Annotated in this window: 93 protein-coding genes and 6 pseudogenes (2 of these 99 cut by a window edge); 50 read left to right on the top strand and 49 right to left on the bottom strand. The window is 60.6% G+C overall.

Annotation, left to right across the window (positions count from 1 at the left end):
- The 9 genes and pseudogenes from ACZ9H3_RS08425 to ACZ9H3_RS08385 form a co-directional block, all read right to left on the bottom strand.
- Positions 1-801, bottom strand: partial view of an AMP-binding protein gene (locus ACZ9H3_RS08425; RefSeq protein ID WP_476220333.1) — the 5' portion only. 681 nt of this gene lie to the left of the window's left edge; the window shows 801 of its 1,482 coding nt (coding positions 1-801); its start codon is at positions 799-801; its stop codon lies beyond the left edge, outside the window.
- The gene (locus ACZ9H3_RS08420; RefSeq protein WP_442963026.1) at positions 791-1,477 is read right to left on the bottom strand and encodes a thermostable hemolysin; all 687 of its coding nucleotides are present in this window, start codon (positions 1,475-1,477) and stop codon (positions 791-793) included. Before ACZ9H3_RS08420 ends, ACZ9H3_RS08425 begins: the two co-directional genes overlap by 11 nt.
- Before the next feature lie 85 nt (positions 1,478-1,562).
- A pseudogene (locus ACZ9H3_RS08415) lies at positions 1,563-3,186 on the bottom strand (BatD family protein).
- A complete protein-coding gene (locus ACZ9H3_RS08410) occupies positions 3,186-4,913 on the bottom strand; it encodes a vWA domain-containing protein (protein WP_476220330.1) in 1,728 nt (575 codons plus the stop codon). Before ACZ9H3_RS08410 ends, ACZ9H3_RS08415 begins: the two are co-directional and overlap by 1 nt.
- Positions 4,910-5,986, bottom strand: a complete 1,077-nt coding sequence (locus tag ACZ9H3_RS08405; RefSeq protein WP_065758596.1) for a vWA domain-containing protein — start codon at positions 5,984-5,986, stop codon at positions 4,910-4,912. The genes ACZ9H3_RS08410 and ACZ9H3_RS08405 overlap by 4 nt, the downstream gene beginning before the upstream one ends.
- A complete protein-coding gene (locus ACZ9H3_RS08400; protein WP_476220327.1) occupies positions 5,979-6,473 on the bottom strand; it encodes a DUF4381 domain-containing protein in 495 nt (164 codons plus the stop codon). The genes ACZ9H3_RS08405 and ACZ9H3_RS08400 overlap by 8 nt, the downstream gene beginning before the upstream one ends.
- Positions 6,470-7,414: a DUF58 domain-containing protein gene (locus ACZ9H3_RS08395; protein ID WP_065758598.1), complete on the bottom strand. Its 945-nt coding sequence runs from the start codon at positions 7,412-7,414 to the stop codon at positions 6,470-6,472. Before ACZ9H3_RS08395 ends, ACZ9H3_RS08400 begins: the two co-directional genes overlap by 4 nt.
- A 4-nt stretch (positions 7,415-7,418) precedes the next feature.
- Positions 7,419-8,381, bottom strand: a complete 963-nt coding sequence (locus ACZ9H3_RS08390) for an AAA family ATPase (RefSeq protein WP_476220325.1) — start codon at positions 8,379-8,381, stop codon at positions 7,419-7,421.
- Positions 8,382-8,480: 99 nt separating this feature from the next.
- On the bottom strand, positions 8,481-8,834 hold the full coding sequence (locus ACZ9H3_RS08385) for a hypothetical protein (RefSeq protein WP_099775427.1): 354 nt from the start codon (positions 8,832-8,834) through the stop codon (positions 8,481-8,483).
- Positions 8,835-9,162: 328 nt separating this feature from the next.
- Here ACZ9H3_RS08385 and ACZ9H3_RS08380 point away from each other — a divergent pair, with 328 nt between their 5' ends.
- Positions 9,163-14,019 carry an NAD-glutamate dehydrogenase gene (locus tag ACZ9H3_RS08380; RefSeq protein ID WP_330522955.1) on the top strand — a complete coding sequence of 1,619 codons (4,857 nt, stop codon included), beginning with the start codon at positions 9,163-9,165 and terminating at the stop codon, positions 14,017-14,019.
- 1,169 nt (positions 14,020-15,188) lie between these two features.
- On the opposite strand, the gene ppsR is transcribed toward ACZ9H3_RS08380, so the two are convergent.
- A complete protein-coding gene (gene ppsR / locus ACZ9H3_RS08375) occupies positions 15,189-16,007 on the bottom strand; it encodes a posphoenolpyruvate synthetase regulatory kinase/phosphorylase PpsR (RefSeq protein WP_065758614.1) in 819 nt (272 codons plus the stop codon).
- 177 nt (positions 16,008-16,184) lie between these two features.
- Between ppsR and ppsA the strand changes: the two genes are divergently transcribed.
- The 9 genes from ppsA (at position 16,185) to ACZ9H3_RS08330 (ending at position 24,618) form a co-directional block, all read left to right on the top strand.
- On the top strand, positions 16,185-18,563 hold the full coding sequence (gene ppsA / locus ACZ9H3_RS08370) for a phosphoenolpyruvate synthase (RefSeq protein WP_065758602.1): 2,379 nt from the start codon (positions 16,185-16,187) through the stop codon (positions 18,561-18,563).
- A 111-nt stretch (positions 18,564-18,674) separates the two neighbouring features.
- A complete protein-coding gene (locus ACZ9H3_RS08365) occupies positions 18,675-19,673 on the top strand; it encodes an alpha/beta fold hydrolase (protein WP_476220322.1) in 999 nt (332 codons plus the stop codon).
- A 49-nt stretch (positions 19,674-19,722) separates the two neighbouring features.
- Positions 19,723-20,025 (top strand): Rieske (2Fe-2S) protein, encoded by a 303-nt coding sequence (locus ACZ9H3_RS08360; RefSeq protein ID WP_476220320.1) that lies wholly within the window; start codon positions 19,723-19,725, stop codon positions 20,023-20,025.
- 92 nt (positions 20,026-20,117) lie between these two features.
- Positions 20,118-20,606, top strand: coding sequence for a ribonuclease E activity regulator RraA (gene rraA, locus ACZ9H3_RS08355; protein ID WP_476220318.1), 489 nt, complete (start codon positions 20,118-20,120; stop codon positions 20,604-20,606).
- 27 nt (positions 20,607-20,633) lie between these two features.
- Positions 20,634-21,629 carry a zinc transporter ZntB gene (locus ACZ9H3_RS08350; RefSeq protein ID WP_065758606.1) on the top strand — a complete coding sequence of 332 codons (996 nt, stop codon included), beginning with the start codon at positions 20,634-20,636 and terminating at the stop codon, positions 21,627-21,629.
- A gap of 84 nt (positions 21,630-21,713) precedes the next feature.
- Positions 21,714-21,968 carry a CrfX protein gene (locus tag ACZ9H3_RS08345; protein ID WP_176717402.1) on the top strand — a complete coding sequence of 85 codons (255 nt, stop codon included), beginning with the start codon at positions 21,714-21,716 and terminating at the stop codon, positions 21,966-21,968.
- A gap of 2 nt (positions 21,969-21,970) precedes the next feature.
- Positions 21,971-22,795 (top strand): mechanosensitive ion channel family protein, encoded by an 825-nt coding sequence (locus ACZ9H3_RS08340; protein ID WP_065758608.1) that lies wholly within the window; start codon positions 21,971-21,973, stop codon positions 22,793-22,795.
- An 88-nt stretch (positions 22,796-22,883) separates the two neighbouring features.
- Positions 22,884-23,474, top strand: coding sequence for an RNA polymerase sigma factor SigX (gene sigX, locus ACZ9H3_RS08335; RefSeq protein WP_176717403.1), 591 nt, complete (start codon positions 22,884-22,886; stop codon positions 23,472-23,474).
- A gap of 109 nt (positions 23,475-23,583) precedes the next feature.
- Positions 23,584-24,618, top strand: coding sequence for an OmpA family protein (locus ACZ9H3_RS08330; protein WP_102051809.1), 1,035 nt, complete (start codon positions 23,584-23,586; stop codon positions 24,616-24,618).
- A 65-nt stretch (positions 24,619-24,683) separates the two neighbouring features.
- Here ACZ9H3_RS08330 and ACZ9H3_RS08325 read toward each other — a convergent pair whose 3' ends face one another.
- The 4 genes and pseudogenes from ACZ9H3_RS08325 to ACZ9H3_RS08310 form a co-directional block, all read right to left on the bottom strand.
- Entirely contained in the window at positions 24,684-26,354 is a 1,671-nt protein-coding gene (locus tag ACZ9H3_RS08325) for a bifunctional protein-serine/threonine kinase/phosphatase (protein ID WP_476220314.1), read from the bottom strand.
- A gap of 7 nt (positions 26,355-26,361) precedes the next feature.
- The gene (locus tag ACZ9H3_RS08320) at positions 26,362-27,573 is read right to left on the bottom strand and encodes a nitrate/nitrite transporter (protein WP_476220313.1); all 1,212 of its coding nucleotides are present in this window, start codon (positions 27,571-27,573) and stop codon (positions 26,362-26,364) included.
- Positions 27,574-27,749: 176 nt separating this feature from the next.
- Positions 27,750-28,325 (bottom strand): ANTAR domain-containing response regulator, encoded by a 576-nt coding sequence (locus tag ACZ9H3_RS08315; RefSeq protein WP_099775420.1) that lies wholly within the window; start codon positions 28,323-28,325, stop codon positions 27,750-27,752.
- A 14-nt stretch (positions 28,326-28,339) separates the two neighbouring features.
- Positions 28,340-29,555 (bottom strand): annotated as a pseudogene (locus tag ACZ9H3_RS08310) (CmpA/NrtA family ABC transporter substrate-binding protein).
- A 159-nt stretch (positions 29,556-29,714) separates the two neighbouring features.
- Between ACZ9H3_RS08310 and ACZ9H3_RS08305 the strand changes: the two are divergent.
- Entirely contained in the window at positions 29,715-30,740 is a 1,026-nt protein-coding gene (locus ACZ9H3_RS08305) for a quinone-dependent dihydroorotate dehydrogenase (RefSeq protein ID WP_330522944.1), read from the top strand.
- A gap of 94 nt (positions 30,741-30,834) precedes the next feature.
- On the opposite strand, the gene rmf is transcribed toward ACZ9H3_RS08305, so the two are convergent.
- Complete coding sequence (gene rmf, locus ACZ9H3_RS08300; RefSeq protein ID WP_010223328.1) at positions 30,835-31,050, bottom strand: ribosome modulation factor; 216 nt, start codon at positions 31,048-31,050, stop codon at positions 30,835-30,837.
- A gap of 542 nt (positions 31,051-31,592) precedes the next feature.
- Here rmf and rlmKL point away from each other — a divergent pair.
- Positions 31,593-33,788 (top strand): bifunctional 23S rRNA (guanine(2069)-N(7))-methyltransferase RlmK/23S rRNA (guanine(2445)-N(2))-methyltransferase RlmL, encoded by a 2,196-nt coding sequence (gene rlmKL, locus ACZ9H3_RS08295; RefSeq protein WP_330522942.1) that lies wholly within the window; start codon positions 31,593-31,595, stop codon positions 33,786-33,788.
- A gap of 135 nt (positions 33,789-33,923) precedes the next feature.
- Here the strand turns inward: rlmKL and dacB are convergent, their stop codons facing one another.
- Positions 33,924-35,387, bottom strand: a complete 1,464-nt coding sequence (gene dacB, locus ACZ9H3_RS08290; RefSeq protein WP_065761160.1) for a D-alanyl-D-alanine carboxypeptidase/D-alanyl-D-alanine endopeptidase — start codon at positions 35,385-35,387, stop codon at positions 33,924-33,926.
- A 249-nt stretch (positions 35,388-35,636) separates the two neighbouring features.
- On the opposite strand from dacB, the gene ACZ9H3_RS08285 reads away from it, so the two are divergent.
- The gene (locus ACZ9H3_RS08285) at positions 35,637-35,981 is read left to right on the top strand and encodes a YggL 50S ribosome-binding family protein (protein WP_099775416.1); all 345 of its coding nucleotides are present in this window, start codon (positions 35,637-35,639) and stop codon (positions 35,979-35,981) included.
- Positions 35,982-36,047: 66 nt separating this feature from the next.
- Here the strand turns inward: ACZ9H3_RS08285 and ACZ9H3_RS08280 are convergent, their stop codons facing one another.
- The 7 genes and pseudogenes from ACZ9H3_RS08280 to ACZ9H3_RS08250 form a co-directional block, all read right to left on the bottom strand.
- Positions 36,048-39,710 (bottom strand): transporter substrate-binding domain-containing protein, encoded by a 3,663-nt coding sequence (locus ACZ9H3_RS08280; protein ID WP_476220306.1) that lies wholly within the window; start codon positions 39,708-39,710, stop codon positions 36,048-36,050.
- Positions 39,707-40,333 carry a response regulator transcription factor gene (locus ACZ9H3_RS08275; RefSeq protein ID WP_065761162.1) on the bottom strand — a complete coding sequence of 209 codons (627 nt, stop codon included), beginning with the start codon at positions 40,331-40,333 and terminating at the stop codon, positions 39,707-39,709. The genes ACZ9H3_RS08280 and ACZ9H3_RS08275 overlap by 4 nt, the downstream gene beginning before the upstream one ends.
- Before the next feature lie 310 nt (positions 40,334-40,643).
- Positions 40,644-41,976 (bottom strand): annotated as a pseudogene (locus ACZ9H3_RS08270) (deoxyguanosinetriphosphate triphosphohydrolase).
- 72 nt (positions 41,977-42,048) lie between these two features.
- Positions 42,049-43,212 carry an EAL domain-containing protein gene (locus ACZ9H3_RS08265; RefSeq protein ID WP_065761163.1) on the bottom strand — a complete coding sequence of 388 codons (1,164 nt, stop codon included), beginning with the start codon at positions 43,210-43,212 and terminating at the stop codon, positions 42,049-42,051.
- Between the two features lie 88 nt (positions 43,213-43,300).
- Complete coding sequence (locus ACZ9H3_RS08260; protein WP_099775415.1) at positions 43,301-43,633, bottom strand: hypothetical protein; 333 nt, start codon at positions 43,631-43,633, stop codon at positions 43,301-43,303.
- On the bottom strand, positions 43,630-44,004 hold the full coding sequence (locus ACZ9H3_RS08255; RefSeq protein WP_065761165.1) for a phage holin family protein: 375 nt from the start codon (positions 44,002-44,004) through the stop codon (positions 43,630-43,632). The genes ACZ9H3_RS08260 and ACZ9H3_RS08255 overlap by 4 nt, the downstream gene beginning before the upstream one ends.
- Before the next feature lie 11 nt (positions 44,005-44,015).
- Positions 44,016-44,330 (bottom strand): ElaB/YgaM/YqjD family protein, encoded by a 315-nt coding sequence (locus tag ACZ9H3_RS08250; protein ID WP_065761166.1) that lies wholly within the window; start codon positions 44,328-44,330, stop codon positions 44,016-44,018.
- Positions 44,331-44,614: 284 nt separating this feature from the next.
- Here ACZ9H3_RS08250 and ACZ9H3_RS08245 point away from each other — a divergent pair, with 284 nt between their 5' ends.
- Positions 44,615-45,823, top strand: coding sequence for an ammonium transporter (locus tag ACZ9H3_RS08245; protein ID WP_330522939.1), 1,209 nt, complete (start codon positions 44,615-44,617; stop codon positions 45,821-45,823).
- A gap of 6 nt (positions 45,824-45,829) precedes the next feature.
- Here ACZ9H3_RS08245 and ACZ9H3_RS08240 read toward each other — a convergent pair whose 3' ends face one another.
- Complete coding sequence (locus ACZ9H3_RS08240) at positions 45,830-47,788, bottom strand: cation:proton antiporter (RefSeq protein ID WP_476220301.1); 1,959 nt, start codon at positions 47,786-47,788, stop codon at positions 45,830-45,832.
- Positions 47,789-47,964: 176 nt separating this feature from the next.
- On the opposite strand from ACZ9H3_RS08240, the gene ACZ9H3_RS08235 reads away from it, so the two are divergent.
- From ACZ9H3_RS08235 to ACZ9H3_RS08220, 4 genes are all read left to right on the top strand, one after another.
- Positions 47,965-48,201 carry a glutaredoxin family protein gene (locus ACZ9H3_RS08235; RefSeq protein WP_065761169.1) on the top strand — a complete coding sequence of 79 codons (237 nt, stop codon included), beginning with the start codon at positions 47,965-47,967 and terminating at the stop codon, positions 48,199-48,201.
- Positions 48,202-48,321: 120 nt separating this feature from the next.
- A complete protein-coding gene (locus tag ACZ9H3_RS08230; RefSeq protein ID WP_476220298.1) occupies positions 48,322-48,753 on the top strand; it encodes a D-Ala-D-Ala carboxypeptidase family metallohydrolase in 432 nt (143 codons plus the stop codon).
- Positions 48,754-48,844: 91 nt separating this feature from the next.
- Complete coding sequence (locus ACZ9H3_RS08225) at positions 48,845-49,156, top strand: transcriptional regulator (protein WP_065761171.1); 312 nt, start codon at positions 48,845-48,847, stop codon at positions 49,154-49,156.
- A gap of 50 nt (positions 49,157-49,206) precedes the next feature.
- Complete coding sequence (locus tag ACZ9H3_RS08220) at positions 49,207-50,094, top strand: pseudouridine synthase (protein ID WP_065761174.1); 888 nt, start codon at positions 49,207-49,209, stop codon at positions 50,092-50,094.
- Between the two features lie 44 nt (positions 50,095-50,138).
- Here the strand turns inward: ACZ9H3_RS08220 and ACZ9H3_RS08215 are convergent.
- The 3 genes and pseudogenes from ACZ9H3_RS08215 to acnA form a co-directional block, all read right to left on the bottom strand.
- A pseudogene (locus tag ACZ9H3_RS08215) lies at positions 50,139-51,705 on the bottom strand (methyl-accepting chemotaxis protein).
- 204 nt (positions 51,706-51,909) lie between these two features.
- Positions 51,910-52,704 (bottom strand): lysostaphin resistance A-like protein, encoded by a 795-nt coding sequence (locus ACZ9H3_RS08210; protein WP_476220296.1) that lies wholly within the window; start codon positions 52,702-52,704, stop codon positions 51,910-51,912.
- 100 nt (positions 52,705-52,804) lie between these two features.
- Entirely contained in the window at positions 52,805-55,489 is a 2,685-nt protein-coding gene (gene acnA, locus ACZ9H3_RS08205) for an aconitate hydratase AcnA (protein WP_476220294.1), read from the bottom strand.
- Between the two features lie 255 nt (positions 55,490-55,744).
- On the opposite strand from acnA, the gene rlmM reads away from it, so the two are divergent.
- Together rlmM and tusA are read left to right on the top strand one after the other, a co-directional pair.
- The gene (gene rlmM / locus ACZ9H3_RS08200; RefSeq protein ID WP_476220293.1) at positions 55,745-56,809 is read left to right on the top strand and encodes a 23S rRNA (cytidine(2498)-2'-O)-methyltransferase RlmM; all 1,065 of its coding nucleotides are present in this window, start codon (positions 55,745-55,747) and stop codon (positions 56,807-56,809) included.
- A 70-nt stretch (positions 56,810-56,879) separates the two neighbouring features.
- Positions 56,880-57,134: a sulfurtransferase TusA gene (gene tusA, locus ACZ9H3_RS08195; protein ID WP_065758433.1), complete on the top strand. Its 255-nt coding sequence runs from the start codon at positions 56,880-56,882 to the stop codon at positions 57,132-57,134.
- Here the strand turns inward: tusA and ACZ9H3_RS08190 are convergent.
- Positions 57,131-58,519, bottom strand: coding sequence for an MATE family efflux transporter (locus ACZ9H3_RS08190; RefSeq protein ID WP_065758434.1), 1,389 nt, complete (start codon positions 58,517-58,519; stop codon positions 57,131-57,133). The genes tusA and ACZ9H3_RS08190 overlap by 4 nt on opposite strands.
- A 141-nt stretch (positions 58,520-58,660) precedes the next feature.
- On the opposite strand from ACZ9H3_RS08190, the gene pdxB reads away from it, so the two are divergent.
- Positions 58,661-59,803 carry a 4-phosphoerythronate dehydrogenase PdxB gene (pdxB, locus tag ACZ9H3_RS08185; RefSeq protein WP_476220290.1) on the top strand — a complete coding sequence of 381 codons (1,143 nt, stop codon included), beginning with the start codon at positions 58,661-58,663 and terminating at the stop codon, positions 59,801-59,803.
- A gap of 54 nt (positions 59,804-59,857) precedes the next feature.
- Here pdxB and ACZ9H3_RS08180 read toward each other — a convergent pair whose 3' ends face one another.
- A complete protein-coding gene (locus tag ACZ9H3_RS08180; protein WP_176717399.1) occupies positions 59,858-60,028 on the bottom strand; it encodes a PA1571 family protein in 171 nt (56 codons plus the stop codon).
- A 234-nt stretch (positions 60,029-60,262) separates the two neighbouring features.
- Between ACZ9H3_RS08180 and ACZ9H3_RS08175 the strand changes: the two genes are divergently transcribed.
- From ACZ9H3_RS08175 to mqo, 4 genes and pseudogenes are all read left to right on the top strand, one after another.
- The gene (locus ACZ9H3_RS08175) at positions 60,263-62,056 is read left to right on the top strand and encodes an ABC transporter transmembrane domain-containing protein (protein WP_476220287.1); all 1,794 of its coding nucleotides are present in this window, start codon (positions 60,263-60,265) and stop codon (positions 62,054-62,056) included.
- A gap of 226 nt (positions 62,057-62,282) precedes the next feature.
- Positions 62,283-63,023, top strand: a pseudogene (locus ACZ9H3_RS08170) (HAMP domain-containing protein); the annotation flags it as partial.
- A gap of 117 nt (positions 63,024-63,140) precedes the next feature.
- On the top strand, positions 63,141-63,908 hold the full coding sequence (locus tag ACZ9H3_RS08165) for a methyl-accepting chemotaxis protein (RefSeq protein WP_371917179.1): 768 nt from the start codon (positions 63,141-63,143) through the stop codon (positions 63,906-63,908).
- Positions 63,909-64,305: 397 nt separating this feature from the next.
- Positions 64,306-65,895 carry a malate dehydrogenase (quinone) gene (mqo, locus tag ACZ9H3_RS08160; RefSeq protein ID WP_476220285.1) on the top strand — a complete coding sequence of 530 codons (1,590 nt, stop codon included), beginning with the start codon at positions 64,306-64,308 and terminating at the stop codon, positions 65,893-65,895.
- 121 nt (positions 65,896-66,016) lie between these two features.
- Here mqo and ACZ9H3_RS08155 read toward each other — a convergent pair whose 3' ends face one another.
- Together ACZ9H3_RS08155 and ACZ9H3_RS08150 are read right to left on the bottom strand one after the other, a co-directional pair.
- Positions 66,017-66,391, bottom strand: coding sequence for a bacteriocin (locus tag ACZ9H3_RS08155; protein ID WP_065758439.1), 375 nt, complete (start codon positions 66,389-66,391; stop codon positions 66,017-66,019).
- Positions 66,392-66,494: 103 nt separating this feature from the next.
- Entirely contained in the window at positions 66,495-66,716 is a 222-nt protein-coding gene (locus ACZ9H3_RS08150) for a YgdI/YgdR family lipoprotein (protein WP_476220283.1), read from the bottom strand.
- Between the two features lie 186 nt (positions 66,717-66,902).
- Between ACZ9H3_RS08150 and moaB the strand changes: the two genes are divergently transcribed.
- Both moaB and ACZ9H3_RS08140 read left to right on the top strand, forming a co-directional pair.
- Positions 66,903-67,442 (top strand): molybdenum cofactor biosynthesis protein B, encoded by a 540-nt coding sequence (gene moaB, locus ACZ9H3_RS08145; protein WP_099775403.1) that lies wholly within the window; start codon positions 66,903-66,905, stop codon positions 67,440-67,442.
- Positions 67,443-67,464: 22 nt separating this feature from the next.
- Positions 67,465-68,652, top strand: a complete 1,188-nt coding sequence (locus tag ACZ9H3_RS08140) for a molybdopterin molybdotransferase MoeA (protein WP_476220281.1) — start codon at positions 67,465-67,467, stop codon at positions 68,650-68,652.
- Here ACZ9H3_RS08140 and ACZ9H3_RS08135 read toward each other — a convergent pair.
- The 5 genes from ACZ9H3_RS08135 to ACZ9H3_RS08115 form a co-directional block, all read right to left on the bottom strand.
- Positions 68,641-69,888 (bottom strand): glycosyltransferase family 4 protein, encoded by a 1,248-nt coding sequence (locus ACZ9H3_RS08135; protein WP_476220279.1) that lies wholly within the window; start codon positions 69,886-69,888, stop codon positions 68,641-68,643. The two genes, ACZ9H3_RS08140 and ACZ9H3_RS08135, sit on opposite strands and share 12 nt — an antisense overlap.
- Positions 69,889-69,951: 63 nt before the next feature.
- Positions 69,952-71,406: a mannose-1-phosphate guanylyltransferase/mannose-6-phosphate isomerase gene (locus ACZ9H3_RS08130; RefSeq protein WP_476220277.1), complete on the bottom strand. Its 1,455-nt coding sequence runs from the start codon at positions 71,404-71,406 to the stop codon at positions 69,952-69,954.
- 437 nt (positions 71,407-71,843) lie between these two features.
- Positions 71,844-72,503 carry a response regulator gene (locus ACZ9H3_RS08125; protein WP_099775399.1) on the bottom strand — a complete coding sequence of 220 codons (660 nt, stop codon included), beginning with the start codon at positions 72,501-72,503 and terminating at the stop codon, positions 71,844-71,846.
- Positions 72,500-73,390, bottom strand: a complete 891-nt coding sequence (locus ACZ9H3_RS08120) for a sensor histidine kinase (protein WP_065758445.1) — start codon at positions 73,388-73,390, stop codon at positions 72,500-72,502. The genes ACZ9H3_RS08125 and ACZ9H3_RS08120 overlap by 4 nt, the downstream gene beginning before the upstream one ends.
- 502 nt (positions 73,391-73,892) lie before the next feature.
- On the bottom strand, positions 73,893-74,315 hold the full coding sequence (locus ACZ9H3_RS08115; RefSeq protein WP_065758446.1) for a hypothetical protein: 423 nt from the start codon (positions 74,313-74,315) through the stop codon (positions 73,893-73,895).
- Between the two features lie 379 nt (positions 74,316-74,694).
- On the opposite strand from ACZ9H3_RS08115, the gene ACZ9H3_RS08110 reads away from it, so the two are divergent.
- Complete coding sequence (locus tag ACZ9H3_RS08110; protein ID WP_065758447.1) at positions 74,695-75,630, top strand: chemotaxis protein CheV; 936 nt, start codon at positions 74,695-74,697, stop codon at positions 75,628-75,630.
- A 76-nt stretch (positions 75,631-75,706) separates the two neighbouring features.
- Positions 75,707-76,510 (top strand): MOSC domain-containing protein, encoded by an 804-nt coding sequence (locus tag ACZ9H3_RS08105; protein ID WP_476220273.1) that lies wholly within the window; start codon positions 75,707-75,709, stop codon positions 76,508-76,510.
- Positions 76,511-76,586: 76 nt separating this feature from the next.
- Here ACZ9H3_RS08105 and ACZ9H3_RS08100 read toward each other — a convergent pair whose 3' ends face one another.
- Positions 76,587-78,515, bottom strand: coding sequence for a transglycosylase SLT domain-containing protein (locus tag ACZ9H3_RS08100; protein WP_065758449.1), 1,929 nt, complete (start codon positions 78,513-78,515; stop codon positions 76,587-76,589).
- A 210-nt stretch (positions 78,516-78,725) separates the two neighbouring features.
- Between ACZ9H3_RS08100 and ACZ9H3_RS08095 the strand changes: the two genes are divergently transcribed.
- Positions 78,726-80,645, top strand: a complete 1,920-nt coding sequence (locus ACZ9H3_RS08095) for an ATP-binding cassette domain-containing protein (RefSeq protein ID WP_065758450.1) — start codon at positions 78,726-78,728, stop codon at positions 80,643-80,645.
- Between the two features lie 42 nt (positions 80,646-80,687).
- Here the strand turns inward: ACZ9H3_RS08095 and ACZ9H3_RS08090 are convergent, their stop codons facing one another.
- On the bottom strand, positions 80,688-81,131 hold the full coding sequence (locus ACZ9H3_RS08090; protein ID WP_065758451.1) for a universal stress protein: 444 nt from the start codon (positions 81,129-81,131) through the stop codon (positions 80,688-80,690).
- 110 nt (positions 81,132-81,241) lie between these two features.
- On the opposite strand from ACZ9H3_RS08090, the gene ACZ9H3_RS08085 reads away from it, so the two are divergent.
- From ACZ9H3_RS08085 to ACZ9H3_RS08055, 7 genes are all read left to right on the top strand, one after another.
- On the top strand, positions 81,242-81,679 hold the full coding sequence (locus ACZ9H3_RS08085; RefSeq protein WP_476220270.1) for a hypothetical protein: 438 nt from the start codon (positions 81,242-81,244) through the stop codon (positions 81,677-81,679).
- A gap of 500 nt (positions 81,680-82,179) precedes the next feature.
- Entirely contained in the window at positions 82,180-84,327 is a 2,148-nt protein-coding gene (gene fadB, locus ACZ9H3_RS08080; protein ID WP_102051795.1) for a fatty acid oxidation complex subunit alpha FadB, read from the top strand.
- A 31-nt stretch (positions 84,328-84,358) separates the two neighbouring features.
- Positions 84,359-85,534 carry an acetyl-CoA C-acyltransferase FadA gene (gene fadA, locus ACZ9H3_RS08075; RefSeq protein ID WP_099775396.1) on the top strand — a complete coding sequence of 392 codons (1,176 nt, stop codon included), beginning with the start codon at positions 84,359-84,361 and terminating at the stop codon, positions 85,532-85,534.
- Between the two features lie 79 nt (positions 85,535-85,613).
- A complete protein-coding gene (locus tag ACZ9H3_RS08070) occupies positions 85,614-85,865 on the top strand; it encodes a DUF1653 domain-containing protein (protein ID WP_065758455.1) in 252 nt (83 codons plus the stop codon).
- A 100-nt stretch (positions 85,866-85,965) separates the two neighbouring features.
- Complete coding sequence (gene topA / locus ACZ9H3_RS08065) at positions 85,966-88,578, top strand: type I DNA topoisomerase (protein WP_065758456.1); 2,613 nt, start codon at positions 85,966-85,968, stop codon at positions 88,576-88,578.
- A gap of 141 nt (positions 88,579-88,719) precedes the next feature.
- Entirely contained in the window at positions 88,720-89,241 is a 522-nt protein-coding gene (locus tag ACZ9H3_RS08060) for a DUF6586 family protein (RefSeq protein ID WP_065758457.1), read from the top strand.
- Between the two features lie 50 nt (positions 89,242-89,291).
- The gene (locus ACZ9H3_RS08055) at positions 89,292-89,525 is read left to right on the top strand and encodes a hypothetical protein (RefSeq protein WP_065758458.1); all 234 of its coding nucleotides are present in this window, start codon (positions 89,292-89,294) and stop codon (positions 89,523-89,525) included.
- A gap of 64 nt (positions 89,526-89,589) precedes the next feature.
- Here ACZ9H3_RS08055 and sulA read toward each other — a convergent pair whose 3' ends face one another.
- Positions 89,590-90,063: an SOS-induced cell division inhibitor SulA gene (gene sulA / locus ACZ9H3_RS08050; protein ID WP_065758459.1), complete on the bottom strand. Its 474-nt coding sequence runs from the start codon at positions 90,061-90,063 to the stop codon at positions 89,590-89,592.
- Positions 90,064-90,075: 12 nt separating this feature from the next.
- Positions 90,076-90,684, bottom strand: coding sequence for a transcriptional repressor LexA (gene lexA / locus ACZ9H3_RS08045; protein WP_065758460.1), 609 nt, complete (start codon positions 90,682-90,684; stop codon positions 90,076-90,078).
- Positions 90,685-90,937: 253 nt separating this feature from the next.
- On the opposite strand from lexA, the gene ACZ9H3_RS08040 reads away from it, so the two are divergent.
- The 4 genes from ACZ9H3_RS08040 to ACZ9H3_RS08025 are packed head-to-tail and all read left to right on the top strand — an operon-like array spanning position 90,938 to position 93,980.
- Entirely contained in the window at positions 90,938-91,651 is a 714-nt protein-coding gene (locus tag ACZ9H3_RS08040; RefSeq protein ID WP_099775395.1) for a TetR/AcrR family transcriptional regulator, read from the top strand.
- 36 nt (positions 91,652-91,687) lie between these two features.
- Positions 91,688-92,212, top strand: a complete 525-nt coding sequence (locus tag ACZ9H3_RS08035) for a L,D-transpeptidase (RefSeq protein ID WP_099775394.1) — start codon at positions 91,688-91,690, stop codon at positions 92,210-92,212.
- Between the two features lie 22 nt (positions 92,213-92,234).
- Positions 92,235-93,233 carry a beta-N-acetylhexosaminidase gene (gene nagZ, locus ACZ9H3_RS08030; protein WP_189395348.1) on the top strand — a complete coding sequence of 333 codons (999 nt, stop codon included), beginning with the start codon at positions 92,235-92,237 and terminating at the stop codon, positions 93,231-93,233.
- Between the two features lie 9 nt (positions 93,234-93,242).
- A complete protein-coding gene (locus tag ACZ9H3_RS08025; protein ID WP_476220267.1) occupies positions 93,243-93,980 on the top strand; it encodes an S-methyl-5'-thioinosine phosphorylase in 738 nt (245 codons plus the stop codon).
- Positions 93,981-94,037: 57 nt separating this feature from the next.
- On the opposite strand, the gene ACZ9H3_RS08020 is transcribed toward ACZ9H3_RS08025, so the two are convergent.
- Genes ACZ9H3_RS08020 through mfd form a run of 3 tightly spaced genes read right to left on the bottom strand, consistent with a single transcriptional unit; the run spans position 94,038 to position 100,332 of the window.
- Entirely contained in the window at positions 94,038-96,344 is a 2,307-nt protein-coding gene (locus ACZ9H3_RS08020) for a DEAD/DEAH box helicase (protein WP_476220266.1), read from the bottom strand.
- A 1-nt stretch (position 96,345) separates the two neighbouring features.
- Complete coding sequence (locus ACZ9H3_RS08015) at positions 96,346-96,873, bottom strand: CsiV family protein (protein WP_476220265.1); 528 nt, start codon at positions 96,871-96,873, stop codon at positions 96,346-96,348.
- Between the two features lie 9 nt (positions 96,874-96,882).
- The gene (mfd, locus tag ACZ9H3_RS08010) at positions 96,883-100,332 is read right to left on the bottom strand and encodes a transcription-repair coupling factor (protein WP_476220264.1); all 3,450 of its coding nucleotides are present in this window, start codon (positions 100,330-100,332) and stop codon (positions 96,883-96,885) included.
- Positions 100,333-100,512: 180 nt separating this feature from the next.
- Here mfd and ACZ9H3_RS08005 point away from each other — a divergent pair, with 180 nt between their 5' ends.
- The 3 genes and pseudogenes from ACZ9H3_RS08005 to sthA all read left to right on the top strand — a co-directional run bounded on the left by ACZ9H3_RS08005 (position 100,513) and on the right by sthA (position 104,634).
- Entirely contained in the window at positions 100,513-101,976 is a 1,464-nt protein-coding gene (locus tag ACZ9H3_RS08005; RefSeq protein WP_065758468.1) for a glyceraldehyde-3-phosphate dehydrogenase, read from the top strand.
- Positions 101,977-102,047: 71 nt separating this feature from the next.
- Entirely contained in the window at positions 102,048-103,058 is a 1,011-nt protein-coding gene (locus ACZ9H3_RS08000; protein ID WP_476220263.1) for an FAD:protein FMN transferase, read from the top strand.
- Between the two features lie 180 nt (positions 103,059-103,238).
- Positions 103,239-104,634 (top strand): annotated as a pseudogene (gene sthA / locus ACZ9H3_RS07995) (Si-specific NAD(P)(+) transhydrogenase).
- A gap of 42 nt (positions 104,635-104,676) precedes the next feature.
- Here sthA and ACZ9H3_RS07990 read toward each other — a convergent pair.
- Both ACZ9H3_RS07990 and ACZ9H3_RS07985 read right to left on the bottom strand, forming a co-directional pair.
- Complete coding sequence (locus ACZ9H3_RS07990) at positions 104,677-105,399, bottom strand: glycerophosphodiester phosphodiesterase (RefSeq protein WP_065758471.1); 723 nt, start codon at positions 105,397-105,399, stop codon at positions 104,677-104,679.
- Positions 105,400-105,428: 29 nt separating this feature from the next.
- Positions 105,429-106,016, bottom strand: coding sequence for a PilZ domain-containing protein (locus ACZ9H3_RS07985; RefSeq protein WP_476220261.1), 588 nt, complete (start codon positions 106,014-106,016; stop codon positions 105,429-105,431).
- Positions 106,017-106,110: 94 nt separating this feature from the next.
- On the opposite strand from ACZ9H3_RS07985, the gene ACZ9H3_RS07980 reads away from it, so the two are divergent.
- The 3 genes from ACZ9H3_RS07980 (at position 106,111) to ACZ9H3_RS07970 (ending at position 109,369) form a co-directional block, all read left to right on the top strand.
- The gene (locus ACZ9H3_RS07980) at positions 106,111-107,361 is read left to right on the top strand and encodes a lipoprotein-releasing ABC transporter permease subunit (protein WP_065758473.1); all 1,251 of its coding nucleotides are present in this window, start codon (positions 106,111-106,113) and stop codon (positions 107,359-107,361) included.
- A gap of 7 nt (positions 107,362-107,368) precedes the next feature.
- Positions 107,369-108,052 (top strand): lipoprotein-releasing ABC transporter ATP-binding protein LolD, encoded by a 684-nt coding sequence (lolD, locus tag ACZ9H3_RS07975; RefSeq protein WP_176717400.1) that lies wholly within the window; start codon positions 107,369-107,371, stop codon positions 108,050-108,052.
- 72 nt (positions 108,053-108,124) lie between these two features.
- Complete coding sequence (locus tag ACZ9H3_RS07970; protein WP_476220260.1) at positions 108,125-109,369, top strand: lipoprotein-releasing ABC transporter permease subunit; 1,245 nt, start codon at positions 108,125-108,127, stop codon at positions 109,367-109,369.
- A 664-nt stretch (positions 109,370-110,033) separates the two neighbouring features.
- On the opposite strand, the gene ACZ9H3_RS07965 is transcribed toward ACZ9H3_RS07970, so the two are convergent.
- Positions 110,034-111,386 carry a heavy metal sensor histidine kinase gene (locus tag ACZ9H3_RS07965; protein WP_476222730.1) on the bottom strand — a complete coding sequence of 451 codons (1,353 nt, stop codon included), beginning with the start codon at positions 111,384-111,386 and terminating at the stop codon, positions 110,034-110,036.
- Positions 111,383-112,063, bottom strand: a complete 681-nt coding sequence (locus ACZ9H3_RS07960; RefSeq protein WP_065758476.1) for a heavy metal response regulator transcription factor — start codon at positions 112,061-112,063, stop codon at positions 111,383-111,385. The genes ACZ9H3_RS07965 and ACZ9H3_RS07960 overlap by 4 nt, the downstream gene beginning before the upstream one ends.
- A 154-nt stretch (positions 112,064-112,217) precedes the next feature.
- Between ACZ9H3_RS07960 and ACZ9H3_RS07955 the strand changes: the two genes are divergently transcribed.
- On the top strand, positions 112,218-112,742 hold the full coding sequence (locus ACZ9H3_RS07955) for a cupredoxin domain-containing protein (RefSeq protein WP_476220259.1): 525 nt from the start codon (positions 112,218-112,220) through the stop codon (positions 112,740-112,742).
- Between the two features lie 68 nt (positions 112,743-112,810).
- Entirely contained in the window at positions 112,811-113,641 is an 831-nt protein-coding gene (gene queF / locus ACZ9H3_RS07950) for an NADPH-dependent 7-cyano-7-deazaguanine reductase QueF (RefSeq protein WP_454242023.1), read from the top strand.
- A gap of 41 nt (positions 113,642-113,682) precedes the next feature.
- On the opposite strand, the gene ACZ9H3_RS07945 is transcribed toward queF, so the two are convergent.
- The gene (locus ACZ9H3_RS07945; RefSeq protein ID WP_065758479.1) at positions 113,683-113,946 is read right to left on the bottom strand and encodes a DUF4404 family protein; all 264 of its coding nucleotides are present in this window, start codon (positions 113,944-113,946) and stop codon (positions 113,683-113,685) included.
- 123 nt (positions 113,947-114,069) lie between these two features.
- Entirely contained in the window at positions 114,070-114,654 is a 585-nt protein-coding gene (locus ACZ9H3_RS07940; RefSeq protein ID WP_476220258.1) for a phosphonoacetaldehyde phosphonohydrolase-related protein, read from the bottom strand.
- Positions 114,655-114,851: 197 nt separating this feature from the next.
- On the opposite strand from ACZ9H3_RS07940, the gene ACZ9H3_RS07935 reads away from it, so the two are divergent.
- Positions 114,852-114,953, top strand: the 5' end (the start) of a protein-coding gene (locus ACZ9H3_RS07935; RefSeq protein ID WP_099775388.1) for an MlaA family lipoprotein. The gene runs 603 nt beyond the window's last position; only the first 102 of its 705 coding nucleotides appear in the window; the start codon lies at positions 114,852-114,854; its stop codon lies off the right edge, out of view.

Below are 114,953 nucleotides of genomic sequence, written 5' to 3'. Positions count from 1 at the left end.
GGCAAAGCGCAGGCAGGAAGGATCGAATGCCTGCGCTTGCGTGGCGCCGACCAGCAGTTGCAGCAATTGCGGGACCAGAATCAGGCTGTGTGGGCGGCGTTCTGCCAGGCAGCGCAGGAAGGTGGGGGTATCGACGCCGCTGGCGCCACGAATACCCAGGCGGGCCTGGCTAGGCAGGCTTAGCACCGCACCTGCAAAGAGGGCGGCATAGCAACCGAGGTTTTCCAGCAGGATCGCCAAGGGCAGCAGTGCCAGGTGATGATCAGGCTTTACAGGCTCACTGGCCGCCGCCAGCTCTCGGGCCACCCGCAGGAAACTGTCGGCACTGAGGCACACGCCTTTGGGGGCGCCGGTTGTGCCCGATGTGAAGGTGATCTTCGCGGTTCCCTCTGGCAGTACCACCGCTGAGACCGCGGCCTTGCTCCACAGGGTGCCCTGGAAGCGGTAGCCTGCCGCTTCGAGTTCGCTTGCCATGCCGGACTCAGCGACGACCAGCGGTGCCTGGCATTGCTCCAGGCAGTGCAGGCGTTGCGCAGGGCTGAAAAAGGGCGGCAGGGTAAGGCATGGGCGCTCTTCAAAGAGCACGGCCAGGTCCCACAGCATCGCCTCGGGGCTGTTGTCCAGCGCGAGCACTACACAGCCTTCAGGCTGCTCGCTGAGTAACCGGCGGCGATAATTGACCTCTGACCACAGCGCTTCATAGTCCAGGCGCAGTTCGTCACCCCATAGGGCCAGAGCAAAAGGGCGCTCCTGTGCATGGCGTTGCAGTTGATTTTCAAACAGGCTCAGTTCAGGCGACATTGCAGGTCTCCCGGTCGACGGGTGGCAGGCCAAGTCGTTTGAACAGCCCGGCCTTGGCCAAGTGTTGGAAACCACTGCAGATGTTGCCGATGTGGACACTCGGGCGGCTGTCGTAATACTGGCCCCACGTGTGGCGCTCATCGCCCAGGCGCTGAGGATCTGCTGCGCACAGGGTGGTAGGTTTCAAACCGAGGCGATGGAAACTGTTGACCAGGCCGGTACTGCCGGTAAACGAGACCCACTGAAAGCCTGCAGCACCTAGCAGCCAGGTCATGGTGATGATGCTCAGGCGGGCGCTGCCGGTATCGCTGGCGGCGAGATTGCCGACTTCGACAATGCAGTCGCGCTGCGTCGGTTGCTCGTTCTCTGACGGGATGTAGTGCTCGATTGGCGCATCCAGATACTGTTCCAGAAACAACCGTGAGGTGCTGGCGCGGCGAAGGCCTGCGACGGCACACAAGGCATTGTTCTGGTCTTTCAGGCCAAACAGCTCAGGCATGAAGTGACGTATGTCGGCGCCATGTACCAAGCTAAAACGCTGGCGGATGAAGTCCTCGAACAGTGGGCGCTCATCGCTGTTGGGCAACGCGTGCGCCAGGCTCAACATCGCGCTGTTCTCAGGTGCCAGCCGAAGCGGTAAAGCGAAGGGCCAAATGGTGTCGGTGGGCTCAGGCATCGTGCTTGCTCCTGTATATCGTTGGGAGCAAGTGTCGACGAGTTTTCTTAAGGAAGCCTGAAGGTGCGCAGGCTAGAGCGGCTGATTACTTAGGATAGAGGGGTGGCAGGCTACTACTTTCGCCGGGTGTCGGTTGAGTCTGTTCAGCGGTTGGGATAGTGCCAATGGCCCGCCACAGCTCTTCGCCTTGCCAGTATTGTCCGGTTTCGCTGTAAAGCGCGCCGTTCAGACCATCCAGGGCATCGGACAATGGAACGAAGCGAGCCGCCATTTCGGCAAGGGTTTCGGGTTGCTGGCGCGCCCAGGCGTCGAGGGCCTGCCGGGTGGCCTGCGGGTCGTTGGCCTGGCAGGCGCGTTTGAGGTCGTCGAGCAGGGTGCGCGGGCTCGGGCCGCTTTGAGCCGCACGCAGCACGGCCGGTTGTGAGCGGGCCCCGCCACCAGAGGGCAAAGCCACTCAAGGTGGTCAGGGCCAGTATCAGTGTGCTGAGTTGCCAGGGCCAGAGCGGGCCGTTTTCAAGGGGGATCGACGTGCTCGGCGTTTCAGCGCTGAGTGCCGGGTTGTCCTGAATCTGCAAGGTTCGCGCGGGCAGACTGCTGCGCTCCAGATGGTCTTCTCGGGTGTTCCACCAAATGACCTCCTGGTTGGGCAGCTCCAGTGTGCCCGCATGCGTTGGCACCAGCGCCTCGCGCTCTTCGCGACTACCGAGCAGGCCGCGGTCGTTGATCTCGTTACGCAGTTGCGGTTGGTCAGGGTAGTGGCGCAGGCCTATGACCTCAGTGTTCGCCAGCGGTGGTATCTGTGTGCTGGACAGGCCTTCGGCCTTGATGGTCACTGTACGGGTCAGGGAGTCGCCAATCTGGGTTGAGGCTTGCGTCGGGTCCGGGCTCCAGTGTTCTTCCAGGGTCAGGTTGCGCGCCGGTAGCCAAGGCGTGTTGGCCGGGTAAGTGGCTGGTATGGGTTTGGCCAACAAGGTAATCGGTGCAGAGCTCACGTGGGTCTGTTTGCCACTGCGCGGGGCGCTGTCTTGATCTGTCGCCGGTTCTACGGTGGTGGCACTGAAGGTCAGGGACGGAATGGTCACGTTGCCGCTTTGCTGTGGGTAGATCGCATAGCGCATTTCGATCACGCCATGGCGTACACCGTTGATTTCCTTCTCGTAGGTCCGTGATTCGCCCAGCGGTTCTACCTTCGCGCCCTCCAGCTGGAGCCGGCTCAGGCTACTGTCATCGTACAGGGCTACCGAGTGGTAGATCCTCAGGGTTAAAACGGCTTGGGCCTGAACATAAATGCTGTCCTGGTCGAGGCTGGCTTCGATGAACACCGGAGCCAGGTTTTCGACCACGTTATCCTGTGCTTGCAGCACCTGAAGCTCAATCGGCTGGCTGCTGACCTCGCCCAGCTGCAGCGCGGGTATTTGCAGGCTGCCACTTTGACGCGGAAGCAGGGTGATGATCCAGCGTGTACTGGCTTGGGTTTCGCCATTGAGGGTGGTCAGGTTGTTCACCTGGCGAGTGTCGCGAACCTCAAAATTGGCCTGCAGGGGCTCCAGGTCTGGCTTGCCAAACTGGGTGATGTCCTGGGTTTGAAGGGTCAGCTCGAGCGTTTCACCGGCGTTCAGGCGTGTGCGGTCGACGCTGGCAAGCAACGCGGCGGCCTGTACCTGCAGGCTGAGGGCAAGGCTGAAAACGAGGGCGCAGGCGCGTCTCATCAATGAGTTTCCTGGTGTTGTTGCTGTTCATACCAAAATTTTCGGCGCAGCAGTTCGGCAGGGTTGTCCGGGATCTGTCGCAACCACTGCTCAAGGGCCTGGCGCTGTTCGGCGTCAAGGCTGCTGTCGCTTGGCCGTTGCGGCGGATGAGTGGTTTCATCATCCTGGTCGCCGCTGTTCCCTTGCTGCGTTTGTTCTGCCCCTGACGACGGGTTCTGGCCTTGCTGTTCTTGTACGCTTTGAGTGTCTTGCTCGCTTTCAGCCGCGGCGGTACTGCGGCTGTCCGTGTTGCTGTCAGTCGTTGTGCCGGGCGCGTTCTGTTCGGTTTCCGTTTCAGTGGTCGCCGCCTGTTCCTGCTCGGCAGCTTTTTGCTGGCGCAGCAGTTGCTCGACCAGTGCTTTGTTCGTAATGGCCGGCTGAAGTTCCGGTTGGCGCTCCAGCGCCTGTTCATAAGCATCCACGGCAGCCTCCAACTCTCCGCTGCGTGCGAGGGCGTTACCGCGATTGTAGTGAGCAGCCGCCGTGTTGCTTTCAGCGAACAGGCGCACCGCGCCGGCATAGTCACCGGCCTCGTACAGTGCCAGGGCTTTCCATTGCGGGTTCTGGAAGTGTTGTGCTGCCTCGGCGGGGCGTTGTTGTTCAAGCAGGCGCTGGCCTTGTTGGTCTGGGCGTAGCCACAGGTCATCAAGTTCAAAGGCATGGCTGGGTTGTGGCAGCACCCACAGCAACGGCAGGCAGAACAGCCAGCCGCGACGGCCCGCACAGGCCGCCAGCAACAAGAGCGGCAGCAGCAGCCAGTAGCCCTGATCGGCCCAACTGTCCAACTGCACCGTCTGGCCATCGTCATGCAATGCCCGGGGCGGGGCGAACAGGCCGAGGCCGCGCAGGTCCAGGTCGTCGATTCGGGCATGGCGGTACTTGCCGCCGGTTTCCATGACAAACTCCCTCAGGCTTGCGCTGTCCAGGCGGGGCATGAGAATCGTGCCCTCGGCATCCTTGAGGAATTCGCCATTACTCTGTTTTACCGGTGCGCCTTCTGCGCTGCCAATACCCAGCATCAGCAGCTTTGGTCCCTTGCGGCCCAGCGCCTGGACGATGCCTTGCCGTTCCTCGGTGCTCAACGAGGAGCCAATCAGCAGCAAACGGCCTTGGCCAAGGCCTGCTTGTGACAGCAGGGCCTGGCCTTTGCGTACGGCCAGGTCAGCGCGCTGCCCGGTTTGCGGCATGATCGAGGGGTCCAGGGCTTCAAGCAGGTTGCGGCTGGTGTCCAGGTCGTCGGACAGCGGCACCAGTGTATGTGCGCTGCCGGCATAAACGATGATCGCGGTCTGGCTGTCGCGGCGATGCTCGAGCAGGTCGAGCAGTTTTCGCCGTGCCTGCTCCAGGCGATTGGGTGGGCTGTCAGTCGCAAGCATTTGCGGTGTCAGCTCCAGCAATACCACCAGAGGATCGGCTGGGCGCTGTCGGGTTTCCTCCAGGCGCTGCCAGCTTGGTCCCAGCAAGGCGATGACCGTCACGAGCCACGCCACCCCCAATGCCACCCACGGCAACTTGCTGTCGCGACCGCTGCCACCACCCAGCAGTACGGCGTGGAATGCCGGAGGCAAGATCATCTGCCAGCGCCCGGCACGCTTTTGGCGATGCCAGAGCTTCCACAGTAACCAGCCCAGCAGCGGTAATGCCAGCAGCCAGGCAGGGCGTAGCCATTGTGGCCAGAGCTCGATCATCGACGCCTCCGCAGGCGCAGACGCTTGAGGCGTTCGCGCCATTCAGGGTGCGGTTGCAGGAAGCGTCGGTTGCTGAGCAGGCGTTGCAGTGGATTGTCGTGCCAGCGCTCACGCACCACCAGCAACACGCTCAGCAGCAGCGCCAGTGCCAGTGGCCAGCTGTACAACGCCTCGGCGGTGCGGGCCTGCGTCGGTTGTTGGGCGACGGGTTCCAGGCGGTCGAGTGTTTCGCCGATAGCCGTCAATTCCTTGCCGTCGCGCGCGCGGAAATAGGCGCCATGGGTCAACTCGGCAATCTCCTTGAGCGAGGCTTCATCCAGGTCCAGGCTTGGGTTGATGCCAAGCAGGCCAGCAGTACCGCTCTGTTCGGGGTCTGCGCCAATGCCGATGGTGTAGATTTTCACGCTCTCCTGAGCCGCCAGGCGTGCTGCGGTCAGCGGATGGATCTGCCCGCCATTGTTGGCGCCGTCGGTGACCAGAATCAGCACCCGGCTTTGTGCCGGGCGCAGCCGCAAGCGCTTGACGGCAAGGCCGATGGCATCACCGATGGCGGTGTTCTTGCCGGCGATGCCAATCTGCGCTTCATTGAGGAAGGTATGCACGGTGCGCCGGTCGAACGTCAGGGGGGCCTGAAGGTAGGCCTGGCTGCCGAACAGGATCAGGCCGATGCGGTCACCCTGACGGGCCTGGAGAAAATCGCCCAATAGCTGCTTTACCAGGGTCAGGCGGCTGACGTCGTCGTCCTGCCAGCGCATGTCGGGAAAGTCCATCGAGCCGGAAACATCCACGGCGACCATAAGATCACGGCCGCTGGCAGCCACGGGCACAGGCTCACCGAGCCATTGGGGCCGCGCGGCGGCCAGTAACAGCAACAGCCAGACGACGATAAACGGCGTCTGTTGCCGCCACGTGGGCAGGTTCAGCCGGGCGCGGCGTCCGGCCAGGCCTTCCAGTTCATCGAGGAAGGCAACCTTGAGCACCGGTTCGCCGCTGTCGGCGGCGGGCAGCAGCCAGCGCGCCAGCCAGGGTAGGGGAAAAAGGGCGAAGACCCACGGCCATGCCAACTCAAACATGTTTGCGGATCCAGATCTCAACCGCCTGGGTCAGCCCGGCGATTGCTTTGTCATCGAGCTTGCACTCGGGTTTGTAGGCACCTTCGACCAGCACCATCCAACGCGTCAGGCCCGCAGCCGGGCAGCGATTGTCGAGAAACGCCAGCCATTGCCGACCATTGAGGGTGTGGCTATGGCTGCCAGGGTAATGATTGCGGCAGAGCCGCTTTAGCAGCGCGTTGATCTGTTGCAACCAGGCACCGGCAGGCGCACCGTCGTAGGGTTTGGTCAGACGCGCCAATTCGGCCAGGGCCTCAATGCGTATGGGGTCAAGCGGCAGCTCGGCACGCACGATGGGTTTTTTCCCCGGCCGCCAGTGACGCAGGTGCCAGGCGCCCCAGCCGAGCAGCGGCAGGAGCAGGAGCAAGGCCCACCAGCCAGGTGCGGGTGGCCACAGACCAATCGGCTCCGGCGCGATCAAGGGCTGCAATTGTTCCAGGCCGTTCATCGTTTTTGCCCTGGACGTTGCGGATTGAGGTACTCGCGCAGTTGTTCGATCATTTCACTCTGGGTGCTCAAGGGCATGAGTACCACCCTCAGCTTCTGTGCCAGCAGCTCCCAGCGCTCGATGCGCGCCTCGCCCTGGCTGCGGTAGCTCTGACGCAGGTTGGCGTCGAGGGTGTCCAGCTCCAGTTGCGCCCCCCGTTGGGCGAAACGCAACAAACCGGCTGCCGGCAGGGCATGATCCAGTGGATCGGAAAGCGGCAACAGCAGCAGGTCGCAATGGCGTGAGAGCAGGCTCAGTTGTTGTTCGACACTGGTGCTCAGCGCCCGCTCGTCACAGATGACGATGGCCAGGCTGCCGGGGCGCAGAACTTCCCGCGCGCGGCGCAAGGCCATGCCGAGGGTATCGCCTTGCGGTTGCGCTTCGGTGTGCAACGCCTGGTTGGCACGGGCCAGTCGGTTGAGCAACTGCAGCAGGCTTTGCTTGCTGCGCCGCGGCTTGATCTCGTAATAGGCGTTGTCGCCGAACACCAGGCCACCGATACGATCATTGTGGCCCAGCGCCGCCCAGCCAATCAGCGCCGCAGCCTGGGCGGCAAGTACCGACTTGAACATCAGGCCGGAGCCGAAGAACAGCCGCTGGCTTTGTTCCACCAGGATGTAGATGGGGCGCTCGCGCTCTTCGTGGAACAGCTTGGTGTGCGGCTCCTGGGTGCGCGCCGTCACTCGCCAATCGATATTGCGCACGTCGTCTCCGGCTTGATAGACCCGCACCTGATCGAAGTCCACGCCACGTCCGCGCAGCTTCGAATGGTGCAAGCCGATCAGCGGGCTGCGTTGGCCGGGGGCGGCAAACAGCTGCACCTCGCGCACGCGATGCCGCATTTCGATCAGTTCTGAAAGACCGATGCGAATGCCTGGGGCCGCCAGCAGTTGAGAGGGCATGGGATCAGGCCACGGCAACGACGTCGAGGATGCGCTGGATCACCCGGTCCTGGTCAATACCGGCGGCTTCGGCTTCAAAGGAGAGAATGATGCGGTGACGCAGTACGTCGAACAGTACCGCCTGAATGTCTTCGGGGCTGACAAAGTCTCGGCCCGCCAACCAGGCGTGAGCCCTTGCGCAACGGTCCAGGGCTATGGAGCCACGAGGGCTGGCGCCATAGGCGATCCAGTCGGCCATCTCGGTGTCGAATTTGGCTGGAGTGCGGGTGGCCATGACCAGTTGTACCAGGTATTCCTCCACCGCATCGGCCATGTACAGGCCGAGGATTTCCTTGCGTGCGGCAAAAATGGCCTGCTGACTGACGCGACGTTCCGGCTTGGTTTCGCCGTTGAGGGCTTCGCCACGAGCCTGTTGAAGAATGCGTCGCTCGACGGCGGCATCCGGGAAACCGATTTTCACGTGCATCAGGAAGCGGTCGAGCTGTGCTTCAGGCAGCAGCGGGTAAGTGCCTTCCTGTTCGATCGGGTTCTGGGTGGCCATCACCAGGAACAGGGGCGAGAGCTCATAGGTGCTGCGCCCGACGCTGACCTGACGCTCGGCCATGGCTTCAAGCAAGGCCGACTGTACCTTGGCCGGTGCCCGGTTGATTTCATCGGCCAACACCAGGTTGTGAAAGATGGGGCCTTGCTGGAAGACAAAACTGCCGGTTTCCGGACGGTAGATCTCGGTGCCGGTAATGTCGGCCGGAAGCAGGTCCGGGGTGAACTGGATCCGGTGGAACTCGGCTTCGATGCCCTCGGCGAGTTCCTTGATCGCCTTGGTCTTGGCCAGGCCCGGCGCTCCTTCCACCAGCATATGGCCATCGGCAAGGAGCACGATCAGCAAGCGCTCGACCAGTTTTTCCTGGCCAAGAATCTGGGTTGAAAGAAAGGTGCGCAGCGCGATCAGCGCTTCACGATGTTCCATCGTCGAGGGTTCCTGGATAAAGAGCCGAGGTGCAGTCTGAAAAAGCCGTCGGCAGGGGTTGATACTTTAATCTATCCAGGGGCTTGGCGACTAACCTCCTTACAGTTCGCTGACGTAGGTGCCGGTGCCCTTGAGGATGTTCTGCAGGGTTTCTTCGACTTCAGCCAGGTCGCTGTCCGGCGTGCTGTGAGTGATTTCCAGGTGATCGTCACCGCCCAGTGCATCCGCGTCGCCAGGCGCAACCTCGATCAACAGGCGTTTCGGGCCGAGGGTGATCTTCAGGCCGTCGAGGGTCGAAGGCTCGTCGTCGAGGGTGATTTCCACCTCGTCTTCGTCCGGGTAACGGGTCATCAGGAACATTTCGCCCTTGTCACTGATGCAACACAGCGTCGCCATGTTGTCTTCTTCGTCGTCGCACGGGGTGGCCATCAATTGGGCGGTGGTCAGTTGCATGGAAGGCTCGATCAATAAGGTGAGGCATGATTCTGCCAGTGTTCAGCTGGCGGATAAACGTCAGCCTGCACGTCAATGACCGAATATGTCGCAGGGGCGCAAGCAGGTGCCTCCCAGGCCTCGTTAAGCTGCGTTGTCGATGGTCACCCGTAAAGACACAGCCTAGCTCTGGAGCGGCAGTCGTTTTTGCAGATGCTCATCCGTTGAATTGGTGAATGTGACCAATGGTTTTACCGTCTTCCTGCTCAGGGTTGGCTATCGTTGACCCGTATCAGGCGCACGCGCACGACGCTTCTCTCAATAATAAAGCCCAAGCGGAGTACCACAGATGGCGTTCTTCACCGCAGCCAGCAAAGCCGACTTCCAGCATCAACTGCAAGCGGCCCTGGCGCAGCACATCAGCGAACAGGCACTGCCACAAGTGGCGCTGTTCGCCGAGCAATTCTTCGGCATCATCTCTCTGGACGAACTGACCCAGCGTCGCCTTTCCGACCTGGCGGGCTGCACCCTTTCAGCCTGGCGCATGCTGGAGCGTTTCGATCACGCCCAGCCGCAGGTTCGTGTCTACAACCCCGACTACGAACGTCATGGCTGGCAGTCGACGCATACCGCCGTCGAAGTGCTGCATCATGATCTGCCGTTTCTGGTCGACTCGGTACGCACCGAGCTGAACCGGCGCGGCTACAGCATCCACACGCTGCAGACCACGGTATTGAGTGTCCGCCGCGGCGCCAAGGGCGAACTGCTGGACATTCTGCCCAAGGGCACCCAGGCAGAGGGCGTTCTGCAAGAATCGCTGATGTACCTGGAGATTGATCGCTGCGCCAACGCTGCCGAGCTGAACCTGCTGACCCGCGAGTTGGAGCAGGTGCTGGCTGAAGTGCGGGTTGCCGTCGCCGATTTCGAGCCGATGAAAGCCAAGGTGCGAGAAATGCTCGCGCTGGTCGAGCAGACCGCCTATGCCCCGGCCGAGGCTGAAAAGGCCGAGGTCAAGGGGTTCCTAGAGTGGCTGGTGGGCAACCACTTCACCTTCCTTGGCTACGAGGAGTTCGTGGTCGGTAATGATGCCCAAGGCGCTCATCTGCAGTACGACGAACAGTCCTTCCTGGGCCTGGCCCGCTTGCTGCGCACCGGCCTGACCGTCGATGAATTGCGCATTGAAGACTACGCGGTCAACTACCTCAGGGAACCGTTGCTGCTGTCCTTTGCCAAGGCGGCTCATCCGAGTCGGGTACACCGTCCGGCCTACCCGGATTACGTGTCGATTCGCCAGTTGGATGCTGACGGCAAGGTGATCAAGGAATGCCGTTTCATGGGCCTCTACACCTCGACGGTGTACGGGGAGAGCGTGCGGGCGATTCCTTATATTCGCGGCAAGGTTGCCGAAATCGAGCGTCGTTCGCTCTTCGACCCCAAGGCGCACCTGGGCAAGGAACTGGCGCAGGTGCTGGAAGTCCTGCCCCGCGACGACCTGTTCCAGACGCCAGTCGACGAGTTGTTCACTACCGTCATGTCGATTGTGCAGATCCAGGAACGCAACAAGATCCGCGTCTTCCTGCGCAAGGACCCTTACGGCCGCTTCTGCTACTGCCTGGCCTATGTGCCGCGTGACATCTACTCCACCGAAGTGCGGCAGAAAATCCAGCAGGTCCTGATGGATCGCCTGAAAGCCACCGATTGCGAGTTCTGGACCTTCTTCTCCGAGTCCGTGCTGGCGCGTGTGCAGCTGATTTTGCGGGTTGACCCGAAGAACCGCATCGAAATCGATCCGCAGCAGCTGGAAAACGAAGTCATTCAGGCCTGCCGTTCGTGGCAGGACGACTACGTCAGCCTGACCGTAGAAAGCTTTGGTGAAGCTCAGGGCACCAATGTTCTGGCGGACTTCCCTAAAGGCTTCCCGGCCGGTTACCGCGAGCGCTTTGCCGCCCATTCGGCGGTGGTCGACATGCAGCACCTGCTGGCGCTGTCCGAGCACAAGCCGCTGGTAATGAGTTTCTATCAGCCGCTGACCCAGACCGGTAAGCATCAACTGTTTTGCAAGCTGTACCACGCCGATACGCCGTTGGCGCTGTCTGACGTGCTGCCGATCCTGGAAAACCTTGGCCTGCGCGTACTGGGCGAGTTCCCGTATCGCCTGCGTCATGCCAATGGTCGCGAATTCTGGATTCATGACTTCGCCTTCACCTACAGCGAAGGCCTGAACCTGGACATCCAGCAACTCAACGACACCTTGCAGGATGCCTTTGTCCACATCGTCAATGGCGATGCGGAGAACGACGCGTTCAACCGTCTGGTACTGACTGCAGGCCTGCCATGGCGCGATGTTGCGCTGCTGCGTGCCTATGCCCGCTACCTCAAGCAGATTCGCCTGGGCTTCGATCTGGGCTACATCGCCAGTACCTTGAACAACCACACGGATATCGCCCGCGAGCTGGTGCGACTGTTCAAGACCCGCTTCTACCTGGCGCGCAAACTCAACGTTGAAGACCTGGACGACAAGCAGCAACGGTTGGAGCAGGCGATCCTCAGTGCCCTGGACGACGTTCAGGTGCTCAACGAAGACCGCATCCTGCGACGCTACCTGGACCTGATCAAGGCCACCCTGCGGACCAACTTCTACCAGCCCGATGCCAATGGCCATAACAAGTCCTACTTCAGCTTCAAGTTCAATCCGAAGCTGATCCCGGAACTGCCAAAACCAGTGCCGAAGTTCGAGATATTCGTCTATTCGCCACGGGTCGAGGGTGTGCACCTGCGTTTCGGCAACGTAGCGCGCGGTGGCCTGCGCTGGTCCGACCGTGAGGAAGACTACCGGACTGAAGTGCTGGGCCTGGTGAAGGCGCAACAGGTGAAGAACTCGGTGATTGTCCCGGTCGGTGCCAAGGGTGGTTTCCTCCCGCGTCGCCTGCCGCTGGGCGGCAGCCGTGATGATATTCAGGCTGAAGGTATCGCCTGCTATCGCATCTTCATCTCTGGCCTGTTGGACATTACCGACAACCTCAAGGACGGCGCCCTGGTGCCGCCTGCCAATGTGGTGCGCCACGACGACGATGACCCGTACCTGGTGGTCGCGGCCGACAAGGGCACCGCGACCTTCTCCGACATCGCCAACGGCATTGCCATCGACTACGGCTTCTGGCTCGGCGATGCCTTCGCCTCGGGCGGCTCGGCCGGTTACGACCACAAGAAGATGGGCATCACGGCCCGCGGCGCCTGGGTTGGTGTGCAGCGGCATTTCCGCGAGCGCGGTATCAACGTACAGGAAGACCCGATCAGTGTGATCGGCATTGGCGACATGGCCGGTGACGTCTTCGGTAACGGCTTGCTGATGTCCGACAAGCTGCAACTGGTCGCGGCATTCAACCACCTGCACATTTTCATCGATCCGAACCCGGAGCCCGCCAGCAGCTTCGCCGAACGCAAGCGGTTGTTCGACTTGCCGCGTTCAGCCTGGAGCGACTACGACACCAGCATCATGTCCGAAGGCGGCGGGATCTTCCCGCGCAGCGCCAAAAGCATCGCGATTACCCCGCAGATGAAAGCGCGCTTTGCTATCGAAGCCGACAAGCTGACCCCGACCGAACTGCTCAATGCGTTGCTCAAGGCGCCGGTTGACTTGCTGTGGAACGGCGGTATCGGCACTTACGTCAAATCGAGCGAAGAGAGCCACGCCGATGTGGGCGACAAGGCGAACGATGCCCTGCGCGTCGACGGTAACGAGTTGCGCTGCAAAGTGGTGGGCGAGGGCGGCAACCTCGGCATGACCCAACTTGGCCGTGTCGAGTTCGGCCTGAACGGCGGTGCAACCAACACCGACTTCATCGATAACGCCGGTGGCGTGGACTGCTCTGACCACGAGGTCAATATCAAGATCCTGCTCAACGAAGTGGTGCAGGCTGGCGACATGACCGAGAAGCAGCGCAACCAGCTGCTGGGCAGCATGACCGAGGAAGTCTCCGCGCTGGTGCTGGGCAACAACTACAAGCAGACCCAGGCGTTGTCGCTGGCCGCACGCCGTGCCAAGGAGCGCATTGCCGAGTACAAGCGCCTGATGGCTGACCTGGAAAGCCGTGGCAAGCTGGACCGCGCCATCGAGTTCCTGCCGAGCGAAGAGCAACTGGCTGAGCGTCTGGCGGCAAACCAGGGCCTGACCCGCGCTGAATTGTCGGTACTGATCTCCTACAGCAAGATCGACCTCAAGGAGGCGCTGCTCAAGTCGCTGGTGCCGGACGACGACTACCTGACCCGTGACATGGAGACGGCGTTCCCGCCGTCGTTGGTCAACAAGTTCGCCGAGGCCATGCGTCGCCATCGCCTGAAACGCGAGATCGTCAGTACCCAGATCGCCAACGACCTGGTCAACAACATGGGCATCACCTTCGTCCAGCGGCTCAAGGAGTCCACGGGCATGAGCCCGGCGAACGTTGCCGGCGCCTATGTCATCGTGCGCGACATCTTCCACCTGCCGCACTGGTTCCGCCAGATCGAGGCACTGGACTATCAGGTTTCGGCCGAGGTGCAGTTGACCCTGATGGACGAGCTGATGCGTCTTGGGCGTCGCGCTACTCGCTGGTTCCTGCGTAGCCGTCGTAACGAACAGGATGCCGGGCGCGACGCGGCGCACTTCGGGCCGAAAATCGCTGCGCTGGGCCTGAAACTGGACGAGCTGCTGGAAGGCCCGACCCGTGAACGCTGGCAGGCCCGCTACCAGGGCTTCGTCGAAGCCGGTGTGCCGGAGTTGCTGGCGCGAATGGTTGCCGGTACGACGCACCTGTACACACTGTTGCCGATCATCGAAGCGTCCGACGTAACCGGGCAAGACCCGGCCGAAGTGGCCAAGGCCTTCTTCGCCGTGGGCAGCGCCCTGGACCTGACCTGGTACCTGCAGGAAATCAGCAACCTGCCAGTGGAAAACAACTGGCAGGCCCTGGCACGCGAAGCGTTCCGTGACGACATCGACCTGCAGCAGCGAGCAATTACCATCTCGGTATTGCAGATGGTCGATGCCCCGCAGGACATGGACGCCCGGGTGGCATTGTGGATGGGGCAGCATGCGGTGATGGTGCAGCGCTGGCGCGTCATGCTTGAGGAGTTGCGTGCGGCGACGGGGACGGACTACGCGATGTATGCCGTGGCTAACCGTGAACTGGTGGACCTGGCGTTGAGCGGTCAGTCGACGCTCTGATGCCGGGGTAACAGAACCAGGCTGCTGACAAACCCCCGCTTTTTAGCGGGGGTTTGTTTTTAGGCTAACGATGCAGGCATCCCAGAGGCCGCGCTAGCTGTGGGAGCAGGTCTTGCCCGCGATACAGACGCCGCGCACTCACAGGCACCGAGCCGACGCCATCGCAGGCAAGCCTGCTCCCACAGGGTAGGAGCCGGGCTTGCCCGCGATACAGGCGCCGCGCACTCACAGGCACCGCGCCGAGGCCATCGCAGGCAAGCCTGCTCCAACAGGGTAGGAGCCGGGCTTGCCCGCGATACAGGCGCCGCGATCTCACGGGCACCGCACCGAGGCCATCGCAGGCAAGCCTGCTCCAACAGAGTCCGCGCTAGCTGTGGGAGCGGGTCTTGCCCGCGATACAGACGCCGCGCACTCACAGGCACCGCGCCGAGGCCATCGCAGGCAAGCCTGCTCCAACAGAGTCCGCGCTAGCTGTGGGAGCGGGTCTTGCCCGCGATGCAGGCGCCGCGATCTCACGGGCACCGCGCCGAGGCCATCGCAGGCAAGCCTGCTCCAACAGAGTCCGCGCTAGCTGTGGGAGCGGGTCTTGCCCGCGATACAGACGCCGCGCACTCACAGGCACCGCGTTGAGGCCATCGCAGGCAAGCCTGCTCCAACAGAGTCCGCGCTAGCTGTGGGAGCGGGTCTTGCCCGCGATACAGACGCCGCGCACTCACGGGCACCGCGTTGAGGCCATCGCAGGCAAGCCTGCTCCCACAGAGTCCGCGCTAGCTGTGGGAGCGGGTCTTGCCCGCGATACAGACGCCGCGCACTCACAGGCACCGCGCCGAGGCCATCGCAGGCAAGCCTGCTCCAACAGAGTCCGCGCTAGCTGTGGGAGCGGGTCTTGCCCGCGATACAGGCGCCGCGCACTCACGGGCACCGCGTTGAGGCCATCGCAGGCACGCCTGCTCCAACAGAGTCCGCGCTAGCTGTGGGAGCGGGTCTTGCCCGCGATGCAGGCGCCGCGATCTCACGGGCACCGCGCCGAGGCCATCGCAGGCAAGCCTGCTCCAACAGAGGCCGCGCTAGCTGTGGGAGCGGGTCTTGCCCGCGATACAGACGCCGCGATCTCACGGGCACCGCACCGAGGCCATGCATCCGACCTTACTCCCACGCGTTCCTGGGTGTTATTTGAAGCGCCGCTCTACGCCTTTTTCCACCAGGATCTTCGCGGAGATCTCTTCCACCGAGAAGTGAGTGGAGTTGATGTGCGGAATGTTCTCGCGGCGGAACAGGTTTTCCACTTCACGCACTTCGAATTCGCACTGGGCAAAGCTGGCATAGCGACTGTTGGGCTTGCGCTCGTGGCGGATCGCGGTGAGGCGGTCCGGGTCGATGGTCAGGCCGAACAACTTGTGCTGGTGTTTTTTCAGTGCCGTGGGCAACTGCAAACGTTCCATGTCGTCTTCGGTCAGCGGGTAGTTGGCTGCGCGGATGCCGAATTGCATGGCCATGTACAGGCAGGTCGGGGTCTTGCCGCAACGGGATACACCCACCAGAATCAAGTCGGCCTTGTCGTAGTAGTGCGTGCGCGCGCCGTCGTCGTTGTCCAGCGCGAAGTTCACCGCCTCGATACGCTCCATGTAGTTGGAGTTGCCACCGATCGAATGGGATTTGCCCACTGAGTAGGAAGAGTGCGCGGTCAGCTCTTGTTCCAGAGGGGAGAGGAAGGTTGAAAAGATATCGATCATGAAGCCATTGGAGGTCGCCAGCACCTCGCGAATGTCCTGATTGACGATGGTATCGAAGATGATCGGACGCGCCCCGTCGCGTTCTGCGGCAGCATTGATTTGCTGTACCATGGTGTGCGCTTTTTCCACGCTATCAATATACGGTCGCGTGAATTTATTGAAGGGAATGTTCTCGAACTGCGCTAGTAGGCTTTGTCCCAGGGTCTCGGCGGTGATGCCGGTGCCATCGGAAATAAAGAAAGCAGATCGTTTCATTTGCGCCATGGGCCTTAAGCTGGTGACGAATCTTGGATATGATAGGTTCGGTTTGCCGAACAACCCTTGTCGGCATTCTCACTTATTTTCCAGGTCCAGGCCACAAGCGCCCGGCACGTTCCTAGCGAAATCGCCGGCGTCCTGAGCTTTTCCAATACAGTTAGTGGAGAGATCACCTTGGTAGAGTACGTAGTTTCCCTCGATAAGCTCGGCGTCCATGATGTGGAGCATGTGGGGGGCAAGAACGCATCCCTCGGCGAGATGATCAGTAACCTTGCCGGCGCCGGTGTATCGGTTCCTGGCGGCTTTGCCACTACGGCTCAGGCATACCGTGATTTTCTTGAGCAGAGTGGCCTGAACGAGCGTATCCACGCCGCACTCGACGCGCTGGACGTGGACGACGTCAACGCCCTGGTAAAAACCGGTGCGCAGATTCGTCAGTGGGTGATGGACGCAGAGTTCCCGGCGCGTCTGGATGCCGAAATCCGCACCGCCTTTGCTGAAATGTCCCAGGGCAACCCGAACATGGCCGTCGCCGTGCGTTCCTCGGCCACTGCCGAAGACTTGCCAGACGCCTCGTTCGCGGGTCAGCAGGAGACTTTCCTGAATATTCGTGGCGTGGACAACGTGATCCGCGCCGCCAAGGAGGTATTTGCCTCCCTGTTCAACGACCGTGCCATTGCTTACCGTGTGCACCAGGGCTTCGACCACAAGCTGGTCGCTCTGTCGGCTGGCGTGCAGCGCATGGTCCGCTCCGAAACCGGTACCGCCGGTGTGATGTTCACCCTCGACACCGAGTCGGGCTTCCGTGACGTGGTTTTCATCACTGGCGCCTACGGCCTGGGCGAGACCGTGGTGCAAGGCGCGGTGAACCCGGACGAGTTTTACGTCCACAAGAACACCCTGCAGGCAGGCCGTCCGGCCATCCTGCGCCGCAACCTGGGCAGCAAGGCAATCAAGATGATCTACGGCGACGAGGCCAAGGCCGGTCGTTCGGTCAAGGTCGTCGATGTTGATCGTGCCGACCGCGCCCGTTTCTGCCTCAGCGATGCCGAAGTCACCGAGCTGGCCAAGCAGGCCATGATCATCGAGCAGCACTACCAGCGCCCGATGGACATCGAGTGGGCCAAGGACGGTGATGACGGCAAGCTGTACATCGTTCAGGCCCGTCCTGAAACGGTGAAGAGCCGTTCCAGTGCCAATGTCATGGAACGCTACCTGCTCAAGGAAACCGGCAAAGTGCTGGTGGAAGGCCGTGCCATCGGTCAGCGCATCGGCGCTGGCAAGGTGCGCGTGATCCACGATATCGCCGAAATGGACAAGGTCCAGCCAGGCGACGTGCTGGTATCGGACATGACCGACCCGGACTGGGAACCGATCATGAAGCGCGCCAGCGCGATCGTTACCAATCGGGGTGGCCGTACTTGCCACGCCGCGATCATTGCGCGTGAGCTGGGTATTCCTGCCGTCGTAGGTTGTGGTAACGCCACCCAGGTGCTTAAAGACGGCCAGGGCGTGACGGTTTCCTGCGCCGAGGGCGACACCGGTTTCATCTTCGAAGGTGAGCTGGGCTTCGATGTGCGTCAGAACTCGGTCGACGCCATGCCTGACCTGCCGTTCAAGATCATGATGAACGTCGGTAACCCGGATCGTGCATTCGACTTCGCCCAGTTGCCCAACGCCGGTGTCGGCCTGGCGCGCCTGGAGTTCATCATCAACCGCATGATCGGCGTGCACCCGAAAGCACTGCTGAACTACGCCGGTTTGCCGCAAGAGCTGAAAGACAGCGTCGACAAGCGTATCGCCGGCTACGATGACCCAGTGGGCTTCTACGTCGAGAAACTGGTCGAAGGCATCAGCACCCTGGCAGCAGCGTTCTGGCCGAAGAAGGTGATCGTGCGCCTGTCGGACTTCAAGTCCAACGAATACGCCAACCTGATCGGCGGCAAGCTCTACGAGCCGGAAGAAGAAAACCCGATGCTGGGCTTCCGTGGCGCCTCGCGTTACATCAGCGAGTCGTTCCGCGACTGCTTCGAGCTCGAGTGCCGTGCGCTCAAGCGTGTGCGCAACGAAATGGGCCTGACCAACGTCGAGATCATGGTACCGTTCGTCCGCACCCTTGGCGAAGCCAGCCAGGTGGTCGACCTGTTGGCCGAGAACGGCCTGGGCCGTGGCGTGAACGGTCTGCGCGTGATCATGATGTGCGAACTGCCATCCAACGCCATCCTGGCCGATGAGTTCCTGGAGTACTTCGATGGTTTCTCCATCGGCTCCAACGACCTGACCCAGCTGACCCTGGGCCTGGACCGTGACTCCGGGATCATCGCCCACCTGTTCGATGAGCGTAACCCTGCGGTCAAGAAGCTGTTGGCCAACGCCATCCAGGCGTGCAACAAGGCCGGCAAGTACATCGGTATCTGTGGCCAAGGCCCATCCGACCATCCGGACCTGGCCAAGTGGCTGATGGAACAGGGGATCGAGAGCGTCTCGCTGAACCCTGACTCCGTGCTTGAGACTTGGTTCTTCCTGGCCGAGGGGCAAGGCGCAGCAAACTGATGCGCTGAAATGAAGCGCTCGATCGCCGGAGTTTGGCGTTCGAGCGCTTCCACCGAATTTTTCAGGGCGTGTTCCAGTGATGGTGCTCGCCCTTTTTTGTGCAAGAGATCTATGCAAAGCAGCAGTAGCCTTTTCCCCGTGGCCTTGCTCAGTGCCGAGCGCCGGGGAGACCTGAGCGAAGATGTCTACCGCCTCAAGGCTGGCAACAGCCCTGATCGCACGGTAGAACTGGCGGTGACACGACTGGGCCTGGCTGATCAGGAGCAGGTTCGTGGTGTGCCGGTGATTCTTCTGCACGGCAGTTTTTCCAACCGGCGTTTTTGGTACTCGCCGCGGGGTATCGGCCTAGGTGCCCATCTGGCTCGGGCCGGTTTCGATGTCTGGATGCCAGAAATGCGTGGGCATGGCCTGTCGCCGCGTAACCGCGAGTACCGGCAAAACCGCGTGGCCGACTATGCACGCTATGACCTGCCGGCGATTGCCGCGTTTGTGCGTGAGCAGGCGGGCCAGGTGCCGCATTGGCTGGGGCACTCCTTGGGAGGGACGACCCTGGCGGCGGCACTGGGGGGCAGTTGGCTGGGCGCTGAAGAGGTGGCCAGCGCGGCATTCTTTGGCACGCAGGTCAGTCGCATTTACTGGCCGCTGAAGATTCCACCGGTGGAATGGACCTCTCGGCTATTGCTAAAGCGCTTTGTGCATTTGTCCGGTGCCAGGCTGGGGCGTGGCCCAGAGGACGAACCGATCGGCCTGGCGCTGGAAAGCATGCGCTGGCATGGGCTGTTCGGCCGCTTCGGTGACAAGAAGCAGGACTGGTGGGCCGGCCTTGCCGATGTTCAGGTGCCCATACTGGCGGTGGCAGGGGCAGGTGATCACCAGGACCCCGTCTGGGCCTGTCGCAAGCTGTTCGAGCAAATGGGCAGTGAGCACAAGCAGTTCGTACGGCTGGGCGTGGAGGAGGGTTTTGACAACTTCGGGCATGTCGACATGCTGGTGAGCAAACCCGCTCAAGTGCAAGTCTGGCCAATGGTCGAGCGTTGGTTGCGCGATCCGCTGCTGCCGCTGCTGGGCAGTCGCGAACAGAGCATTTCTCCAGAGCCTGGTTACGGCTAATATGTGACGATTGTCGTCGTTTCGGTCACTTTGTGTTTGAGTTAGGGCTATGTTTGTTGCACTAGAGCGTCTGATCAATCTGCAGGAGGGCTACCGCAAGACCTTTCAGGTGAGTGGTCAGCAGCTGTTGCTGCTGGTGGTCGACAATCAGCCGTTGTTGATTGAGAACCGCTGCCCGCATCAGGGCGCGCCCTTGCACAGTGCGACCCTGGAAGGGAATGTGTTGCGCTGCCAGCGGCACGGCCTCGAATTTCGTTTGCCGTGTGGGCAGCCGGTACAGCAGGCTGCCTGCACCAGTTTGAAGGTGTTCAGCCTCGCCTATGAGGGTGACCGAATTGGCATCGACGTGTAGCCTTGGCCTAAAGCCGGATCGCCATGTCTCGTCAACCGCAAGAAACTGTGAGTTCCGACATCCATTGTCTTGGCAAGTGACAGGAGTTTCCCATGCATTACCTTACGCCCGATTTGTGCGACGCCTACCCTGAGCTGGTGCAGGTGCTGGAGCCGATGTTCAGTAACTTCGGTGGTCGTGATTCCTTTGGTGGCGAGATCGTCACCATCAAGTGTTTCGAGGACAACTCCCTGGTCAAGGCGCAGGCCGACCTTGATGGCAAGGGCAAAGTACTGGTGGTTGATGGTGGCGGCTCCCTGCGTTGTGCCCTGCTGGGGGACATGATCGCGGAAAAGGCGGCGAAAAACGGCTGGGAAGGCCTGGTGATTTATGGCTGTATCCGCGATGTCGACGCCATTGCCCAGACCAATATCGGCGTTCAGGCCTTGGCCAGCCACCCGAAGAAGACCGACAAGCGCGGCATTGGCGACCTCAATGTGGTCGTGACGTTTGCTGGTGTGACCTTCCGTCCAGGTGAATACATCTACGCCGACAACAACGGTGTGATCGTTTCGCCAAGCCCGTTGAAAATGCCTGAGTAAGTTCTGAAGCCGGTCTGTGGGGTGGGGATGTTCGAGGAAGAAAACGCGCAATGGGGGCTGGTCCATGCCCTGGTGCTGGATGGAAAAGGCGGTGCGCGTTCGATTGCCCGGACTGAGCTGGATGATCTTCAACTGCAGTCCGAGCAAAGCCTCTGGTTGCACTGGGATCGCAGTCACCCGCAGACCCAGACCTGGCTGCGTCGCGACAGCGGCCTGAACGAGTTCGCCTGTGACCTGTTGCTTGAGGAAAACACGCGGCCTCGTTTGCTGCCGCTGCCCGATGCACAGATGCTGTTGTTTCTTCGCGGCGTCAATCTCAACCCGGGTGCCGAGCCGGAAGATATGGTTTCGGTACGCATTTTTGCCGAGGCGCAGCGGGTTATTTCCCTGCGTCTACGGCCGCTGCGCGCGTCCGATGAAGTGTTGCAGCAGTTGGCAGAGGGCCGCGGCCCGAAATCGGCCTCGGAACTGCTGTTGGCGCTAGCCCAGTTGCTGACCGAAAAGGTTCAGGCGCTGGTCAGTGATCTCTCCGAAGAGGTGGACGGCGAGGAAGAGAAGCTGGAAACCGACGAGCGGTATGCGCCTGAGCATGGCAGCATGCTGCAGATGCGTCGTCGTGCTGCCGGGCTACGCCGTTTCCTGGCGCCGCAGCGGGAAATCTACGCGCAACTGGCCCGTAACAAGGTACCGTGGTTCGCCGAAGAAGACGCCGATTACTGGAACGAACTGAACAACAGCCTGATTCGTTACCTCGAAGAGCTGGAGCTGACCCGTGAGCGTGTCGCGCTGGTGCTGGAGAACGAAGACCGGCGTTTGAGCCAGCGGATGAACAGAACCATGTACCGCTTCGGTATCATTACCTGTATTTTCCTGCCCATGAGCTTTCTGACAGGCCTGTTGGGGATCAACGTTGGCGGTATTCCGGGTTCCGAAAGCCCCTACGGCTTTCTGTTCGCCAGTGTCCTGCTGATCGCGTTGGCCCTGGGGCAGTGGTGGTTGTTTCGTCGCTTGCGTTGGGTCTGAGGCGTCACATGATGATGCAGGTGCCCGGTGTGGCCCATGTGACCGATGCCACGGCGGCCTCGTCTTTGACAGATACTGCGCGAGGTGCCTATGCACGATCCGTTTGAAGAATCTCTGCGAGACCTGTTAAAGGCTTCGCCTTCCGGCCGCGAGCGTGACGATGACGCTTGCCTGGGCCGTGTCCTGAAAACCGCCAACCGCCAGGTCGGTGCCGGTGATCTTTTCAGCTTGCTGGGTCGCTGGATCCAGGCGCTGATGATTGCCCTCAATAATGGCTCGGCGCATGTTGCGCCGGTACGCCGCAGTGCTTCTGCCCGTAAAGCTGATAAGGCCGATTGAATATGGAACTAGATCTCTGGACCCAGAGCCTGGTCACCGCCATGACGGCGTTGTGGACCAAAGTGGCGAACTTCATTCCCAATTTGTTCGGTGCCCTGGTGGTGGTGCTGCTTGGCTTCGTCGTCGCCAAGCTGCTCGACACCCTGTTGTCGAAACTGCTGGCCAAGGTCGGCCTGGATCGCCTGATGGCGGGTACCGGGCTGACCAAGATGCTGGGTCGGGTGGGTATCCAGGTGCCGATTTCTACCCTGGTCGGGAAGGTCGTCTACTGGTTCGTATTGCTGATTTTTCTGGTTTCTGCAGCTGAATCTCTGGGGCTGGAGCGGGTTTCAGCTACGCTGGACATGCTTGCCCTGTACTTGCCTAAAGTGTTTGGTGCGGCCTTGGTGCTGCTGGCTGGTGTGCTGCTGGCCCAGGTTGCCAATGGCCTGGTGCGCGGTGCGGCAGAAGGCATAGGCCTGGAGTACGCCGCCGGCGTTGGGCGGATCGTTCAGGGGCTGGTGATCATCATCAGTATCTCCGTGGCGATCAGCCAGTTGGAAGTCAAGACTGACCTGCTCAACCACGTGATTGTGATTGGTTTGATAACCGTTGGTCTGGCCGTTGCCTTGGCCATGGGCCTCGGCAGCCGCGAGATTGCCGGGCAGATTCTGGCCGGAATTTACGTGCGTGAACTCTATCAGGTTGGCCAGCAGGTGCGGGTTGGCGAGGTCGAGGGGCAGATCGAGGAGATTGGTACGGTCAAGACGACCCTGCTGACAGATGATGGTGAATTGGTGTCCTTGTCCAATCGGATTCTGCTGGAACAGCGAGTCAGTAGCCGCTGATCGGGCAATTTCTGCTAATGTATGCCGCCGCAAAATGGCCTCGGGCTATTTTGTGGGGCATTTGACCTGACTCTCGGCCAGATCTGTTTTGAATAAAGTTCACTCGCTGTCCATGCGTTACGACCCCCGCGAGCTCACTGATGAGGAGTTGGTGGCGCGTTCGCATGAGGAGCTGTTTCATGTTACCCGCGCCTATGAAGAGCTCATGCGGCGCTACCAGCGTACCCTGTTCAACGTCTGTGCGCGTTATTTGGGGAACGATCGGGACGCCGACGATGTCTGTCAGGAGGTCATGCTCAAGGTGCTGTATGGTCTGAAGAACTTCGAGGGTAAATCCAAGTTCAAGACCTGGCTCTACAGCATCACCTACAACGAGTGCATTACCCAGTACCGCAAAGAGCGACGCAAGCGTCGCTTGATGGATGCCCTGAGTCTTGACCCGGTCGAGGAGGCCTCGGACGACAAGGCCCCGAAACCGGAAGAGAAGGGCGGACTGGACAGATGGCTGGTGCATGTGAACCCGATTGATCGTGAAATTCTGGTGCTACGTTTTGTCGCAGAGCTGGAATTTCAGGAAATCGCCGACATCATGCACATGGGTCTGAGCGCCACGAAAATGCGGTACAAGCGGGCGCTCGACAAGCTACGTGAGAAATTTGCGGGCATCTCCGAAACTTAGTAGCGCGCAAATATCTCTAACGTACCGGCAAGTTCTGCTAAACTTGCCCGCGAGTTGTCCCCCGGATTTGGTGGGACTGCTTAACAATCACCAGATGGGGATTTAACGGATGAAATTGAAAAACACCTTGGGCATTGCCATTGGTTCTCTTGTAGCCGCAACTTCGTTCGGCGCTCTGGCACAAGGCCAAGGCGCAGTCGAGGTGGAAGGTTTCGCCAAGAAAGAGATGTTCGACAGCGCTCGTGACTTCAAAAACAACGGCAACCTGTTCGGCGGCTCGATTGGTTACTTCCTGACCGACGACGTTGAACTGCGTCTGGGTTATGACGAAGTCCACAACGCTCGTGCTGAAGACGGTCGTAACATCAAGGGCTCCAACACTGCCCTGGATGCTCTGTACCACTTCAACAACCCAGGTGACCTGCTGCGTCCTTACGTTTCCGCTGGTTTCTCGGACCAGAGCATCGGCCAGAACGGTCGTAGCGGTCGTAACGGTTCCACCTTCGCCAACCTGGGCGGCGGTGCCAAGCTGTACTTCACTGAAAACTTCTACGCCCGTGCTGGCGTTGAAGCTCAGTACAACATCGACCAGGGCGACACCGAGTGGGCGCCAAGCGTCGGTATCGGTCTGAACTTCGGCGGTAGCTCGAAGAAAGCTGAACCAGCTCCAGCACCTGTTGCTGAAGTCTGCTCCGACAGCGACAACGACGGCGTTTGCGACAACGTCGACAAGTGCCCTGACACCCCAGCCAACGTTACCGTTGACGCTGACGGCTGCCCAGCTGTTGCTGAAGTCGTTCGTGTAGAGCTGGACGTCAAGTTCGACTTCGACAAGTCGGTTGTGAAGCCAAACAGCTACGGCGACATCAAGAACCTGGCTGACTTCATGAAGCAGTACCCACAGACTACCACCACTGTTGAAGGTCACACTGATTCCGTCGGTCCTGACGCTTACAACCAGAAGCTGTCCGAGCGTCGCGCTGGCGCCGTCAAGCAGGTTCTGACCCAGCAGTACGGTGTTGAGTCGAGCCGCGTTCAGTCCGTTGGTTACGGTGAAACCCGTCCGGTTGCCGATAACGCTACCGACGCTGGTCGTGCTGTAAACCGTCGCGTAGAAGCGCAGGTTGAAGCTCAAGCCAAGTAATTGGTCTGACGCTTGAAAAGCCCGGCTTAGGCCGGGCTTTTTTTGCCTGCGATTTAGTGAGCATTTCAAGATTTCAGCAGGTGCAGGAGCAGAATCAGGTTGAGCAGCAGGGACAGCAGCGCCAGGCCGCGCCAGACTTTCAAGGGTTCACGCTCAAGCAGTGGCCGAGGCCGCAGTGTTGACGACTGTTGGTCGCCCTGCTCAAGCTGCAATAGCCATTGTTCGGCCGTTTCATAACGTTGTTGTGGGTCGGCAGCAATGGCCTGGCTCAGGTTGCGTTCCAGCCAGTCGGGCACATCGGGTCGCAAGCGCGCTGCGCTGGTGGGTGTGCCAAAGCGCGGGTGCTGGAAGGCTTCGATCTCGCCATAGGGGTACTGACCGGTCAGCAGGTAGAAGAGCGTTACGCCGGCTGCATAGAGATCTTGTTGTGCGCTGGGTGGGCAGCCCTGGAAGGCTTCTGGAGCGATGAACGAAGGTGTCCCGGGCAAGTCCTCCATAGGTGCCTCGGACAGCCCTTGGCAGTAGGCCAGACCAAAGTCCAGCAGGCGCAGTTGGTCGTCCCCGGCAAGGTGCAGGTTTTCCGGTTTGATATCGCGGTGCAGGATGTTGCGTCGGTGCAGTTGGCCGACCGCCCGCAGCAGTTGGCGGGCGACGTTCTGCCATTTCTCCAATGGCAAGGGGCCTTCGTGCTGGAACAGCTCGGCCAGGGTCTGGCCGTTGTACTCGCGCATCAGGTAGTACAGGTGTTGGCGTTGCCCAGCAGTGTGCACCTCGGGGAAATAGCGTCCGGCAACCCGGCGCAGGAACCATTCCTCCATCAGCAGGCCCTGTTGTGCACCTGGGTCGTCCTGACGTGTGGCTGGCAGGGTTTTCAGCAACCAGTGCTGGTGCTGGTTGTCATGTACGCGATAGAGCAGTGACTGGCGGCTGTGGGCGAGCAGGCTGTCGACGGTCCAGCCATCGATAACCTGCCCTGGGCGCAGGCTGGGAGGCAACGGCCAGTCTTGCAATTGTGCAAGGCTGTCGCCCAGGTTGGCCGCCCCCGGTTCCTCAATACGCACCAGCAAGGCGCTGGCATTGTCCTGGCTGCCTGCGTGATGGGCGGCACTGACCAGTGTCTGGGCCACCTGGTCCAGGTCTGGCTGCTCGCGCAAATGAGCGGCGATCTGCTGCTCATTCAGGCTGGCCCAGACACCGTCGCTCAATAGCACATAACATTCGCCGGCCTGCAGTTCACCTTCGAGAAAGTCCACCAACAGATGCTCATCCAGGCCGAGGGCGCGTTTGAGTACGTGCTGCATGCCGGGCTGATCCCAGACATGGTCCTGGCTCAGGCGCTGCAATTGACCGGCATGCCAGCGGTAGGCGCGACAGTCGCCGACATGCGCGAGGGTAAAGCGTCGGCCACGTAGCACCAGGGCGGTCAGTGTGGTCAGTAGCGGTTGGCCACCGCCATTGGCCCGCAGCCAGCGGTTTTGGGCGAGTAGCAGGCGCTCCAGCGCCTGAGCGACACCCCAGGTCGCCGGGGTGCTGTAGTAGTCCATGGCCAGGGCCTGCAGGGTGGCCCGTGCGGCCAGGCCGCCGTCGGCACAGTGGCTGACGCCGTCGGCCAGGGCGAACAGGTAGCCCTTGCAGGCTGCCAGCTCGGGGGCGGGGGTCACCAGGCGCAGTGCATCCTGGTTTTCCTCGCGCGGGCCGATGGCGCTGGCCTGGGCAACACTCAATTGCAGGCCCATGGCTACCTCAGACGCGGGCGGCGGTGACCGCCGCCGAGCCCCAGGTGGTGCGCCAGCGGCGTTTAACACCGTGCAGGCCAAACCAGGCCAGTACGCCCAGGCTGGCGAACAACCACAGCCCCAGTTGATAGTCGCCGCTGTGTTGCTTGATTGTCCCCAGGCCGGCTGCCAGAAGGAAACCGCCGATGCCTCCGGCCATGCCGATCAGCCCAGTCATTACCCCGATTTCCTGGCGAAAGCGCTGCGGAACCAACTGGAACACAGCGCCGTTCCCCGCACCCAGGCCCAGCATGGCGCTGACGAACAACGCCAGTGCGGCCACGGCGCTGGGCAGGTTGAAGCCGACCGCGGCGATGCAGATGGCTGCCAGGCTGTACATGGCCAGCAGTGTGCGGATGCCGCCGAAGCGGTCAGCCAATGCGCCGCCAAGCGGGCGCATCAGGCTGCCACCGAAGACGCAAGCCGCGGTGTAGTAACCGGCGGTGACGGGGTCCAGATGGTACTGGTCGTTGAAGTAGCCGGGCAGGGCACTGGCCAGGCCGATAAAGCCGCCGAAGGTGACGCTGTAGAAGAACATGAACCACCAACTGTCACGATCACCGAGGGCTTTGAGGTAATCCGCTACGGCTTTGGGTTTCGCGCGCTGCGGGGCGTTGCGCGCCAGCAGGGTGAACAGTGCCAGGGTCAGGATCAGCGGTATCAGGGCGAAACCAAAGACGTTGCTCCAGCCAAAGCCGGCGGCCAGCACCGGAGCCAAGAGGGCGGCAAACACGGTGCCGGAGTTTCCTGCACCGGCAATGCCCATGGCCTTGCCCTGATGTTGGGCCGGGTACCACTGTGAAGCCAGCGGCAGGGAGACAGCAAAGGAGGCGCCGGCCACACCGAGGAAAACCCCAAGCAGCAGCGCCTGTTCATAGCTGTGAATCCCCATGCGCCAGGCGCAGAACAGTGCGGTGATGACAATCACCTGGCCGATCAGTCCGGCGGTTTTCGGCGACAATCGGTCAACCAGCACGCCCATGATGAAGCGCAGGATGGCACCCGACAGAATCGGTGTCGCCACCATCAGGCCGCGTTGTTGGGTGGTCAACTGCAAGTCGCTGGCGATTTGCACGGCCAGCGGGCCCAGCAGGTACCAGACCATGAAGCTAAGGTCGAAATACAGGAAGGCGGCAAACAGGGTTGGGATATGGCCGGATTTCCAGAAGCTCGTATTCATCGAACACCTCGGTCAGCATTGCAACGGAAGTCGTACCCCGGAGGGCGAAACGAAAAAAACGCCGCTGCCCGACCAGCCTGAGCTGGAGGGCGAGCGACGTCTTTGTCGGAAATGTGTGGCAACCGCCGTTGGCTACCTGTGACTACGAATTAGCAAGAGCCGGGCCAGAATGGCGATCAGCCAAGCAAGTCGTTCATGGCAATGACCTGCTCGGCAACCTGAATCAGTTTCTGTTGCTTGCTCATGGCCTGGCGCCGCATCAAGGTGTAGGCCTCTTCTTCGTTGCAATGCTTCATCTTCATCAATAAGCCCTTGGCCAGTTCGATGCGCTTGCGTTCTGCCAGTTGCTGGTCGCGCGCCTGCAGCTGCGCACGTAGGGCCTGGTCGCTCTCAAAGCGGGCCATGGCCACCTCGAGAATCGGTTGCAGGCGGCTGGCCTGAATACCTTCGACGATATACGCGCTGACGCCGGCGTGGATGGCCTGGCGCATGATTTTGGGGTCGTGTTCGTCGGTAAACAGCACGATCGGTCGGGCAAGATCACGGTTGACCAATACCACCTGTTCCATCACGTCGCGGCCGGGTGACTCGGTATCGATCAGAATGACGTCCGGGCGCACCGTTTCGACGCGCAACGGCAGGTCGATGGTCAGCCCGGATTCTTCAATAACCTCGAACCCGCTTTCGATCAGCGCAGCTTTGAGTCGGCCGACTTTTTTCTCGGTGTCGTCGATCAGCAGGATACGCAGCATAGGGGCCTTTCCTCTCAGTGCTGGGCGCGCGCCACGGGCGCGTCGGCCAGGGCATGCAGGCGAAAGCTGCGGGCATATCCATACGGGTCGGTGCCGTCCCAGTGCGTTCCATCGATCAGTTGGCTGCTGCGCATGGCCGATTCCGGGCAAGGTACGCCCAATGCGCCGGCGGCTTCGCGGTACAGCGTCAACTGATGAATGCGTTGGGCGACCGCCAGGTAGTCCGGGTCGTCACGTAACAAGCCCCAGCGGCGGAACTGGGTCATGAACCACATGCCGTCTGACAGGTAGGGCAGGTTGACGCGGCCGTTATCGTGCAGGCGCAAGGCATGCGGGTCGTGCCAGTGGTTGCCGAGGCCATCGTGGTAGTCGCCCAGCAGGCGCGGTTCAATGTGGCTGACCGGGGTGTCGAGGTAGCTGCGGTCGCTGAGCAGTTGCGCGGTGCTGCGGCGGTTTTCAGGGCTTTGTTCGATGAACCGGCTGGCAGCCAACACCGCCATCACCAGTGCCCGCGCTGTGTTCGGGTAGCGCTCGACGAAGGCGAGCGTGCAGCCGAGTACTTTTTCCGGGTGGTCTGGCCAGATCGACTGGCTGGTCGCCAGCGTGAAGCCCAACCCCTGCTCGACAGTACTGGCTGCCCAGGGCTCACCCACACAAAAACCGTCGATCCGGCCGGCCTGCAGGTGCGCGGGCATTTGCATTGGCGGGATCACCACGCTGTTGACGTCTTCCAATGGGTGAATACCCTGGCTGGCGAGCCAGTAGTACAGCCACATGGCGTGGGTGCCGGTCGGGAAGGTCTGGGCGAAGGTCAGTTTTGTCTGGTTTTGGTGCGCGTGGCGCTCCAATGCTTCAGGATCGGTCACGCCCAGGTTTTGCAGCGCCTTGGAGAGGTTGATGCTCTGCCCGTTCTGATTAAGCCCCATCAGCACCGCCATGTCGGTGGTGGTGCCACCCCCGATGCCCAGGTGTACCGCATAGATAAGGCCATACAGGCTGTGAGCGGCATCCAGTTCGCCGCTGATCAGCTTGTCGCGCAGGTTGGCCCATGAGCTTTGGCGCTTGAGGTTGAGGGTCAGGCCCGTAGGGCTGGGCAAACCCCTGGGTGGCGGCCACGACCAGTGGGGCGCAGTCGGTCAGGGCCATGAAGCCGATATCCAGGCTGTGCTTTTCTGGCGCATCGCTGCCATTGACCCAGGCCAGTGGGTTTGCCGGGAGTGTAGTGTTCACGTGATGTTGACCGCTCTGTCGTTCTTGCCTGCCCGAATGCAGACAGGTTTCGTGGAGGTGACAAAGCAACCCATATGCCAGACCGGGGTCGTGGCGCTGTCCTCGGGCCTGTGCCGCCGCTATAATCGCGCTTTTATTTCCGTCGAGCTAAGCCCGCCCATGTATAACCTGGCCCGCCAGCTGCTGTTCAAGCTTTCCCCGGAAACCTCCCACGACCTGTCCCTGGACCTGATCGGTGCCGGTGGTCGTCTGGGTATCAACGGTTTGCTGACCAAGGCGCCGGCCCGTTTGCCGGTGACCGTGATGGGGCTGTCGTTCGACAACCCGGTCGGTCTTGCCGCTGGCCTGGACAAGAATGGCGCGGCCATCGACGGTTTCGCTCAGTTGGGCTTTGGTTTCGTCGAGATCGGTACCGTCACCCCGCGGCCGCAGCCGGGTAATCCCAAGCCGCGCCTGTTCCGCTTGCCTGAAGCTCAGGCAATCATCAACCGCATGGGTTTCAACAACCTTGGGGTCGACCACCTGCTTGCCCGTGTGCAGGCCGCCAAATACCGCGGTGTGCTCGGCATCAATATCGGCAAGAACTTCGATACGCCGGTCGAGCGTGCAGTGGATGACTACCTGATCTGTCTGGACAAGGTCTACAGCCATGCCAGCTATGTGACGGTCAACGTCAGCTCGCCGAATACGCCCGGCCTGCGCACCCTGCAGTTCGGTGACTCGCTCAAGCAATTGCTTGAAGCCCTGGCCGAGCGTCGTGAGCAACTGGTGACGCAGCACGGCAAGCGTGTGCCGCTGGCCATCAAGATCGCGCCTGACATGAGCGACGAAGAAACTGCGCTGGTGGCTGCAACGTTGCTGGAGTCGGGCATGGATGCGGTGATCGCAACCAACACCACCCTCAGTCGCGAAGGGGTCGAAGGCTTGCCGCATGCTGACGAGGCGGGCGGTCTTTCCGGCGCGCCGGTGCTGGCGAAGAGTACCCATACGGTGAAGATTCTTGCCGGTGAACTGGCCGGTAAAATGCCTATAATCGCCGCAGGTGGTATTACCGAGGGGCGGCATGCAGCAGAAAAAATCGCTGCTGGCGCCAGCCTGGTACAGATTTACTCGGGCTTCATCTATAAAGGACCTGCGCTGATTCGCGAAGCAGTAGACGCGATTGCCGCGTTACCAGGCCGCTGAACCGCAGGCATAAAAAAGGGCCCCGTCAGGGGCCCTTGGGCCTTAGCCCGCCGCCCGGATAGGGCTGGCATGGTTAATCGAATTCGATCCTCGTTCAGCCAACGGCGTGAAGTTCGTTGAGTCTGTGGATACCCGCAGTGCCGGTCATACCGTCCCAGTTGTCGCCTCGTCCTTCACGCCAGCCGTTGATCCAGGCTTGGCGAACCGACGGTAGAGTAAAAGGGCAAAGCTCGCGGGATTTGCCGGTGACCCCATATTGGTAGCCACGTGAAAATGCTCGTTCCAACGGATCACGCTTAAGTCTTCTCATAGGGTGTTGCCCTCACTTGTTGACTGTAATGTCCCGTCGGCCTCGTCTGAGGCCGGGCAGAATCGTTCTGCCGGTGTGCGCTCGCTGCCGGCGTGGCGAGCAGTAAGTGTTGCCCCGTTGCGGTGACAACATAGTTTGATTTCTAACCAATGCACGACACACTGTGAATGATCGATTTGTCATAAGGACGTAACCTTTCATAGGGTCACAAGGATAAGTAAAAAATTGCTACTGCGATGGATTCTCGGAAAAGGCCGCTATCATCAGGCTTTGCCCGTAGATGACGTCAGTTGGCCAGTGCTGAAGGTCACCTTCAGTTGAACCAAGAAAACGACGAAGGGTCATCACGATTCTTTTGTAACGGATATTTTCACTCTGCCCGGTGATCAGTGCTGCGTTGTCGCATGCACAGGTCTGTTCTTCCGGGTGGTCCGGTACCCCGCTCGGGTACCACTCGAATGCTTGATGGAAGGGCGTTCGATCAAACATCGAAAGGGCGATGCGCTTGCCCTTTCACTTATTGCTCAAGGCTTGGAAAACTCATGTCGGACCGTTTCGAACTTTACCTAACCTGCCCCAAGGGCCTGGAAGGCCTGCTAGCCGAGGAGGCGCGCGGGCTTGGCCTTGAAGAGGTGCGCGAGCACACTTCCGCCATTCGCGGCGTGGCCGACATGGAAACTGCCTATCGCCTGTGCCTCTGGTCGCGCCTGGGTAACCGCGTGCTGTTGGTGCTCAAGCGCTTTTCGATGAAGAACGCCGACGACCTGTACTACGGCGTGCATGACGTCGAGTGGGCCGATCATCTGGATGCCGCCGGGACACTGGCCGTTGAGTTCAGCGGTCATGGCTCGGGTATCGACAATACTCACTTCGGTGCCCTGAAGGTCAAGGACGCCATCGTCGACAAGCTGCGCACTTCAAGTGGTGAGCGCCCGTCGGTCGACAAGCTCAACCCGGACCTGCGTGTGCACCTGCGCCTGGACCGCGGTGAAGCGATTCTGTCGCTGGACCTGTCCGGGCACAGCCTGCACCAGCGTGGTTATCGTTTGCAGCAAGGCGCTGCGCCACTGAAGGAAAACCTTGCCGCTGCGGTGTTGATCCGTGCCGGTTGGCCGCGCATTGCCGCCGAAGGTGGCGCGCTGGCCGACCCTATGTGTGGTGTTGGTACGTTCCTGGTCGAAGCGGCAATGATCGCTGCCGACATCGCCCCGAACCTCAAGCGCGAGCGCTGGGGTTTCAGTGCCTGGCTGGGCCACGTCCCGGCGCTGTGGCGCAAGCTGCATGACGAAGCCCTGGCGCGTGCCGAGGCTGGCCTGGCGCGACCACCGCTGTGGATTCGTGGCTATGAAGCCGATCCGCGACTGATTCAGCCGGGGCGCAATAACGTCGAGCGCGCAGGGCTGAGCGATTGGGTGAAGATTTATCAGGGCGAGGTGGGTTCGTTCGAGCCGCGTCCAGACCAGAATCAGAAAGGCCTGGTCATCTGTAACCCGCCTTACGGCGAGCGTCTGGGTGATGAAGCCAGCTTGCTCTACCTTTACCAGAACCTGGGCGAGCGCCTGCGTCAGGCCTGCCTGAACTGGGAGGCGGCGGTGTTCACCGGTGCGCCGGATCTGGGCAAGCGCATGGGCATTCGCAGCCACAAGCAGTATGCCTTCTGGAACGGCGCGTTGCCGTGCAAGCTGCTGCTGATCAAGGTGCAACCGGATCAGTTCGTCACGGGTGAGCGTCGTCAGCCTGAGCGCGATGGCAATGACACCGCGCAACCGACCGCCGCATCGGCCAGCGAACCTGCACGCCTGAGTGAAGGCGGACAGATGTTTGCCAACCGCCTGCAGAAGAACCTCAAGCAACTGGGCAAGTGGGCCAAGCGCGAGAACATCAGTTGCTACCGCCTTTATGATGCTGACATGCCGGAATACGCACTGGCCATCGATCTTTATCAGGATTGGGTGCATGTGCAGGAGTACGCGGCACCCCGTTCGATCGATCCGGAAAAGGCGCAGGCGCGTTTGTTCGACGCCTTGGCGGCCATTCCTCAAGCCCTCGGTATCGATCAGAGCCGTGTGGTGGTCAAGCGCCGCGAGCGGCAGTCCGGTACTCGCCAGTACGAACGGCAGAACACTCAGGGGCAGTTCACTGAAGTCAATGAGGGCGGGGTGAAGCTGCTGGTCAACCTGACTGACTACCTGGACACCGGCCTGTTCCTCGACCATCGCCCGATGCGGATGCGCATCCAGCGTGAAGCAGCGGGCAAGCGTTTCCTCAACCTGTTCTGCTACACCGCCACGGCCAGCGTGCATGCGGCCAAGGGCGGTGCGCGCAGCACCATGAGTGTCGACCTGTCACGCACCTACCTGGATTGGGCGCGGCGCAATTTCTCGCTCAACGGCTTCTCGGACAAGAACCGCCTGGAGCAGGGTGATGTGATGGCCTGGTTGCAGGCGTGTCGCGACGAGTACGATCTGATCTTCATCGACCCGCCGACCTTCTCCAACTCCAAGCGGATGGAAGGTGTATTCGACGTTCAGCGTGACCATGTCGAGTTGCTGGACCTGGCGGTTGCACGGCTGGCGCCGGGCGGTGTGTTGTACTTCTCGAACAACTTCCGCAAGTTCCAGCTGGATGAGCGTCTGAGCGAGCGGTATGCCGTAGAGGAAATCAGCGCCCAGACACTGGACCCGGACTTTGCACGCAACAGCAAGATCCACCGTGCCTGGAAGATTCAGGCGCGCTGAGTCCGTTTGATTGTGGGGTGCTCCACGCCGTGGTTATCAAGCCTCGGCGAGGGTGCCCCGAAACCGCCGAAGGCTGTCCAGGTGCGCTACCTGTACAGCCTTCGGTGCTTATCTGTCCCTGTTAGGCCCTTGGCCTCAGGGTTGTACGGCCGCTGTGCTGTTCACCAGCTTGGGTTGGCGGTACAGGTCCAGCAGCACCTGGTCAAGAATCGCCGAAGCGCCCCAAGGTTTTGGGTCGTTGAGGATCGCTACCACGGCCCAGGTATTGCCGTTGCTGTCGCGGCTGTAGCCCGCAATGGCGCGTACGGTGTTCAGGGTACCGGTCTTGATGTGGGCTTCGCCGGCCATGGCGGTGCGCTTGAGGCGCTTGCGCATGGTGCCATCCATGCCGGTCAGCGGCATCGAACTGATGAACTCGGCGGCATAGGGGCTCTTCCAGGCGGCTTGCAGCAGCGTCGCCATTTCGCGCGCGCTGATCCGTTCGGCACGCGACAGGCCTGAGCCGTTTTCCATGATCAGGTGCGGCGCAGTAATGCCCTTTTTCGCCAACCACTGACGGACCACGCGTTGAGCGGCGCGCGCATCATCGCCATCGGCGTCGGTGCGGTATTGCGCGCCCAGGCTGAGGAACAGCTGTTGGGCCATGGTGTTGTTGCTGTACTTGTTGATATCACGAATGATCTCGACCAGGTCCGGGGAGAATGCCCGAGCCAGAAGGCGGGCATTCTTCGGCAGGGCGTCGACCCGGTCGCGGCCGTCGATGCTGCCGCCCAGCTCGTTCCAGATTGCCCGCACTGCGCCGGCGGCATAGGTGGGGTGATCAAGCAGGGAGAGGTAGGTTTGAGAATTGCAGCCTTCGCCCAATTGACCACTGACGACCACGGTGATGCCATCGGCCCGTGTTATCGGGTTGTAGCGCACATCGCCCGTGCACTGCTTGCCGGCTACGGCCTTGACCTGATTGTCGATGTGTATGGTGGCGATCGGTGGTTCGACCGACACCAGCACTTTGCCGCCATCGTTACGGGCAACGAAACGCAGGGCCTTGAGGTTGATCATCAACGCGTCGGGCTTGACCAGAAACGGCTTGTTCTCATCGCCGCCGTCGTCATTGAACTGGGGAAGTTGGGGTTGGACGAAATGGCTGCGGTCGAGCACCAGGTCGCCGGTAATGCGTTGAACGCCATTGGCGCGAAGGTCACGCATCAGCAGCCAGAGTTTTTCCATGTTCAGCTTGGGATCGCCGCCACCCTTGAGGTACAGGTTGCCTTGCAGCACCCCGTTGCTCAGCGGGCCGTCACTGTAGAACTCGGTTTTCCACTGATGGGTGGGGCCGAGCATCTCCAGTGCGGCATAGGTGGTGACCAGTTTCATGGTCGAGGCCGGGTTGACCGAGACATCGGCATTGAACACGGTGGGCGTTCCGGGGCCATTGAGCGGCAGCATCACCAGCGACAGGGCCGATTCCTGCAGTTTGTTGGTCTTCAGGGCCTGTTCGACTTTCGGCGAAAGGGTCGTGTTGACGGCAGCCGCATGGCTTGGCAATGCCAGTGGCAGTAAAAGGCCGGCAACAAGAAGAGGGCGTAGTGATTTGATCATCTGAGGTAGAACCCTGCGAGCGAGGGGTGAAAAAAACGAGGCGATATAAGATGGACGCCCCGGTATGACAAAAATAATGCGTGCATTATGCCCCAAGCTGCGCAGCGATGGGCGGCTTCATCGACCTTGGTTTTGACTTGAAAGCCTCCTGTTCATGGCAGTCGGTTTTCCTGCCGTGGCGTTTTAATCGGGCACCGGGGAGGCAAAACTGATAGAGTGCGCCGCGTTATTACTTAAGAGGATTGTTTCATGGCGACCAACCGTTCCCGCCGTTTGCGTAAAAAGCTCTGCGTGGGTGAATTCCAGGAGCTGGGCTTCGAACTGAACCTGGAGTTCAAGGAAGATCTGACCGAAGAAGCTGTCGATGCCTTCCTCGATGCCTTTCTTGTAGAAGCCATGGACGCCAACGGCCTGGACTATGTCGGCGGCGACGACTTCGGCCTGGTCTGCTCGGCCAAGCGTGGCTCGGTGACTGAAGCGCAACGCGCTGCTGTCGAGGCTTGGTTGAAGGCTCGCAACGAGCTGACCAAGATCGAGCTCAGCCCGCTGCTCGATGCCTGGTACCCGGAAAACGAAATCAATCCGGTTCCTTGATATCCAGTGAAACGGCAGCCTCAGGGCTGCCGTTTTCAGTTTTGCCTGCCTTGTTTTGCTTTCTCCTCACTCCTCCTGCAGGCTTGTTACAGCGCTCAGCTCTGTAATTTTTTCCTGCAAGGCCAGTTCGAACGTCTGCATTTCCCGCAACAGCCGTTGGCGCCGACGCCGGATTACCGGTTCCTGGGCATTTTTGCTGCACGCGCGCTCCAACTGCTCGCAGGCTTCCATCAAGGCTGATGCCTGAACGATGCGTGCCGCCCCAAGTACCTTGTGGGCATGGTCCATCAAGGCTTCTGGTGACCCCTGTGTGTCGAGCTCCAGCAATGTCTGCCGGTCGCGCTGATTGCTTTGCAGCAGTTGTTCGAGCAGGCGGCGCAGATCGCTGCGAGAGCTACCTACCACAGGTTCCAGGCGCTCAAGGTCCAGTTCGGCGACGTGTGCCACGCGTGGCGCATGGGGCAGCAGCGGTGCTTGTGCCAGGCGCTGGCCAAGGGCTCTGAGGCTGATCGGTTTGAGCAGGCAGTCATCCATGCCGGCCTGCAGGCACTGCCCACGGGCCTCTGGCTGGGCGTTGGCGGTGTAACCCCACAGGGTGCAGCGAGTCAGCCCGTGTTGCTGCTCATGCTCGCGAATGGCCTGGGCAAGCTGGTAGCCATTCATTCGCGGCATGTTGCAATCGATGATAAGTACATCGAAATGCCCCTGCTTCCAGGCGTGCAGCCCGCTCAGGCCGTCCTCGGCGCTGGTATGGCGCACGCCCAGATAATCCAGTTGCTGAGCCATCAACAACAGGTTGGCCGGGTGATCGTCGACGACCAGTACGCTCATTTCCGCCGGCACTGCGGGTGTTTCCGGTTCCGGTGCCTGGGTTTCGGTGCAGGCCTCAAGCCCGGTCAGCGGCATGGTGACCTGAACATCGGTACCGTGCCCCGGTTGACTGTGAAGGATCAGCCGGCCACCCATCATTTCACACAGGTTGCGACTGATCACCAGGCCCAGGCCGGTGCCACTGCGGGCTAACTGGCTCTCGGGGGAGACTTGGGCAAAGGGATGGAACAGGCGTTGCTGGTCGCTTTGGCTGATGCCGATGCCGGTGTCCTGCACCGACATTTCCAGGGTCAGCCCGCTGGCACCCGGGTTCGGGTACAGGGACACATGTACAGTGACATGGCCACGTTCGGTAAATTTGATGGCGTTGCTGACCAGGTTGGACAGGATCTGCTTGAAGCGAAGCGGGTCGAGCAATACATCGCGTTGAGCATTGATGGCGATGTCCATGTTCAGGCGCAGGCCTTTCTGACGAGCCAGCCCGTCGAACACCCGTCCTACTGACTCCACCAGTTCGGCCAGATTGACGCGCTCCGGCGCCAGGCTCAGGTGGCCGGATTCGATGCGGGCAATGTCCAGAATGTCACCAATCAATGCCAGCAGGTCGGTCGCCGAGTTGTGTGCGACTTCGATGGCCAGTTGGTCGAGCTGACCCTTTTCGGCGCGTTTGAGCGCCAGTTCAAGCATGCCGATCACCGCATTCATGGGGGTACGGATTTCATGGCTCATGGTGGCCAGGAAGGTGCTCTTGGCACGGTTGGCCTCGTCGGCCTGTTTCTTCGCCAGGCGCAGGTCTTCGATCAGTTGGCGGCGTTCGCTGATGTCGATCCAGCCGCCAATGATGCCCTGAACCTCACCTAGCGAGTCGCGGTACGGCAGGATCCAGTGATAGATGGTCAATTGCCGGTCCTTGAGCAGCAGGGGGCGATCGCCGATCAGCGGTGTACCCTGCTTCATGACCATCTCGTAGTCCGCATGGATCTTTCGCGCCTGGCGCTTTCCACCTTTTCCGCCGGATGGCACCGGCTTGCCGAGCACCGCTTCCGCTTTGGCCTCAAGCGCCTCCAGGTAGCTTTCGTTGCAGGTTTGCAGCAGCCCCTGGCGATCCCGGACATAGATGGGGTGTGGGGTGCCGTTGACCATTGCACGCATGAAGGCCAACTGGTCGTTGAGGGCGCGCTCAGCCGCTTCACGCTGTTTGATCTGCCGACGCATCCAGGCGTTCCAGGCCAGCGATAGCAGCAGTAGCGCAGCGGTGCCGAGAATGATCTGCACGATCAGGCGCTGATGATTGCGCCAGTACGAGTCACCACCGGCGCTGTAGCCGCGCCAGCGGCTGTTGATGACGCCCAGCTCTTCGGGGGTGATGCTCAGCAAGGCCTTGTCGAGAATCGAACTGAGTTCCTGGGCGCCTTTGGCCGTGGCCATCGAAAAGTTTGACGGCTCGGCGCCGACCGTCGAGCGAATGATCAGATCCGGCTCGGAGGCCATGCTGAAATTGGCATTGATCAACGCCGTGATCGTACCGTCCACCTGGCCTTGGGCGAGCAGCGAGGTTGACGTTGAGGTGCTTTCTGTCTCGACCAGTTGAATCGTTGGAAAACGTTGGCGCAGCAGGTTGATGACCGTGCTGCCTCGGGTCAGTGCTACCCGCTTGCCTTGCAATTGCTCCAGGCTGGTTGGCTGATCCGATCCCTTGCGCGTCACCAGGACATAGGAGTTTTCCAGGTAGGGCCGACTGATCGCGAGCGTGGCATCGCGCTCGGCGCTGGGCGAAATGGCGGCGATCACATCGGCATTGTTGTTGTCGATACGGTGGATCATGTCGCTGATGCCCGTGGTGCGTTGCACCTCGAAGCGCAGCCCTGTGCGCAGGCGAATCAGTTCGAGCAGGTCGGCGGCGATGCCGCGAAAATTGCCGGAACTGTCAAAGAAGGTCAGTGGTGCAGCGTTTTCGTTGACCACCACGCGTACCACGGGATGTTCACCCAGCCAGCGCTCTTCGCGCTTGGACAGTTGCAGTTTGCGGTCGCTCAGCAAGACTCCGCTACCTGCGCTCCAGCGCTGGAAGATGCGTTCCCGCGTGGCGCTGGATACCGCGCTGAGTGTTGCGTTGACCATCCCCAGCAGCATCTTGTTGTCGCTACGCAGGGCAAAGCTGAAGCCCACGGGTTCGTGTTTGCCGAAGTTGGCCATCTTGACGTTCTGCAAGTAGCCCTGGTTGATCATGTAGTGTGTCGAGATGGTATCGCCGAGAAAAACATCGGCCTGATCGAACGCCACGGCATTGAGTGCGTGCTGGTAGGACACGTAGGTGTGGGTGGTCGCTTTGGGGTAGGTGGTGCGTACCTCGTCCAGTGGCAAGTAATGGTAAACCATGCTCAAGCGCAGATTGGCCAGGCCGGTGTTGAGCGGCCTGCTTTCGTCTTCGCGGGTGACCAGTACCGGTTGATCAATCGCGTAGGGGTGTGAGAGTACGACGCCCTGTGCGCCGGCCTCGTAGCCGTTGGCGCTGCCCAGCAGATCGATCCTGCCCTCGGTCAGTGCGCGAACGGCATCCTCTCGGTTGGCGAAACGTTCGACGCGAATCGGGATATCGAGCGTATTGCTCAGCAAGCCGGCGTAGTCCGCCGTCAGGCCCTCGTAGTCACGGCCGCTGGCGGTCATGTCGAACGGGGGGTAATCCGGCGCAGAGGTACCCAGTATCAGTTCGTGTTTGTCATTGAGCCATTCCGTCTGCTCTGGTGTCAGGGTGATGTTGATCCGAACCGGGCCCGAGCGGCTAAGCAGGGCATACTGACCCGGTTGGTCGACCTCGGCCATTGCCGCCTGCAAGGTACAGGCGGATATCGCCAGCATGCATGCGGCAGTGAAGTGCTTCACCATGGCGCTCTTCATACCAGTGCATTGCGTTTTGCCATTTCAATCAATTCCACCAGCGAGTTTGCCCTGAGCTTTTGCATCAGGCGCTTCTTGTAAGTGCTCACGGTCTTGTTACTGAGAAACATGCCTTTGGCAATTTCCTTGTTACTCCTGCCTTGGGCAAAGAGTTGCAGCACCATAAGTTCCCGGTCATTGACGTGTTTGAAGAGATCAATCTCGTTGTTGGTGTTTTCAGCATCCCGGGCGTGAGTAAGGGCTTGGCTAGGGAAGTAGTTGTATCCCGACAGTACCGCTTTTATGGCGCTGAGCAGTTCGCTGAGGTCTTCTTGCTTGCACACATACCCGCTGGCGCCCGACTGCATGCAGCGCATGGCAAACAGTGTTGGGGACTGGGCCGTCAGCACCAGTATCTTGAAGGGGAGCGACATGGCATGAAAGCGTGAAAGCACTTCCAGCCCGTCGAGTTTCGGGATGCTGATGTCCAGAATAATAAGGTCTGGCTGGCATTCTCGAACCATTTGCATGGCATCTACGCCGTTATCCGATTCGCCGGCTACCTGGTAGCCTTCATTCTCCAACAGCATGCGCACGGCTAAACGTATGACCGGGTGATCATCAACAATAAAAACAGAATACATAGGCCTCTTCCGGTGGGAACCAATAGGAGGGCGCACCTTAGCTCAGATGTAGAGCGGTGCGCAGGCATACAGGGGGGAGAGTGGCCAATATGGGATAATTCCTACAATTTAAACAGTGTAGGACTACGCGTTTAGCTCGATACTTGTTGTGTCAATGCTGTTTTTTAATCAATTTGTTGCGCGTTTTACGAACTGTTTAAGTTGTTTGTTGTATTTGTAGGTTGTTTCTTACAGGGCGAGTTAATTTGGTATGTAAGCTTCTGCTGTACAAGAGTCCTGACGGGCAGGACTCTTGTGGGCGGGCGTCGGCTCAGACCAGGCTCGAGCGCCCGGTCATTTCGCGCGCCATCTCGCTGGCATAGCTGTCGGTCATCCCGGCGATGAAGTCGATCATGCGCATGAATGAGTTGTGCAGGGAGCCTGCCGGGTTCGGCGCATTGTTGCCGAGCAGGTCGAGAATGCGACGGTGCTTGAACGAGGGCGTGCGCCCACCATGCTGTTCCAAGGCTGCACCACAGAACGAGTTGAGGAGAATTTCCAGTGTGGTGTAGGCGCCGATTTCATGCAGTGTCTTGCGTTTGTCCTGGAAGATTTTTTTGCGCGCCATGTCCTTGGCCTGGAGTACGCAACGCTTGGCCGGACCGTGCATATGTTCGACCAGATCCCCCTGCAGCGTGCCGGCGAGCAGCGCGGGTTGCTGCTCGACAAAGGCGCGGGCCGCGGCGTTGGTGAGGTGCTCGATGGCCTTGCCGCGCAGGATCGCCAGTTTGCGTCGACGCGAATCAGCGGGGCCGAGCTGGCGGTAGGTTTCCGGTAGGTCATCGCCGACCAGGCCAAGCAACAGCGACTCGACTTCGGCATAGTCCAGCAGTTCCATCTCAAGGCCATCCTCAAGGTCGATGAGGGCATAGCAGATGTCGTCTGCTGCCTCCATCAGGTAGACCAGTGGATGGCGCGCCCAGCGCTGTTCTTCCAGTTGCGGCAGGCCCAGCTTTCGGGCGATCTGCTCAAGCAGCGGCAGTTCGCTCTGATAACAGCCGAACTTGTGCTTCTTGTAGCCAAGCGCGTCGGCATGGCGCGCGGTCCACGGGTATTTCAGGTAGGTGCCCAGCGTTGCGTAGGTCAAACGGGTGCCGCCATCGAACTGGTGGTACTCCAGTTGCGTCAGCACGCGAAAACCCTGGGCATTGCCTTCAAAGTTGAGGAAGTCGGCACGCTCGGCGTCGCTCATTGCATCCAGCCAGCCGCGCCCGGCCGCTTGCTGAAACCAGTGGCGTATGGCGTCTTCGCCAGAATGGCCGAACGGTGGATTACCAATGTCATGGGCCAGGCAGGCCGACTGAACCACCATGCCCAGGTCACTGGGTTCACACCATTGGGGCAGGCTATCGCGCAGGGTTTCGCCGACGCGCATGCCCAGTGAGCGGCCCACGCAACTGACTTCCAGGGAGTGGGTCAGGCGGGTGTGGATATGGTCGTTGCTTGACACCGGGTGGACCTGGGTCTTGCGCCCCAGGCGGCGGAAGGCGCCGGAGAAGATGATGCGGTCATGGTCTTTGTGGAACGGGCTACGCGCCGAGCTCTTCGGGGCTGTGCAGGGTTTTACCAAGGCGTTCGCGGGTAAGCAGGGTGTGCCAATCCAAGGCCATTTCTCCAGGTCAGGTGCAAGGCAGTCATTGCCCTAGCTTCCTGTGTCGAGCGCTCGGCTGCAAGCCTTACAGCCCGGCTGCGTCGACATCGATCAACAACAAGCGTCGACCTTCATCGAAAAACTGTCCTGCCGTCAGGCAATACTGGTTGCTGGTGGCATCGCGGTAGGTGGTCGAGAGGATCAGTCGACGTTCTTCCCAGCCTTCGGCGAGCAGTTGATAGAAGTAGGGGCGCCATGACCAGTTGTGGCCCAGATAGCTGGCATCGCTATGCCAGCGACGCTCCCGCCACTCCAGATTCGGGGTCAGTTGGGTACCATGGCGGTCACATTGAAAAAAGCGTAATACCCAGGGATAGGCGTCCAGCTGTGGCAGCTGCTTGAGCGGTGCCTTCGCCATGGCCCAGGCGTGCAGTTGTGGCATCAGGGTGCTCAGCTTGCGGCGCATGTCCATCAAGCGTTTGCGCTCGTCAAGCTTGCCATGGACGTACTGTTGGCGCAGATGAGCAAAACGTTCGACAAAAGCCTCGGCCGGGAAGAATTCGAGTTCGGCCTGTGCAAACAGAAACCCTTGGACGAAGCGTGCACCGCACTCGAGCGCGAAGTTCAGCTCCGCTTCAGTCTCGACCCCTTCGGCGATGATCCAGCAGCCGGTCTTTTCCGCCATCTGCGCGAGGGCTTTTACCACTTCGCTACTGGGCCCGCCTCGAGCGGCGGCCTGAAACAGGCGCATGTCCAGTTTGAGGATGTCGGGCTGCAGCGCCAGCACCCGGTCCAATTGGGAGTAGCCAGCACCGAAATCATCAATGGCGATCCTTGCACCGGCTTGGCGATAGCGCTTGACCACCTCGGCCAGGCGTTGCGGGTCACCACTGAGTTCGGTGATCTCGAAGACCACCCGCTGTGGATCGATGCCCTCTTTTTCTAACTGCATCAAGCTTGGCAGTGGTTGCCCGGTCGCCAGCTCACTGACCCAGCGTGGGGAGATATTCAGGCTGAGAAACCAGTCCTCAGGGGCAAGATGGAACTGTCGCAGGGCATGCTGACGCAGTTGTCGATCAAGTTCGCGCAGGTTGTCTATGGGCAGTGAAGGATCGTTGAACAGCGCGCCGACGCTCTGCAGCGAGCCGTCGGCTTGGCGCAAGCGTCCAAGGGCTTCCACGCCGGCGATACGGCCTGTGGCAGTATCGATGAAGGGCTGAAAGCAGGCGAGCGGTTGCCCGTCGAACACGGCGGCTCCTCAGGTGAAGTGGGTTGGCAACGAGGCCTTGCCAGTGCAAGGCCTGCTGGCCGACGCTGCAAGAATGCAGCCAGTTTGCTCAGGGTCTGCCAGAGGGGGGCTGCATGAATACCCTGATCAAGGGAATCAGGCTGCTGCCCAGGCGAATCAGGCGAGCAAGATTGCCGCTTCTGGCGCCCTTGCCGGTGAGGAAACCCAAGGCGACAACGGCGCCCAGCCCCCAGAGCGGCGCGTGTTTGATACCCAGGCCATCCTGCAGGTTGCCCGTCATTTTTTTCAGGCGAGTCAGTGGCTCGAGCAGCTCACCCGAGGCCTGGCGGATTTCCTGGCGGTGCATTTCCATTTGCAAGCGCACCAGCGCCTTGCGCAGGTCATGGCGGTTAGGTTTGTGGGGTAGCTGGGACAGGCTCATGGCAACAGGCGCTCCCGGTCTTTGGCCAGTTCTTCAAGGGTTGCACTGAAGGGGGAGGTCTCGTCGGATATCAGCGCCTTCAGGCGCAAGCCGCAAAACAGCGCCGCCAATCCATGGAACACACACAGGCCAATGATCCCGGCCAGTCGGTAGCTGTCCCAGAGCAGGATCAGTACCAGCACGGACAATGCGCCCAGCAGCAGCAGTGTGAACACCAAGGCCAGCCCGGCCAGCAGCAGCAGGCCTAGGCTTCGCGTTTTCTGTTCCTGCAACTCGATACCGAACAGTTCCACATGGCCGTGCAGCAGGCCCAGAACGGCGGCACCGAGCCGTCGGGAAGACGGCCCGTTGTTGGTTGTTTCGGTTTCCATACCGCAGGGCCTCAGCGACGGCTGGCCAGCAGGCCAATCAGAAGGCCGACACCCGCCGCGATACCCACCGAGCGCCATGGGTTGCTTTGTACATACTCCTCGGTGGCGCCCAAGGCTGCCTGACCGCGCTCGCGCAGAGAGTCTTCGGTCAATTTCAGGGTTTCTCGGGCGCGCAGCAGGCTGTCGTGGATTTGGGTGCGCAGTTCATCCGCCTGGTCGCCGGCCAGCGTCGCGGTATGCTCCAGCAGTTTTTCGGTGTCACGCACCAGGGTCTGGAAATCGGCCATCAGGGTTTCTTGAGCATTCTTTGCCATTTTGCTGGTCATGGGCGTTTCCCTCAGAGGCATGTGAATAGTTCGAGTGTGCAGCGGTATCAAAGGTTCACTGGTACAGCTTTTGCTGTGCTGTGGTGCATCCGGGCTCGTTCTTGCGCTGAATGTGGGCGTAAGGCCCGAGGCTGGTGGATAAACCTTAACCCAATCCAAGACAAACCCCAGAAAAAACTCAAGCAGGTAGTGCGTTCGGCCTTGTGGGTGCGCCAAATCGGGGCGTCGCAAGGGGTGCGCGAACTGCTTTGGTGCTTTTTCTCCCCTTGCAGGCCTGCCTTTACATGGAAAACTTGCAAAGCGCCGTGGACACATTGGTTCATGGCTCCAACACCTTGTTCATCTTGCTGGGGGCCGTGATGGTCCTGGCCATGCACGCCGGTTTCGCCTTCCTTGAGGTGGGGACTGTGCGGCACAAGAATCAGGTCAACGCCTTGTCGAAGATTCTCAGTGACTTCGCCATTTCGACCTTGGCCTATTTCTTTGTGGGTTACTGGATTTCCTATGGTGTCAGCTTCATGCATCCGGCCGCCACGCTGGGTGCCGATCATGGCTATGGATTGGTCAAGTTCTTCTTTCTGCTGACCTTCGCGGCAGCGATCCCGGCGATTATTTCCGGTGGTATCGCCGAGCGTGCACGCTTTGTGCCGCAGTTGTGTGCCACCGCGCTGATCGTTGCCTTTGTCTATCCCTTTTTCGAGGGGGTTGTCTGGAACGGCAATTTCGGTGTCCAGGCCTGGTTGCAGGTGCGTTTCGGGGCTGGCTTCCATGACTTTGCCGGCTCTGTGGTGGTGCATGCCATGGGCGGTTGGCTGGCCTTGGCCGCAGTGTTGTTGCTGGGGCCGCGCAATGGTCGTTACCGTGAGGGACGCCTGGTGGCCTTTGCACCCTCCAATATCCCGTTTCTGGCCTTGGGGTCGTGGATTCTGATCGTCGGCTGGTTTGGCTTCAACGTCATGAGTGCGCAGACCTTGCAGGCCGTCAGTGGCCTGGTGGCGGTCAACTCGCTGATGGCGATGGTTGGTGGAACGTTGGCAGCGCTGCTGGTGGGGCGTAACGACCCTGGTTTTCTGCACAACGGACCGCTTGCCGGGTTGGTGGCTGTCTGTGCGGGTTCGGACCTCATGCACCCCGTTGGTGCGCTGGCAACCGGTGCAATTGCCGGTGCGCTGTTTGTCTGGTGTTTTACCGCGGCGCAGAACCGCTGGAAGCTTGATGATGTATTGGGGGTTTGGCCATTGCACGGCGTCTGCGGGGTCTGGGGCGGTATTGCCTGTGGCATTTTTGGCCAGAGTGCCTTGGGTGGATTGGGCGGTGTCAGCCTGATCAGCCAGTTGATTGGCAGCCTGGCGGGTGTGCTGGTGGCACTGGCTGGTGGTTTCAGCGTGTACGGTGTGATCAAGCGTGTGCATGGCTTGCGCCTGAGTCAGGAGCAGGAGTATTACGGCGCCGATTTGTCGATCCACAAGATCGGCGCCACCAGTCAGGACTGAGGCCGACTAGCGACCGCCCAGCAGCAGTGATTCGCAGGCTTCTATCGCTTCCAGCGGGCCGCTGAGCACCACGGCGTCGCCCGCATGCAGGCAGGTACTGGCATCGAGTTTCAAATCGTTACCCTGGCGCTGTACGGATTGCAACTCGACACCCAGTGTCTCAAGGGCCAGTTCGCCCAGCGGACGGCCACAGGCATAGGCGTCGGCCCCCAGGCTCACAGCGTGCAGCAGCACTTTGGGTTGCCCTTCGCTGTCGATCAGGCTGGTCTGCGCACCATGATAGAAGCCATGGAGCAGGCGATAACGGGTCTTGCGCACTTCGTCGACACGCTTTTGCACCTGGTCCTGCGGCAGGCCGAGCATGACCAGTGCATGGGAGGCCAGCATCAGGCTGGACTCCAGCAACTCTGGCACCACCGCGTTGGCACCGGCGGCGCGTAGTTCTTCGCGCTGGCTGTCATCGCGGGTACGCACGAGAATTGGAACGTCACGGTTCAGTTGGCGTGCCGCCTTGAGCACATTCAAGGCAACTTCTGTCTTGTCCACGGCAATGACCAGCAGGCGCGCCCGGTCCAGGCCGATCGCCGCCAGCAGTTCGCCGCGGCGTGAGTCGCCGTAATGGACGTTGTGTTCGCCCGCTGCAGCTTCCTGCACGCGCACCGGGTCGTCATCCAGGGCGATGAAGGCGAGCTGCTCCTGGCGCAGGAAGCGTCCGATCGACTGGCCAACCCGGCCATAACCGCAAATCAGCACGTGGCCGCTCAGGGCCGCGCTTTGCGCGCCGATTTCTTCCAGTTGAACTTCCTGGTTGGGTTTGCGGTGCAGGCGTGCGGCGATAGAGGGCGCCGCGCGCAGCAGCAGGGGGGTGACCAGCATCGAGCAGAACGTTGCCGCCAGCAGCAGGTCGCCGAGCGCCTCGGGCAGCAGTTTGTTGTGTTGCATCTGGGCCATGAGGGCGAAACAGAATTCACCGCCCTGGGCCAGTGCCAGGCCGCTGCGCCATGCGGTCTCGCTGTCGCTGCCACGAACGCGAACCAGGGCAGCCACAACCGCGCCCTTGATAACCAGCAGGGCCAGGGTCAAGGCGAGGATCTCCAGGCCATGGCTGGCGAACAGTTGCAGGTCGATCAGCATGCCGATACTGACGAAAAACAGCCCCAGCAGGATGTCGCGGAAGGGGCGAATGTCCGCCTCGATCTGATGGCGATAATGGCTTTCACCCAGCAGCATGCCGGCCAGGAACGCGCCCAGTGCCGGAGACAGGCCCAACAGGTGTGTCAGCCAGGCCGTCAGCAGCACGATGACCAGCGCCAACAGAACGAACAGTTCCGCCGAATGAGAGTTGGCCACTTCGTGGAACAGTCGCGGCAGCAACCAGCGGCTGGCCATCAGCAGGCCGACGAAGAGGATCACCGTCTTGCCCAGCGTGAGTGGCAGTGCGAGGTACCACGCCTGGCCGCTTTGCCCGGCAAACACCGGTACCAGGGTCAGCAGCAGAACCGCCACGACATCCTGGAACAGCAATACACCGATCGCATTCTGCCCGTGGCTGCTGAAAATTTCCCCGAGGCTGGTCAGCTCCTTGCTGACGATTGCGGTGGACGACAGCGCCAGGCCACCTCCCAGCAGCAAGGCTGCGTTGGTCGGCATGCCGAGCAGGGCGAGTAGCCCGGCCAGTACAAACGTGGAGCAAATGACCTGCAGGCTGCCGAGGCCGAACACCACTTTGCGCAGCGCCATCATTTTCGACAGGGAAAACTCCAGGCCGAGGGAAAACAGCAGGAACACCACGCCCATTTCGGCAAGGTCCGGCAGCTCTTCGCTTTCATTGACCCAGTCCAGCGCGGTTGGGCCAACGAACAGGCCAACGCAGAGATAGCCGAGCACAGGTGGTAGCTGCACCCGGCGGAAGATGGCAATGACGACCAGCGATGACGCCAGAATGATCAACAGGTTTGCAAACACAACATACTCCATGTACGAAAACAGCAAAAAAACACAAAAGCATAGCGCCAGGTGCTGCGTGGCTCCTTGATTCGAATCAGTATCGCAGGCGTCAGGGATGGCGTGGGGCAAGTGCCTCGACGGCCTTGTACCCTCGACCTAAAATACCCATTCATTCTTTTTATCGGTAACTGTCAATGCTTCCTGAATGCCAGCTGTTCGGCACCCTGGGATGTCACTTGTGCGAAGTGGCAGAAGCCCTGTTGATGCCGTTTGTCGAGCATGGCCTGTTGGTCGAACTGGTGGATATTGCCGAGGACGAGATGCAGGTCGAGCGTTATGGGCTGCGAATTCCCGTGCTGCGTCGTTGCGACAGCGGTGCCGAGTTGAATTGGCCTTTTGATGCCGAGCAGGTCGTCGCCTTTCTCCGTTGATGTCGTTTCTTCCCGGTGGCTTTTTCCTGGCGCACACCGGGCCTGGACGGGTTCACACTCTACTCCGTTGCCTCGGGAGCGGCAGCGTGTGTGACCTATTCAGCCAAAGGAGTGGCATCCATGAACCTTTCCAAACACTTCACCCTGTCCGAGATGACCGCGTCCCGGACCGCCAGTCGCCTGGGTATCGATAACACCCCGAACGATGAGGTTTTGATCAATCTCAAGCGCCTTTGCGCCACGCTGGAGCAGGTGCGCAGCCTGGTTGGCCGGCCCGTGCTGGTCAGCAGCGGCTACCGTTCGCCCGCACTCAACCGCGCAGTGGGTGGCTCGCCCAAGAGTACACACAGGCTGGGGTTGGCGGCAGACATCAGTGTTGCGGGCATGGCTCCGCTGGAGCTGGCGCAGTTGATAGCGCAAAGCACGCTGGCGTTTGATCAACTGATACTGGAGTTCGACAGTTGGGTGCACCTGGGGTTATCGGCCTCTGCCGAGCGTCGGCAGATCCTGACGATTCGCAAGGGCACCGGTTACCTGCCTGGCCTGCAGTAAGTGAGGTGCTGTCATTGACGGCATGCAGGTCACTCAATATGCTGTATATAGATACAGTATTTGCGGGCGGTTACGCTCAAGGACTCGAAACATGGTCAACGTCGAACAACTGAAGTACACCGTCAATCGCATGTCGGTCGAGATGGTCAGTGAGGCGGTGCTTGAACTGCGCCTTGACGGGCTTGTGCTTGAGGGCAAGACACCCTTCAACAAACTGCACTTCAACACCTGCTTCGCTGAAATAGAAGCCTTGTTTCAGCGTGCCGGCTATCACCGCCCATTGGATGTGGTCGGTTATCAGGGGTTGCTGTACGCGCTGTATGACCCCACGCGCTGGGACGCCGTCGATGTACTGCGCTGGCTCAAGGAGTTCACCGAAGCGGCAGCGGTTCAGGCTGGCTGAGCTGAGTGCCATGCGGGATAATGGTCGGCCATTATCCTCTGGGTGTTCCCATGGCCTTCGCTTCATTCGATCCGGCACAGCATCAAGCCAGCACCGTCTGTCTCCCTCCAGGTGCCTGGTTAACGGTACTGGACTGCCTATGTGATCACTTCAAGGCCATCGGGCGTGAACAATGGCTTGACCGTATTGCCCGGGGCCGTGTGCTGGATGCTCAGGGTGCACCGATCCCGGTCGACCTGCCCTATCGCCAGGGGCTGCGCATCCATTACTTTCGTGAAGTGCCTAACGAAAAGCCGATTCTCGTGCAGGAAACCCTGGTGCATGTGGATGAGCACCTGGTGGTGGCCGACAAACCGCATTTCTTGCCAGTAACGCCCACGGGCGAGTATGTCGAGCAGACCCTGCTGCGGCGGCTGATCCGTCGTCTGGATAACCCGAACCTGGTACCGTTGCATCGTATCGATCGACACACCGCAGGCCTGGTGCTGTTTTCTGCCAATCCACAGAGCCGTTCCGCGTATCAATCATTGTTTCCCAATCGGCAGATCGACAAGCGTTATCAGGCTATTGCCCCTGCCTTGCCAGCACTGGCGTTCCCCTTGGTGCATAAAAGCCGCCTGGTCAGCGGGGAGCCATTTTTCCGCATGCAGGAAGTAGACGGGGTCAGTAACAGCGAGACGCTGGCCGACGTATTGGAAAAAAATGGCGAGTTCTGGCGGTATGGGCTGTCGCCAGTGACCGGCAAGACGCATCAGTTGCGCGTGCACATGACTGCGCTGGGGGCGAGCATCTGTAACGATCCCTTCTACCCAGAGGTGCGTCACGAGGACGACGATTACAGCAAGCCGCTGAAACTGCTGGCGCATAGCCTGCGTTTCAAGGACCCGTTAAGTGGTGAAGAGCGCTACTTCGAGAGCGAGCTGACGCTCGACTGGTAGATGGGGTGTCGGCGCACAGCCTTGTGGCTGTGCGCCTGACCGGTTCAGCGGTTGAAGCGTTCGACCAGCGAGTACTGGCTGGTGGCGGTGCGGGTCAACTCTTCGCTAAGCAGGGCAGAGTGCTGGGCCTGCTCGGAGGTTTGATCGGCCAGTTGAGCAATGGTGCTGATATTGCGGCTGATCTCATCGGCCACGGCAGTCTGCTCTTCGGTGGCGGCAGCGATCTGGGTGGTCATGTCGGTGATGTTGGCCACCGCTTCGCTGATACCCAGCAGTGCCTGGTCGGCTTCCATGACCCGAGCCACGCCTTCTTCGGCCTGACGATGGCCCGCTTCCATGGTCTGTACGGCGTTGCTGGCAGTTTGCTGCAGCTTGGCGATCAGCCCGTGGATCTGGCCGGTCGATTCGCTGGTGCGTTGTGCCAGTTGACGAACTTCATCCGCGACGACCGCGAAGCCGCGGCCCATTTCGCCGGCACGGGCAGCCTCGATGGCAGCGTTCAGTGCCAGCAGGTTGGTCTGGTCGGCAATGCCTTTGATCACATCCACCACGCCGCCGATTTCGTCACTGTCACGTGCCAGTTGCGTCACGGTCTGCCCGGTTTCGCCGACGGCCTGGGACAGGCGCTGGATGGCCTCGCGGGTTTCCCCGGCGATATCCCGGCCGCGTCCAGTCAGGCGATTGGCTTCCTGGGTGGCATCGGCGGTGCGTTGAACGTGGTTGGCCACTTCTTGAGTGGTGGCGGCCATCTGGTTGACGGCAGCGGCGACCTGTTCGGTTTCAACGCGTTGGCGCTCCAGCCCCGAGGAGCTGTTTATGCGCCAGGGTGTCGGATTGACGCGCCTGTTCGTTCAGGTGTTCAGCGGTGTCCTGTAGGCGGGTCAGGCAGGTCTTGAGGCGTGCATCCTGGCTGAGCATGGCCATTTCCAGGCGGCCCTGAACACCACGGCTGTCGCTGTACATTTGGGCGATCAGCGGGTCAGAGGTGGTCTGCTCGGCCAGACGCAGCAGACGCTTGAGGCCGCGTTGTTGCCAGGTCAGGCCCATCAGGCCCAGTGGCACGGACAAGCCAGCGGCCAGGGCAAAGCCCCACGAATGGCCGAGCCAGTTACCGATCAGGAAACCGATCTGGCTGACCAGAATGAACGGTAGCCAGTCCTGCAGCACCGGCAGCCACTTGTCACGCTTTGGAATAGCCGACTTGCCTTGGTTGATTCGCTCGTACAACCCTTGGGCGCGGCGTATTTGTTCAGCTGTCGGTTTTACCCGCACGGACTCGTAGCCGACGACCTGATTGTTTTCAAAAACAGGAGTCACGTAGGCGTTGACCCAGTAGTGATCACCGTTCTTGCAGCGGTTCTTGACGATACCCATCCATGGCAGCCCCTGTTTCAGGGTGCCCCACATGTGAGCAAATACCGCCGGCGGCACGTCCGGATGGCGAACCAGGTTGTGTGGGGCGCGCAACAGCTCCTCTCGCGAGAAACCGCTGATTTCGACGAAGGCATCGTTGCAGTAGGTAATCAGACCTTTGGCATCGGTAGTCGAAATCAAACGTTGTTGATCTGGAAACGTCCGTTCGCGCTGGGTAATCGGCTGGTTATTACGCATTAGCTGTTCAATCCGGAAGGCTTTCGAGGGGTATCGGCAGCGAGTTGTTTTTATTGAGTCGATTTTTGCAGCCATTGATCGAGCGCAGGGTTTTCAATCATGACCTGAGTTATGCGAAAAAGCTGCAGCTTTCAGAGAATTGCAAGCATTCTTTCATGCTTTTGACATAAAAGTCAGCAACTGACCAGTCGTTCACACTTTGGCTCATTTATTCAGCATTGGGTAGGTGAACAAACTGAAATGCAGCAGGTTCAGGGTGAAGTGGCTGACAACTGCTGCCAGCAGCCCGCCATGGCGGTAAACCAGGCCGTAACCTGCGCCTGCAATGCTTGCCAGTACCACCCATTGCCAACCGCCACCGAGGTGGGCCAGGCCGAATACGCCTGCGGCCAATAGCAGCGCCAGGCGCTGGCCATGCTCACGGTGCCTGAGCAGGTGTTGCAGGCCACCCTGAATGTACCCGCGAAACAGCACTTCTTCGGTCACGCTCACCAGCAGCAGGTTGTTGGCCAGCCATAGCCAGCCCTGTGTTGGCCATTTCGGTGCCCAGGCGACCATGCCGAGCAATTGTGCACTGCCCAGGCAGGCCATAGCGATCACGGCGGTCATGGTTGCAATCATGGGGACGCTGGTGGAGGTGTTGCGTGTGCCGGCCAGCATCCACGGGCAAGCCAGCAGTATCCAGAACGCGATCAGCGGCTTATCCAGGTTCAGGTACATCGAGTAGGGTGCGGCGTCGGTACTGAAGCGTTGCGCGTCGATGACTTTGGCGCTGTTGAAGCCGGGAAGCCAATGCAGGGCCAGCCCCGCCGCGAGCAGCACGAACAACCCATGGCCGCAGGCCTTCAACCAGCTGCTGCGAGGTCGTTGCACAAGCGCTGCCGCACACAGCAGCAGGATTAACCCGGGTAGGGCGGCACGTGTCAGTTGGCCCTGGCTCAGCGCGAAGGCGTAACCGAGGCAGAGCAGGGCAAGGGCAACCCCACGAGGTGATGGCATGTCGATTACCTTACGGTGAAGTCCGCGATGTTGGACTTGAACTGCACGGTAAAAGACACGCCTTTTTACGGGGCAACGACGATGGCCGCAGGGCCATCCATCAGGCCCCCTTGCCGGCGATCAGCTGCCGCAGCACGTAGTGCAGGATGCCGCCTGCCTTGAAGTACTCCACTTCGTTCAGGGTGTCGATGCGGCACAAGACCTCCAGGCTATCCTCGCGACCGTTGTCCCGGGTGATACGCAGGCGCAGCGCCATTCCCGGTGAAAGGACGGTCCCGCTCAGGCCAAGGATATCGATACGCTCATCCCCCTTGAACGCCAGGGTCTTGCGATTTTGTCCGGGCCTGAATTGCAGGGGCAGTACGCCCATGCCCACCAGGTTGGAGCGGTGGATACGCTCGAAGCTTTCCGCCAGTACCGCTTTGACGCCCAGCAGGTTGGTACCCTTGGCAGCCCAGTCGCGGCTGGACCCGGTGCCATACTCTTGACCAGCGATCACCACCAGTGGCGTGCCGTCGGTGCGGTAGCGCATGGCGGCATCGTAGATCGACAGTTTCTCGCCGCTGGGAATATGCACGGTGTTACCGCCTTCTTCGCCACCGAGCATTTCGTTGCGGATACGGATATTGGCGAAGGTGCCGCGCATCATCACCTCATGGTTGCCGCGACGTGAGCCGTAGGAGTTGAAATCAGGCGGGGCCACGCCCTTGTCGCGCAGGTAGCGCCCGGCCGGGCTGTCAGCCTTGATGTTGCCGGCTGGCGAGATATGGTCGGTGGTCACCGAATCACCCAGCAATGCCAGGATGCGTGCGCCGTGAATGTCCTGAATCTGTGGCAGCGGGCCAGTGATGTCATCGAAGAACGGTGGGTGTTGAATATAGGTCGAGTCGTTCTGCCAGGCGTAGGTGGCAGCCTGCGGTACCTCGATGGCTTGCCATTGGGCGTCTCCTGCAAAGACTTCGGCATACTCTTTATGGAACATCGCCGTATCGACGCTGGCCACGGCCATGGCAATTTCCTGTTGGCTGGGCCAGATGTCGCGCAGGTAGACGGGTTGGCCGTCCCGGCCAGTGCCCAGCGGTTCTTTGCTCAGGTCGATACGTACGCTGCCGGCCAGGGCATAGGCCACCACCAGCGGCGGCGAAGCCAACCAGTTGGTTTTCACCAGAGGGTGCACACGGCCTTCAAAGTTGCGGTTGCCGGAGAGTACCGACGCTACGGTCAGGTCATGTTCGGTGATCGCCTTTTCGACGGGCGCGTCCAGAGGGCCGGAGTTACCGATGCAGGTGGTACAGCCATAGCCCACCAGGTCGAAGCCAAGGTCGTTCAGGTAAGGGGTCAGGCCTGCTGCCTGGTAATAGTCAGTCACCACTTTTGAGCCGGGTGCCAGCGAGCTCTTCACCCAGGGTTTGCGTTGCAAGCCTTTCTCCACGGCTTTTTTGGCCACCAGCCCGGCAGCCATCATTACGCTGGGGTTGGAGGTGTTGGTACAGGAGGTTATGGCGGCGATGACCACCGCCCCCTCTTGCAGAGCCGGATAATCGCTGCCAGTAGTCACCCCGCCATTGCGCGCGCTCGCCTTGGGTTGCAGGCTCATGAAGTCATCGAAGGCTTGGCGGACCTGCGAAAGCGCCACGCGGTCCTGCGGGCGTTTCGGGCCTGCAAGGCTGGCTTCGACGCTGTTCAGGTCCAGTGCCAGGGTGTCGGTAAAGGCGGGCGCGTGGCCGGGCAGGCGCCATAGGCCTTGCGCTTTGCAATAGGCCTCGACCCGTTTCACGGTTGCCTCGGGCCGACCCGACAGGCGCAGGTAATCCAGGGTGATGTCGTCGACCGGGAAGAAGCCGCAGGTGGCACCGTATTCCGGGGCCATGTTGGCGATCGTTGCGCGGTCGGCCAAGGGCAGGTCGGCCAGGCCGTCGCCATAGAACTCAACGAATTTGCCGACCACGCCTTTCTTGCGCAGCATCTGGGTGACGGTCAACACCAGGTCGGTGGCCGTGATGCCCTCGCGCAGTTTGCCGGTCAATTGGAAACCAATCACTTCGGGGATCAGCATGGAAACTGGCTGGCCGAGCATGGCTGCCTCTGCTTCGATGCCGCCCACCCCCCAACCCAGTACGCCCAGGCCGTTGATCATGGTGGTGTGCGAGTCAGTGCCAACCAGTGTGTCGGGAAAGGCGTAGGTACGGCCGTCCTCCTCGCGGGTCCAGACGGTCTGCCCCAGGTACTCGAGGTTGACCTGATGGCAAATGCCGGTACCTGGCGGTACCACACGGAAATTGTCGAACGCGTTTTGCCCCCAGCGCAGAAAGGCATAGCGTTCGCCATTGCGCTGCATTTCGATGTCGACGTTTTCACTGAAAGCCTGCTGGCTGGCGTAGCGGTCGACCATCACTGAGTGGTCGATCACCAGGTCCACCGGTGACAGCGGGTTGATGCGCTGAGGGTCTCCCCCGGCCTTGGCCATGGCAGCGCGCATGGCCGCCAGGTCGACCACCGCGGGTACCCCGGTGAAATCCTGCATCAGTACCCGCGCCGGGCGGTACTGGATTTCGCGGTCGGACCGGCGATTTTCAAGCCATTTTGCCAGGGCATACAGGTCGCTGCCGGTGACCGTCTTGCCGTCCTCCCAGCGCAACAGGTTTTCCAGCAGCACCTTGAGCGACAGGGGCAGTGCGCTGAGGTCGCCCAGGCTGCGGGCGGCCTCAGGCAGGCTGTAATAGTGATAGAGGCGGTCGCCTACCGTCAGGGTCTTGAGGGTATTCAGGCTGTCGAGCGAGGGCATGGGTCAACTCCTTCTGGGCCGGTGATCGGCAATCGCCCTGCGGTCGCCGAATTCACCGTCAAGGTGTCGGTCCGCAACGCACGGACCTGGCTGAAGGGTCAGGTTAGACCTGATTGCCGGGCCTGGCTAAATACTGGACCGGCGGGACGTGTCACTGGTTCCTAAACTCCTTTATCATTCGCCGATTTGCCGCCGTTGCGCCGTGCGCTCGGCCAGGGTCTGCTGTGTGTGCTGCCGACCGTCCTGGAGTGATTGATGAATACCCTGTTTATGCATTGCCGACCCGGTTTCGAAGGCGAAGTCTGTTCCGAAATCGCCGAGCATGCCGCACGGCTGAATGTGGCCGGTTATGCCAAGGCCAAACCGCAAAGCGCGTGCGCCGAGTTCATTTGCAACGACGCCGAAGGTGCCGAGCGGTTGATGCGTGAACTGCGCTTCTCGCAGTTGATTTTCCCTCGGCAATGGGCCCGTGGCAGTTTTGTCGAACTGCCTGAAACCGACCGGATCAGCGTGCTGCTGGATACCCTGGCCGAGTACCCGGTGTGCGGCAGCCTCTGGCTGGAGGTCATGGACAGTAACGACGGCAAGGAACTGTCGACGTTCTGCCGCAAGTTCGAGGGGCCGCTGCGCAAGGCGTTGCTCAACGCTGGCCGGCTGGTGGACGACGCCGCCAAGCCGCGCTTGCTGCTGACCTTTGTCAGTGGCCGGCGGGTGTTTGTCGGGTTGGCAGCGGCGGACAATTCGGCCATGTGGCCGATGGGGATCCCGCGGCTGAAATTCCCGCGTGAAGCCCCAAGCCGCTCAACCCTGAAGCTGGAAGAAGCCTGGCACCACTTTATTCCACGCGATCAATGGCCGCAGCGCCTGTCTGAAGATATGACCGGGGTCGACCTGGGTGCCGCACCGGGTGGCTGGACCTATCAACTGGTCAAGCGCGGTATGCTGGTGACGGCTATCGACAATGGGCCAATGGCTGAAAGCTTGATGGACACCGGGCTGGTCCAGCACTTGATGGCCGATGGTTTTACCTACAAGCCCAAGCAGACCGTAGACTGGATGGTCTGTGACATCGTCGAGAAGCCGGCGCGTAGTGCAGCACTGCTGGAAACCTGGCTGGGCGAGGGCCTGTGCCGCGAAGCGGTGGTCAACCTGAAATTGCCGATGAAGCAGCGCTATGCCGAGGTTCGGCGTTTGCTGGAGCGCATCGAAGAAGGCTTCAAGGCGCGCAAGGTCAAGGTATCGATTGGCTGCAAGCAGCTGTATCACGACCGTGAAGAGGTCACCTGCCATCTGCGCCGACTGGATATGAAACCACGTTGAGGCTGTTGCACGTCGCACTGGCCCAGCCAGGCAGTGCAAGACAGTTGTTACCTAGTCTTCGGAGAAAAGCATGACTGACACCGATTCTACCCTGACCGCCGATGCGGTCCTTGATGCCAGTGGTCTGAACTGCCCTGAGCCTGTGATGATGCTGCATCAGTACGTGCGCGATCTTGGCGCGGGTGGCCTGCTCAAGGTCATCGCGACAGACCCTTCGACCCGTCGCGATATTCCCAAGTTCTGCGTATTCCTCGGCCATGAACTGGTCGAGCAGCAGGAGCTGTCTGGTACTTACCTGTACTGGATCCGCAAGAAGCTCGATTAAGCCGCTGCCTGCCGGATGCGTTTGCGTGCACTGCGCACCAGGCGCACCGAGAGCATCAATGCGGCGCAGGTCAAGCCGACAATCAGGCCCTCCCAGAGGCCGCTTGGCCCGCTGGCCGTGCCCAGCCAGTCGGTCAGGCCGAGCAGGTAACCCACCGGCAGGCCAATGCCCCAGTACGCGAACAGGGTCAGGATCATGGTGACCCGCGTGTCCTGATAGCCACGCAGTGCGCCGGCGGCAGTGACCTGGACCGCGTCGGAGAACTGGAACAGCGCCGAGTAGACGATCAGCATCGAGGCAATCTGGATGACTGCGCTGTCGGCGGTGTAGATCGAGGCAATCGGTTCGCGCATCAGCAGCATCAGGCTTGCTGAAAAGCAGGCGTAGGCCAACGCCGTGGCCATGCCGACGCCCGCAGCAAAACGTGCCTGGCGTGGCTCGCCGGCGCCGATGGCCTGGCCGACCCGCACGGTGACGGCCATGCCCAGCGAGTAGGGGATCATGAACACCAGGGAGCTGACGTTGAGGGCAATCTGGTGCCCGGCAACCACGGTTGAGCCGAGGCTGCCGATCAGCAGGGCAATCACGGCAAAGATACTCGACTCTGCAAACACCGCGATGCCGATTGGCAGGCCGATACTGAGCAGGCGCTTGATCAGGGCCCACTGCGGCCAGTCGAAGCGGGCAAACACCTCGCTTGGGCGATAGACCGGCGCCCGGGCGATCCAGACCGCCATGCACAGGGCCATGAACCACATGACGATGCCGCTGGCCCAGCCACAGCCGACACCGCCCATGGCCGGCAGGCCCAGGTGGCCATAGATGAAGATGTAGTTCAACGGGATATTCAGCATGAGCCCGGCAAGCCCCAGTACCATGCTCGGGCGTGTGAGCCCCTGGCCGTCGCTGCAGCAGCGCAACACAAAGTAGATGCCTACGGCCGGCAGGCCGAAAGCTATACCTTTCAGATAACCCATGCAGGGCGCGATCAACTCCGGGTCGACCTTCATCACGTGCAGGATTGGCTCGGCACTGATCAGCAACAGGCTGGCGGCAATTCCGACCGCCAGTGCCAGCCACAGTGCCTGGCGCACCAACGGGCCAATCTCGGCAGGCTGGCCGGCGCCGAAGCGCTGGGCAACCTTGGGCGTGGTCGCCAGCAGAATGCCGGTCATCAATAGAAACACCGGCACCCAGATGGAGTTGCCCAGCGCTACGGCGGCAAGGTCCCGCGGGCCGACCCGCCCGGCCATCACCGCATCGACGAAGCCCATGGCGGTCGTTGCCAGTTGCGCGATGATTATGGGGGTGGCCAGGCGCATCAGGGTGCTCAATTCGGCGCGAACACGAGCAGGGCGGGAGAGCGGGGTGGTGTCGGTGGTCATGAGTGTCACAAGGCAGGTGTCCCCATTGAAGGTGTGGAAAATTGCTTAGTCTAACCGTTGACGGATCGGTCAGGAAATAACCTGTGACTGGATTGGCCGGGGCCGATGCGCCTAAACTGCGCTCCCCGACAGGAGATCGCCATGCTTATTGTTGCCGACGAAAATATTCCGCTGCTCGATGCTTTTTTTGCCGGCTTCGGTGAAATTCGCCGTTACCCGGGGCGAGCCATCGACAGCGCCTGTGTGCGGGACGCCGACGTCCTGCTGGTGCGTTCGGTGACTCAGGTTGATCGGGCCTTGCTTGAAGGCAGCACGGTGCGTTTTGTCGGTACCTGCACCATTGGTACGGACCACCTCGACCTGGACTATTTCGAGCAGACAGGCATTCGCTGGTCCAGTGCACCCGGCTGCAATGCCCGCGGCGTCGTGGACTATGTACTCGGAAGCCTGCTGACGCTGGGCGAACTGGATGGCGTTGATCTGGCCAAGCGTACCTATGGTGTGGTGGGGGCTGGTGAAGTCGGACGTCGGCTGGTCGAGGTGCTGCGCGGGCTGGGTTGGTCGGTGCTGGTCTGTGATCCGCCGCGGCAGGCTCGCGAGGGCGGGGATTATGTCGGCCTGGAGCGTATTCTCGCCGAGTGCGACGTGATCAGCCTGCACACGCCGCTGACCCGTAGCGGTGAGCACGCAACCTGGCATCTGCTCGATCGCGAGCGACTGGCGCGCCTGCGGCCAGGTGCCTGGCTGATCAACGCCAGCCGAGGGCCCGTGGTGGATAACAGCGCCCTGCGTGAGCTGTTGCTCGCCCGTGACGATGTCCAGGCCGTGCTGGATGTCTGGGAAGGCGAACCACAGGTTGATCTGGCACTTGCCGACTTGTGTGTACTGGCCACGCCGCACATTGCTGGCTACAGCCTGGATGGCAAGCAGCGCGGTACCGCGCAGATCTATCAGGCATTCTGTGCCTGGCGAGGCGAGCCCGAGCAGGTGAAACTGGTCGATCTGTTGCCACGGCCATGGCTGGCGCAGCTGAGCCTTGAAGCCGAAACCGATTCGGCCTGGGCCTTGGCCACGCTGTGCCGTGCCGTGTATGACCCGCGCCGTGACGATGCAGATTTTCGCCGTAGCCTTAGCCGTGACCCGGGTAAGCAGCGAGCAGCCTTCGACCTCTTGCGCAAGCAGTACCCGGCGCGTCGGGAAATCGAAGGCCTTGCCGTAAAGGTCAATGGCGAATCGCCAGCCTTGCGGCAGATGATCGCAGCGCTGGGGGCTGTGCAGGTCTGAACGGCAGGCAATAAAAACCCGGCGCTGGCGCCGGGTTCAGGAAGTCGGTACCGATCAGGCTTTTTTGGCGGTTTTTTCCCGGCTCTTTTCCAGGTCCTGGCAAGCTTTCTGGATCATCTGCTCGGTGATCGGGATTTCACGACCCTGAGCATCAATGATCGCGCCGCAGGCCGGGTTGGCGTGGGGCGACGCTTGTTGCGATGTGCTGCTGTTCTGCAAGCTCATATCCTGTCTCCTCATCAGGTTGCAAGCTCAGCCTAGATAGGCGCGATGACCGCCTTGTGACAAGGTCCTTCGCGAGTCGCCGCGCATGTGCCAAGTCCACCAGAAAGCCATACAAACTGCCAGTAGCACTTTAGAACGAAATCTACTAGGCACTGCAGGGATGCGGCTTAAGTGCTGTGCTCATGCTGCTGCTCGGGTGTAGGCTGCTGCAAATCGACTGAAAGTGGCATTGTCATGATCCTCCGTGTGTCTTCCCGGCAACGCCAGGCCATTCAACTGGCATGGCGTTTTATCCGCCCGTATCGAAAACAGGCAATCGCCGCGCTGGTCGCGCTGGTGCTGACGGCGGCGATTACCCTGTCGATGGGGCAGGGGATTCGCTTGATGGTTGACCAGGGTTTCATGACGCAGTCGCCAACACTGCTGAATCAGTCTATCGGGTTGTTCTTGTTGCTGGTGCTGGCCCTTGCGGTTGGCACCTTTACGCGCTTCTACCTGGTGTCGTGGATCGGCGAGCGTGTTGTTGCCGATATCCGTCAGCAGGTGTTTGATCACTTGGTCTACCTGCACCCCGGTTTTTTCGAGAGCAACCGCAGTTCAGAAATTCAGTCGCGGCTGACCGCCGATACAACGTTGCTGCAATCGGTGATCGGCTCTTCGCTTTCGTTGTTTCTGCGCAATGCCTTGATGGTGGTGGGTGGCGTTGTGCTGCTGTTCGTGACCAACCCGAAGCTGACCAGCATTGTGGTGTTGGCGTTGCCCCTGGTGCTGGTGCCGATTCTGGTTTTCGGTCGGCGGGTGCGTAGCCTGTCGCGTCAGAGCCAGGACCGGGTAGCGGATGTTGGCAGTTATGTGGCCGAAACCCTGGGGCAAATCAAGACCGTGCAGGCCTACAACCATCAGGCCAGCGACCAGCGTCGTTTTGCTGTGACGGTCGAAGCGGCGTTCGACACCGCGCGCAAACGCATTCTGCAGCGCGCCTGGCTGATTACCCTGGTCATTGTGCTGGTGCTCGGTGCAGTGGGGGTGATGCTTTGGGTGGGTGGCATGGACGTGATCGCGGGGCGGATTTCCGGCGGTGAGCTGGCTGCGTTCGTTTTTTACAGCCTGATCGTCGGCAGTGCGTTTGGCACCTTGAGTGAGGTGATCGGTGAGCTTCAGCGTGCTGCGGGCGCGGCGGAACGTATTGCTGAGCTGTTGGCCGCACGCAGTGAGATCGTTTCGCCGGAGCACGGCGTGATGCACTTGCCGGAAAGGGTCAGCGGCCAGTTGGAACTGCGTGAGGTGTGCTTTGCCTATCCGTCGCGACCGAACCCGGCCGCTATTGATCATTTGAGCCTGGTGGTGGCGCCCGGCGAGACCCTGGCGTTGGTCGGGCCGTCGGGTGCTGGTAAATCAACGCTGTTTGATCTGCTGCTGCGCTTTTACGATCCGCAAACCGGGCAGATCCTGCTCGACGGCCAGCCTGTTGATCGACTGGACCCTCAGGACTTGCGGCGAAACTTCGCGCTGGTCGCACAAAACCCGGCGTTGTTCTACGGCACGGTCGAGGACAATATCCGCTACGGTCGTGCCGATGCCAGCAGCGCCGAGGTCGAGGCCGCTGCACGCAGTGCCTACGCCCATGAGTTCATCCTGCAGTTGCCTCAAGGCTATCAAACCCACCTGGGCGAGTCCGGGCTTGGGCTTTCCGGTGGTCAGCGTCAGCGCTTGGCCATTGCCCGGGCGCTCTTGGTGGATGCGCCGATCCTCTTGCTCGACGAGGCGACCAGTGCGCTGGACGCACAGAGCGAGCACTTGATCCAGCAAGCCTTGCCAGGGTTGATGGCCGGACGAACCACGCTGGTGATCGCTCACCGCCTGGCAACCGTGCAGCATGCCGACAGGATCGCTGTCATCGATCAGGGCCGGCTGGTGGCGGTCGGCACTCATCGGCAGTTGATTGCCGAAAGCCCGCTGTATGCCCGGCTGGCGGCGTTGCAGTTCAGTGCTGCAGATACGCCACATGAAGCCGATAACAAGGTGTAAGTGAGGTCTTTACAGTTTTATGACAGCCTCAATACCGCCTGTCACATTTCTGTAGTAATCCCCTGAGACTATCGTAACCCGTTGTTGCGTAGCACTTGAATGCTTGCCGGCCGTCACGGATGACCGTTTTTTTTTGCTGATGCTGGCTGCTTGCCAAGGGAGATAAGGATGTCTCCGCGTCTTGCATTGGTACACACACCTCTACCTTGTTGTGAGACCCTGCCCGATGTTCCTGCGTAAATCTCTACGGATGCAAATCCTCGCTCTGCTTGGCGGAAGCGTGTTGGCGATGCTGCTGATTGCTCTGGTCTGCTTCCAGTTTCTCTCTGCCAGCGTGCGTGGATATGGTGAGTTGGTCGATGGGCCGCTACAGGCCTCACAGCTGATCGATGAGGCCAACTTGCAATTCAAGGTCCAGGTTCAGGAGTGGAAAAACGTCCTGCTGCGTGGCAAACAACCTGCGGAACTGGACAAGTACTGGCAGCAGTTCCAGGCACGCGAGCAGCAAGTGCAGGGCATTCTTGCGCAATTGATCAACAGCAACGCACAAGAATCTCAGCTCCAGGCGCGCCTCGTGCAACTCAAGGACAGCCATCGTCAACTGGGTGCGGCCTATGCCAAAGGCCGCGAAGCCTTTTTGGCAGCAGGCGGTGATCCTGTTGCAGGCGATCAGGCGGTAAAGGGTGTCGACCGGGCAACCAGTGAGCAGATGAGTGAGTTGGTCAGCCAGTTGCGCGCGGATGCCAAGGCGCGCGCTACACACATCAGTGAGGCGGCGCAGCGCACGGTCTGGCTGGGGTTGTTGATCATGTTCGGCTCGGCTGTGCTCGTGGGGCTGCTTAGTGTGTTGCTGGTAAACCGCAACATTGTCGAGCCAATCCGCACGCTGATTGAGTATGTGGCGAACCTCAGTCATGGCCGTTTCGATGCGCGTGTTGCCAGTGACCGTCAGGATGAGCTTGGGCGCCTGGCGTTAGCGGCCAATACCTTGCGTGATTTCCTTGCCGATACCTTTGGGCGTCTGCAGAGCAACGCGGTAGACCTTGAGTCGGCCAGCGGCGAGTTGCGGACCATCGCCGGCGGCATGGCTCGTGGCACGGATGACCAGTTTCAGCGTACCGATCAGGTCGCGACGGCCATGCATGAAATGTCTGCCACGGCGCAGGAGGTCGCACGCCATGCAGCTGAAGCGGCGCGTGCCGCCGACGAGGCAGATCACAATGCCCAGGCAGGCGAGCAGGTGATGCAGGCGACGATCGATACGATTGCCGCCGTTAATCAGGAAATTGTCGGTACCGCAGGCGTTATTCGCAATCTGGAGCACGACAGTGCGCGGATTGGCAAAGTGCTGGAGGTCATTCACGGTATCGCCGAGCAGACTAACCTGCTGGCACTCAACGCGGCCATTGAGGCGGCGCGTGCCGGCGAAGCGGGCCGTGGTTTTGCGGTCGTTGCCGATGAAGTGCGCAGCCTGGCTCAGCGCACCGGCGCGTCGATTGCCGAGATCAATCAGATCATCAGCGCTGTACAGTCGGGTGCCATGGAGGCGGTCAAGGCCATTGAGAGCGGTCAGGTGCGCAGTGAGGAGGGGGCCGCGCAAGTTCAACGTGCGGGGCAAATGCTTCAGCGCATCACCTTGGCGGTGGAAGCGATCCGCGACATGAACCGGCAGATCGCCACGGCTGCGGAGGAGCAGACCAGCGTGGCCGATGATATCTCGCGCAACCTGGTGGAAATCACGCGGATTGCGACCGCCAACCAGGAAGCGGTGGAACATACCGAGCAGGCCGGTGGTCGCCTGCACGAGCTGTCCGGGCAACTGGGCGCCGTTACCGCTCGCCTCAGCGCCTGATCGCCACAGGCGGGGGAAATCCGCCACTTGCCAGCCGCTGAGGCGTGGCAATGTGGCGGATTGTCGCCATGAAAACCGCTGAATATGCGCGGGCTGACACGTTTTAGCCATTGGCCGTTGGTGTGAGCGCAGTTGGCCCGCTTCCTGCTTTAAGGCGGCGTTGGCTAAGGCCATGCAAGCACCCGGCGGTTGCCGCTTCAGATGACCGCACGGCGTGACGACTGTTCCCCGATCCATCGAACAACCCCAGCCGCCAGCCATCGCGCCGGTGTCCAGGCCTGCTGCCTGAGTACCGGGTCGCCCTCTGCGTTGGCCTGCGCGAGCAAAAACAAAAATCGGGCGTGCACAACGGGGCGAGCAGTCATTGCCAATTACTTCACTTCAATTGGATTGAACTATGAAAAAAATCCTGCTGACGCTCTTGTGCCTGAGCGTCATCGGTTGCTCCAAGCCCAATGAGCCCGAGAAAACCGTAGACGTGCTGCTGATCGGCGGCGGCATCATGAGTGCAAGCCTTGGGACCTACCTCAACGAGCTGGAGCCTGAATGGTCCATCGACATCTATGAGCGCATGGACAAGGTTGCCGAAGAAAGCTCCAACGCCTGGAACAACGCCGGTACCGGTCACTCGGCGTTCTGCGAACTGAACTACACCAGCGAAGGTGCCGACGGAACGATCGATATCAGCAAGGCTGTCGGGGTCAATGAGCAGTTCGAGATCTCCAAGCAGTTCTGGGCCTATCAGGTCGAGCGCAATGTGCTGAACAATCCTAAGTCGTTCATCAACAATGTGCCGCACATGAGCTTCGTCTGGGGCGACAAGAACGTCGAGTTCCTGAAGAAGCGTCATGCTGCCCTGCAACACAGCTCTTTGTTCCGCGGCATGGAATACACCGAAGACCACAAGCAGATCGAGCAGTGGGTGCCGCTGGTCATGGAAGGCCGTGCCGCCGACCAGAAGATCGCAGCCACACGCATGCCGATCGGCACCGACGTCAACTTTGGTGAGATTACCCGCCAGTTGTTCGCGTCGATGACCCAACACGATAACGTCAAGCTGCACGTTCAGCATGAAGTCCGCGACATTGTTCGCAATGCAGACAACACCTGGACCGTGGTCGTTGCCGACCTGGCCAACAAAGGCGTCGAAACCAGCGTCAAGGCCAGGTTCGTCTTCATTGGTGCCGGTGGTGGTGCGCTCAAGTTGCTGCAGAAGTCGGGTATTCCTGAAGCCGAAGGCTACGCAGGCTTCCCGGTCGGCGGTCAATTCCTGATGACGGACAAACAGGACATCGTTGCCCGCCACAAGGCCAAGTTGTACGGCAAGGCTTCGGTCGGTGCGCCACCGATGTCGGTTCCGCACCTGGACACCCGAGTGATCGATGGCAAGGAAGTGCTGCTGTTCGGCCCGTTCGCCACGTTCTCGACGAAGTTCCTCAAGAATGGCTCGTTGCTTGACATGTTCGCTGCGCTGACCCGCCACAACATCATGCCAATGACCCACGCCGGTATCGACAACATCGACCTGAGCACCTACCTGATGGGCCAGTTGATGCTGAGCTTCGACGACCGCATGGCAGCCCTGCGTGAGTATTTCCCGAACGCCCGGAACGAAGACTGGAAACTGCTTCAGGCCGGTCAGCGGGTTCAGGTGATCAAGAAAGACCCTGTGCACGGCGGTATCCTGCAGTTCGGTACCGAAGTGGTTGCGTCCGAGGACGGCACCATCGCCGCACTGCTGGGTGCATCACCTGGTGCTTCGACTGCTGCGCCGATCATGCTGAGTGTGTTGGAGAAGACCTTCAAGGACCGTATCAAGACCCCTGAGTGGCAGGCCAAGCTGAAGGAAATCATTCCAACCTATGGCCAGAAGCTCAACAACAACCTTGAGCTGACCAACAAGACCCGTGCCTGGAGCAGCGAGCGCTTGCAGCTGAACTTCGTACCGGTATTGCCTGAGGAAGCGCCTGCCCAGGCGGCGATGTAAGGCACATCATTGGCAAGCCCGCTTCAACAACGGTCGCACAAGGTTGTTGGCGCGGGGCTTGCCAGCCATACAGGTGCCGCGAACCCGCGGGCACCCTGCTGATGCCATCGCAGGCGTTGAATCAGTGGCGACGCTTCTTGTTGCCGTCGGCCAGGTTGTTGCCCAGAGCACCACCGGCTGCACCGCCCAAGCCTGCACCGATGGCCGAGCCGGTGCTACCACCGAGCTTGCCGCCAATCAGCGAGCCACCTGCCGACCCCAGGCCGCCACCCAGCGCTGCCTCGGCTTTGTTGCCCTTTTTCGCGGCCATTGCGCTGCCCGCTGCACCGCCAACGCCGGCACCGACAGCTGCACCGGTGCTGCCGCCCAGTTTTTGCCCGACAACGTTACCCAGAACGCCGCCCAGGCCGCCGCCGATTGCCGTCGTGCCATCGCCCGCCACTGCGCCTTGTGCGCACAGCAGGCCCAGAGTAATGGCGGCAAGAGTCTTACGCATGTGAAACAACCTCAAACAGGAGAAAAGGGCGCGTATTCTGAGGGTGTTCTTCGATGCCGGCAATCGACACTGACCATCGGCGTAGCACGCGAGCCGCCCCGTTTCAGAGGTCTTGGACCGTGCGGACCTGGTCTTTGTTGACGCGGTTGCGCTTGCCGTCCAGTTGCTCGAATTCGTAGAAACCGGAGTCATCATCATACGTTGGCGTGTCGATGGTCTGGATCTCGCGTCCGTCGTTGAGGGTGATCACGGCTGGCGATGAGCAGCCTGCCAGGGTGCCCAGGCCCAGTGCGAGGAGGATCGCTGGGAGTGTTCGTTGGATCATCGTGTATCTCCAGTCATGGATGGGACGCTGTACGGTTCTTGAGATGCATACCTTTACAGCAAGTTCCTTGTTGATTGAAGCATAGCTGTCAGGGGCTGATCGTGGTCAGGGTAGTGCTGGGCGCGAGTTGATGTGGCCTGTGATATAACACCGGGCATGTGTTCCTACCAATGGATTCAAGGTCCCATGAAAGCCAAGGCTGATGTACCTTTTGTGCCGCTCAACATCGCGGTGTTGACCGTCAGTGATACCCGTACGCTTGAAACCGATACCTCGGGTGAGGTGTTCGTCGAACGCCTGACGACGGCCGGGCACGCCCTTGCGGCGCGTGTATTGCTCAAGGACGATCTCTACAAAATCAGGGCTCAGGTCGCGACCTGGATTGCCGATGAGCAGATTCAAGTGGTGCTGATTACCGGTGGTACAGGGTTTACCGGTCGCGACAGCACGCCCGAAGCGGTGACGTGCTTGCTGGACAAGCAGGTCGATGGTTTTGGTGAGCTGTTCCGGCACATTTCGTTGGCCGATATCGGCACCTCCACCATCCAGTCGCGCGCGCTTGCGGGCCTGGCCAATGGCACGCTGGTGTGTTGCCTGCCGGGTTCGACCAATGCATGCCGTACCGGCTGGGACGGCATCCTGGCCGAGCAGTTGGATGCCCGTCATCGCCCGTGCAATTTTGTAACCCACCTCAAGCAGGCCGAACCCTGCCAGAGCCGTGGCTGAGGCTGCGGCGGTGAAGCCGCTGATGTCCGTCGAGCAGGCCCTTGAGCGCCTGCTGGCGTTGGCCGATAGCACGCCTGTTCGTGAGTATGAACAGGTCCGCCTGGCTGAGGCTGAAGGCCGCGTACTGGCCCGTGAACTGGTTGCCAGCCTGGACCTGCCGCCGTGGCCGAACAGCGCCATGGACGGTTATGCCTTGCGCCTGGCCGATTGGCAGGGTGAGCCGCTGGTGGTGAGCCAACGGATATTTGCCGGTCATGCGCCCGCACCACTGGAGCCCGGCACTTGTGCGCGTATCTTTACCGGTGCGCCAATGCCGGCGGGCGCCGATTGTGTGGAAATGCAGGAAAATACCGAGGTTCTGGCCGATCAGCGGGTGCGCTTCACCCAGCCGTTGCGCGTTGGTCAGAACATTCGTCCTCAAGGCCAGGAAACACGCGCCGGTGAGCAGGTGCTGGCTGCCGGCACACGCCTGGGGCCTATCGAGTTGGGCTTGGCAGCCTCATTGGGCTGCGCTGAGCTGACGGTGGTTCGGCGTGTGCGGGTAGCGTTGCTGTCCACCGGTGATGAGTTGGTTGAGCCTGGCTTGCCGTTGGGCCCCGGGCAGATCTACAACAGCAATCGACGGCTGCTGGCGGCCTGGTTGCAGCGTTTGGGTTGTGAAGTGGTCGACGTCGGCATTCTTGAGGATGACCTGCAGAAGACCCGCGAATGCCTGGGACGTCTCTCTGACGTCGACCTGATCCTCTCTACCGGCGGTGTTTCGGTCGGTGAAGCCGACTACCTGGGTATCGCCTTGCGTGAGGAAGGCGAGTTGGGGCTCTGGAAGCTGGGGATCAAGCCAGGCAAGCCGCTGACCTTCGGGCATTACCGCGGTGTGCCTGTGGTCGGGCTGCCCGGTAACCCTGCGTCGACGCTGGTGACGTTCGGCCTGTTGACCCGTCCCTACCTGTTGCGCCGCCAGGGTGTTCAGGACGTCGCGCCTCTGCAGTTTGCCGTGCCAGCTGGCTTTGAATGGCCCAAGGCCGGCAGTCGCCGGGAATACCTGCGTGGGCGAATGGAGCACGGGCAGGCGCGGATCTACAAAAACCAGAGTTCTGGCGTGCTGCGCAGTGCCGCCTGGGCAGAGGGACTGGTCGAGGTTCGTGAGGGCCAGACGCTCGTGCCAGGCGACATGCTGCAGTTCATCCCGTTGAGCGAGCTACTCGGCTGAGCGACTCAGCAGTTCGCTGTCCAGGTGGGGGCCGTGTGCCCTGGGTAGCGCGCTGAGGCGCGCGTGTACTGCCTCAAGTTGTGCCGCTGCAACGCTCCAGTCGTGCGTTGTACTGACGAACTGGCGAGCAGCGTCCGACAGCTGTTGCATGCGCCAGGGTTGGTTGAGCAGTTGGGTGATCATCAAGGCCAGGCCATCGCTGTCGTCGCTGCCCAGGTAGTGTTCGCCATTGTTTACGGTCAGGCCGGCGACGCCATCGCGGGTAGTGACTACGGGCAGGCCGGCCGCCATGGCTTCCAGCACCTTGACCTTGCAGCCACCTTTATGGCGCAGCGGGGCGAGGAAAATCGCCGAGTGACGTTGTATGTCGCGCAGGTCGGGCAGGTAGCCGACCCACTCGATACGCGGGTCATTCCAGCGCAGTTTCAACTGTTCCGGCAGGGCATGGCCCGCGATTGCCACGCGAACCGCCGGGTTGCTCAGCCAGACTTTTGGCATGATGTCGTCGAGGGCCCACTCAATGGCATTGAGGTTGGCGCCGTACTCGAAATTGCCGACAAACAACAGGCGTTGGCTGTGCAGTGCCGGGCTCACAGACTGGTAGTACTCGCAGTCGACGCCATTGATGACCACATGGGCGGGGCGGCCAGTCATTCGGCTGATCAGGCCGGCGTCGTCTTCACTGACCGCAATCACTTCGCTGGCCTGGCGCAGTACCCGTGTTTCCCAGTACCGGTAGCGCCAGCGGTCAAAGGTATTGAAAGGGCGCAGCCACAAGGGCAGTCGGTCCTGGCGGGCGGCACCGGCAATGGATTCGACGGTGTGCTCACTGACAATGAACGGCAGTCCGCTCGATTGCAGGGCTTTTTCGAAGGGTTGAAAACTGTAGCTGTGCTCGATCTGTATCACGTCCCAGTGTTCTTGCAGCAAGTGCTCGAAGCAATGCCGCAGGTGGGGCGCCAGGCCGTTGATACTGGCCCGCATCGGGTAGCTGACATAGAACGCTGCGAGCAGGTTGAGCGGGCTGCGCAGCGGGCGCCTGGGTAGTACGATCAAGCGCTCGACCCAAGGTTCGAGCGCTTGCCGTGCCGCGTCCCCGAGGGGAACCTTCGATTGCACCAACAAGGTGATGCGGTGGCCCCGTTGGGCCAGACCGCGTAGCAGGTTGTATTGCCGGGTCTTGCCACCGCTGGTGGTTGGCCAGGGCAGGTTGGGCAGTGTCCAGAGTACGCGCATGAACCCTTTCCTCTATCGCCGGGCGGGTAACGCTGGCCGATATGAAAGGCGCGCCTGCCTGAGTCAGCCGATGATTGGCTCTGGGGCGCGTCCGTAAATATCAGTAAAGCGTACGATGTCGTCCTCGCCCAAATATTCGCCACTTTGTACTTCGATCATCACCAGATCGATGACCCCCGGATTGCGCAGGCGATGGGTGCAGCCGGGTTTGATGAAGGTTGACTCATTGGTGTCGAGCAAAAATTCTTCTTCGCCGTTGGTCACCATCGCCATTCCGCTGACCACGATCCAGTGTTCACTGCGGTGATGGTGCATCTGCAGCGACAGCGACGCTTCCGGGCGAACCATGATGCGCTTGATCTTGAAGCGCGGGCCTTCCTCCAGCACGGTGTAGGTGCCCCAAGGACGCGTCACGGTGCGGTGCAGGCGATAGGCGTCATGGCCCTGGCGCTTGAGCTCCTGGGCGATCAACTTGACCTCCTGACTGCGCTGCGCGTCCGCGATCAGCAACGCATCGGGCGTATCAATGATGATCAGGTTGTCCAGGCCAAGGCCTCCGACCAGGCGGCGAGGCGAATCGATGTAGCAGTTGCTCACGTCGTGAAGTACGGTCTCGCCGTTGCATTGGTTGCCGTTGTGATCGCTTTCCTTCAGTTCGCGTACGGCTTGCCAGCATCCGATATCGCTCCAGCCCAGTTCGCTGGGAAGTACCGCAACCCGTTTTGAGGGCTCCATCACTGCGTAGTCGATGGAGATGTCCGGGACTTGCGCAAAACTGTCAGCATCCAGTTCCAGTTGCAACTCACCGTGACCGGTTTTGCTCTGGCTGCGTTCCAGGCATGCGCTTACGGCCGCGAGCAACTGCGGTGCATGCATCTCCAGTTCGTGCAGGATGGCATCCACACGCATGCAGAACATGCCGGCGTTCCACAGGTGCTGGCCTTCTTCCAGGTAGCGTTGTGCGGTGGCTGCGTCAGGCTTTTCAACGAAGCGCGCAACCTGATGGCCGTGAGCGCCCAGCGGTTGGCCCTTCTCGATATAGCCAAAGCCGGTTTCCGGGCGGCTGGGGACCAGGCCGAACGTAGTTAGCCAGCGCTGTTCGGCCAGTTCCCTGGCATGTCCAACGGCGGCTTCGAAGGCCTGCAGATCACTGATCAGATGGTCGGCTGGCAGTACCAGCAGTTGCGCGTCCTCACCGTAGTGGCGTGCGCAATGCAGGGCGGCGGCGGCAATGGCGGGCGCGGTGTTGCGGCCACAAGGCTCGAGAATGAAGTCCAGTGCGACGCGGGCCTGGTTCAGTGCCCGGTACTCATCCAGGGTGCGGAAGAAAACATCGCGGTTGGTCACGGTCAGCACCCGCTCGACATCCTTCAGGTTGCTGGCCCGGATGAAGGTCTTCTGTAGCAGGCTCTGACCATCTGGCATGCGCATGAATGGCTTGGGCATGGCTTCGCGGGAAACCGGCCAGAGCCTTGTGCCAGCGCCGCCAGCGATGATGCAGGGAATCAGTACACTCATCTCACATAGCCTCGAAGCAAGGGCGCTGCGATCGTGCAGCGCGACAGGAAGGAACAGGTACCTGGCAGGCGCTTGCACAATGAGTCAATAAACCGACTTTTTTCACCGGCGTCGTCCTTGATTGCCAATATTTTGTCGAATAATGCACGTTAGGCGGCATGCTTTCAATGGCATTTCCATGAATGCGGGTGTTTTCCGACCGCTGATCGTACCCCGCTCTTGCTGTGCCGAGGTCGATATCGATATCGGTGCTGCGTGACGTTGCAGCTGGAATTTCGATAGACCTTGGCGCGAGGGGGCATGTCAGCGCCTGGGGGTGTCAGGCGTACGCAGAGGGCGTTCAATCGGGATGGCAGGGCGCTTTGGGTGGCAAGCCTGCGGCCCGCGGTGTTGCTGAGGGGCATTGCGAGTGCGTCTGCCCGAGGCGTATTCAGTGCTCAGTCGTCCAGGCTGATGATTTGCTCACGTACGGCAAACAGAACCAGGCCAGCCACGTCGTAAATCTGCAGGCGCTTCATGATCTGCGAGCGATGGGTTTCTACGGTTTTAATACTCAGGCCCAGGCCGTTGGCAATCTCCCGGGTGGACTTTCCGCGCACAATCAACCGCAAAATTTCCAGTTGGCGTGCCGTGAGGTTGTGATTATCGGCCGCTTCCGGCTTGTTCGCCTTGGCTTTGAGCAATGCCTGGTTGATGACCGTATGGGCAATGGCCGGGCTCAGGTAGCGTTCGTCGCAACGCAGTGCGGCAAGCGCTTGTTCAAGCTCGGTGGCAGTGGTGTCTTTGAGCAGGTAGCCGTGGGCGCCGGTTTCCAGGGCGCGCATGATCAGCTCCGGGTCAGTGTGCATCGACAGAATCAAGACTTTGCAGCGGCTATCGGTTGCGCGCAGCTGTGCCAGGGCGTCAAGGCCGCTGGTTGAGCGCATGGAGATATCCAGCAGGACGATATCCGGGTCAAGTCGTCGAACCAGTTCTGGCAACTGGTTGCCATCATTGGCTTCGCCTATCACGGTGTAGCCCGGAATGTCGGATACCAGTGCGCGTACGCCGGCTCGAATCAGTGAATGGTCATCTACTAGCAGTAATTTACAGGTCATGGGGTCTTACTTGCATTGGCGCGTTCGAGGGTTCGTGGTGCCCATGGGAACAATGCCTGGATCTTTGTGCCGTGGCCGGGCTGGCTGTCTACCGAAAGGCTGCCGCCCAGCAGGTTCACGCGTTCGAGCATGCCGGCCAAGCCGCGCTGGCCGCCCTCGGCAGGGTTGTCTGTGGCCAGGAAACCTTGGCCGTCATCGGTGATCGAGAGTGACAGGCCTTCAGGCAGGCGTTGAATGCAGACGACCAGATTGCTGGCGCGTGCGTGTCGCAAAATGTTTGTGACGGCCTCTTGGGTAATCCGAAAGGCGGCGATTGCGGTTTCCTGCGGGATACCGTCCATGCGTTGTCTGCAATCGAGGCTCCACAGCACATCGGTATTCTCCAGCGTGCGCAGCAGGTGCGCGCGCAGGCTTGCTTCCAGGCCAAGGCTGGTCAGTTGCCGGGGATTGAGGATCGCTGAGACATCGCGGACATTGGCCAATGTATCGTCCAGTGTCTTGCGCAGGGTTGTACAGTGTTCCTGCAACTCCGCCGGCAGGCGACGATAGAGCCAGTCGGCTTGAAGTTTGGCGGCGGTCAGCAACTGGCCGATATCGTCGTGCAACTCGCGGCTCAGGTGTTGGCGCTCACTTTCCTGCACTTTCAGCATGCGCTCGGCAAGTTCCTGCGGGCGCAAGGCGATTGAGCGCGCGCTTCGCAGCAATTGCCATGCAATGCACAGCATGGCCAAGGCCTGCAGTGCCAGCAAACTGCCCGGCATGGGCATCGAATGCAGGTACAGGTACAGGTTTGCGGCAATCGAGCTCAGGCAAAGCCCAGCGGTCAACCAGCGTAATAGGGCGGCTCCGGGTGACCAGCGCTTGAACGTCATGAGGCGTAGGAGCATAGGGAATGAAGCCACTGAATATATCGCTGTTGAAAGCCTGTCAAAGGTCGAACAAGAGGTATTGGTCGTATTGCCTTAAACAACTTGTTGATTGTTGGTTTTACATTGGCATGGTGGCCACGCTTTCAACCAACAGGCAATGCCATGAATTAAGCACTGCGATGCTGTGTGTCGACCGCAGGGACGCATATTAGCACTTCATATACATTTGGTCGCGGGTGCCGAAGGTGTCTGAATGGTCAGATTTTACTGGGTGGTACGGTCGTTCCGCTTTTGAGTGATTGTAGCACTTCGCTATCACAGGCGCAGTAAAGATACCTTCCCTTACATCAAGGTCGGGTGGGATTTAAGCGCTTTACCTGGAACTAGTCGAACGCGCTCAAAGTTATGGCTTAGTGTGTTTTCTGCACCGTTCAGGTAACGGCTCTATCGCGGGCTTAGTTTGACTTTAGTTCAGGCTAGTTGGCCTTGGAAAACAGCGGCTGGCATGGGGCGACTCGGCTCATTCTGCGCGGCTCGCCTCTTGCGGGTCCAAGGTGTTGGTCAGGTTGCCGATCAGCTCGAGTTGCTCTTGGTTATCCAGGCTGAGAATGCCGGTTTGCGGATCAATCAACTCCAGTTGCCAGGAAAGCAGTGTCAGGCAGTCCGAAAGCACGGTTAGCGCCTCACCGTGCAAACGATTGCGGTATCGCTCTGGCTCAAGCAGAAGTCGTAGTTGAAGGCAGAATTCGGCAATCTCGGATTGGTCGTGGGCCTGTGCGCGATTAGCCAGGGAACCCAGTGTGTCGACCATGCAGTCGATGGCATCCGGATCGTTGCCGATCAGTTCCAGGTGCGTCAGGCATTCCTGGGTCTTGGTCAGCAGAACCTCGGCATCAATCAGAAAGTCTTGTAGCGCGCTCGTGTTGGGTGAGTCGTCTTGCATTATGCGGCTCCCGCAGGGCGCAGGTTGGCGAAGTGCCGATAATCTGCCTGGCAGCGGACGTTTTGCAGTGCCGGAGCAGAAGCTGGCCACAACCGAGCGATAGCAAACAAAAGCCTGACTCCATTCATGCAATGAGAATGGCGTCACATTAATGGCTAATGGATATTGCGAACATCAGGTCTCACCCGATTGCTGCTAGGGGTTTCCCTGATGCTGTCTGAGGTGCCCGTGGAAGGGCATGAAGAGGATGAGCGCAGTAAAGCATGATGCTAAAGTGACATCAATGGGGTGCCCAGCATTTTATTTGAGGGGTCAAGCTGGGCGAAAAACGGCCGATATACGGTTAATGCATTTAATTTGCGAAACAGGGGTTCTTCTAATGGCTGGCATTCTCGACACGGTAGACCAACGGACGCAGCTGGTAGGCGAGAACCGCCTGGAAATCCTCATGTTCCGTCTGGCAGGTCGGCAGTTGTTCGCCATCAACGTGTTCAAGGTTCAAGAGGTGCTTCAACTGCCGAAGTTGACGCTGATGCCTCAGCGCCATCCGTTTGTCTGTGGTGTCGTCAACTTGCGTGGGCAGACCCTGCCGGTGATCGATCTTTCTCAGGCGATCGGCATGCGCCCGCTGCAGCCCGGGCCGAACAGCACCATTATCGTCACCGAGTACAACCGTTCCGTACAGGCCTTCCTGGTCGGCGGTGTCGACCGGATCGTGAACATGAACTGGGAGGCTATCATGCCGCCGCCCAGCAGTGCGGGCCGGCAGCATTACCTTACGGCCATCAGCAAGGTTGACGATCAACTGGTCGAAGTCATCGACGTTGAGAAGGTGTTGGCGGAAATCGTTCCGTACAGTGCCAAGGTATCCCGCGACAAGCTCGAGGATCCCTTGTTGGCGCGCGCTTTTGGTCGTGAGGTGTTGCTGGTGGATGACTCTACGGTGGCGCTCGCCCAGCTGCGCGACACCCTGTCTCAACTTGGCGTGAAAATGCATGTGGCCAGTGACGGGCTGAAGGCGCTGCGCATGCTCAAGGCCTGGGCCGACGCCGGTGAAGACATCTGCGAGAAGCTGTTGATGGTGTTCACCGATGCTGAAATGCCAGAGATGGACGGTTACCGATTGACCACGGAAATCCGCAACGATCCGCGTTTGCGTGGTTTGTATGTGGTCTTGCATACCTCGTTGTCCGGCAGTTTCAACGAATCGATGGTGAAGAAGGTCGGCTGTGACAACTTCCTCTCCAAGTTTCAGCCCGACAAGCTGGTCGACGTGGTGCGCGAGCGTCTGATGTTGGACACGGCCACCGCCTGACGGGAGCAGGCCGGGCAGCGCCAGCCCGGCTGTCGGTGTAAGCTTGCTGCCTTTGACATCTCAGGGAGCAGGCCACATGCAGTTGAGCGCGTTATACCGTTACCCACTCAAGTCGGCCCAGGGAGAATCATTGCAGCAGTCGTCTTGTGGGCTGTTGGGGCTGACTGGAGACCGGCGCTGGATGGTGGTGGAGCGTGAGAGCGGACGCTTCCTGACCCAGCGTGCGTACCCCCGGATGAGTCAGTTGTCGGCCCTTTATGATGCCGAGGGGGGCTTGGTGTTGAGCGCGGCTGGCCAGGATGCACTTCACGTTTCGGTACCGAGTCCCGATGACGCCTTGCGCGGTGTAACGGTCTGGCGCGATACCTTGCGCGTTCCGGACGCCGGTGATGCAGCGGCGGACTGGTTGAGCGTATTCATGGGTACCGCTGTACGCTTGGTTCATGTGCCTGAACAGCGAACCCGCTACCTGCCTGCCGGGTATGGCGAGAACAGCGACCGTGTCGCCTTTGCTGACGGTTTTCCCTTGCTGTTGATTGGCCAGGCCTCGCTTGATGACCTGGTACAGCGCGTTGGCCGACCGCTGGCAATGCAGCGTTTTCGGCCCAATCTGGTGATTGAGGGGAGTGCCCCGTTTGCCGAGGACGGCTGGAAGCGCATTCGTATCGGCACACAGGCATTTCGCGTGCTCAAACCGTGCACCCGCTGCATCCTGACCACGATTGATCCACTGACGGGTGAGCGCAGCGCCGACCGTGAGCCGTTGACTACGTTGAAGACGTATCGGCAGAAGGATGGCGATGTGATGTTCGGGCAAAACCTGGTGGCCGACGGCGAGGGTGTGCTCGAGGTGGGGATGCCGGTGACGGTGCTGGAGTAACCCTGCTGTTCCCTCGGGCTGGGTAGCCTGCTGGCATGGAACCCATCAGGGCTCCATGTCGCGGCAGGCGGGTGGCTTACTGATCGTCAAAATAGCGTTCGTGCCAGTCCACGATGGGCTGCGGTGAGTTGAGCTTTTGCCCGTAGATCACCGAGTAGGACAGCACGTTTTGCACATACTGGCGCGTTTCGTCGAAGGGGATCGATTCAACCCAGACGTCGAAGCTCAGGTGGTTGGCGCCTCGCAGCCATTGTCTGACACGGCCCGGGCCTGCGTTGTAGGCGGCTGAAGCGAGTACCCGGTTGCCATTGAACTGGCCGTGAACCTGGCTCAGGTAGGCGGCGCCCAGCTGGATATTTTTCTCCGGGTTCAATACCTGCGCTGGGGATGCCAGGGGAATGCTGAACTTGCGTGCTGTCTCTTTGGCGGTGGCGGGCATCAGTTGCATCAGGCCACTGGCGCCAACACTGGAGCGCGCATCATCCATGAAGGCACTTTCCTGGCGGGTAATGGCAAATACCCAGCTCGAATGCAGTCCGCGGGCTTGCGCTTCACGTACCAGGGTATCGCGGTGGGCCATGGGGAAGCGGATATCCAGGTCATCCCAGTACTGCGCCTGGCTGATGGTGCGAATGGCCGGGAAGTACCAGCGCATGTCATAAGCCAGTTTGGCTTGGGCAACCATCTCGTCGCGGTTGAAGTGGCGGCTGACGTGATACCACTCGCGGCGCCCGTCAACGATTTGTCCGCGGGCATGGAACTCCAGTGCGCGGCGTATGCCTGGGGTATTGCGAACCTTGTTGATGACCTGTTGGCTCAGCATCAACGGCTTGTTGTTGAGCTGATAAGGCGTTTGTGCGCGGTCGGCAGCAAGGAACCCGTAGTAATCGCGCTCACGGGCGACGTTCTTGTACAGCAGCGGGACTTGTGGGTTCTTCGGCTGCGCCAATTCCAGGCTGCGAACCTGCCAGTAGCGCCAGCGGCTGCTGCTGGCCAGGTCTTGTGGCAGGCGTTTGGTCAGCTCGTGGGCATCCTCCCAGCGGCCCAGGCGCAGCAGCAGGCGAAGGCGCCACTCGGTGACCGTGTTGTCGCGCAACTCCGGGTCATAACGGGTCATCAGCTCGAGCGCGCGCGGGTCATAGCGGCGCGCCAGGGTCAGGCCGATTTCGTTGGCAATCGCAACCTTCTCGTCGCGCGAGAAGTGCATGCGGTTGGCGTAGTCGTCGAGCAGGGCCATGGCCCGCTCCGGGTCCTGGCGAGCCAGGCGCCGCAAGCCGAGGCTGACCACGTCGGCCATTGCCTCGTTGGCTGGGGCAAAGCGGCCAGGCTGATTCAGCAGTTCAGGCTTCTGCGCGACGTCGATCAGCAGCCGGCCTTGCGGGCCGAGGCTGTTCAAGGTCTTGACCAGGTTGTTCGCCAGGGCGTAATTGCGCGCCTGGGCGGCCAGCTTGAGGCGCTGCCAGCGTTTTTCCTCGGTCAACTGGCCTTCGGCGGCCCAGCGGTCGAACAGTGCATCGCAGGCGGTGGGCTGTGACTTGCCGACCAGCCAGAGTTTCTCGGCGCTGGCATAGCCTTCGGCGCGCTTGCCCTGAATCAGCAGGTGTTGGCCGTTGAGGCAGTCGAGCTCGGTGAAGTTGAGCTTGGGGTCGTAGTAACGGGCGAAGGTGTCCCACTCGCCGCGATCGGCCAGCCAGCGCAGCCAGCGAAGTTTCATCCAGTTGGCTTGCGGCAGGTCGCCGTGTTCAGCAAGGAACTTCTCGATTTCGGCATTGCTTGCCGTCTTCAGACGAGCGGTCAGTTCGTCATACGCCAGGTAGGGCTCCAGCGGATAATCGCTCAGCGCCTGGGCGTAACGCCGATACGGGCCGCTGTCGCCCTTGGCCAGGGCGCGCTTGGCTTCATCGTAATACTGGCGCTGCAGCGTGATATCGGCCGCCTGTGCGGCGCTGACCGCAGAGGCAGAGAGAACAATGCATGAAACGAGGGTGTACAGGCGACGGCGCATGATACTTCCGAACAGTTTGACCAGAACAAGTGTCGGCGTCGCCAGCACTGATGGGTATTACGTGGTTAAGCTTAGCCGGTTGCCGGGGGCTGATCAAAGCACTGTGCTTGTATCGAGTTGTAATGAAGGGCTTGGCGCATAGAAGGTGCTTCCTTGATGTGAGTGTGTCGCAAACCGGGTAGAATGCGCGCCCGGTTTTTGGAGAAGATCATGACCCTGCTCAAATTCAGCGATGTGTCCCTGGCTTTCGGCGCGATGCCGTTGCTGGACAAAGTGTCCTGGCAAATCGCCCGTGGCGAGCGGGTCTGCATCATCGGCCGCAACGGTACTGGCAAGTCGAGCATGATGCGCCTGGTCAAGGGTGATCAGAAACCCGACGAAGGTGAAATCTGGCGCTCGCCAGGGTTGAAGATCGGCGAACTGCCGCAAGAGCTTCCGGTCGCCGACCAACGGACCGTGTTCGACGTCGTCGCCGAAGGCCTGGACGGTGTCGGTGCGCTGCTTGCCGAGTACCATCACCTAAGCCAGAACATCACCAATGATGCCGACCTGGAAAAGCTCATGCATGTTCAGCATGACCTTGAGGCGCGTGATGGCTGGCGCCTGCAGCAGTTGGTCGACAGCACCCTGAGCCGCCTGCAGTTGCCTGCCGACAAGACCCTCGCCGAGCTTTCCGGCGGCTGGCGTCGTCGTGTTCTCCTGGCGCAGGCGCTGGTGTCCGAACCCGACCTGTTGCTGCTCGACGAGCCCACCAACCACCTGGACATCGGCGCCATTGCCTGGCTTGAAGATGCCTTGAGCGGTTTTGGCGGCGCAGTCCTGTTCATTACCCACGACCGTTCCTTCCTGCAGAACCTGGCGACCCGCATCCTTGAGCTGGACCGTGGCGGCCTGATCGACTGGAACGGCGACTACGCCAGCTTCCTGGTGCACAAGGAGGCCATGCTGGCCGCCGAGGAGACCGCCAATGCGCTGTTTGACAAGCGCCTGGCCCAAGAGGAGGTTTGGATTCGCCAGGGCATCAAGGCCCGGCGTACCCGTAACGAAGGCCGTGTGCGTGCACTGAAGGCCTTGCGCGTCGAGCGCAGTGAGCGTCGCGAGCGTCAGGGCAAGGCCAACATCCAGCTCGATACCGCCGAGAAATCCGGCAAGCAGGTAATGGTGCTGGAAAATGTCAGCTTTGCTCACCCCGGTGGCCCGAAGCTGGTGAATGACTTTTCAATGGTGCTGCAGCGCGAGGACCGTATTGGTCTGCTCGGCGCCAACGGTACCGGCAAGACCACCCTGCTCAAGCTGATGCTGGGCGACCTGCAGCCCATCAGCGGTACGGTGTCGTCCGGTACCCGCCTGGAAGTGGCCTATTTCGACCAGTTGCGCCACCAACTGGATCTGGAAAAAACCGTTATCGACAACCTGGCCGAAGGCCGCGACTTCATCGATATCGATGGTCAGAGCCGTCACGTGCTCAGCTACCTGGGTGATTTCCTGTTCAGCCCACAACGCGCCCGCACCCCGGTAAAGGCCCTGTCGGGTGGCGAGCGTGCGCGTCTGTTGCTCGCCAAGCTGTTCAGCAAGCCGGCCAACCTGCTGGTACTCGACGAACCGACCAACGACCTGGACGTGGAAACCCTCGAACTGCTCGAAGAGGTGCTGTCCGGCTTCAAGGGTACGGTATTGATGGTCAGCCACGACCGGGCGTTCCTCGACAACGTGGTCACCAGCACCTTGGTGTTCGAGGGTGAGGGCCGTGTGCGTGAGTATGTCGGTGGCTATCAGGACTGGATCCGTCAAGGTGGTTCGCCGAAACTGCTCGGTGTGACCGAGAACAAGTCTGGCAAGCCTGAACTCAACAGTGCGGTGGTCAGCGCACCTGAGCCTGAGCCCGCGCCGGCTGCTCAACCGGTAGAGGCGAAGAAGAAGCTCAGCTACAAACTGCAGCGTGAACTGGATGCCTTGCCGGGGCAGATCGATGAACTTGAGCAGAAGATGGCTGCTGTTCAGGCACAAATCGCCGACGCTGGTTTCTATCAGCGCCCGATCGACGAGACCTCGAAGGTGCTGGCGCAGCTGGAGTCCCTGCAGGGTGAGCTGGATGTGCTGGTAGAGCGCTGGGCTGAGCTCGACAGCTGAGGCGGCGGGCCCGGCATGCGATTGCGCGCCGGGCCTGGTGTTTTACTCGGCTTTTTTCATCAGGCGTACGGCAAGCACATCGCAGGGAGCGCCATGCAGGACGTCATTGGAGGTCGAGCCCAGTAGCAGGGCCAGGCCATGGCGGCCATGGCTGCCAACCACGATAAGGTCACAACCCTGTTCCTTGGCCAACGTATGGATTTCCTGGCGCGGTTGGCCATAGGGCAGGTGGACGTTGTTCTCGCTCAGTTCAGGGTATTTGTTGATGACGCGATGCATGCGCTCCCTGGCCTGATCGATTTGTTGCTGCTGCAGTTGCGACAGGTCCATCGGCACGTCGCCGCCAAAGGCCATGGCCATGGGCTCAATGACATGCACCAGCGATATTTTGGTTTCGTCGGTGCTGGCGAGTTCGCGGGCACGCTTTATGACCGGATCGCACTCTTCGGTCAGGTCTACAGCGACCAGTATGTGTTCGTACGACATGAGAGGCTCTCCTGGCAATCACAATGGTTAAAGTATGGTCGGTTTCAGGCTGATTGTTCTGGACTGAGATCAATCAGTTCGTCTTTAAGGCTCAATTAGGAACAACAGATATGACGGTCTGGCTGGTGGTGTCAATCCTTGCGCTGATTCTCAGCCCCATGGCGTGGCTGTTGCCGTCCCATCGGCAGAGTGGGCGCATGGCCTTGCGCATGGAGGCCCGGCGTATGGGGCTGGCCATGCAATTGTCGCCGCAAACCTGGCCGCACTGGCTGCCGCAGGAGCCTCCCAGCACGTGTGCGCAGTACCATCGGGCCCGGCGCAAAGGGCGGGTGGACAGCTGGTGCTATTGGCAGGTCGAGGCCGGGCAGTGGCAGAATCAGTGGCGCGAACCCTGTACCGATCTTCACTTGCTGGAGCAGTTCACCAAGCTGCCCGATAGCGTCTACAAAGTCGAGGCGGGGCCGCAGATGATCGCGCTGTACTGGGGCGAGAAGGGGGAGTCGGCTGTATTGCAAGATATTGCCGAAGTGCTCCGCATCCTGGCGTGAGCCTTCAAGCCCTTCAAGAAAAAAGCCCGATCCATTTGTGATCGGGCTACAGGCCAGGCAGGCCGGCTATCGTTCGTGATGGTTCGAGTGTAGCTGTGCTGTCGTCTCAGGCATGCACATTCTGATTTTTCTTTTCTCTCATACTCTGAATGTCCACTGATTGCGGCAGGGCTGCGACGACTATCGTTGATATGAATGATGGTCGATCAACCTGGCCGTGGTTTTCCTGTCGCCCAGGAAAAATGACCGGAAAGTCGCGTTTTCACGACACTTTTGTGCATTTGACAACCGAAAGGATTTCGGAGAATGTGTGCACACCCAATCAAACGGGCGTATGAATTGAGCGTTTGTATTACAAGAACGCGCTTACAGAATCCCGACTATCGCGCTGACGGGTGTGCCTGGAGCAAGGGTCCGATAAACGCAGGCTTGTGGCCTGTCGAACCTTTCTTCAGCGATCGGCGTGTACTGTTCAGCTTCCATATCGTGGAGATCAGTTGATGATTTACGAAGGTAAAGCCATCACGGTTAAGGCTCTTGAAAGCGGCATCGTCGAACTGAAGTTCGACCTCAAGGGTGAGTCCGTCAACAAGTTCAACCGTCTTACCCTGAACGAACTGCGTCAGGCCGTGGACACTATCAAGGCCGATGCATCGATCAAGGGCGTAATTGTCAGCAGTGGCAAGGACGTGTTCATCGTCGGCGCGGATATCACCGAGTTTGTCGATAACTTCAAGCTGCCCGAGGCCGAACTGGTCGCCGGCAACCTGGAAGCCAACCGTATTTTCAGCGATTTCGAAGATCTGCCGGTGCCGACTGTGGCCGCGATCAACGGCATCGCCCTGGGTGGCGGCCTGGAAATGTGCCTGGCCGCGGACTACCGCGTCATGGCCAGCAGCGCCAAGATCGGCTTGCCTGAAGTCAAGCTGGGGATCTACCCGGGCTTTGGCGGTACGGTCCGTCTGCCGCGCCTGATCGGTGCCGACAACGCTATCGAGTGGATTGCCGCCGGCAAGGAAAACCGGGCTGAAGACGCGCTGAAGGTAGGGGCCGTCGATGCTGTCGTTGCCCCTGAACTGCTGCAGGCTGCGGCTCTGGATCTGATCAAGCGTGCCATCAGTGGCGAGTTCGATCACAAGGCCAAGCGTCAGCCAAAACTGGACAAGCTCAAGCTCAATGCGATTGAGCAGATGATGTCCTTCGAGACCGCCAAGGGCTTCGTTGCGGGCCAGGCTGGCCCGAACTACCCGGCGCCGGTCGAAGCGATCAAGACCATTCAGAAAGCGGCCAATTTCGGGCGTGACAAGGCCCTGGAAGTTGAGGCAGCCGGCTTCGTCAAATTGGCCAAGACCTCGGTTGCCCAGAGCCTGATCGGCCTGTTCCTGAACGATCAGGAGCTCAAGCGCAAGGCCAAGGCCCATGACGAAATCGCTCGCGATGTGAAGCAGGCCGCTGTACTCGGCGCCGGCATCATGGGCGGCGGTATCGCCTATCAGTCGGCGGTCAAGGGTACGCCGATCCTGATGAAGGATATTCGCGAGGAAGCCATTCAGCTGGGCTTGAACGAAGCCTCCAAGCTGCTCGGCAATCGCGTCGAAAAAGGCCGTCTGACCCCGGCGAAAATGGCTGAAGCGCTGAACGCGATTCGCCCGACCCTGTCCTACGGCGACTTTGCCAACGTCGACATCATCGTCGAAGCCGTGGTCGAGAACCCGAAGGTCAAGCAAGCGGTGCTGGCTGAAGTGGAAGGTCAGGTGAAGGAGGATGCGATCCTGGCTTCCAACACATCGACCATTTCCATCAACCTGCTGGCCAAGGCGCTCAAGCGTCCGGAAAACTTCGTCGGCATGCACTTCTTCAACCCGGTGCACATGATGCCGTTGGTCGAAGTCATCCGTGGCGAGAAGTCCAGTGATGTTGCCGTTGCCACCACCGTGGCCTACGCCAAGAAGATGGGCAAGAACCCGATCGTGGTCAACGACTGCCCGGGCTTCCTGGTCAACCGCGTACTGTTCCCTTACTTCGGTGGTTTCGCCAAACTGGTCAGCGCCGGTGTCGACTTCGTTCGCATCGACAAGATCATGGAGAAGTTCGGTTGGCCAATGGGCCCTGCCTACCTCATGGACGTAGTGGGTATCGACACCGGCCACCACGGTCGTGACGTGATGGCCGAAGGCTTCCCTGATCGCATGAAGGACGACCGTCGTTCGGCCGTCGATGTGCTGTATGAGGCCAAGCGCCTGGGTCAGAAGAATGGCAAGGGCTTCTATGCCTACGAGACCGACAAGCGCGGCAAGCCGAAGAAAGTCGCCGATGCATCGGTGCTGGAAGTGCTCAAGCCGATCATCTATGAACAGCGCGACGTGAGCGACGAAGACATCATCAACTGGATGATGATCCCGCTGTGCCTGGAAACCGTGCGCTGCCTGGAAGATGGCATTGTCGAAACCGCTGCCGAAGCGGATATGGGCCTGGTCTACGGCATTGGTTTCCCTCCCTTCCGTGGCGGTGCGCTGCGCTACATCGACTCGATCGGGGTGGCTGAGTTCGTTGCCCTGGCCGATAAGTACGCCGATCTGGGGCCGCTGTATCACCCCACCGCGAAGCTACGTGAAATGGCCCGCAACGGCCAGAGCTTCTTCGGTTAAGCGCCCAACGATATAGAGCGAGAATGAATTTATGAGCCTGAATCCAAGAGACGTGGTGATTGTCGACTTCGGTCGCACCCCGATGGGCCGCTCCAAGGGTGGCATGCACCGCAATACCCGCGCTGAAGACATGTCGGCGCACCTGATCAGCAAAGTGCTGGAGCGTAACGCCAAGGTTGATCCGGGCGAAGTCGAGGACGTCATCTGGGGCTGCGTCAACCAGACCCTGGAGCAGGGCTGGAACATCGCCCGCATGGCTTCGCTGATGACCCAGATCCCGCACACCGCTGCCGGGCAGACGGTCAGCCGTCTGTGCGGTTCCTCGATGAGCGCGCTGCACACCGCCGCCCAGGCAATCATGACCGGCAATGGTGACGTTTTCGTCGTCGGCGGCGTCGAGCATATGGGTCACGTGAGCATGATGCACGGGGTCGATCCGAACCCGCACATGTCGCTGTATGCGGCCAAGGCCTCGGGCATGATGGGCCTGACGGCTGAAATGCTCGGCAAGATGCATGGCATCACCCGTGAGCAGCAGGATGCCTTTGGTCTGCGTTCGCACCAGCTCGCCCACAAGGCGACGGTCGAAGGCAAGTTCAAGGATGAGATCATCCCGATGCAGGGCTATGACGAGAATGGTTTTCTGAAAGTCTTCGACTACGATGAAACCATTCGTCCGGACACCACCCTGGAAAGCCTGGCTGCACTCAAGCCGGCGTTCAATCCGAAGGGCGGCACCGTGACGGCAGGTACCTCGTCGCAGATCACCGACGGTGCCTCGTGCATGATCGTGATGTCGGCGCAGCGTGCCAAGGACCTGGGCATTCAGCCGTTGGCGGTGATTCGTTCGATGGCGGTGGCTGGTGTAGACCCGGCGATCATGGGCTACGGCCCGGTGCCGGCTACGCAGAAAGCGCTCAAGCGCGCCGGCCTGAAAATTACCGATATCGACTTCTTCGAGCTGAACGAAGCCTTCGCGGCACAGGCCCTGCCCGTGCTGAAGGATCTGAAAGTGCTCGACAAGATGGATGAGAAGGTTAACCTGCACGGCGGCGCGATTGCATTGGGTCACCCGTTCGGTTGTTCCGGCGCTCGAATCTCCGGCACGCTGCTCAATGTCATGAAGCAGAATGGCGGTACCTTCGGTGTCTCGACCATGTGCGTTGGCCTGGGCCAGGGCATTACCACTGTTTTCGAACGCGTCTAAGCGTTGGGTGGTAGGAAGCCGGGGCCTTGTGCCCCGGTTTTTGTTTGTGCAGGATAATTTTCTCAAGAGGGCAGGCAGCATGCAGATACAACCAGGCGTATACCGGCATTACAAAGGGCCTGAGTATCGTGTATTCAGTGTCGCCCAACACTCCGAAACCGAGGAGTGGGTGGTGTTTTATCAAGCGCTCTATGGCGAGTTCGGCCTGTGGGTGCGGCCTCTTTCGATGTTCCTCGAGTCGGTCGAGGTTGACGGCGAGCAGGTGCCGCGCTTTGCTTTGGTCAAGGCCGAAGAGACGTTGTTTACCCGTGGCGATGCCGAAGCAGGCTAGTTCACTGCGCTTGACCTCACTCTGTTGCCACTATATATAGCGGTGCCACGTCAGGTACCTGCCGTGTTTTTATTTTCAGTATTCAGGAATTTTCCGATCCATGGGCAAATCGCTGGTCATTGTGGAATCCCCGGCTAAGGCCAAGACCATCAACAAGTACCTGGGCAACCAGTACGTGGTGAAGTCGAGTATCGGCCATATCCGAGACCTGCCCACCAGCGGTTCGGCCAGCGCCAGCAAGGAGCCTGCTGCCAAGCGCGGCAAGGCTGCCGCGGCAGAGGGGCCGGTACTCACGCCCAAGGAGAAGGCGCGCAAGCAATTGGTCGCGCGCATGGGTGTCGATCCAGACCACGGCTGGAAAGCCAAGTACGAGATCCTTCCCGGCAAGGAAAAGGTCATCGAGGAACTGCGCCGTCTGGCCAAGGATGCTGACACCATCTACCTCGCAACCGACTTGGATCGCGAGGGGGAAGCCATTGCCTGGCACCTGCGCGAAGCCATTGGTGGTGATGACGATCGTTACAAGCGCGTGGTGTTCAACGAGATCACCAAGAAGGCTATTCAGGAAGCGTTCTCCCAGCCGGGCGAACTGGATATCGATCGGGTCAATGCCCAGCAGGCGCGGCGCTTCCTTGACCGTGTAGTGGGTTACATGGTCTCGCCGCTGCTGTGGCAGAAAATTGCCCGTGGCCTGTCGGCCGGTCGTGTGCAGTCGGTCGCGGTAAAGCTGGTGGTCGAACGCGAGCGCGAGATCCGTGCGTTCATCCCGGAAGAGTACTGGGAGATTCACGCCGACCTGGGCACCGCCAAGAACGCCAAAGTGCGCTTTGAAGTGGCACGTGAGAACGGTGAAGCGTTCAAGCCGCTCAACGAAGCCCAGGCGATGGCTGCGCTGGAAAAGCTCAAGGCGTCCAGCTACAGCATCGTCAAGCGCGAAGACCGCCCGACCAGCAGCAAGCCGTCGGCACCGTTCATCACGTCGACCCTGCAGCAGGCTGCCAGCAACCGCCTGGGCTTCGGCGTGAAGAAAACCATGATGATGGCCCAGCGTCTGTATGAAGCCGGTTACATCACCTATATGCGTACCGACTCGACCAACCTGTCGGTCGATGCCGTGGAAATGGCGCGCAGCTACATCGAAAGCGAGTTCGGCAAGAAGTACCTGCCTGATGCGCCGATTGTATACGGCAGCAAGGAGGGTGCTCAGGAGGCTCACGAAGCGATTCGTCCGTCTGACGTCAATACACATCCAAGCAAGCTCAGTGGCATGGAGCGCGACGCTGAGCGCCTCTATGAGCTGATCTGGCGTCAGTTCGTGGCCTGCCAGATGCCGCCGGCACAGTACCTGTCGACCACTGTCAGTGTGAAAGCCGGTGAGTTCGAACTGCGTGCCAAGGGCCGTATCCTGAAGTTCGACGGTTACACCCGGGTCATGCCGCAACAGAGCAAGCCGGGCGACGATGACGTGCTGCCGGAAATGGAGCAGGGCGAAAGCCTGAAGCTGATCCAGCTCGACCCTAGCCAGCATTTCACCAAGCCGCCGGCACGCTTCTCTGAAGCCAGCCTGGTCAAGGAGATGGAAAAGCGTGGTATTGGTCGTCCGTCGACCTATGCCGCCATTATTTCCACCATCCAGGACCGCGGCTATGTCACGTTGCACAACCGCCGTTTCTACTCCGAGAAGATGGGCGATATCGTCACCGAGCGCCTGTCTGAGAGCTTCTCCAACCTGATGGACTACGGCTTCACCGCCGCGATGGAAGAAAACCTCGACGACGTCGCCCAGGGTGAGCGTGACTGGAAGAGCGTTCTCGACGAATTCTACGGCGACTTCAGCAGCAAGCTGCAGGCGGCCGAGTCGAGCGAAAACGGCATGCGTGCCAACCAGCCGACGCTGACCGATATTCCATGCCGTGATTGCGGTCGTCCGATGATGATTCGTACCGCCTCGACCGGCGTGTTCCTCGGCTGTTCCGGTTACAGCCTGCCGCCGAAAGAGCGCTGCAAGGCGACGGTCAACCTGGTGCCGGGTGACGAGATTGCTGCCGATGATGAGGGTGAGTCCGAGTCGCGGGTGCTGCGCAACAAGCACCGTTGCCCGATCTGTGCCACGGCGATGGATGCCTACCTGCTCGATGAGAAGCGCAAGCTGCATATCTGTGGTAACAACCCGGATTGCGTCGGCTACGAAATCGAAGAGGGCAACTACCGTATCAAGGGCTATGAGGGTCCGAGCCTTGAGTGCGACAAGTGCGGCAGCGAGATGCAGTTGAAGACGGGCCGTTTTGGCAAGTTCTTCGGTTGCACCAACACCGAGTGCAAGAACACCCGCAAGCTGCTCAAGAGCGGTGAGGCGGCGCCGCCGAAGATGGACGCGGTGAAGATGCCGGAGCTCAAGTGCGAGAAGGTCGATGACACCTACGTGCTGCGCGACGGTGCCTCGGGCTTGTTCCTGGCCGCCAGCCAGTTCCCGAAAAACCGTGAGACCCGTGCGCCGCTGGTGATCGAGATCGTTCCGCACAAGGACGAGATCGATCCGAAGTACCATTTCCTGTGCGAAGCGCCCAAGAAAGACCCTGAGGGTCGTCCTGCGGTTATCCGTTACAGCCGCAAGACCAAGGAGCAGTACGTGCAGACCGAGGTGGACGGCAAGCCTACCGGCTGGCGTGCCTTCTACGATGGCAATGCCTGGAAGGTCGAAGACAAGCGCTGATCGTTCTGGCGCAGTCGAGGGCCGTATCCGACGTGTGTCGGATGCGGCCTTTTTCATTTCAGGGCCAGACACTGCTTGCGGTCGGGCAGGGCATCCCTGAAACTGGCAGGCCCGCCTTGCAGCCTTTCGGAGGGCATCCAGATGGCCCAGGAACTCTATACCCGCACCAATCAGAAGATCTATTTCGCTGGCCTGGCCCTTGAGGCGCTTGGCAAGGCGCAGGAGAGTCGGGCGATGAATGCCCAGGCGCTGGTTCAGGCCGAGCGTGAGTCGGCACTCTTCCATCTCTATGGGGCGTTGCTGGGCTTGTGCCACGAAATTGCGGGCTTCTACCGTTTGCCACAAGCCGGCGCATCGCGTGTCGAGCTGTTGCTGACGCCTGAAGTGCTTGAGGCGGTGGCCATCCCCGAGATGGCCGAGCTGATCGAGTTGGCGCGTCAGCCGGAAACCTGGCTGGCGCAACTGATAAGTGCTTATGCCAATTTGTTCCGACCGCCTGTCGCGGCAAAAAAGCCGAAAACCGACGTTACTCAGCCATTGATTCAGGCGGTCAGCCTTGATGAACCTGAGGTTGAGCCGCTATCGCGGGAGGCGTTGGAGCTCTGGCGGCAGAATCTCAAAAGCCTGACAGTTCGTTTCCGTGAGGGCTTGAGTGAGTGCTGAGTTCATCGGTGGCTGGTACAATGCCAGCCTTTCGTGGAGAACAGCCTTTTATGCCAACGTCCTTTCTAGAAATTGTCGAGTTACCTGACGGCCGCATCGAACTGCGCCGCGCCGAGGACGAAGGGTCGTTGGTTACCCTGGATTTCTCTGAGGACGCCAAGGCTTTTCTGCAAGGGCAGCACGTAGAAGTGGCCAAGGCCATGCTCAGCGTGGGCGTGCAGATGGCTGGCAAGCTGGTTGAAGGCGAGATCGAGCGTGAAGACGGCCCACGGGTTCTGCATTAATCGCCCTTGAGGGCTTCTCCGTTCTGGAGAAGCCTTGCCTGCAGATGTATTGACCTGCTGAACGTCAGCCGAGGCGGATGTTCAGGCTTTGCGCGTGCCCGGCACGTGCAGCATTGATCAGTTGTTGGCGGGCCGACGTGCTGACCGGGTTTAACCAGCTCACTACGGTGTGGCTGCGGCCCAGGCGCAAGGCGTCGCAGGCCAGTTGCAGGGCGCTCTGGGTGTTGCGTGGTTGTAGCAGAAGGATGCGTTCGCGGTTCAGGCCGGCATCGCGTAGCCAGGCTTGAGTTAGGCTGGTAGGCGGTGCGATCAGGGTCAGCCAGCGGGCATCCTGTTCTTCGCTCAGTTCACGAAGCATTGGGGCCAACAGGCTTTGGCAGTTCCCCAGTGCACCTCGGAAGGAAAGCTCACTGAATACCTCGGGATCGTTGTTCGGTCGCACAGGTTCTGCCGGCTTCAGGCGGGGCAGGATCGGCTGGGCCAGGAACGCCTCGAACAACGGCAGTTGGGCTTGCTGAGGTACATGGGGGAACTGCATAACGCCTCCTAATTAGCGGCGAATGACGCCGACGCTCAAGCCTTCGATCACCAGTTCCTGCTCTTTGAGGTCGACTTCGATGGGCGCGAACTCAGGGTTTTCGGCTATCAGCCAGACTTTGTTGCCTTCGCGTTTGAAGCGTTTGACCGTGACTTCGTCGCCGATACGGGCAACGACGATCTGGCCGTTACGGGCTTCGCGGCAGGTGTGAACGGCCAGCAGGTCACCGTCCAGAATGCCGACATCCTTCATGCTCATGCCGTGAACGCGCAACAGGTAGTCGGCCTTGGGGTGGAAGAAGCTTGGGTTGATGTTGCAGGATTGCTCAATGTGTTGCTGGGCGAGAATGGGTGCACCGGCAGCGACCCGACCAATGATTGGCAGGCCACTGTCGTCGCTCTTGGCCTCGAAGCCTGGGATGCGGATGCCGCGAGAGGCGCCCGGGGTCATTTCGATCGCGCCTTTGCGGGCCAGTGCCTTGAGGTGTTCCTCGGCAGCGTTGGGCGATTTGAAGCCCAGCTCCTGGGCGATTTCCGCACGTGTTGGCGGGAAGCCGTTGTCTTCCAGGCAGCGTTTGATAAAAGCCAGAATCTCAGCTTGGCGTGGCGTCAGTTTTAGCATGTCGATCGCTCTGTCTTTTTATACAGTGACTGGGATTATATACAGTGGAAGAGGGTTGGCAATACATAAGCTTCACCTGACGGGCTGTTGGCGTTGCAACGACGTCGACTTGCGTGGGCTTGTTGCCTGAAGCCTGCGCCTTGAAGCTGTGATTAAATACGTGACCCGTGAGCCAGAAAACGGCCGCCCAGACTTGACAATACCCTTGCTTGAAACGTATGTTTCAAACAAGTGTTTGTCAGGCGGAGTAGTCATGGCCCAGTCGGAAACCGTTGAACGCATTCTCGATGCAGCAGAACAGTTGTTCGCGGAAAAAGGTTTTGCCGAAACCTCATTGCGGCTGATTACCAGCAAGGCCGGCGTCAACCTGGCGGCGGTGAACTACCATTTCGGTTCCAAGAAGGCGCTGATCCAGGCCGTCTTCTCGCGTTTCCTTGGCCCGTTCTGTGCCAGCCTGGAGCGTGAGCTGGAGCGTCGTCAGGCGCGTCCGGAGCAAAAGCCGACACTCGAAGAGCTGCTGGAAATGTTGGTCGAGCAGGCGCTGGCGGTGCAGCCGCGCAGTGGCAACGACCTGTCCATTTTCATGCGCCTGCTGGGTTTGGCGTTCAGCCAGAGCCAAGGGCACTTGCGGCGGTACCTGGAAGACATGTACGGCAAGGTGTTTCGTCGCTACATGTTGCTGGTCAACGAAGCGGCGCCGCGTATTCCGCCAATCGAACTGTTCTGGCGTGTGCATTTCATGCTCGGTGCCGCCGCGTTCAGCATGTCCGGCATCAAGGCGTTGCGCGCAATCGCCGAAACCGATTTCGGGGTCAACACCTCGATCGAGCAGGTCATGCGCCTCATGGTGCCGTTCCTGGCGGCCGGCATGCGCGCCGAAAGCGGTGTGACCGACGAAGCCATGGCCGCTGCGCAATTGCGTCCGCGCAGCAAGTCGGGCAGTGCGCCAATGCCTGCCAAGGCCTGATGCAACGGCGGGGCGCTTCAGCTAAGCTAGCGCCCCATGCCTACTCTCGATTTACTGCATATTTCCATCGCCGATCAATGCCTCTATGGGTTTGCCGAGGGGCGCCTGGTCGTGCGTCTTCCAGTGTCTACCGCGCTCAATGGTGCGGGGGAAACCAGTGGTTCCGGATGTACCCCTCGCGGTCGCCATCAGGTTCGCGCAAAAATTGGCGCGGGCTTGCCCTGCGGCGCGGTGCTGAGGGGGCGACGCTGGACGGGTGAAACCTGGACGCCGGCACTGCATGAGCAGTTTCCCGGGCGTGACTGGATTCTGTCGCGCATCCTCTGGCTCAGTGGCTGTGAGCCAGGGCGCAATCGCCTTGGGCCGGTCGATACCTTCCGCCGCTATATCTACCTGCATGGCACGCCGGACACGGAACCCATGGGCGTTCCGCTGTCCCATGGTTGTGTGCGCCTACGCAGTGCCGACCTGGTGAGCCTGTTCGAGCAGGTGCCGGTGCATTGCCCTGTGCAGATCGAAGAAGCCGCGTGCCCCGAGTGGGCCACGACCTCCCTCAACTGAAGGATCATTTATGAGTGCCAGCCTGCAAGGCTCCCTGATGGTGGACGTCGCCGGTACCTGGTTGACCGCCGAAGACCGTCAACTCCTGCGCCAGCCCGAAGTGGCGGGCCTGATCATTTTTGCCCGCAACATCGACTGCCCGCGCCAGGTGCGCGAGCTGACCGCTTCCATTCGCGCCATTCGCCCCGACCTGATCCTGGCGGTCGACCAGGAGGGTGGCCGGGTGCAGCGCCTGCGTCAGGGCTTTGTGCGTTTGCCGGCCATGCGCGCCATTGCCGACAACGACAATGCCGAGTATCTGGCAGAGCAATGTGGCTGGCTGATGGCGACCGAAGTGCTGGCGGTAGGCCTGGACCTCAGCTTCGCGCCAGTGCTGGATCTCGATCATCAGCGCAGTGCGGTGGTCGGCAGCCGTGCGTTTGAAGGTGACCCCGAGCGCGCTACCGTGCTGGCCGGTGCCTTCATCCGTGGCATGAACGCGGCCGGCATGGCGGCCTGTGGCAAGCATTTCCCCGGCCATGGCTGGGCCGAGGCGGATTCGCACGTGGCGATCCCGACCGATGAGCGCAGCCTCGCGCAGATCCGCGCCGCCGACTTGGTTCCGTTCACTCGCCTGAGTGGGCAGTTGGCTGCTGTGATGCCGGCGCACGTGATCTATCCGCAGGTCGATAATCAGCCTGCCGGTTTCTCGCGGCGGTGGCTGCAGGACATTCTGCGTGGTGAGCTGGGTTTTGACGGTGTGATCTTCAGTGATGACCTGTCGATGGCCGGTGCGCACGTTGTTGGTGACGCTGCCAGTCGAATCGAGGCCGCCTTGAGTGCAGGCTGTGACATGGGGCTGGTGTGCAACGATCGGGCGGCGGCAGAGCTTGCGTTGTCGGCAGCCCAGCGCATGAAGGTAAAGCCCTCGCCACGTATCGCGCGCATGCGCGGGCAAGGCTTTGCCACTACCGAGTATCGCCAACAGCCACGCTGGCTAGCGGCTTTAGGGGCTTTGCAAGAAGCCCAGTTGATCGATTAAGGACACACAATGACTGTTTACGCCATTATCGGCGGTACCGGCCTGACCCAGCTTGAGGGCTTGAACATTCGTCAGGCGCTGCCGATGGACACGCCCTATGGCCGCCCGTCGGCTGATGTATTGGTGGGTGAGTATGCCGGTCGTGAAGTGCTGTTCCTGGCCCGTCATGGTCATCCGCACCGCTTTCCACCGCATAAGGTCAACTACCGTGCCAACCTGTGGGCATTGAAGCAGGCGGGTGCTGAGGCAATCCTGGCGGTGAACGCCGTGGGTGGCATTCATGCGGCGATGGGGACCGGGCATTTCTGTGTGCCGCATCAACTGATCGACTACACCAGCGGTCGTGAGCACACGTATTTTGCCGATGACCTGGAGCAGGTCACGCACATCGACTTCAGCTACCCCTACAGCGAGCCACTGCGTGCCCGGTTGATTGCCGCGCTGGCAGCCGAAGGTGTCGGTTACAGCAGCCATGGTGTTTATGCCTGCACCCAAGGGCCACGCCTGGAAACCGTTGCCGAGATCGCCCGTCTTGAGCGTGATGGCTGCGACATCGTCGGCATGACCGGCATGCCGGAAGCCGCATTGGCACGCGAGCTGGAGCTGGACTATGCCTGCCTGGCATTGGTGGTGAACCCGGCGGCGGGTAAATCAACCGCCGTGATCACCATGGCCGAAATCGAGCAGGCACTGCACGGTGGCATGGGCAAGGTGAAGTCGACCTTGGCGCGAGTGTTGGCGGGCTGATTGTGCCGCTGCTTTGATCGCGCTGGCGCCCCGCTGACACCCTCGTTAACACCGGGCTCACCCGCTTTTAGGCGGGTGACGACGGCCTGGCAAGGGTGCCAGTAGTGCGTCAATATCGTCGTCGGCCAGTTTCCAGTCTCCGGCCTGGCGCCCATCCAGTACACCGGCTGCCAGTGCAGACTTCTCCTGCTGCAGTTGCTGGATCTTCTCTTCCACGGTGCCGCGGGTAATCAGCTTGTAGACGAACACCGGTTTTTCCTGGCCAATGCGGTATGCACGGTCGGTCGCTTGCTGTTCGGCTGCCGGGTTCCACCATGGGTCGTAGTGAATCACGGTGTCGGCTGCCGTGAGGTTGAGGCCGACGCCACCGGCCTTGAGGCTGATCAGGAAGATCTGCAGCCGGCCGCTCTGGAAGTCTGCAACCGGTGCGCGTCGGTCGCGGGTGTCACCCGTCAACAACGCATAGTCGATACCGCGCTGTTGCAGTTCCTCGCCAATCAGCGAAAGCATGCTGGTGAACTGCGAGAACAGCAGCACTCGACGGCCTTCGGCGAGCAATTCTTCAAGCATCTCCAGCAGGCTGTTGAGTTTGCCCGAGTTCGCGCTGCGTGATGGGCCGGCTGCCTCGGATTTGACCAGGCGCAGGTCGCAGCAGACCTGGCGCAGCTTCAGCAGTGCCTCAAGAATGATGATCTGGCTGCGGGCAACACCCTTGCGGCTGATCTCGTTGCGTACTTTCTTGTCCATGGCCAGGCGCATGGTTTCATAGACGTCGCGCTGTGCTTCGGTCAAGTCGACCCAGTGGATCATTTCGGTCTTGGCCGGCAGTTCGGTTGCCACTTGCTCCTTGGTTCGGCGCAGCAGGAAGGGCTTTATCCGTGCATTCAGGTGCTGCAAGCGTTCTTCGTCCCCCTGGCGCTCAATAGGCACCCGGTAATCGCGGTTGAACGCCTTGTTGTCGCCCAGCCATCCCGGCAGCAGGAAGTGGAACAGTGACCAGAGTTCGCCCAGGTGGTTTTCCAGTGGCGTACCACTCAGGCACAGGCGTTGCCGCGCCTCCAACTGTCGCGCAGCCTGAGCGGCCTTGCTGGTGGGGCTCTTGATGTACTGGGCTTCGTCCAGGATCAGTACGTGCAGTGGCAGGTGCTTGAGGTGGTCAAGGTCCTTGGGCAGCAGCGCATAGGTTGTCAGGAGCAGGTCGTAGTCCGCCAGCTTGTCGAAGTACTGCCGGCGACCAATGCCTTGCAATGCCAGTACCCGTAACTGCGGAGCAAAGCGCTCGGCTTCATCCTGCCAGTTGGGGATCAGGCTGGTGGGCATTACCACCATTGCCGGTCGATCAAGACGGCCTGCGTTTTTTTCAGTCAGCAGGTGGGCCAGGGTTTGCAGCGTCTTGCCCAGGCCCATGTCGTCAGCCAGGATGCCGCCGACGTCCAGTTCGCGCAGCGCCTGCATCCAGCTCAAGCCTTCAAGCTGATAGGGGCGCAGGGTAGCTTTCAGGCCTTCAGGGGTGGTGACGGCCTGGGTACGAATATCGCGCAGGCGTTCGCCCAAAGCGCGAACCCGGTCACCGCCTTCCCAGGTCAGTGGCAGCTCGAGCAGGGCGTTCAGGCGCGCCGCGTCAGGGCTGGCCAGGCGTACGGTGGTCTCGCCCGGCTCGCGCAGGTAAAAATCCCCCAGGGTGGCCAATACCGGTTTGAGCCGCCCGTACGGCAGGGCGATCTGAAGCGTCTTGCGCGGTGCATGAGGGTGGGGGATGGGCACCAGGATCTGCTCGTCGTCACGGCGTTTGGCCAGGTGCGCGCTGTTGAGCAATTCCGGGTGGGTACGCAGCAGGTTGAGCAGGATCGGCAACAGGCTCAAGCGCTCGCCATTGACCACGATGCCCAGCTCGAGGTCGAACCAGTCGCGTTCGGGCGTCTCGACGACCTGGGCGTACCAGTCGTCGACCGGGGTGAGGTCAAAAGCGAAGTCGTCAGCGCAGATGATTTGCCAGCCTTGCTCGCGCAAGTGTGGCAGGTCATTGAGGACAAAGCGTAACCAGGCTGCCTCGCTGGGGAGCTCGAACGGCTCGCCGGCACTTTCCGGCAAGGCTTTGCTCTGCCGGGTGGCAACCTTGAAGCCCAGGCTCAGGAGTGTTTCGCGCAGGCTTTGCTCGGCGCTCAGGTGGCGCTGCAGGGGTTGCGCCTGACGCGCATGCAGGGTGCCGCTGACATAGTCGCCGGCATAGCCGAAGGCGAGTGCGGCACGGTGTTGGGTGTAACGCTGCATGCGCCCGTTTCGAGGCTCGAAGGCGCTGAACTCAATGCTGCCCAGCCACAGGCGTGGCTGGGGTAGAAGCGGGGCTATCACACGGTCGGGCATTTCAAAGCTTCGTGACCTTGAGCAGCAGTGCCAGATGGCCGCCGTCAAGGTAGTTCAGGTCGCCAAGGCGCATGTTGCTGTTGCTCTGCTTGAACTGTTCGGTCTGGGTAATGCTGCCGTCGGCCGCAAAACGGTTGACCCAGAAACTGGCGTCAGCGCTGATGAAGCGGCCGTCGCTCAGGCTCAGGTTGCCTTCCACGGGGAAGTGGCCGAAATGCTGTTTGCCGTCACTGATGGCGACCTTGCCCGGTTCGGCGCTCAGGTTCTGTTGCCAGGCTTTGTGCAGCAGGATCGTGTACTGGCTGTCGGCCTGCAGCTTTGCCGCTTCGTCGTTCATCGCGGGTTTGCTTTCGTCGGTGCTGCTTAACGTCTTGGCGTCGGCGGCCCAGTCTTCCGGGGCGTACTGGCTGGTAATGGCCGGCACGCTGTTTTGCCGAACCAGAATCATCTCGATCTGATACAGGCCGTCAGCGAAGGCGCTGGTGGAGCAGAGCGCGGCCAGCAGGGCCAGGGAGCGAATCAGGCGCATCGGTTTTCCTTAAGCGGATGTCGGGGTCAGGCGCTCGAACAGCGCCTCGAGGGTATTGAAGCGTTCTTCTGCGCGCTCCATGGGAACCATGAACTTGAACTGCGTTGCGCCCTCGAACTTGTAGCGTTTGGGTTGGCTCTGGATCAGTTTGATCAGTACCAGTGGATCGACAGGGGTTTCCCCGGCGAACTCGATCTTCCCGCCTTGTGGGCCAGCATCGACTTTCTTGATGCCGAGCTGCTCGGCCTGCAATTTGAGCAGGGTCAGGCGCACCAGGTTCTTGGTCGGCTCCGGCAGCAGGCCGAAGCGATCGATCATTTCCACCTGCAGGTCCTTGAGGCCGTCTTCGTCGGTAGCCGAGGCAATGCGTTTGTAGAGAATCAGGCGTGCATGGACATCCGGCAGGTAGTCCTCGGGAATCAGTGCTGGCACGCGCAGGTTGATTTCCGGGCCGCCGCCGAGCGGTTGATCGAGGTTGGGTTGCGTGCCCTTGCGAATGGCTTTGACCGCACGTTCGAGCATTTCCATGTACAGGGTGAAGCCGACGGCCTGGATCTGGCCGCTTTGGCCTTCGCCGAGCAGTTCGCCCGCACCACGGATTTCCAGGTCGTTGGTCGCCAGGACGAAACCTGCCCCAAGGTCCTGGGTGTTTGCGATGGCTTCCAGGCGCTTTTCCGCATCGGCGGTGATCTGCTGGCGTGGCGGTGTGAGCAGGTAGGCATAAGCCTGGTGGTGGCTGCGCCCCACGCGTCCACGTAGCTGGTGCAGCTGCGCCAGGCCGAATTTGTCGGCGCGTTCGATGATGATGGTGTTGGCGCTGGGTACGTCGATACCGGTCTCGATGATGGTCGAGGCAATCAGGACGTTGAAGCGCTTGTGGTAGAAGTCGCTCATCACCTGTTCGAGTTCACGCTCGCGCATTTGCCCGTGGCCAATGCCGATACGCGCCTCCGGCACCAGTTCGGCGAGGTCGGCAGCACATTTTTCGATGGTCTTCACATCGTTGTGCAGGTAGTAGACCTGGCCGCCGCGCAGCAGCTCACGCAGCAGCGCTTCCTTGATGGTGCTTTTGTTCTGCTCCATGACAAAGGTGCGCACCGACAGTCGTCGCGCTGGCGGGGTTGCGATGATCGACAGGTCGCGCATGCCGGACACGGCCATGTTCAGTGTCCGTGGGATCGGCGTGGCGGTGAGGGTAAGAATGTCGACTTCGCTGCGCAGTGCTTTGAGCTGTTCCTTCTGGCGCACGCCGAAACGGTGTTCTTCGTCGATGATCACCAGGCCAAGGTCTTTCATCTTGACGTCGTCCTGCAGCAGTTTGTGCGTGCCGATGACGATATCGATCTTGCCGTCGGCCAGGTCCTGGACGGCGGCGTTGATTTCCTTGGCTGACTTGAAGCGGCTCATCACCTCCACGGTCACCGGCCAGTCGGCAAAGCGGTCGCGGAAGCTGTTGTAGTGCTGCTGGGCGAGCAGGGTGGTGGGCACCAGGATGGCCACCTGGCGTCCGCCATGCACAGCGATAAACGCGGCTCGCATGGCCACTTCGGTCTTGCCGAAGCCGACGTCGCCACAGACCAGGCGGTCCATCGGCTTGGCGGCGAGCATGTCCTCGCGTACCGCTTCGATGGCGGCTTGCTGGTCCGGGGTTTCCTCGAACGGGAAGCCGGCGCTGAAGGTGGCATAGTCGGCTGCCGGGTCGGCAAAGGCATAACCCTTGCGCGCTGCGCGGCGGGCGTAGATGTCGAGCAGTTCGGCGGCTACGTCGCGGACCTGTTCGGCGGCTTTGCGCTTGGCCTTTTGCCAGACTTCCGAGCCCAGGCGGTGCAGCGGTGCCAGGGCGTCGTCGCTACCGGTGTAGCGCGCGATCAGGTGCAGGTTGGCGACCGGTACATAGAGCTTGGCGCCCTCGGCGTAGGCAAGCGTCAGGAACTCGGCGGCCTGGTTGTCGATCTCCAGCGTCGCCAGGCCCAGGTAGCGGCCAACCCCGTGGTCGATGTGGACCACCGGCGCGCCTTCGCGCAGTTCGGTGAGGTTCTTGATGACCGCATCGTTAGTGCCGTCGCTGCGCTTCTCGCGGCGTCGACGCTGCATGACGCGCTGGCCGAACAGTGGGCTTTCGGCGACCAGTGCCAGGGCGGGGCTTTCCAGTAGCAGGCCGTCGTCCAGTGGCGCGATGGTGATCCCCAGGCGCTCTTTGCTTTGAACGAACTCGTCCCAGCTGTCGAGGGTCTGTGGGCGCAGCTTCAGGCGTTCGAGCAGCTCCAGCAGCACTTCGCGGCGCCCCGCCGATTCGGCGGTGAACAAGACGCGGCCCGGGAACTGCTCAAGGAAACTGGACAGTGCGGCCAGCGGCTGGTTGGCCTTGGCTTCGATGGCCAAGTTCGGTAGCGTCTGCGCGGCGAAGCGCTCGCGGCCAACACCGCCCTCGCTGTCATCCTGGCTGACCACGATGCGCGGCCAGCGCTTGAGTTGGGCGAAGCAGTCTTCTACCGGCATGAACAGTTCGACGGGGGGCAGCAATGGCCGGTTCGGGTCGATGCGGCGCTCGTCGTAACGGTTGCGCACGTCGCTCCAGAAGTGTTCGGCGGCCTGCTCGATACCCGGCAGGGAAAACACCTGGGTGTCCTGCGGCAGGTAGTCGAACAGCGTCGAGGTTTCCTCGAAGAACAGTGGCAGGTAGTACTCGATGCCTGCGGGAATAATGCCGCTGGTGAGGTCCTGGAAGATCGGGCTGCGGCGGAAGTCGACGTCGAAACGTTCACGAAAGCGCGCCTTGAACTGGGTCACGGCGTCCTTTTGCAGCGGAAATTCGCGCGCGGGCAGCAGGCGTACCGAATCGACCTTGTCGATCGAGCGCTGGGTCTCCGGGTCGAACGTGCGCAGGGTTTCGATTTCGTCGTCGAACAGGTCTATCCGGTAAGGCAGCTTGCTGCCCATCGGGAACAGGTCGATCAGGGCCCCGCGCACGGCAAACTCGCCGTGTTCATAAACGGTGTCGACACAGCGGTAGCCACTGGCTTCAAGGCGCAGGCGCATCTGCTCGACGTCGAGCTTCTGACCGATATCCAGCACCAGGCTGCTGCCCAGCAGGAAGCGTGTTGGCGCCAGGCGGTGCAGGGCGGTGGTGATCGGCACCACGAGAATGCCGTGGTCGAGCTCCGGCAGCCGGTACAGGCTGGCCACGCGTTGAGAGATGATGTCCTGATGCGGCGAGAACAGGTCGTACGGCAGGGTTTCCCAGTCGGGGAAGGGCAGTACCGGCAACTGCGGTGCGAAGAAGCGCAGTTCCTGCTCCAGGCGGTCGGCCGTCTGGCTGTCGGCGGTCAGCAGCAGGGTAAAGCGCTTGGCGGCGCTGGCGGCTTCGGCAATAGCCAGGCTCAGGGCGGCGCCCGGCAGGTTGCTCCAGGTGTGTTTGCCGGCGGTGGCCGGCAGGTGCGGAAGACGCAGAACTGGCACGGGCGGTCGAGCTCCAAGCGTTGCGACAAAGGGTCGATTGTACCGGGCCTGGGGGCGGCCTGTCAGGCGCGAAGGGGGCAAAAAACCACGGATGTGATGCCGCGATAAGAGGAGCGACAGGCGCGCATTGCTCGAAACACCTCGGGGCGTCATAATGTAGCCCCTTTTTTCTGTCCCTACATGTGGAAGGTTCCCGTGACTCAGAAGCCCGACCAGTGTCTTGGTGAGTGGATTGATCGTGAAGCGCTTGCAGAAGCGATGATCCCGCTTATCGGTCAGCTCTACCGCAATAACAACGTGGTGAGCTCGATCTATGGCCGTAGCCTGATCAACCGTTCAGTGATTGCGATCCTCAAGGCCCACCGCTTTGCGCGTCATCGCCAGTCCGACGAATCCGAACTGTCTGTCCACGAGACATTCCCGCTGCTCAAGGCCATGAGCGAGCTGAAGCTGGGCGCCGCCTCGGTCGACCTGGGCAAGCTGGCTGTCAAGTTCAAGGAACAAGGCAACGGCCGTACCGCCGAGCAGTTCGTGCGCGAAGAAATGGCCGACGTGGTCGGCAAGCAGAACGCTTCGGCACGCAAGGGCACTGATGTGGTCCTGTACGGCTTCGGTCGTATCGGTCGCCTGCTGGCCCGTATCCTGATCGAGAAGACCGGTGGTGGCGACGGCCTGCGCCTGCGCGCCATTGTCGTGCGTAAAGGTGCTACCAACGACCTGGTCAAGCGCGCCAGCCTGCTGCGCCGTGACTCGGTACATGGTCCATTCGATGGCACCATCACCATCGATGAAGAAAACAACACCATCACCGCCAACGGTAACCTGATCCAGGTGATCTACGCGAAGAGCCCAAGTGAAGTCGACTACACCCAGTACGGCATCAAGGACGCTCTGATCGTCGACAACACCGGTGTATGGCGTGATGCCGAGGGCCTGGGTCAACACCTGGCCTGCCCGGGTGCTTCCCGTGTGATCCTCACCGCGCCTGGCAAAGGTGCCCTGAAGAACATCGTTCACGGTATCAACCACGGCGAAATCAGCCCTGAAGACAAGATCATTTCGGCGGCCTCCTGCACCACCAACGCCATCGTGCCGGTGCTCAAGGCTGTGAATGACAAGTTCGGCATCGTCAACGGCCACGTCGAAACCGTTCACTCGTACACCAACGACCAGAACCTGATCGACAACTTCCACAAAGGCAGCCGCCGTGGTCGTAGCGCTCCGTTGAACATGGTGATCACCGAGACCGGTGCTGCCACCGCTGCCGCCAAGGCACTGCCAGTGCTCAAGGGCAAGCTGACCGGCAACGCTATCCGCGTTCCGACGCCTAACGTCTCGATGGCTATCCTGAACCTGAACCTGGAGAAGGCGACTTCTCGCGAAGAGATCAACGAGTACCTGCGCCAGATGGCCATGCACTCGGACCTGCACAAGCAGATCGACTACGTGAGCTCCCAGGAAGTGGTTTCCACCGACTTCGTTGGTTCGCGCCACGCGGGCGTCGTCGATGCCGAAGCGACCATCTGCAACGATAACCGCGTTGTCCTGTACGTTTGGTACGACAACGAATTCGGTTACAGCTGCCAGGTCGTGCGTGTGATGGAAGACATGGCCGGGGTCAACCCGCCTGCATTCCCGCACTAAGCGGTCATCAGGTTGCACAAGACGGGAACCCCAGGGTTCCCGTTTTTTGTGTCTGGGCTCAAGGAGGCGTAATGGCGCGGTGGGCAGGTGGGGGGCTGGTGATTCTGGCGCTGTGGCTGTGCGGTTGCGACCGTACGCCTTCGCTGGAGCGCATCAGTGGCCCGACCATGGGCAGTACCTACACGGTGCAGTATGTGCGTACGGCTCAGGGCCCGGCGCCGGAGCAGGTCCGGCTTGCGGTAGAAGCGGTTCTCCAGCAGATCGACCATACGTTTTCTACCTACCGCAGCGACTCACTGATTGCGCAGTTCAACCGTTTGCCGGCCAACAGTTGTCAGGTCATGCCGGCAGACGTGCTGCAACTGGTGCAGTTGGGTGAGCAGTTGTCGCGGCAAAGCCAGGGCGCCTTTGACCTGACCGTTGAGCCATTGCTTGATGTGTGGGGCTTTGGCCCGCAGTCCCGGGGTGAACAGGTGCCCGGTGCGCAGGCGTTGGCTGCAGCCCGCGGGCGTGTTGGCCACGAACACCTGCAGATCGACGGGCTGCAGTTGTGCAAGGATGCCCCGCTGGAGCTGGCCTTCAACAGCATCGCTGCCGGCCATGCCGTCGATTTGCTGGTCGAGCGAATGCGTGCGCTGGGTGTGAGCAGCTACCTGGTTGAAGTGACAGGTGAACTCAAGGCGGTGGGGCGCAAGCCGGATGGCAATCCGTGGCGCATTGCGCTGGAATGGCCGCGTACCGATCAGCAGGTCGCTCAGCAAGTGCTGGCGCTTGAGGGTTACGGTGTTTCTACATCAGGAGACTATCGCAATTTTTTCGAGCAGAATGGCCAGCGTTTTTCGCATGTCTTTGATGCGCGGCTTGGTGCACCGGTCAGCCATCGTCTGGCTTCGGTCACGGTGCTTGATCCCTCAACGCTGATGGCCGATGGCATGTCCACGGTGTTGCTGATCCTCGGCCCTGAACAGGGCTGGGCGTTTGCCTTGAAATACAATGTAGCAGCAGTTTTCGTGACCCGTGCCGATACAGGCTTCGTCTCCCATGCGACGCCTGCATTTGAGCGACTGATGCACGCGCAGTAACAGACTGTTGCAGTGTGAGATGTAGTGCAGAGAAAAATAGCCTACGACGCGACCAAGGGTTAATGTGCGCGGCGTTCACGCTTGATTAGACTGCACCCGAATATTTTCATGACGCTCTTGGCGGCATGATCTAGCCCCGATCGCCGGCGTGGCGAGCGGGCCTGTTCTGAAGGAGTACGCATGGCTGTCTACAACTACGACGTAGTGGTGCTGGGGTCCGGCCCGGCAGGAGAAGGGGCGGCAATGAATGCCGCCAAAGCAGGGCGCAAGGTGGCGATGGTCGATAGCCGTCGCCAGGTCGGCGGCAACTGCACCCATCTGGGCACCATCCCGTCCAAGGCCCTGCGTCACTCGGTGCGCCAGATCATGCAGTTCAACACCAACCCGATGTTCCGGGCCATTGGTGAGCCGCGCTGGTTCTCGTTCCCGGACGTGCTCAAGAGCGCCGAGAAGGTAATCGCCAAGCAGGTGGCTTCCCGCACCGGCTACTACGCACGTAACCGCGTTGACGTGTTCTTCGGTACCGGCAGCTTCGCTGACGAACAGACCGTCGAAGTGGTCTGCGCCAACGGCGTGGTCGAGAAACTGGTAGCCAAGCACATCATCATCGCTACCGGCTCGCGTCCTTATCGCCCGGCCGATATCGATTTCCATCACCCGCGTATCTACGATAGCGACACCATCCTCAGCCTCGGCCATACGCCGCGCAAGCTGATCGTTTACGGTGCCGGTGTCATTGGTTGCGAATACGCCTCGATCTTCAGTGGTCTGGGTGTACTGGTTGAACTGGTGGACAACCGTGGTCAGTTGCTCAGCTTCCTCGACTCGGAAATCTCCCAGGCGTTGAGCTACCACTTCAGCAACAACAACATCACCGTACGTCACAACGAAGACTACGAGCGTGTTGAAGGGCTGGATAACGGCGTGATCCTGCACCTGAAGTCGGGCAAGAAGATCAAGGCGGACGCCTTGCTCTGGTGCAACGGCCGTACAGGCAACACCGACAAGCTTGGCCTGGAAAACATCGGTATCAAGGTCAACAGCCGTGGCCAGATCGAAGTGGACGAGAACTACCGCACCTGTGTGCCGAACATCTACGGCGCGGGCGATGTGATCGGCTGGCCGAGTCTGGCCAGTGCCGCTCACGACCAGGGTCGTTCGGCAGCGGGCAGCATCGTTGATAACGGCAGCTGGCGCTTCGTCAACGACGTGCCGACCGGTATCTACACCATTCCTGAGATCAGCTCGATCGGCAAGAACGAGCAGGAGCTGACCCAGGCCAAGGTGCCTTACGAAGTCGGCAAGGCGTTCTTCAAGAGCATGGCGCGTGCGCAGATCGCCGGTGAGACCCCAGGGCATGCTGAAGATCCTGTTCCACCGCGAGACCCTGGAAATCCTCGGCGTACATTGCTTCGGTTATCAGGCGTCGGAGATCGTTCACATTGGCCAGGCCATCATGGACCAGCCGGGTGAGTGCAACACCCTGAAGTACTTCGTCAACACCACCTTCAACTACCCGACCATGGCTGAAGCCTATCGGGTAGCGGCCTACGACGGCCTCAACCGGCTTTTTTGAGCGGCTCCGGCCGGTGGCCTGAGCCGGCCGGGGAGACCGATTTCAGCAATTCTCGAGGGTGGCAGTGGCCAAACCGGGAAAGTCTGTAATCAGGCTGTCTACGCCGAAGTCAGCGAGCCTGCGCATCAGCGCCGGTTCGTTGACTGTCCACACCGACACGTGCAAGCCCTGGCGCTGAGCTTTTGCCAGGCGTTCCGGGCTGCACAGTGTCCAGTTCAGCGCAAGCATCTCACAGCCATAGTTCTGGGCGACCTTCAGTGGGTCGAGCCAGGCGTATTCGGCTACCAGGCCGCGCGAGATGTCCGGGGTCAATTCCAGGGCGGCAGCGAGCACTTCCCGTGAGCTGGAGGTGATGGTGATCTTGTCGAGCAGGCCAAAGCGCAGCGCCATTTCGCGGATAGCCAGTACCGTGGTGGCGGCACGCATGCGTGAGGCGCTCTTGACCTCAAGTTGCCAGTGCTCGAAATCGCACTTCTCGAACAGTTCCTCAAGGCGCGGGATGGGGCAGGGGTGTACCCAGCCCGGCCCACCCTTGCGTGCGTCATAGGTCACCAGGTCACTGGCGTTGTGCTCAACCACCTTGCCGCGTCGACCGGTAGTGCGCTTGAGTGTCGGGTCGTGAATGACCATCAGTTCATTGTCGGCAGACAGGTGCAGGTCGAGTTCGCAACGCCGCACGCCATGGCTCAGGCATTGCTGGAAGCTGGTCAGGGTATTCTCGGGCGCTTCGCCCTTGGCGCCACGGTGGCCGTAGATCTGGGTCACGTTTGTTCCTTCAAGGTAAAGAGTGAAACTCAGGTGGGCGTTGCGCTGTTCTGCTCCAGTGCCTGGCGCCGTTGTTGCGCCTGGCGTTGCAGGATGTAGCGCGCCAGTAGCTGGCGTTGTGCGTCGGTGATGTCGACGAACTCGGCGCCAATATCGAACAGCCCGTCAGGCTTGCTGTCGCAATGCGTGATCTTGGCGCGTAGCAGTAGCCCCAGGGCTTGCGGCATCAACACCATTTTCACCGCGACGCGGCTGCCCACAGCCAGCGCCTGGCGCTGGCGGGCCTCGATGCCGCCTTCGGAGAGTTTTACGGCGTGCGGTTCGCCGATCTGCCCGAGCAGGCTCTGGGCGACTACCTGGCTGAGCAAATCGATGCGTTTGTTCTGGGCTTTGAGAAAGGCTGCGAGGGTGCGGTCCTTTTCGCTGAGCTGGCGCAACAGGTGCTGTGACTCGAATTCGCTCAGGTGCAGTTCGCTGAGCAGGTTGAACAGCGGTGACGCATCTTGCAACAACTCTGTGCCAGACGCATCGGCAACGTTCAGTGGGCGAATTTCCAGTGCGATCCTATCCTCGATACGGTAGTATTCGCGGCGATCTTCTTCATCTAATGTCGACATGGCGAACCCATGGTAGCGGCGGTGGTCTGAGTGTAAAGCTGCTGTCCAAGCCCCGCCACAAGGACGTTCCTCTTTCATCCGAACAAGCCCCGACATGTTCAGACCTCTCTTCGTATTCATCGGTACGCGTTATACCCGTGCCAAGCGCCGCAACCACTTCGTCTCGTTCATTTCCCTGACCTCGATGATCGGCCTCGCCCTGGGCGTGGTGGTGATGATCGTGGTGCTTTCGGTCATGAATGGCTTCGATCATGAGATGCGTACCCGCGTACTGGGCATGGTGCCCCATGCCACGCTTGAAACCGGCCAGCCCATCAATAACTGGCCTGCACTTGCCGATACAGTAAAGCAGAACCCGCAGGTGGTGGCGGTGGCACCGTTCACCCAGATGCAAGGGTTGCTGACTCACGATGGCAAGGTGCAGAAAGTCTTGCTCAACGGCATTGACCCAGGTCAGGAGCGCAAGGTCTCGATCATCGATGACTTTATCCGCCAGGGCCGGCTTGATGACCTGGTGCCCGGTGAGTTCGGCATCATGATCGGCGACAAGGCGGCGACCAAGTTGGGCGTCGGCATTGGCGACAAGCTGACCTTCGTTGCACCTGAAGTGACCGTGACGCCTGCTGGTATGTTCCCGCGCATGAAGCGTTTCACCGTGGTCGGCATCTTCCATGTTGGCGCTGGCGAGATCGACGGCTACCTCGGGTTGACCAACCTCTCCGACCTGTCGCGCTTGCACCGTTGGAAAGCCGACCAGGTGCAAGGCCTGCGCCTGAAGTTCGATGACCTGTTCCAGGCGCCGCGCACGGCCTGGAGCATCGCCCAGAAACTGGGTGACCAGGAGTTCTACGCCCGCGACTGGACCCGCAGCCACGGCAACCTGTACCAGGCCATCCGCATGGAAAAAGCCATGATCGGCCTGTTGTTGCTGCTGATTGTCGCTGTCGCTGCGTTCAATATCATCTCCACGCTGGTGATGGTGGTGAACGACAAGAAGGGCGATATCGCCATTCTGCGCACCCTGGGGGCAACCCCGGGGCAGATCATGGCAATCTTCATGGTCCAGGGTACGGTCATTGGCGTGGTCGGTACGCTTATCGGTGCGGTGATCGGCATTGCCGCTGCCCTGAACGTCAGTGCTGCGATCGCCGGCCTTGAGTCGTTGATCGGCCACAAATTCCTCAATGCCGACGTCTATTTCATCGACTACCTGCCGTCCCAGGTGATGGCCGAGGATGTCTGGATGGTCTGTGGCGCGGCACTGGTCCTGAGTTTCCTCGCCACCCTGTATCCGGCCTGGCGTGCGGCACGCACCCAGCCAGCGGAGGCGCTACGTTATGAGTGAGTTGGGCATGAGTAATAAAGCTGTGCTGAGTTGCCGCAACCTGGGCAAGTCCTATGAGGAGGGCCCGGAGTCGGTTCGGGTGCTCTCGGGCCTGCAGTTGGAACTGCACCCGGGTGAGCGGATTGCCATCGTCGGCAGTTCCGGCTCGGGCAAGAGTACCTTGCTCAACCTGCTGGGTGGCCTGGATACGCCCACCGAGGGCAGTGTCTGGCTGGCTGGTGAAGAGCTTTCGGCGCTGGGTGAGCGGGCCCGAGGCCTGTTGCGCAACCGTGCGCTGGGGTTTGTCTACCAGTTCCACCACCTGTTGCCAGAGTTCACCGCGCTGGAGAACGTCTGCATGCCGCTGCTGATTGGTCGTACCGCCATTCCTGAGGCGCGCGAGCGCGCTGAAGCGCTGCTCAAGCGGGTAGGGCTGGGGCATCGTCTGAGCCACAAACCGTCTGAACTGTCTGGTGGCGAACGTCAGCGCGTGGCCATTGCGCGAGCGCTGGTCAATCGCCCTGGCCTGGTCATGCTTGATGAGCCGACCGGCAACCTCGACCAGCATACCGCCCAAGGTATCCAGGAACTGATGAAGGAGCTGAGCAGTTCGTCGCAGACCGCCTTTCTGGTGGTAACCCACGACCTCAGCCTGGCCCGGCAGATGGACCGCGTACTGCGCCTGGAAGAAGGGCGTCTGGTGCCGATCTGATCTGGCCGTACAGGGTGTCGGTCGTGAATGGCCGGCACCGTGTTCTTTCTCTTTTTCCGGGTGCTTCAGTTCATGTTCAGACCCTTGTCTATTTTCATTGGCGCACGCTACACCCGCGCCAAGCGCCGTAACCACTTTATCTCGTTCATCTCCATGACCTCGATGATCGGCCTGGCCCTGGGCGTGCTGGCGATGATCGTGGTGCTGTCGGTCATGAACGGTTTCCAGCGTGAAATGAGCGCACGGATTCTCGGCATGGTGCCCCATGCTGCCCTGCTGGGCGTCAAGCCGGTGGATGACTGGCAAGCCGTGGCCGCTAGTGCGCTGAAGAACCCGCAGGTGATTGCCGCAGCACCGCTGACAGAGCTTGAAGGCATGCTGTCCTACAAGGGCATGATGCAGCCGATCCAGATCAGCGGTATCGACCCGGCTCAGGAAGCCAAGGTGTCGATCGTTGCCAGTCACATCGTTCAGGGGCGCCTGGATGACCTGAAGCCGGATGAGTTCGGCGTGGTGATCGGTGAGATTACAGCGCGGCGCTTCCATTTGAATGTCGGTGACAAGCTCACCTTGATCGTGCCGGAAGTCAGCACCGCGCCAGGCGGTATTACCCCGCGCATGCAGCGCCTGAACGTGGTGGGCGTGTTCAAGGTTGGTGCCGAGCTTGATGGCTCCATGGGCCTGATCCACATGGCCGATGCGGCGCAGATGCAACATTGGGCGCCGAACCAGGTGCAGGGTGTACGCATCAAGGTGCAGGACCTGTACAGCGCACCTCAGGTGTCGGCAGCGATTGTCGGTCAGTTGGGTGACCAGTACCGCGCCGATGACTGGACCCACACCCAGGGTAGCCTGTTCAGTGCCATGAAAATGGAAAAGACCATGATTGGCCTGCTGTTGATGATGATCATCGCGGTGGCGGCGTTCAACATCATTGCCACCCTGATCATGGTCGTGAATGACAAGGGCGCGGATATCGCGATCCTGCGCACCATCGGCGCCACGCCCGCGCAGATCATGGGCACGTTCATGGTGCAGGGGACATTGATCGGTATCGTCGGCACGCTGATCGGGGGCGTACTCGGGGTGATCGCCGCGATCAATGTCAGCCAACTGGTCGGTTGGCTTGAGCGTGTAAGCGGGCAGCATATCTTCACCTCCGACGTGTACTTCGTCAGTACCTTGCCGTCGGAGCTGCAATGGGGCGATGTGGCGTTGATCTGCAGTGCAGGGCTGGTGATGAGCTTCCTGGCGACGCTGTATCCAGCGTGGCGTGCCTCGCAGGTAGAGCCAGCGTACGCCCTGCGTTATGAGTAAGCCCATTGCAGCCCTGTTGGAGCAGGCTTGCCTGCGATGCAAGCACCGCGACCTTGCTGGCACCGCGCTGATGCTATCGCGGGCAAGCCCGGCTCCTACAGGATGCGTTGGAGCAGGCTTGCCTGCGATGCAAGCACCGCGAACCTGCTGACACTACGCTGATGCTATCGCGGGCAAGCCCCGCTCCTACAGGATGTGTTGGAGCAGGCTTGCCTGCGATGCAAGCACCGCGAACCTGCTGACACCGCGCTGATACCATCGCGGGCAAGCCCGGCTCCTGCAAGATGCGTTGGAGCAGGTTTGCCTGCGATGCAAGCACCGCGAACCTGCTGGCACCACGCTGATGCCATCGCGGGCAAGCCCGGCTCCTACAGGATGTGTTGGAGTAGGCTTGCCTGCGATGCAAGCCCCGCGAACCTGCTGACACCGCGCCGATGCCATCGCGGGCAAGCCCGGCTCCTACAGGATGCGTTGGAGCAGGCTTGCCTGCGATGCAAGCACTGCGAACTTGCTGACACCGCGCCGATGCCATCGCGGGCAAGCCCGGCTCCTACAGGATGCGTTGGAGCAGGCTTGCCTGCGATGCAAGCACCGCGAACCTGCTGGCACCACGCTGATGCCATCGCGGGCAAGCCCGGCTCCTACAGGATGGGCTGCAGCCCCCCTACGCTGTCGGCAACTCAATCACGAAGCGCGTCCAGCCCTGCGCTGATTCGCCATGAATGGTTCCGCCATGCGCCTTGATGATCGATTGGGTGATCGCCAGGCCCAAGCCTGCGTGCTCATTGTTACCTTCATGGCGGGCCGGGTCGACGCGGTAGAATCGGTCGAACAGCCGCGGTATCAGCGCTGGGTCAATCGGCTCGCCGCTGTTGGCCACTTCCAGCCGCACACCCGCATCCTGCTGCTCAATCTTCAGGCGTATATCGCCGCCAGCCGGGGTAAACCGCAAGGCATTGTCCAGCAGATTGGACAGTGCCCGGCGCAACATGTGGCGGTCGCCTTCCAGTCGCGCCTGGCCAATATGGCTCAAGCGAACCTGGGCGTCCTCGGCTAATGGTGCGTAGTACTCCAGCAGTGCGCCAACCTCATCTTCCAATGCCAGCGGCTGGCGGCTGGGCATTAGCAGGCCGTTATCGGCCTTGGCCAGGTATAGCATGTCGTTGACCAGTTGAGCCACCCACTGCAGCTCTTCAAGGTTGCCGTGCAGGGCCTCGCGGTACTCTTCCAGGCTGCGCGGACGGGTCAGGGTGACCTGGGTGTGGGTCAGCAGATTGGACAGCGGCGTACGCAACTCATGGGCGATGTCGGAAGAGAATGCCGAAAGGCGCTGGAAGGCATCGTCCAGTCGCTCAAGCATGGCGTTGACGGTGTTCGCCAGGTCCGCGAGCTCAATCGGCATCTGGGCTACCGGCAGGCGAGTGGTCAGCGATCGGGCCGAAACCCCGGCCGCCACTTCACCCATCTGCCGTAAGGGGCGCAGGCCACTGCGTACGGCCCAGGCACCGAGCAGGGCGGTGGCCAGTGCCGAGAGACCCACGGTCAGCCAGATCAGCCGTTGCATGCGCTGCAGGAAGTGCTGGTGATGGGTGATGTCGAGGAACAGTGTCAGGTTCGGTGTGCCGTCGCCGTCGAGGGGTTCGCTGAGACTGCGATAGTCGGCGCCGTCGCTCGTCAGGGTGTTCAGGCCGGGCGACATTGGCGAGTCCGGCAGGCCGGGCTGGCTATCGAACCACAGGCGTCCGTCATTGCCGCGGATGCGCACGGCCAGATCGGCCTGATGGCTTAGCTCCGTCTGCAGCGCAGGCAGCCGCGTGTTCAGGCTTGCAGGGTCATGCACGCCCTCAAGTAGCTGACGCATCAACGACAGGCGGCCGCTGAGCAATTGCTGGTCCAACTCGATGAAATGAGTTTCGCTGGCGCGACTGAACAGTACGCCAGCAAACAGCGAGACCACCGCCGTGCAGGCCGCAAACAGCAGCGCCAGGCGGTTGCCGAGTGAAAGACGGCGCATCAGGCCGTCCGCTCTTCGAGGACGTAGCCCATGCCGCGCACGGTATGGATGAGCTTGTTGTCGTGTGCGTCGTCGATTTTGAGGCGCAGGCGGCGGATAGCGACCTCGATCACGTTGGTGTCGCTTTCAAAGTTCATGTCCCACACCTGCGAGGCAATCAGCGATTTTGGCAGTACTTCGCCTTGGCGGCGCAGCAGCAGTTCAAGCAGGGAAAACTCCTTGGCGGTCAGGTCGATGCGTTGCCCGGCGCGTTCCACCCGGCGGCGGATCAGGTCAAGGCTCAGGTCTGCCACACCCAGCAGGGTTTCTTGTGTCGGGCTGCTGCCGCGACGCAGCAGGGTGCGTACCCGCGCCAGCAATTCGGAAAAGGCGAACGGCTTGACCAGGTAATCGTCGGCACCCAGTTCCAGGCCGTGCACGCGGTCTTCCACGGCATCGCGCGCCGTCAGGAACAGTACCGGGGTATCCAGCCCGGCAGCGCGCACCGCCTGCAGGATCTGCCAGCCATCACGGCCCGGCAGCATGACATCGAGAATCAACAGCGCGTAATCGCCGCTGAGCGCCAGGTGCTGGCCCGTATTACCATCGGTGGCCAGCTCTGCGCTGAACCCGGCTTCGCTCAAGCCCTGGCACAGGTACTGGCCGGTCTTGGCCTGGTCTTCGACGATCAGCAGTTTCATGGGGCGCTCATGGTAAGGGTGGGCAGGGCGTTATACCGTGGTGTGAATGGCAAAAGGCAAAGCTGACAAAGTTGTAATCTTTTCGTCAGCTGGTTGCCAGTGGCACCTCGCTAGAGTGGCTGTCATATCGAGACAACCCCGGAGTAAACCGACCATGTCACGTTTTATCCTTGCCGGCGCCTTGGCGCTGTTCAGCCTGCCGCTGTTTGCTGCGCCGGCGCAACCCTTTGCCTTCGGTCATCCCGCTACCGCAGACCAGGCAACCCGTACTGTCGAGGTGGAACTTGGCGATATGTACTTTGCCCCGCGTGCGCTGCAGGTCAAGGCGGGTGAGACCGTACGTTTCGTGCTGATCAACAAGGGCCAGTTGCCACACGAGTTCAACCTCGGTGATGCGGCCATGCATGCTCGGCATCAACAGGAAATGCTCGCCATGCCGGGTGGGATGGATCACGCAAAAATGGAACATGGAAACATGAGCCACATGACGATGAATCATGGCGGGATGATGCACGGGGGCGGGATGTCCCATGACGATGCCAATGTGGTAATGGTCGCTCCCGGCAAGACCGCAGAACTGACCTGGACGTTCACTCAGTCGACCCCGATCGAGTTCGCCTGCAACGTTCCGGGCCACTACCAGGCCGGCATGGTGGGCAAGCTGACCATCGCTCAGTGACAGGTGATTGCCCAACGCATGGCACAAACCCGATAAACTAGGCGTATTTCGTCCTTCAGGTTTGAGCCATGCACCCCGCCGCCGAACATTCCCCGCTGGGCAAGTCCAGCGAATACATCGCCACTTACACCCCGTCCCTGTTGTTCCCGATCCCGCGTGCGGCGAAGTGGGCTGAGCTGGGTGTCAGCGCCGACACCTTGCCGTGGCAGGGTGTCGACTACTGGAACTGCTTTGAGCTGTCCTGGCTGCTGCCGTCCGGCAAGCCGGTGGTGGCCATCGGTGAGTTTGCGATCCCGGCCGATTCGCCGAACATCATTGAGTCGAAGTCGTTCAAGCTCTACCTCAATTCGCTGAACCAGACTGTATTCGCCTCGGTGCAAGCGCTGCAGGCCTGCCTGGAAAAAGACCTTTCGGCGGCCGCTGGCAAGCCGGTCGGTGTGCGCGTGCGTACCTTGTCTGAGGTCGAAGGGGAGGGCGTAGCGGCGTTGCCGGGTGTCTGTATTGATGACCTGGATGTCAGCATCAGCCAGTACGAGCATCCTCAGCCGGAGTTGCTGCGCTGCGATACCGGACGGGTAATTGAAGAAACCCTGCACAGCCATTTGCTCAAATCCAACTGCCCGGTCACCGGCCAGCCGGACTGGGGTAGCGTGACCGTGCATTACCGTGGCCCGGCACTCGACCCTGCCAGCCTGTTGGCCTACCTGATCAGCTTCCGCCAGCATGCGGACTTCCATGAACAGTGCGTGGAGCGGATCTACCTCGACCTCAAGCGTCTGCTCAAGCCTGAGACGCTGACGGTGTATGCGCGTTATGTGCGCCGTGGCGGGCTGGACATCAACCCCTACCGCAGTACCGATACGATCAGCCTGGGCAATTCGCGGTTGGTACGCCAGTAGCACCAGCGCCTGCAGGGCTGCAGGTGCTGGCTCTGGTACTCTCAGATACCCATGCTTTGCAGGCTCTGAACGATATTGCGCAAGGTGGCTGTCAGGCCAGGGTGGTCGACTTCGAAGCGTTCGACCGCCAGGTTCACCCCGTCTACCAGGTTGTTTTCTGTGGAGAATTGCTCCAGTTTGAGCTCGGCTTCGATCTGTTGCATCAGCTGTTGCAGGTTTTCACGCTCTTCCAGTGAGAGCGGTGGATTTTGCTCCAGTTGCTCGCGCAGGGCCTCGATTTGCTGTTGCAGTTCGCGGGCAGGCATGGTGATCTCCCTCTATGAATAGGCACAGCCATGGACCACCGCCACTGGCGAAAGGTCCATGCCATGTCTGACAGGGTAATCCACTCGGCGTTGCTTTGCATGACCCGGATCAACGGTGGTGTGTCAGGGCTTTTCGCCTTTGAGTCGACGCTGGCCGATATCGGCGAGGCAATCGTCGAGCGCTTCCAGATGGTCGATGACTGAGTGCACGCCCAAGGCATAGAGCTGCAGTGTCGCCTTGCCGCGTTTGTGTGCCTGCTCTTGCGGGCTCAAGGCCTGCCACTGGCTGCTGCTCAAGCCACATAATGAGCCGCATGCCGCCAGGCCTATGGTCCAGAGACCCGCGTTGAGCCCGGACTGCAGCAACCTGGGTTCGCCGCTGACCAGCACGCAGCCATCCAGTTGGCTTACTTTCAGCGCCATCAACGCATGCCAGCACGCGTCCGGTGCCGGCCAGGGCGTGTCGTGCATACTGCTGTGCGGCTTGAGCCAATCGGGCAATGGGCGGCTCAAGTGTTCGGCCACAGCGATCGGGATTTCATCGATCCAGCCGCAGGGCACGGCTTGCCTGCGCAGGCGCGCCAATGCCGGCAGTGCGCCGGGAGTCGCCTGTGGCGAATGCTCGAAACTATTGCTACGTGCGCCAAAGTCAACCAGGCAGCCGCGTAGTCCGAATAGCAGTGCGGTTAAAGCAGGTGATTGGGGCATGGCATCGTCCCTGAAATAACCTTGCAGGCTACGCTCAGCGGGTGACAGCCAGATGACGATCAACACTGTGGCAATTGTTTACATTTTGCTGATCCCGGCCATGTCGCGCTGACTAATCTGAGACATACCCTTTATACTGATCTCATTTTTGAGTTTGGGGCGCGGATAGCGCCTTGTGATTGTCGAGGAGTGAGTGTATGCGCAGGATTGGTACAGGCTTGATTGATCGGATGACCCGTGTCTGCGTCTGTGCCGGGCTGCTGCTGGGGCCCCTGGCGGCCCAGGCGGCAACCGAGGAA

It is taken from the genome of Pseudomonas sp. TE3910, assembly GCF_056279025.1.
The sequence above is the reverse complement of the archived record's forward strand: the minus strand, read 5'-3'. Positions and strand labels throughout refer to the sequence as shown.

Bases quoted from the DNA above. Each gene is read 5' to 3' on its own strand.
- fadA (WP_099775396.1), top strand. From the start codon at position 84,359: ATGAGCCTGAATCCAAGAGACGTGGTGATTGTCGACTTCGGTCGCACC.
- ACZ9H3_RS08190 (WP_065758434.1), bottom strand. From the start codon at position 58,519: ATGACCACCGACACCACCCCGCTCTCCCGCCCTGCTCGTGTTCGCGCC.
- ACZ9H3_RS08165 (WP_371917179.1), top strand. From the start codon at position 63,141: ATGGCTCGTGGCACGGATGACCAGTTTCAGCGTACCGATCAGGTCGCG.
- ACZ9H3_RS08110 (WP_065758447.1), top strand. From the start codon at position 74,695: ATGGCTGGCATTCTCGACACGGTAGACCAACGGACGCAGCTGGTAGGC.
- ACZ9H3_RS08410 (WP_476220330.1), bottom strand. From the start codon at position 4,913: ATGATCGAGCTCTGGCCACAATGGCTACGCCCTGCCTGGCTGCTGGCA.
- ACZ9H3_RS08340 (WP_065758608.1), top strand. From the start codon at position 21,971: ATGGAACTAGATCTCTGGACCCAGAGCCTGGTCACCGCCATGACGGCG.
- ACZ9H3_RS08180 (WP_176717399.1), bottom strand. From the start codon at position 60,028: ATGAGCTTGCAGAACAGCAGCACATCGCAACAAGCGTCGCCCCACGCC.
- ACZ9H3_RS08035 (WP_099775394.1), top strand. From the start codon at position 91,688: ATGCCTACTCTCGATTTACTGCATATTTCCATCGCCGATCAATGCCTC.
- lexA (WP_065758460.1), bottom strand. From the start codon at position 90,684: ATGCTAAAACTGACGCCACGCCAAGCTGAGATTCTGGCTTTTATCAAA.
- rlmKL (WP_330522942.1), top strand. From the start codon at position 31,593: ATGTCGGACCGTTTCGAACTTTACCTAACCTGCCCCAAGGGCCTGGAA.
- ACZ9H3_RS08385 (WP_099775427.1), bottom strand. From the start codon at position 8,834: ATGCAACTGACCACCGCCCAATTGATGGCCACCCCGTGCGACGACGAA.
- ACZ9H3_RS08320 (WP_476220313.1), bottom strand. From the start codon at position 27,573: ATGAATACGAGCTTCTGGAAATCCGGCCATATCCCAACCCTGTTTGCC.
- ACZ9H3_RS08235 (WP_065761169.1), top strand. From the start codon at position 47,965: ATGCTTCCTGAATGCCAGCTGTTCGGCACCCTGGGATGTCACTTGTGC.
- ACZ9H3_RS08405 (WP_065758596.1), bottom strand. From the start codon at position 5,986: ATGTTTGAGTTGGCATGGCCGTGGGTCTTCGCCCTTTTTCCCCTACCC.
- ACZ9H3_RS08245 (WP_330522939.1), top strand. From the start codon at position 44,615: ATGGAAAACTTGCAAAGCGCCGTGGACACATTGGTTCATGGCTCCAAC.
- rmf (WP_010223328.1), bottom strand. From the start codon at position 31,050: ATGAGAAGACTTAAGCGTGATCCGTTGGAACGAGCATTTTCACGTGGC.
- acnA (WP_476220294.1), bottom strand. From the start codon at position 55,489: ATGCCCTCGCTCGACAGCCTGAATACCCTCAAGACCCTGACGGTAGGC.
- mqo (WP_476220285.1), top strand. From the start codon at position 64,306: ATGAAAAAAATCCTGCTGACGCTCTTGTGCCTGAGCGTCATCGGTTGC.
- ACZ9H3_RS08120 (WP_065758445.1), bottom strand. From the start codon at position 73,390: ATGCTCCTACGCCTCATGACGTTCAAGCGCTGGTCACCCGGAGCCGCC.
- ACZ9H3_RS07980 (WP_065758473.1), top strand. From the start codon at position 106,111: ATGTTCAGACCTCTCTTCGTATTCATCGGTACGCGTTATACCCGTGCC.
- ACZ9H3_RS08260 (WP_099775415.1), bottom strand. From the start codon at position 43,633: ATGAGCCTGTCCCAGCTACCCCACAAACCTAACCGCCATGACCTGCGC.
- ACZ9H3_RS08070 (WP_065758455.1), top strand. From the start codon at position 85,614: ATGCAGATACAACCAGGCGTATACCGGCATTACAAAGGGCCTGAGTAT.
- ACZ9H3_RS08115 (WP_065758446.1), bottom strand. From the start codon at position 74,315: ATGCAAGACGACTCACCCAACACGAGCGCGCTACAAGACTTTCTGATT.
- ACZ9H3_RS08000 (WP_476220263.1), top strand. From the start codon at position 102,048: ATGGCGCGGTGGGCAGGTGGGGGGCTGGTGATTCTGGCGCTGTGGCTG.
- ACZ9H3_RS08060 (WP_065758457.1), top strand. From the start codon at position 88,720: ATGGCCCAGGAACTCTATACCCGCACCAATCAGAAGATCTATTTCGCT.
- ACZ9H3_RS07955 (WP_476220259.1), top strand. From the start codon at position 112,218: ATGTCACGTTTTATCCTTGCCGGCGCCTTGGCGCTGTTCAGCCTGCCG.
- ACZ9H3_RS08055 (WP_065758458.1), top strand. From the start codon at position 89,292: ATGCCAACGTCCTTTCTAGAAATTGTCGAGTTACCTGACGGCCGCATC.
- ACZ9H3_RS08400 (WP_476220327.1), bottom strand. From the start codon at position 6,473: ATGAACGGCCTGGAACAATTGCAGCCCTTGATCGCGCCGGAGCCGATT.
- ACZ9H3_RS08095 (WP_065758450.1), top strand. From the start codon at position 78,726: ATGACCCTGCTCAAATTCAGCGATGTGTCCCTGGCTTTCGGCGCGATG.
- ppsR (WP_065758614.1), bottom strand. From the start codon at position 16,007: ATGAAACGATCTGCTTTCTTTATTTCCGATGGCACCGGCATCACCGCC.
- ACZ9H3_RS08025 (WP_476220267.1), top strand. From the start codon at position 93,243: ATGACTGTTTACGCCATTATCGGCGGTACCGGCCTGACCCAGCTTGAG.
- ACZ9H3_RS08225 (WP_065761171.1), top strand. From the start codon at position 48,845: ATGGTCAACGTCGAACAACTGAAGTACACCGTCAATCGCATGTCGGTC.
- queF (WP_454242023.1), top strand. From the start codon at position 112,811: ATGCACCCCGCCGCCGAACATTCCCCGCTGGGCAAGTCCAGCGAATAC.
- ACZ9H3_RS08135 (WP_476220279.1), bottom strand. From the start codon at position 69,888: ATGCGCGTACTCTGGACACTGCCCAACCTGCCCTGGCCAACCACCAGC.
- lolD (WP_176717400.1), top strand. From the start codon at position 107,369: ATGAGTAATAAAGCTGTGCTGAGTTGCCGCAACCTGGGCAAGTCCTAT.
- ACZ9H3_RS08330 (WP_102051809.1), top strand. From the start codon at position 23,584: ATGAAATTGAAAAACACCTTGGGCATTGCCATTGGTTCTCTTGTAGCC.
- ACZ9H3_RS08360 (WP_476220320.1), top strand. From the start codon at position 19,723: ATGTTTGTTGCACTAGAGCGTCTGATCAATCTGCAGGAGGGCTACCGC.
- ACZ9H3_RS08285 (WP_099775416.1), top strand. From the start codon at position 35,637: ATGGCGACCAACCGTTCCCGCCGTTTGCGTAAAAAGCTCTGCGTGGGT.
- topA (WP_065758456.1), top strand. From the start codon at position 85,966: ATGGGCAAATCGCTGGTCATTGTGGAATCCCCGGCTAAGGCCAAGACC.
- ACZ9H3_RS08230 (WP_476220298.1), top strand. From the start codon at position 48,322: ATGAACCTTTCCAAACACTTCACCCTGTCCGAGATGACCGCGTCCCGG.
- ACZ9H3_RS07985 (WP_476220261.1), bottom strand. From the start codon at position 106,016: ATGTCGACATTAGATGAAGAAGATCGCCGCGAATACTACCGTATCGAG.
- ACZ9H3_RS08105 (WP_476220273.1), top strand. From the start codon at position 75,707: ATGCAGTTGAGCGCGTTATACCGTTACCCACTCAAGTCGGCCCAGGGA.
- ACZ9H3_RS08350 (WP_065758606.1), top strand. From the start codon at position 20,634: ATGTTCGAGGAAGAAAACGCGCAATGGGGGCTGGTCCATGCCCTGGTG.
- ACZ9H3_RS07970 (WP_476220260.1), top strand. From the start codon at position 108,125: ATGTTCAGACCCTTGTCTATTTTCATTGGCGCACGCTACACCCGCGCC.
- ACZ9H3_RS08220 (WP_065761174.1), top strand. From the start codon at position 49,207: ATGGCCTTCGCTTCATTCGATCCGGCACAGCATCAAGCCAGCACCGTC.
- ACZ9H3_RS08305 (WP_330522944.1), top strand. From the start codon at position 29,715: ATGTATAACCTGGCCCGCCAGCTGCTGTTCAAGCTTTCCCCGGAAACC.
- tusA (WP_065758433.1), top strand. From the start codon at position 56,880: ATGACTGACACCGATTCTACCCTGACCGCCGATGCGGTCCTTGATGCC.
- rraA (WP_476220318.1), top strand. From the start codon at position 20,118: ATGCATTACCTTACGCCCGATTTGTGCGACGCCTACCCTGAGCTGGTG.
- ACZ9H3_RS08255 (WP_065761165.1), bottom strand. From the start codon at position 44,004: ATGGAAACCGAAACAACCAACAACGGGCCGTCTTCCCGACGGCTCGGT.
- ACZ9H3_RS08020 (WP_476220266.1), bottom strand. From the start codon at position 96,344: ATGCCCGACCGTGTGATAGCCCCGCTTCTACCCCAGCCACGCCTGTGG.
- ACZ9H3_RS08125 (WP_099775399.1), bottom strand. From the start codon at position 72,503: ATGACCTGTAAATTACTGCTAGTAGATGACCATTCACTGATTCGAGCC.
- ACZ9H3_RS08040 (WP_099775395.1), top strand. From the start codon at position 90,938: ATGGCCCAGTCGGAAACCGTTGAACGCATTCTCGATGCAGCAGAACAG.
- ACZ9H3_RS08210 (WP_476220296.1), bottom strand. From the start codon at position 52,704: ATGCCATCACCTCGTGGGGTTGCCCTTGCCCTGCTCTGCCTCGGTTAC.
- ACZ9H3_RS08395 (WP_065758598.1), bottom strand. From the start codon at position 7,414: ATGCCCTCTCAACTGCTGGCGGCCCCAGGCATTCGCATCGGTCTTTCA.
- ACZ9H3_RS08250 (WP_065761166.1), bottom strand. From the start codon at position 44,330: ATGACCAGCAAAATGGCAAAGAATGCTCAAGAAACCCTGATGGCCGAT.
- moaB (WP_099775403.1), top strand. From the start codon at position 66,903: ATGAAAGCCAAGGCTGATGTACCTTTTGTGCCGCTCAACATCGCGGTG.
- ACZ9H3_RS07940 (WP_476220258.1), bottom strand. From the start codon at position 114,654: ATGCCCCAATCACCTGCTTTAACCGCACTGCTATTCGGACTACGCGGC.
- rlmM (WP_476220293.1), top strand. From the start codon at position 55,745: ATGAATACCCTGTTTATGCATTGCCGACCCGGTTTCGAAGGCGAAGTC.
- ACZ9H3_RS08315 (WP_099775420.1), bottom strand. From the start codon at position 28,325: ATGCTGCGTATCCTGCTGATCGACGACACCGAGAAAAAAGTCGGCCGA.
- ACZ9H3_RS07960 (WP_065758476.1), bottom strand. From the start codon at position 112,063: ATGAAACTGCTGATCGTCGAAGACCAGGCCAAGACCGGCCAGTACCTG.
- ACZ9H3_RS07945 (WP_065758479.1), bottom strand. From the start codon at position 113,946: ATGCCTGCCCGCGAACTGCAACAGCAAATCGAGGCCCTGCGCGAGCAA.
- ACZ9H3_RS08130 (WP_476220277.1), bottom strand. From the start codon at position 71,406: ATGAGTGTACTGATTCCCTGCATCATCGCTGGCGGCGCTGGCACAAGG.
- ACZ9H3_RS08015 (WP_476220265.1), bottom strand. From the start codon at position 96,873: ATGCGCCTGATTCGCTCCCTGGCCCTGCTGGCCGCGCTCTGCTCCACC.
- ACZ9H3_RS08140 (WP_476220281.1), top strand. From the start codon at position 67,465: ATGTCCGTCGAGCAGGCCCTTGAGCGCCTGCTGGCGTTGGCCGATAGC.
- ACZ9H3_RS08420 (WP_442963026.1), bottom strand. From the start codon at position 1,477: ATGCCTGAGCCCACCGACACCATTTGGCCCTTCGCTTTACCGCTTCGG.
- dacB (WP_065761160.1), bottom strand. From the start codon at position 35,387: ATGATCAAATCACTACGCCCTCTTCTTGTTGCCGGCCTTTTACTGCCA.
- pdxB (WP_476220290.1), top strand. From the start codon at position 58,661: ATGCTTATTGTTGCCGACGAAAATATTCCGCTGCTCGATGCTTTTTTT.
- ACZ9H3_RS08275 (WP_065761162.1), bottom strand. From the start codon at position 40,333: ATGTATTCTGTTTTTATTGTTGATGATCACCCGGTCATACGTTTAGCC.
- ACZ9H3_RS08090 (WP_065758451.1), bottom strand. From the start codon at position 81,131: ATGTCGTACGAACACATACTGGTCGCTGTAGACCTGACCGAAGAGTGC.
- sulA (WP_065758459.1), bottom strand. From the start codon at position 90,063: ATGCAGTTCCCCCATGTACCTCAGCAAGCCCAACTGCCGTTGTTCGAG.
- ACZ9H3_RS08150 (WP_476220283.1), bottom strand. From the start codon at position 66,716: ATGATCCAACGAACACTCCCAGCGATCCTCCTCGCACTGGGCCTGGGC.
- ACZ9H3_RS08005 (WP_065758468.1), top strand. From the start codon at position 100,513: ATGTGGAAGGTTCCCGTGACTCAGAAGCCCGACCAGTGTCTTGGTGAG.
- ACZ9H3_RS08100 (WP_065758449.1), bottom strand. From the start codon at position 78,515: ATGCGCCGTCGCCTGTACACCCTCGTTTCATGCATTGTTCTCTCTGCC.
- ACZ9H3_RS08155 (WP_065758439.1), bottom strand. From the start codon at position 66,391: ATGCGTAAGACTCTTGCCGCCATTACTCTGGGCCTGCTGTGCGCACAA.
- fadB (WP_102051795.1), top strand. From the start codon at position 82,180: ATGATTTACGAAGGTAAAGCCATCACGGTTAAGGCTCTTGAAAGCGGC.
- ACZ9H3_RS08365 (WP_476220322.1), top strand. From the start codon at position 18,675: ATGCAAAGCAGCAGTAGCCTTTTCCCCGTGGCCTTGCTCAGTGCCGAG.
- ACZ9H3_RS08175 (WP_476220287.1), top strand. From the start codon at position 60,263: ATGATCCTCCGTGTGTCTTCCCGGCAACGCCAGGCCATTCAACTGGCA.
- ACZ9H3_RS08390 (WP_476220325.1), bottom strand. From the start codon at position 8,381: ATGGAACATCGTGAAGCGCTGATCGCGCTGCGCACCTTTCTTTCAACC.
- ACZ9H3_RS08085 (WP_476220270.1), top strand. From the start codon at position 81,242: ATGACGGTCTGGCTGGTGGTGTCAATCCTTGCGCTGATTCTCAGCCCC.
- ACZ9H3_RS08325 (WP_476220314.1), bottom strand. From the start codon at position 26,354: ATGGGCCTGCAATTGAGTGTTGCCCAGGCCAGCGCCATCGGCCCGCGC.
- ACZ9H3_RS08280 (WP_476220306.1), bottom strand. From the start codon at position 39,710: ATGAAGAGCGCCATGGTGAAGCACTTCACTGCCGCATGCATGCTGGCG.
- ACZ9H3_RS08380 (WP_330522955.1), top strand. From the start codon at position 9,163: ATGGCGTTCTTCACCGCAGCCAGCAAAGCCGACTTCCAGCATCAACTG.